At 56.0% G+C, this 114,695-nt stretch carries 108 protein-coding genes, 1 tRNA gene, 3 pseudogenes and 1 riboswitch (2 of these 113 running past the window's edge); of the genes and pseudogenes, 49 read left to right on the plus strand and 63 right to left on the minus strand.

Annotated elements, in window-relative coordinates:
• Positions 1–701, minus strand: the 5' end (the start) of a protein-coding gene (gene dnaG, locus ACMYSN_RS18330; protein ID WP_123756415.1) for a DNA primase. It extends 1,045 nt beyond the left edge of the window; the window shows 701 of its 1,746 coding nt (coding positions 1–701); the start codon lies at positions 699–701; its stop codon lies beyond the left edge, outside the window.
• Between the two features lie 176 nt (positions 702–877).
• Positions 878–1,093: a 30S ribosomal protein S21 gene (rpsU, locus tag ACMYSN_RS18335; RefSeq protein ID WP_001144069.1), complete on the minus strand. Its 216-nt coding sequence runs from the start codon at positions 1,091–1,093 to the stop codon at positions 878–880.
• A 255-nt stretch (positions 1,094–1,348) separates the two neighbouring features.
• Here rpsU and tsaD point away from each other — a divergent pair, with 255 nt between their 5' ends.
• Positions 1,349–2,362, plus strand: a complete 1,014-nt coding sequence (tsaD, locus tag ACMYSN_RS18340; RefSeq protein ID WP_462495711.1) for a tRNA (adenosine(37)-N6)-threonylcarbamoyltransferase complex transferase subunit TsaD — start codon at positions 1,349–1,351, stop codon at positions 2,360–2,362.
• Between the two features lie 54 nt (positions 2,363–2,416).
• Here tsaD and ACMYSN_RS18345 read toward each other — a convergent pair whose 3' ends face one another.
• The 8 genes from ACMYSN_RS18345 to ACMYSN_RS18380 form a co-directional block, all read right to left on the minus strand.
• Complete coding sequence (locus ACMYSN_RS18345; RefSeq protein WP_462495712.1) at positions 2,417–4,024, minus strand: purine-cytosine permease family protein; 1,608 nt, start codon at positions 4,022–4,024, stop codon at positions 2,417–2,419.
• 168 nt (positions 4,025–4,192) lie between these two features.
• Positions 4,193–4,807 (minus strand): urease accessory protein UreG, encoded by a 615-nt coding sequence (gene ureG / locus ACMYSN_RS18350; RefSeq protein ID WP_154144093.1) that lies wholly within the window; start codon positions 4,805–4,807, stop codon positions 4,193–4,195.
• Between the two features lie 8 nt (positions 4,808–4,815).
• On the minus strand, positions 4,816–5,490 hold the full coding sequence (locus ACMYSN_RS18355; RefSeq protein ID WP_462495713.1) for an urease accessory protein UreF: 675 nt from the start codon (positions 5,488–5,490) through the stop codon (positions 4,816–4,818).
• Complete coding sequence (ureE, locus tag ACMYSN_RS18360) at positions 5,491–5,997, minus strand: urease accessory protein UreE (RefSeq protein WP_462495714.1); 507 nt, start codon at positions 5,995–5,997, stop codon at positions 5,491–5,493.
• 9 nt (positions 5,998–6,006) lie between these two features.
• Positions 6,007–7,710: an urease subunit alpha gene (gene ureC / locus ACMYSN_RS18365; RefSeq protein WP_462495715.1), complete on the minus strand. Its 1,704-nt coding sequence runs from the start codon at positions 7,708–7,710 to the stop codon at positions 6,007–6,009.
• A complete protein-coding gene (locus tag ACMYSN_RS18370; protein ID WP_123756422.1) occupies positions 7,703–8,023 on the minus strand; it encodes an urease subunit beta in 321 nt (106 codons plus the stop codon). Before ACMYSN_RS18370 ends, ureC begins: the two co-directional genes overlap by 8 nt.
• Positions 8,024–8,032: 9 nt before the next feature.
• Positions 8,033–8,335, minus strand: coding sequence for an urease subunit gamma (locus ACMYSN_RS18375; protein ID WP_123756423.1), 303 nt, complete (start codon positions 8,333–8,335; stop codon positions 8,033–8,035).
• A 9-nt stretch (positions 8,336–8,344) separates the two neighbouring features.
• Complete coding sequence (locus ACMYSN_RS18380) at positions 8,345–9,169, minus strand: urease accessory protein UreD (RefSeq protein ID WP_462495716.1); 825 nt, start codon at positions 9,167–9,169, stop codon at positions 8,345–8,347.
• On the opposite strand from ACMYSN_RS18380, the pseudogene ACMYSN_RS18385 reads away from it, so the two are divergent.
• A pseudogene (locus ACMYSN_RS18385) lies at positions 9,159–9,243 on the plus strand (short-chain dehydrogenase); the annotation flags it as partial. The gene ACMYSN_RS18380 and the pseudogene ACMYSN_RS18385 sit on opposite strands and share 11 nt — an antisense overlap.
• 63 nt (positions 9,244–9,306) lie before the next feature.
• On the opposite strand, the gene ACMYSN_RS18390 reads toward ACMYSN_RS18385, so the two are convergent.
• Positions 9,307–10,776 (minus strand): MFS transporter, encoded by a 1,470-nt coding sequence (locus ACMYSN_RS18390; protein WP_462495717.1) that lies wholly within the window; start codon positions 10,774–10,776, stop codon positions 9,307–9,309.
• Between the two features lie 213 nt (positions 10,777–10,989).
• Positions 10,990–11,610 carry a glycerol-3-phosphate 1-O-acyltransferase PlsY gene (gene plsY, locus ACMYSN_RS18395; protein WP_123756931.1) on the minus strand — a complete coding sequence of 207 codons (621 nt, stop codon included), beginning with the start codon at positions 11,608–11,610 and terminating at the stop codon, positions 10,990–10,992.
• Positions 11,611–11,840: 230 nt separating this feature from the next.
• Between plsY and folB the strand changes: the two genes are divergently transcribed.
• Positions 11,841–12,194, plus strand: a complete 354-nt coding sequence (gene folB / locus ACMYSN_RS18400; protein WP_462495718.1) for a dihydroneopterin aldolase — start codon at positions 11,841–11,843, stop codon at positions 12,192–12,194.
• 257 nt (positions 12,195–12,451) lie between these two features.
• Positions 12,452–13,273, plus strand: coding sequence for an undecaprenyl-diphosphate phosphatase (bacA, locus tag ACMYSN_RS18405; protein WP_123756427.1), 822 nt, complete (start codon positions 12,452–12,454; stop codon positions 13,271–13,273).
• Between the two features lie 27 nt (positions 13,274–13,300).
• Here the strand turns inward: bacA and ACMYSN_RS18410 are convergent, their stop codons facing one another.
• Together ACMYSN_RS18410 and ACMYSN_RS18415 are read right to left on the minus strand one after the other, a co-directional pair.
• Positions 13,301–14,542, minus strand: a complete 1,242-nt coding sequence (locus tag ACMYSN_RS18410; RefSeq protein WP_462495719.1) for a multifunctional CCA addition/repair protein — start codon at positions 14,540–14,542, stop codon at positions 13,301–13,303.
• A gap of 61 nt (positions 14,543–14,603) precedes the next feature.
• Positions 14,604–15,224, minus strand: a complete 621-nt coding sequence (locus tag ACMYSN_RS18415) for an SH3 domain-containing protein (RefSeq protein ID WP_462495720.1) — start codon at positions 15,222–15,224, stop codon at positions 14,604–14,606.
• Between the two features lie 221 nt (positions 15,225–15,445).
• Here ACMYSN_RS18415 and ACMYSN_RS18420 point away from each other — a divergent pair, with 221 nt between their 5' ends.
• The 4 genes from ACMYSN_RS18420 to glgS all read left to right on the plus strand — a co-directional run bounded on the left by ACMYSN_RS18420 (position 15,446) and on the right by glgS (position 21,539).
• Positions 15,446–16,744, plus strand: coding sequence for a CYTH domain-containing protein (locus ACMYSN_RS18420; RefSeq protein ID WP_462495721.1), 1,299 nt, complete (start codon positions 15,446–15,448; stop codon positions 16,742–16,744).
• Between the two features lie 21 nt (positions 16,745–16,765).
• A complete protein-coding gene (gene glnE, locus ACMYSN_RS18425; RefSeq protein ID WP_462498285.1) occupies positions 16,766–19,603 on the plus strand; it encodes a bifunctional [glutamate--ammonia ligase]-adenylyl-L-tyrosine phosphorylase/[glutamate--ammonia-ligase] adenylyltransferase in 2,838 nt (945 codons plus the stop codon).
• Between the two features lie 58 nt (positions 19,604–19,661).
• Complete coding sequence (gene hldE, locus ACMYSN_RS18430) at positions 19,662–21,095, plus strand: bifunctional D-glycero-beta-D-manno-heptose-7-phosphate kinase/D-glycero-beta-D-manno-heptose 1-phosphate adenylyltransferase HldE (RefSeq protein WP_123756432.1); 1,434 nt, start codon at positions 19,662–19,664, stop codon at positions 21,093–21,095.
• A gap of 240 nt (positions 21,096–21,335) precedes the next feature.
• The gene (gene glgS / locus ACMYSN_RS18435) at positions 21,336–21,539 is read left to right on the plus strand and encodes a cell surface composition regulator GlgS (protein ID WP_462495722.1); all 204 of its coding nucleotides are present in this window, start codon (positions 21,336–21,338) and stop codon (positions 21,537–21,539) included.
• Between the two features lie 58 nt (positions 21,540–21,597).
• Here the strand turns inward: glgS and ubiK are convergent, their stop codons facing one another.
• Positions 21,598–21,867 (minus strand): ubiquinone biosynthesis accessory factor UbiK, encoded by a 270-nt coding sequence (gene ubiK, locus ACMYSN_RS18440; RefSeq protein ID WP_123756434.1) that lies wholly within the window; start codon positions 21,865–21,867, stop codon positions 21,598–21,600.
• 120 nt (positions 21,868–21,987) lie between these two features.
• Positions 21,988–22,138: riboswitch (FMN riboswitch) on the plus strand.
• 105 nt (positions 22,139–22,243) lie between these two features.
• On the opposite strand from ubiK, the gene ribB reads away from it, so the two are divergent.
• On the plus strand, positions 22,244–22,897 hold the full coding sequence (gene ribB / locus ACMYSN_RS18445; RefSeq protein WP_154144088.1) for a 3,4-dihydroxy-2-butanone-4-phosphate synthase: 654 nt from the start codon (positions 22,244–22,246) through the stop codon (positions 22,895–22,897).
• A gap of 55 nt (positions 22,898–22,952) precedes the next feature.
• Here the strand turns inward: ribB and zupT are convergent, their stop codons facing one another.
• Positions 22,953–23,723 carry a zinc transporter ZupT gene (gene zupT, locus ACMYSN_RS18450; protein ID WP_426617571.1) on the minus strand — a complete coding sequence of 257 codons (771 nt, stop codon included), beginning with the start codon at positions 23,721–23,723 and terminating at the stop codon, positions 22,953–22,955.
• A 335-nt stretch (positions 23,724–24,058) separates the two neighbouring features.
• On the opposite strand from zupT, the gene ygiD reads away from it, so the two are divergent.
• Positions 24,059–24,850 carry a 4,5-DOPA-extradiol-dioxygenase gene (ygiD, locus tag ACMYSN_RS18455; protein WP_123756437.1) on the plus strand — a complete coding sequence of 264 codons (792 nt, stop codon included), beginning with the start codon at positions 24,059–24,061 and terminating at the stop codon, positions 24,848–24,850.
• Between the two features lie 52 nt (positions 24,851–24,902).
• Here the strand turns inward: ygiD and ACMYSN_RS18460 are convergent, their stop codons facing one another.
• From ACMYSN_RS18460 to tolC, 3 genes are all read right to left on the minus strand, one after another.
• Positions 24,903–26,063 (minus strand): glutathionylspermidine synthase family protein, encoded by a 1,161-nt coding sequence (locus ACMYSN_RS18460; RefSeq protein WP_462495723.1) that lies wholly within the window; start codon positions 26,061–26,063, stop codon positions 24,903–24,905.
• A 5-nt stretch (positions 26,064–26,068) separates the two neighbouring features.
• Positions 26,069–26,740, minus strand: coding sequence for a DUF1190 family protein (locus ACMYSN_RS18465; protein WP_123756439.1), 672 nt, complete (start codon positions 26,738–26,740; stop codon positions 26,069–26,071).
• A 181-nt stretch (positions 26,741–26,921) separates the two neighbouring features.
• Positions 26,922–28,397: an outer membrane channel protein TolC gene (gene tolC, locus ACMYSN_RS18470; protein WP_462495724.1), complete on the minus strand. Its 1,476-nt coding sequence runs from the start codon at positions 28,395–28,397 to the stop codon at positions 26,922–26,924.
• 195 nt (positions 28,398–28,592) lie between these two features.
• Between tolC and nudF the strand changes: the two genes are divergently transcribed.
• Genes nudF through parE form a run of 5 tightly spaced genes read left to right on the plus strand, consistent with a single transcriptional unit; the run spans position 28,593 to position 32,997 of the window.
• Positions 28,593–29,225, plus strand: a complete 633-nt coding sequence (nudF, locus tag ACMYSN_RS18475) for an ADP-ribose diphosphatase (RefSeq protein WP_462495725.1) — start codon at positions 28,593–28,595, stop codon at positions 29,223–29,225.
• Positions 29,222–29,644: a DUF1249 family protein gene (locus tag ACMYSN_RS18480; protein WP_123756442.1), complete on the plus strand. Its 423-nt coding sequence runs from the start codon at positions 29,222–29,224 to the stop codon at positions 29,642–29,644. Before nudF ends, ACMYSN_RS18480 begins: the two co-directional genes overlap by 4 nt.
• 24 nt (positions 29,645–29,668) lie before the next feature.
• On the plus strand, positions 29,669–30,496 hold the full coding sequence (gene cpdA / locus ACMYSN_RS18485; RefSeq protein WP_462495726.1) for a 3',5'-cyclic-AMP phosphodiesterase: 828 nt from the start codon (positions 29,669–29,671) through the stop codon (positions 30,494–30,496).
• Complete coding sequence (gene yqiA, locus ACMYSN_RS18490; protein ID WP_462495727.1) at positions 30,496–31,071, plus strand: esterase YqiA; 576 nt, start codon at positions 30,496–30,498, stop codon at positions 31,069–31,071. The genes cpdA and yqiA overlap by 1 nt, the downstream gene beginning before the upstream one ends.
• A gap of 30 nt (positions 31,072–31,101) precedes the next feature.
• Positions 31,102–32,997, plus strand: coding sequence for a DNA topoisomerase IV subunit B (gene parE, locus ACMYSN_RS18495; protein WP_123756445.1), 1,896 nt, complete (start codon positions 31,102–31,104; stop codon positions 32,995–32,997).
• A gap of 125 nt (positions 32,998–33,122) precedes the next feature.
• Here parE and ACMYSN_RS18500 read toward each other — a convergent pair whose 3' ends face one another.
• The 4 genes from ACMYSN_RS18500 to qseB form a co-directional block, all read right to left on the minus strand.
• Positions 33,123–33,437, minus strand: a complete 315-nt coding sequence (locus ACMYSN_RS18500; RefSeq protein ID WP_123756446.1) for a putative quinol monooxygenase — start codon at positions 33,435–33,437, stop codon at positions 33,123–33,125.
• Between the two features lie 35 nt (positions 33,438–33,472).
• Positions 33,473–34,054 carry an NAD(P)H-dependent oxidoreductase gene (locus ACMYSN_RS18505; RefSeq protein ID WP_462495728.1) on the minus strand — a complete coding sequence of 194 codons (582 nt, stop codon included), beginning with the start codon at positions 34,052–34,054 and terminating at the stop codon, positions 33,473–33,475.
• 107 nt (positions 34,055–34,161) lie between these two features.
• Positions 34,162–35,502, minus strand: a complete 1,341-nt coding sequence (gene qseC, locus ACMYSN_RS18510; RefSeq protein WP_462495729.1) for a two-component system sensor histidine kinase QseC — start codon at positions 35,500–35,502, stop codon at positions 34,162–34,164.
• A complete protein-coding gene (gene qseB, locus ACMYSN_RS18515) occupies positions 35,499–36,158 on the minus strand; it encodes a quorum sensing response regulator transcription factor QseB (RefSeq protein WP_174509491.1) in 660 nt (219 codons plus the stop codon). Before qseB ends, qseC begins: the two co-directional genes overlap by 4 nt.
• A 175-nt stretch (positions 36,159–36,333) precedes the next feature.
• Here qseB and ACMYSN_RS18520 point away from each other — a divergent pair, with 175 nt between their 5' ends.
• From ACMYSN_RS18520 to ACMYSN_RS18540, 5 genes and pseudogenes are all read left to right on the plus strand, one after another.
• Positions 36,334–36,741: a YgiW/YdeI family stress tolerance OB fold protein gene (locus ACMYSN_RS18520; protein WP_123756450.1), complete on the plus strand. Its 408-nt coding sequence runs from the start codon at positions 36,334–36,336 to the stop codon at positions 36,739–36,741.
• A 195-nt stretch (positions 36,742–36,936) separates the two neighbouring features.
• Complete coding sequence (parC, locus tag ACMYSN_RS18525) at positions 36,937–39,195, plus strand: DNA topoisomerase IV subunit A (RefSeq protein ID WP_462495730.1); 2,259 nt, start codon at positions 36,937–36,939, stop codon at positions 39,193–39,195.
• A gap of 186 nt (positions 39,196–39,381) precedes the next feature.
• Positions 39,382–40,119: a 1-acylglycerol-3-phosphate O-acyltransferase gene (plsC, locus tag ACMYSN_RS18530; protein ID WP_123756453.1), complete on the plus strand. Its 738-nt coding sequence runs from the start codon at positions 39,382–39,384 to the stop codon at positions 40,117–40,119.
• 85 nt (positions 40,120–40,204) lie between these two features.
• Positions 40,205–41,617 carry a cell division protein FtsP gene (gene ftsP / locus ACMYSN_RS18535; RefSeq protein WP_462495731.1) on the plus strand — a complete coding sequence of 471 codons (1,413 nt, stop codon included), beginning with the start codon at positions 40,205–40,207 and terminating at the stop codon, positions 41,615–41,617.
• Positions 41,618–41,650: 33 nt separating this feature from the next.
• Positions 41,651–43,889 (plus strand): annotated as a pseudogene (locus tag ACMYSN_RS18540) (YgiQ family radical SAM protein); the annotation flags it as partial.
• 155 nt (positions 43,890–44,044) lie between these two features.
• Here the strand turns inward: ACMYSN_RS18540 and dkgA are convergent.
• Positions 44,045–44,872, minus strand: coding sequence for a 2,5-didehydrogluconate reductase DkgA (gene dkgA, locus ACMYSN_RS18545; RefSeq protein WP_462495732.1), 828 nt, complete (start codon positions 44,870–44,872; stop codon positions 44,045–44,047).
• 144 nt (positions 44,873–45,016) lie between these two features.
• Positions 45,017–46,180, minus strand: a complete 1,164-nt coding sequence (yqhD, locus tag ACMYSN_RS18550; protein WP_462495733.1) for an iron-containing alcohol dehydrogenase — start codon at positions 46,178–46,180, stop codon at positions 45,017–45,019.
• 196 nt (positions 46,181–46,376) lie between these two features.
• Between yqhD and ACMYSN_RS18555 the strand changes: the two genes are divergently transcribed.
• A complete protein-coding gene (locus ACMYSN_RS18555; RefSeq protein WP_174509494.1) occupies positions 46,377–47,276 on the plus strand; it encodes an AraC family transcriptional regulator in 900 nt (299 codons plus the stop codon).
• 52 nt (positions 47,277–47,328) lie between these two features.
• Here ACMYSN_RS18555 and yghB read toward each other — a convergent pair whose 3' ends face one another.
• Positions 47,329–47,988: a DedA family protein gene (yghB, locus tag ACMYSN_RS18560; protein WP_462495734.1), complete on the minus strand. Its 660-nt coding sequence runs from the start codon at positions 47,986–47,988 to the stop codon at positions 47,329–47,331.
• Between the two features lie 129 nt (positions 47,989–48,117).
• A complete protein-coding gene (gene metC / locus ACMYSN_RS18565; RefSeq protein WP_462495735.1) occupies positions 48,118–49,305 on the minus strand; it encodes a cystathionine beta-lyase in 1,188 nt (395 codons plus the stop codon).
• A gap of 251 nt (positions 49,306–49,556) precedes the next feature.
• Here metC and exbB point away from each other — a divergent pair, with 251 nt between their 5' ends.
• Both exbB and exbD read left to right on the plus strand, forming a co-directional pair.
• Positions 49,557–50,288: a biopolymer transporter ExbB gene (gene exbB / locus ACMYSN_RS18570; protein ID WP_462495736.1), complete on the plus strand. Its 732-nt coding sequence runs from the start codon at positions 49,557–49,559 to the stop codon at positions 50,286–50,288.
• Positions 50,289–50,294: 6 nt separating this feature from the next.
• Entirely contained in the window at positions 50,295–50,720 is a 426-nt protein-coding gene (exbD, locus tag ACMYSN_RS18575; RefSeq protein ID WP_123756465.1) for a TonB system transport protein ExbD, read from the plus strand.
• Between the two features lie 205 nt (positions 50,721–50,925).
• On the opposite strand, the gene mgrA is transcribed toward exbD, so the two are convergent.
• On the minus strand, positions 50,926–51,966 hold the full coding sequence (gene mgrA / locus ACMYSN_RS18580; protein ID WP_462495737.1) for an aldo-keto reductase family protein: 1,041 nt from the start codon (positions 51,964–51,966) through the stop codon (positions 50,926–50,928).
• A gap of 147 nt (positions 51,967–52,113) precedes the next feature.
• Between mgrA and yghX the strand changes: the two genes are divergently transcribed.
• The gene (gene yghX, locus ACMYSN_RS18585; protein WP_462498286.1) at positions 52,114–53,001 is read left to right on the plus strand and encodes a YghX family hydrolase; all 888 of its coding nucleotides are present in this window, start codon (positions 52,114–52,116) and stop codon (positions 52,999–53,001) included.
• Positions 53,002–53,099: 98 nt separating this feature from the next.
• A complete protein-coding gene (locus ACMYSN_RS18590; protein ID WP_462495738.1) occupies positions 53,100–53,387 on the plus strand; it encodes a DUF2623 domain-containing protein in 288 nt (95 codons plus the stop codon).
• Positions 53,388–53,421: 34 nt separating this feature from the next.
• Here ACMYSN_RS18590 and yghU read toward each other — a convergent pair whose 3' ends face one another.
• Together yghU and ACMYSN_RS18600 are read right to left on the minus strand one after the other, a co-directional pair.
• The gene (gene yghU, locus ACMYSN_RS18595) at positions 53,422–54,288 is read right to left on the minus strand and encodes a thiol:disulfide oxidoreductase (RefSeq protein ID WP_462495739.1); all 867 of its coding nucleotides are present in this window, start codon (positions 54,286–54,288) and stop codon (positions 53,422–53,424) included.
• Positions 54,289–54,440: 152 nt separating this feature from the next.
• The gene (locus tag ACMYSN_RS18600; RefSeq protein WP_462495740.1) at positions 54,441–55,001 is read right to left on the minus strand and encodes a DsbA family protein; all 561 of its coding nucleotides are present in this window, start codon (positions 54,999–55,001) and stop codon (positions 54,441–54,443) included.
• A 99-nt stretch (positions 55,002–55,100) separates the two neighbouring features.
• On the opposite strand from ACMYSN_RS18600, the gene ACMYSN_RS18605 reads away from it, so the two are divergent.
• From ACMYSN_RS18605 to ACMYSN_RS18615, 3 genes are all read left to right on the plus strand, one after another.
• The gene (locus ACMYSN_RS18605; RefSeq protein ID WP_462498287.1) at positions 55,101–55,205 is read left to right on the plus strand and encodes a hypothetical protein; all 105 of its coding nucleotides are present in this window, start codon (positions 55,101–55,103) and stop codon (positions 55,203–55,205) included.
• 75 nt (positions 55,206–55,280) lie between these two features.
• Entirely contained in the window at positions 55,281–57,152 is a 1,872-nt protein-coding gene (gene gss / locus ACMYSN_RS18610; protein WP_462495741.1) for a bifunctional glutathionylspermidine amidase/synthetase, read from the plus strand.
• A 116-nt stretch (positions 57,153–57,268) separates the two neighbouring features.
• The gene (locus tag ACMYSN_RS18615; protein WP_462495742.1) at positions 57,269–58,450 is read left to right on the plus strand and encodes an aminotransferase-like domain-containing protein; all 1,182 of its coding nucleotides are present in this window, start codon (positions 57,269–57,271) and stop codon (positions 58,448–58,450) included.
• 166 nt (positions 58,451–58,616) lie between these two features.
• Here ACMYSN_RS18615 and ACMYSN_RS18620 read toward each other — a convergent pair whose 3' ends face one another.
• The 7 genes from ACMYSN_RS18620 to ACMYSN_RS18650 form a co-directional block, all read right to left on the minus strand.
• Positions 58,617–58,802, minus strand: a complete 186-nt coding sequence (locus tag ACMYSN_RS18620) for a hypothetical protein (protein WP_462495743.1) — start codon at positions 58,800–58,802, stop codon at positions 58,617–58,619.
• Positions 58,803–58,972: 170 nt separating this feature from the next.
• On the minus strand, positions 58,973–60,892 hold the full coding sequence (locus ACMYSN_RS18625; protein WP_462495744.1) for a tyrosine-protein phosphatase: 1,920 nt from the start codon (positions 60,890–60,892) through the stop codon (positions 58,973–58,975).
• Positions 60,893–61,207: 315 nt separating this feature from the next.
• Positions 61,208–62,008 carry a hypothetical protein gene (locus ACMYSN_RS18630; protein WP_462495745.1) on the minus strand — a complete coding sequence of 267 codons (801 nt, stop codon included), beginning with the start codon at positions 62,006–62,008 and terminating at the stop codon, positions 61,208–61,210.
• Positions 62,009–62,134: 126 nt separating this feature from the next.
• On the minus strand, positions 62,135–63,664 hold the full coding sequence (locus tag ACMYSN_RS18635; protein ID WP_462495746.1) for an efflux MFS transporter permease: 1,530 nt from the start codon (positions 63,662–63,664) through the stop codon (positions 62,135–62,137).
• Between the two features lie 9 nt (positions 63,665–63,673).
• Positions 63,674–64,690 carry an HlyD family secretion protein gene (locus ACMYSN_RS18640; protein WP_462495747.1) on the minus strand — a complete coding sequence of 339 codons (1,017 nt, stop codon included), beginning with the start codon at positions 64,688–64,690 and terminating at the stop codon, positions 63,674–63,676.
• A gap of 310 nt (positions 64,691–65,000) precedes the next feature.
• The gene (locus tag ACMYSN_RS18645) at positions 65,001–66,383 is read right to left on the minus strand and encodes an aspartate aminotransferase family protein (protein WP_123756478.1); all 1,383 of its coding nucleotides are present in this window, start codon (positions 66,381–66,383) and stop codon (positions 65,001–65,003) included.
• A 48-nt stretch (positions 66,384–66,431) separates the two neighbouring features.
• Positions 66,432–67,922, minus strand: a complete 1,491-nt coding sequence (locus ACMYSN_RS18650; protein WP_462495748.1) for an aldehyde dehydrogenase — start codon at positions 67,920–67,922, stop codon at positions 66,432–66,434.
• Between the two features lie 531 nt (positions 67,923–68,453).
• Between ACMYSN_RS18650 and ACMYSN_RS18655 the strand changes: the two genes are divergently transcribed.
• From ACMYSN_RS18655 to argE, 5 genes are all read left to right on the plus strand, one after another.
• Positions 68,454–69,383 carry a LysR substrate-binding domain-containing protein gene (locus tag ACMYSN_RS18655; protein WP_462495749.1) on the plus strand — a complete coding sequence of 310 codons (930 nt, stop codon included), beginning with the start codon at positions 68,454–68,456 and terminating at the stop codon, positions 69,381–69,383.
• A gap of 316 nt (positions 69,384–69,699) precedes the next feature.
• Positions 69,700–70,965, plus strand: a complete 1,266-nt coding sequence (locus ACMYSN_RS18660) for a flavin-containing monooxygenase (RefSeq protein WP_462495750.1) — start codon at positions 69,700–69,702, stop codon at positions 70,963–70,965.
• 29 nt (positions 70,966–70,994) lie between these two features.
• Positions 70,995–71,417, plus strand: coding sequence for a RidA family protein (locus ACMYSN_RS18665; RefSeq protein ID WP_123756482.1), 423 nt, complete (start codon positions 70,995–70,997; stop codon positions 71,415–71,417).
• A gap of 9 nt (positions 71,418–71,426) precedes the next feature.
• A complete protein-coding gene (locus ACMYSN_RS18670) occupies positions 71,427–72,101 on the plus strand; it encodes a DUF1028 domain-containing protein (protein WP_462495751.1) in 675 nt (224 codons plus the stop codon).
• Complete coding sequence (gene argE / locus ACMYSN_RS18675; protein WP_462495752.1) at positions 72,094–73,245, plus strand: acetylornithine deacetylase; 1,152 nt, start codon at positions 72,094–72,096, stop codon at positions 73,243–73,245. The genes ACMYSN_RS18670 and argE overlap by 8 nt, the downstream gene beginning before the upstream one ends.
• Before the next feature lie 179 nt (positions 73,246–73,424).
• Here the strand turns inward: argE and ACMYSN_RS18680 are convergent, their stop codons facing one another.
• The gene (locus ACMYSN_RS18680) at positions 73,425–74,828 is read right to left on the minus strand and encodes a purine-cytosine permease family protein (protein WP_462495753.1); all 1,404 of its coding nucleotides are present in this window, start codon (positions 74,826–74,828) and stop codon (positions 73,425–73,427) included.
• 760 nt (positions 74,829–75,588) lie between these two features.
• The gene (locus tag ACMYSN_RS18685) at positions 75,589–76,191 is read right to left on the minus strand and encodes a short chain dehydrogenase (protein ID WP_123756486.1); all 603 of its coding nucleotides are present in this window, start codon (positions 76,189–76,191) and stop codon (positions 75,589–75,591) included.
• 99 nt (positions 76,192–76,290) lie between these two features.
• Between ACMYSN_RS18685 and ACMYSN_RS18690 the strand changes: the two genes are divergently transcribed.
• The 6 genes from ACMYSN_RS18690 (at position 76,291) to ACMYSN_RS18715 (ending at position 82,490) form a co-directional block, all read left to right on the plus strand.
• Positions 76,291–77,181, plus strand: a complete 891-nt coding sequence (locus ACMYSN_RS18690) for a LysR substrate-binding domain-containing protein (RefSeq protein WP_462495754.1) — start codon at positions 76,291–76,293, stop codon at positions 77,179–77,181.
• A 49-nt stretch (positions 77,182–77,230) separates the two neighbouring features.
• Positions 77,231–77,626: a YidB family protein gene (locus ACMYSN_RS18695; protein WP_434583089.1), complete on the plus strand. Its 396-nt coding sequence runs from the start codon at positions 77,231–77,233 to the stop codon at positions 77,624–77,626.
• A 797-nt stretch (positions 77,627–78,423) separates the two neighbouring features.
• Complete coding sequence (locus tag ACMYSN_RS18700; RefSeq protein ID WP_462495755.1) at positions 78,424–79,611, plus strand: trans-sulfuration enzyme family protein; 1,188 nt, start codon at positions 78,424–78,426, stop codon at positions 79,609–79,611.
• Entirely contained in the window at positions 79,604–81,022 is a 1,419-nt protein-coding gene (locus ACMYSN_RS18705) for a Na+/H+ antiporter NhaC family protein (RefSeq protein ID WP_462495756.1), read from the plus strand. The genes ACMYSN_RS18700 and ACMYSN_RS18705 overlap by 8 nt, the downstream gene beginning before the upstream one ends.
• A gap of 25 nt (positions 81,023–81,047) precedes the next feature.
• Positions 81,048–81,434: a RidA family protein gene (locus tag ACMYSN_RS18710; protein WP_462495757.1), complete on the plus strand. Its 387-nt coding sequence runs from the start codon at positions 81,048–81,050 to the stop codon at positions 81,432–81,434.
• A 63-nt stretch (positions 81,435–81,497) separates the two neighbouring features.
• Positions 81,498–82,490 (plus strand): D-cysteine desulfhydrase family protein, encoded by a 993-nt coding sequence (locus tag ACMYSN_RS18715; protein WP_462495758.1) that lies wholly within the window; start codon positions 81,498–81,500, stop codon positions 82,488–82,490.
• 145 nt (positions 82,491–82,635) lie between these two features.
• Here the strand turns inward: ACMYSN_RS18715 and ACMYSN_RS18720 are convergent, their stop codons facing one another.
• The 3 genes from ACMYSN_RS18720 to ACMYSN_RS18730 all read right to left on the minus strand — a co-directional run bounded on the left by ACMYSN_RS18720 (position 82,636) and on the right by ACMYSN_RS18730 (position 85,347).
• Entirely contained in the window at positions 82,636–83,964 is a 1,329-nt protein-coding gene (locus tag ACMYSN_RS18720) for an L-cysteine desulfidase family protein (protein WP_462495759.1), read from the minus strand.
• A 488-nt stretch (positions 83,965–84,452) separates the two neighbouring features.
• Positions 84,453–84,528, minus strand: a tRNA-Phe gene (locus ACMYSN_RS18725).
• 105 nt (positions 84,529–84,633) lie between these two features.
• Positions 84,634–85,347: a DUF554 domain-containing protein gene (locus ACMYSN_RS18730; RefSeq protein WP_462495760.1), complete on the minus strand. Its 714-nt coding sequence runs from the start codon at positions 85,345–85,347 to the stop codon at positions 84,634–84,636.
• Between the two features lie 438 nt (positions 85,348–85,785).
• On the opposite strand from ACMYSN_RS18730, the gene ACMYSN_RS18735 reads away from it, so the two are divergent.
• Positions 85,786–87,924: an ornithine decarboxylase gene (locus tag ACMYSN_RS18735; RefSeq protein ID WP_462495761.1), complete on the plus strand. Its 2,139-nt coding sequence runs from the start codon at positions 85,786–85,788 to the stop codon at positions 87,922–87,924.
• A gap of 69 nt (positions 87,925–87,993) precedes the next feature.
• On the opposite strand, the gene ACMYSN_RS18740 is transcribed toward ACMYSN_RS18735, so the two are convergent.
• The 4 genes from ACMYSN_RS18740 to mutY all read right to left on the minus strand — a co-directional run bounded on the left by ACMYSN_RS18740 (position 87,994) and on the right by mutY (position 91,985).
• Positions 87,994–89,253, minus strand: coding sequence for a nucleoside permease (locus ACMYSN_RS18740; RefSeq protein ID WP_462495762.1), 1,260 nt, complete (start codon positions 89,251–89,253; stop codon positions 87,994–87,996).
• 237 nt (positions 89,254–89,490) lie between these two features.
• On the minus strand, positions 89,491–90,576 hold the full coding sequence (gene mltC, locus ACMYSN_RS18745; RefSeq protein ID WP_462495763.1) for a membrane-bound lytic murein transglycosylase C: 1,086 nt from the start codon (positions 90,574–90,576) through the stop codon (positions 89,491–89,493).
• Positions 90,577–90,626: 50 nt separating this feature from the next.
• Positions 90,627–90,899: an oxidative damage protection protein gene (locus ACMYSN_RS18750; protein ID WP_123756494.1), complete on the minus strand. Its 273-nt coding sequence runs from the start codon at positions 90,897–90,899 to the stop codon at positions 90,627–90,629.
• 27 nt (positions 90,900–90,926) lie between these two features.
• On the minus strand, positions 90,927–91,985 hold the full coding sequence (gene mutY / locus ACMYSN_RS18755; RefSeq protein ID WP_462495764.1) for an A/G-specific adenine glycosylase: 1,059 nt from the start codon (positions 91,983–91,985) through the stop codon (positions 90,927–90,929).
• Between the two features lie 136 nt (positions 91,986–92,121).
• Here mutY and trmB point away from each other — a divergent pair, with 136 nt between their 5' ends.
• From trmB to ACMYSN_RS18770, 3 genes are read left to right on the plus strand one after another with little or no spacing between them, the layout of a single operon-like run.
• The gene (gene trmB, locus ACMYSN_RS18760) at positions 92,122–92,841 is read left to right on the plus strand and encodes a tRNA (guanosine(46)-N7)-methyltransferase TrmB (protein WP_123756496.1); all 720 of its coding nucleotides are present in this window, start codon (positions 92,122–92,124) and stop codon (positions 92,839–92,841) included.
• Positions 92,841–93,167, plus strand: coding sequence for a YggL family protein (locus ACMYSN_RS18765; protein WP_123756497.1), 327 nt, complete (start codon positions 92,841–92,843; stop codon positions 93,165–93,167). The genes trmB and ACMYSN_RS18765 overlap by 1 nt, the downstream gene beginning before the upstream one ends.
• A 50-nt stretch (positions 93,168–93,217) precedes the next feature.
• The gene (locus ACMYSN_RS18770) at positions 93,218–93,937 is read left to right on the plus strand and encodes a YggN family protein (RefSeq protein WP_123756498.1); all 720 of its coding nucleotides are present in this window, start codon (positions 93,218–93,220) and stop codon (positions 93,935–93,937) included.
• A gap of 53 nt (positions 93,938–93,990) precedes the next feature.
• Here the strand turns inward: ACMYSN_RS18770 and ACMYSN_RS18775 are convergent, their stop codons facing one another.
• From ACMYSN_RS18775 to ACMYSN_RS18810, 8 genes are all read right to left on the minus strand, one after another.
• Positions 93,991–95,238, minus strand: coding sequence for a sugar ABC transporter permease (locus ACMYSN_RS18775; RefSeq protein WP_462495765.1), 1,248 nt, complete (start codon positions 95,236–95,238; stop codon positions 93,991–93,993).
• 4 nt (positions 95,239–95,242) lie between these two features.
• The gene (locus tag ACMYSN_RS18780) at positions 95,243–96,079 is read right to left on the minus strand and encodes a sugar ABC transporter ATP-binding protein (protein WP_462495766.1); all 837 of its coding nucleotides are present in this window, start codon (positions 96,077–96,079) and stop codon (positions 95,243–95,245) included.
• A 58-nt stretch (positions 96,080–96,137) separates the two neighbouring features.
• Positions 96,138–97,187, minus strand: coding sequence for an ABC transporter substrate-binding protein (locus ACMYSN_RS18785; RefSeq protein ID WP_434583101.1), 1,050 nt, complete (start codon positions 97,185–97,187; stop codon positions 96,138–96,140).
• Between the two features lie 314 nt (positions 97,188–97,501).
• A complete protein-coding gene (hemW, locus tag ACMYSN_RS18790) occupies positions 97,502–98,641 on the minus strand; it encodes a coproporphyrinogen-III oxidase family protein (protein ID WP_462495767.1) in 1,140 nt (379 codons plus the stop codon).
• Positions 98,634–99,227 (minus strand): non-canonical purine NTP pyrophosphatase, encoded by a 594-nt coding sequence (locus ACMYSN_RS18795; protein ID WP_462498288.1) that lies wholly within the window; start codon positions 99,225–99,227, stop codon positions 98,634–98,636. Before ACMYSN_RS18795 ends, hemW begins: the two co-directional genes overlap by 8 nt.
• Before the next feature lie 12 nt (positions 99,228–99,239).
• Complete coding sequence (yggU, locus tag ACMYSN_RS18800; RefSeq protein ID WP_123756503.1) at positions 99,240–99,530, minus strand: DUF167 family protein YggU; 291 nt, start codon at positions 99,528–99,530, stop codon at positions 99,240–99,242.
• Positions 99,527–100,093 carry a YggT family protein gene (locus tag ACMYSN_RS18805; protein WP_462495768.1) on the minus strand — a complete coding sequence of 189 codons (567 nt, stop codon included), beginning with the start codon at positions 100,091–100,093 and terminating at the stop codon, positions 99,527–99,529. Before ACMYSN_RS18805 ends, yggU begins: the two co-directional genes overlap by 4 nt.
• A 17-nt stretch (positions 100,094–100,110) precedes the next feature.
• Complete coding sequence (locus tag ACMYSN_RS18810; RefSeq protein ID WP_462495769.1) at positions 100,111–100,815, minus strand: pyridoxal phosphate-binding protein; 705 nt, start codon at positions 100,813–100,815, stop codon at positions 100,111–100,113.
• Between the two features lie 16 nt (positions 100,816–100,831).
• On the opposite strand from ACMYSN_RS18810, the gene ACMYSN_RS18815 reads away from it, so the two are divergent.
• Entirely contained in the window at positions 100,832–101,812 is a 981-nt protein-coding gene (locus ACMYSN_RS18815) for a type IV pilus twitching motility protein PilT (RefSeq protein WP_462495770.1), read from the plus strand.
• A gap of 334 nt (positions 101,813–102,146) precedes the next feature.
• Positions 102,147–102,800 (plus strand): LuxR C-terminal-related transcriptional regulator, encoded by a 654-nt coding sequence (locus ACMYSN_RS18820; RefSeq protein ID WP_462495771.1) that lies wholly within the window; start codon positions 102,147–102,149, stop codon positions 102,798–102,800.
• Between the two features lie 74 nt (positions 102,801–102,874).
• On the opposite strand, the gene ruvX is transcribed toward ACMYSN_RS18820, so the two are convergent.
• The 8 genes from ruvX to metK all read right to left on the minus strand — a co-directional run bounded on the left by ruvX (position 102,875) and on the right by metK (position 110,325).
• The gene (ruvX, locus tag ACMYSN_RS18825) at positions 102,875–103,291 is read right to left on the minus strand and encodes a Holliday junction resolvase RuvX (protein WP_123756508.1); all 417 of its coding nucleotides are present in this window, start codon (positions 103,289–103,291) and stop codon (positions 102,875–102,877) included.
• Positions 103,291–103,854, minus strand: coding sequence for a YqgE/AlgH family protein (locus ACMYSN_RS18830; protein WP_123756509.1), 564 nt, complete (start codon positions 103,852–103,854; stop codon positions 103,291–103,293). The genes ruvX and ACMYSN_RS18830 overlap by 1 nt, the downstream gene beginning before the upstream one ends.
• A 275-nt stretch (positions 103,855–104,129) precedes the next feature.
• On the minus strand, positions 104,130–105,077 hold the full coding sequence (gshB, locus tag ACMYSN_RS18835) for a glutathione synthase (protein ID WP_462495772.1): 948 nt from the start codon (positions 105,075–105,077) through the stop codon (positions 104,130–104,132).
• Between the two features lie 20 nt (positions 105,078–105,097).
• Positions 105,098–105,829 (minus strand): 16S rRNA (uracil(1498)-N(3))-methyltransferase, encoded by a 732-nt coding sequence (gene rsmE, locus ACMYSN_RS18840; protein WP_123756511.1) that lies wholly within the window; start codon positions 105,827–105,829, stop codon positions 105,098–105,100.
• 87 nt (positions 105,830–105,916) lie between these two features.
• A complete protein-coding gene (gene endA, locus ACMYSN_RS18845; protein ID WP_462495773.1) occupies positions 105,917–106,624 on the minus strand; it encodes an endonuclease I family protein in 708 nt (235 codons plus the stop codon).
• A gap of 153 nt (positions 106,625–106,777) precedes the next feature.
• Positions 106,778–107,293, minus strand: coding sequence for a SprT family zinc-dependent metalloprotease (locus ACMYSN_RS18850; RefSeq protein WP_123756513.1), 516 nt, complete (start codon positions 107,291–107,293; stop codon positions 106,778–106,780).
• A 79-nt stretch (positions 107,294–107,372) separates the two neighbouring features.
• Positions 107,373–108,767, minus strand: coding sequence for a sugar porter family MFS transporter (locus tag ACMYSN_RS18855; RefSeq protein ID WP_123756514.1), 1,395 nt, complete (start codon positions 108,765–108,767; stop codon positions 107,373–107,375).
• A gap of 403 nt (positions 108,768–109,170) precedes the next feature.
• On the minus strand, positions 109,171–110,325 hold the full coding sequence (gene metK, locus ACMYSN_RS18860; protein WP_041147193.1) for a methionine adenosyltransferase: 1,155 nt from the start codon (positions 110,323–110,325) through the stop codon (positions 109,171–109,173).
• A 466-nt stretch (positions 110,326–110,791) separates the two neighbouring features.
• On the opposite strand from metK, the gene ACMYSN_RS18865 reads away from it, so the two are divergent.
• The 4 genes and pseudogenes from ACMYSN_RS18865 (at position 110,792) to speB (ending at position 114,333) form a co-directional block, all read left to right on the plus strand.
• Positions 110,792–110,941, plus strand: coding sequence for a hypothetical protein (locus ACMYSN_RS18865; RefSeq protein ID WP_419144743.1), 150 nt, complete (start codon positions 110,792–110,794; stop codon positions 110,939–110,941).
• 91 nt (positions 110,942–111,032) lie between these two features.
• A pseudogene (gene yqgB, locus ACMYSN_RS18870) lies at positions 111,033–111,143 on the plus strand (acid stress response protein YqgB); the annotation flags it as partial.
• An 88-nt stretch (positions 111,144–111,231) separates the two neighbouring features.
• Positions 111,232–113,208: a biosynthetic arginine decarboxylase gene (gene speA / locus ACMYSN_RS18875; protein WP_123756515.1), complete on the plus strand. Its 1,977-nt coding sequence runs from the start codon at positions 111,232–111,234 to the stop codon at positions 113,206–113,208.
• Between the two features lie 204 nt (positions 113,209–113,412).
• Positions 113,413–114,333, plus strand: a complete 921-nt coding sequence (gene speB / locus ACMYSN_RS18880) for an agmatinase (RefSeq protein ID WP_434583116.1) — start codon at positions 113,413–113,415, stop codon at positions 114,331–114,333.
• A 3-nt stretch (positions 114,334–114,336) separates the two neighbouring features.
• Here speB and ACMYSN_RS18885 read toward each other — a convergent pair whose 3' ends face one another.
• Positions 114,337–114,695: the 3' end of an MFS transporter gene (locus ACMYSN_RS18885; protein WP_462495774.1), read on the minus strand. Its footprint extends 853 nt past the window's final position; only the last 359 of its 1,212 coding nucleotides appear in the window; the start codon falls outside the window, past its right edge — the gene reads right to left on this strand; its stop codon occupies positions 114,337–114,339.

Raw genomic sequence — 114,695 nt, forward strand, 5'->3', positions numbered from 1 at the left:
GGGGAGTTCAGGTATTTCGGCAGGGCATCGCCCAGCACGCGTCCACCAAACCCAATAACCCGGCCTCGCTTATCGCGGATGGGGAACATCACCCGTTCGCGGAAGCGGTCGTAACTGCGCCCCTTATCGTTCGTAACCAGCATGCCGGCATCGATAAGCGACTGGCGGTTTTCTTGATTGCCGCCAAACCGTTTTAAGACGTTATCCCAACCGGGCGGCGCGTAGCCAATCGCGAAGCGCGCAATGACCTCGCTGCTTAAACCGCGTTTTGCCAGATACTGGCGCGCAGGGTCGGCGGCGGGGTGTGTCAGAGACTGTTGGTAAAACGCATTCAGACCGTCCATTAACTGATAGAGACTTTGCCGTTGATGGCGCTCTATCTGACTCGGTCCGCTGCCTGCTTCGTATGGCACTTCGAGGTTGTGCATGGCGGCAAGTTCTTCGACCGTCTCCACGAACTCGAGCTTGTCGTAGTTCATCAGGAAGTCGACGGCGTTGCCGTGCGCACCGCAACCAAAGCAGTGGTAAAACTGTTTTTCACCGTTGACGGTAAAAGAGGGGGTTTTTTCGTTATGGAATGGACAGCACGCGTGGTAGTTCTTGCCCTGCTTCTTGAGCTTTACCCGCGCGTCGATAAGATCGACGATGTCGGTTCGAGCCAGCAGGTCATTAATGAATACGCGTGGAATTCGTCCAGCCATAGGCCCCGTAAACTATACACATGATCCTGTAGACGGCCTCAGCGTTGACTGTGGACGTTCTTACCTGATGCTATGTATATGCTAATGCATAAACGAAAATAAGCCGCGCATTCCTTCCGGAAGCACGGCCTTACAACTACAACTCGGTCTGAATTGAGGGCTGTGCCCTCAACAGATTAGTACAGACGAGTGCGGCGTGCGTTTTCGCGAGCCAGTTTCTTCGCGTGACGTTTCACTGCAGAAGCTTTAGCGCGCTTACGTTCGGTAGTCGGTTTTTCATAGAACTCACGACGACGAACTTCCGCCAGAACACCTGCTTTTTCACAGGAACGCTTGAAGCGACGCAGAGCTACGTCGAACGGCTCGTTTTCACGTACTTTAATTACCGGCATGTGCCTCTCACCTTTATTAATTCGGTTTGCTGCTGGCATCAACGCCAGCTTATTTCAAAATGGTGCGGAATTTTACTGCAACTACTGCTGCTTTGTAAAGCACCGGCGCCCTTTTTGAAAGGACTTTTATAAGGGTGAGGAGTATACACGAGCCTTCTTCCTGGGGCGAACAAAGTTTTACCGCGATACGCTGAGGGTATACATCAACCGGCATTGGTCCTACACTGCGCGGTATTAGAGTGAGGTAAAAAAGACATGCGTGTACTGGGTATTGAAACATCCTGCGATGAAACCGGCATCGCCATTTATGACGACGAAAAAGGGCTGCTAGCCAACCAACTGTATAGTCAGGTGAAATTACATGCTGACTACGGCGGCGTTGTGCCTGAGCTGGCTTCACGCGATCACGTGCGCAAAACCGTACCGCTGATCCAGGCAGCATTAAAAGAGGCCGGGCTGACGGCAAAAGAAATTGATGCAGTGGCCTATACCGCCGGACCGGGTCTGGTTGGCGCGCTGCTGGTCGGTGCTACAGTCGGGCGTTCGCTGGCGTTTGCCTGGAACGTACCGGCGATTCCGGTGCACCATATGGAAGGCCACCTGCTGGCGCCGATGCTGGAAGATAATCCGCCGGAATATCCTTTTGTGGCGCTGCTGGTTTCCGGTGGCCATACCCAGTTGATCAGCGTCACCGGCATTGGCCAGTACACGCTGCTGGGCGAGTCTATCGATGATGCCGCAGGCGAAGCCTTCGATAAAACGGCGAAACTGCTGGGGCTGGATTATCCTGGCGGGCCGATGCTGTCTAAAATGGCGGCGCAGGGCACCGAGGGGCGATTTGTCTTCCCGCGTCCGATGACTGACCGCCCGGGGCTGGATTTTAGCTTCTCTGGCCTGAAAACCTTCGCGGCTAACACCATCCGCAATAACACCGACGACGAGCAGACCCGTGCCGATATCGCCCGGGCGTTTGAAGATGCGGTGGTGGATACTCTGATGATCAAGTGCAAGCGAGCGCTGGAGCAGACCGGCTTTAAACGCCTGGTGATGGCCGGTGGCGTGAGCGCGAACCGCACGCTGCGAGCGAAGCTGGCACAGATGATGACCAAGCGCGGCGGCGAAGTCTTCTATGCTCGTCCGGAATTTTGCACCGATAACGGCGCGATGATCGCCTATGCCGGGATGGTGCGTCTGCGCACCGGCGCGAAACCTGACCTCGGGGTGACCGTGCGTCCGCGCTGGCCGCTTGCTGAACTGCCTGCGGCGTAAGCCACTCTACAGGCCGACGCAGCGTCGGCCTGTTTTCTTTCCTGCTTTCCTGCGTTACTCCATACTCTTACACAGCGAGCAAATCGCGCCCTGATGCTTGTGCGAGTGCATCACGTCCGGACGTTCATACTCTTCATCACAGCTGAGACACTGGTAAACGGTAGTCGAAGCGTTGCCCTGCGCGTCGTAGCGCGGTTCGCTGATACCGTCGTCGTGCTGCTTGATGTAGTAACGGCCGCCGGTAAGGATCCCCATCAGCGGGGTCATCACCAGCGCCACAACCAGGGCAATTAGCGGAGAGAACGGCGCCAGGGTAGCGCCCAGCAGGCCGAAGAAGGCGCAGATCGACAGGCCTGCAGCCAGGGCGAAAGAGACCACGCCGACCGGGTTCACGTTGTGAATCATCCCGCGACGATATTCCGGCTGTGCCGGCGCGAGCTTCAGCAGCCCCTTGTTCACGGTGATATCGGTGGCAACCACCACAACCCAGGCAATGGCAAAGTTAGAGTAGAAGCCGAGGATCCATGACAGGGCGCTGAACATATCGCCCTCCATCAGCGCCAGCGCAATCGCCAGGTTGACGATCACGAAGATAATCCGCCCCGGATAGCGTTTGGTGGTCCGTGTCCAGGCGCTGGTCCACGCCAGCGAGCCGGAGTAGGCGTTGGTAACGTTGATTTTAATCTGCGAAATCACCACCAGCACCACGGCCAGGGTCAGCGCCAGCCAACCGGGCACCAGGTTATCAAAGACGCTGACGAACTGCTGTACCGGTTCGGTGTTGTGCACCGCCGGGAAGCGGGTCAGCAGATAGAAGCCGAGGAAGGCGCCGATGATCTGTTTAATCGCCCCCAATACGACCCAGCCCGGTCCGGCGGAAAAGACCGCCAGCCACCAGCTTTTGCTGTTCTCCGCCGTTTTTGGCGGCATAAAGCGCAGGTAATCGATCTGTTCACCAATCTGCATAATCAGCGACAGGCACACGCCGGCGCCGAGCATAATGGCGGTTAAGTCGACGTGCGCGGCGTTGTTTTTGCCGCTGAAGTTCATGAAGCCGTCCACCAGGTCCGGGTCTTTGGCAATCAGCCAGGCCACCGGCACCACCATCAGCACTAACCACAGCGGCGTCGTCCAGACCTGCAGACGGGTCAGCGCTTTCATACCGTAAACAACCAGCGGCAGGACCATCAGGGTGGCGATGAGATAGCCCATCCACAGCGGGATCCCAAGGCCAACCAACAGCCCCTGGGCCATGATCGAGCCTTCGAGGGCGAAAAAGATAAAGGTAAAACCGGCAAAGATAATGCTGGTGATCACCGAGCCAAAATAGCCGAAGCCGGCGCTACGGGTGATGAGGTCGAGGTCGATGTTGTAGCGGGCTGCGGTAATGGCCAGCGGGATCCCGGTCAGAAAAATCACCAGCGCCGCCAGCAGAATGGCGTAAATGGCGTTGGTGGTGCCCCATGCCATGCCGATGCTGGCGCCGATAGAAAAGTCCGCCAGATAGGCGATGCCGCCCAGCGCGGTTACCGCGACGACGCCCGGTCCCCAGCGACGGAAACTCAGCGGGGCATAGCGCAGGGTATAATCTTCCAGGGTTTCCCGGGAGCCTGATGTATCGGTCTGTACAGGCAGCTCAGTTTTAATATCCAGTGATGACATCGTCATTCCTTAATGGTTAGGCATGACTATGATTAGCAAACCTTATGCCACATCCTGATGTCACATCGTGGCACAGCAGCGGCGGGACTGGTGGGGTGAGCGAGCGTAAAGAAAGGGCAGGGCGTGCACCATGCGGGCGCAGGCGCGTCCGCATGGTGCAGGGGAGGGTTAGCGCAGCATGCCCTTGTCTTCGAGGAAGGCGATAATGTTGTTCAGTCCATCGCCGCTTTTCAGGTTGGTGAAGGTCCACGGACGTTCGCCGCGCATGCGCATGGTGTCGCGCTCCATGACTTCCAGCGATGCGCCCACATACGGTGCAAGGTCGGTTTTGTTGATCACCAGGAAGTCAGATTTGGTGATCCCCGGCCCGCCTTTGCGCGGGATCTTTTCGCCTTCCGCGACGTCGATGACGTAGATGGTCAGATCCGCCAGCTCGGGGCTAAAGGTGGCGCTCAGGTTATCGCCGCCGCTCTCAACGAAGATCAGGTCGAGGTTACCGAACTTTTCGCTCAGCGCTTCCACCGCCGCCAGGTTCATCGAGGCGTCTTCACGGATCGCGGTATGCGGGCAGCCGCCGGTTTCGACACCGACGATACGCTCCGGCTCCAGCGCACCGGCTTCGGTGAGGATGCGCTGATCTTCTTTGGTATAGATATCGTTAGTGACGACTGCCAGTTGATAGCTGTCACGCATCGCTTTACACAGCGCTTCCAGCAGGGCCGTTTTCCCGGAACCGACCGGGCCGCCGACGCCAACGCGCAGCGGGTGTTTGTAATTGTTCATGCTGTCTCCTAGGAACGGAATATTCGGGAATACTGGGTTTCATGCCGGGCGGAGGCAATCGCCGCCAGCGGCGTAGAGGAGCCGATGGCGCTGTCCGGTGCCGCAAGGGCGCTGGCCATATCCGCCGCGTAGCGATCGCACAGACGTAAAATCAGCTGTTGAGCTGCCTGCTGGCCGAAGGGGACCAGCTTAACGCCCGCCATCACCGCGCTTTCGATCCAGCTGTAACCAAGGCTCAGGGCCAGATCGGGGATGGCGATTTTCCAGCGCACGCCCAGCCAGGCCATCCCGGCGAGTTGGCTTTGCTGACACAGCTTGCGCCAGGGCGGCGGGCAATCCGGCTGCCAGTCCGCCAGCAGCCGGGCAAATGCCGCACCGCGATTGCGCTCTTCCTCGCGCAGCTCACGGGTTTCACGGCAGGCCAGCAGCCAGGCAGTCCAGCGCTGTGCGGACGGTAAATCGTCCTGCTCGCAGGCGCGATACAGGCGGGCAAATAGCGGCAGATCGACGGTGAAAAAGCTCTGTTCCATCTGCTGTAGCTGCCAGCGTTCAAAGGCCGGGGTATCCGGCACCCAGCCCGCTTCCACAGCCCATTCCAGTCCCTGCGACCAGCTGTAGCCGCCGACCGGCAGGCTGCTGCTGGCCAGCTGCATCAGCCGCAGGCGTTTTTCCGGCGTCGGCATTTAGTGGTTGTGCTCGTGATGGTGATGTTCGTGATCATGGCCGTGGTCGTGGCTGTGCCCGTGATGATGCCCGTGGCTTTCGCTGGCGTAGGCGCCCGCTTCCGGCTCGAAGGGTAACTGGGCAAAACTCACCGCCAGGCCAAACTGACGCAGCATATCGTCCAGCACGTGGTCGTGATGAAAGCGCAGTTCGCCAGGCATGATTTGCAGCGGAACGTGACGGTTGCCGAGGTGATAGCAGGCTTTCGCCAGCATGAACGGATCGTCGCAGTGCACCACCGATACCCCTTCATCGGCGGCGATCACTTCGATGAACTCGCTGCCCTCTTCATTGCTGAGCACATCGCCACCGCGTAACAACAGCCCGCGCGGCAGCAGCAGGCCCGCTTCACGGCCATCGTTGAGGGTCACTTTGATACGGCTTTTTACCCGCATATCAATCGGCAGCGTGATGCTGGCGGTCAGCGCCGCCGTGGGAGAATCAACTCGTTGGGTCAGATAGAGCATCCGGACTCCTTAAAACAGAAAATAACGTTGCGCCATCGGCAGAACCTCTGCCGGTTCGCTGGTAATCAACTCGCCGTCGATACGGACCTCATAGGTCTGGGCATCGACGGTGATATTCGGCTGCAGACTGTTGTGGACCATATCGGCCTTCTGCACCGTCCGGCAGCCTTTGACCACCGCCGTCGCGCTGTGCAGGTTCAGGCGTTGCGCCACGCCGCCGTCTACCGCCGCCTGCGGCAGAAAGGTGAGGCGGCAGTGATGGCGGGCGCTGCCCAGAGCGCCAAACATCGGGCGATAGTGCACCGGCTGCGGTGTCGGGATCGAGGCGTTAATGTCGCCCATTGGCGCGATGGCAATCATGCCGCCTTTGATCACCGTCGCCGGCTTAACACCGAAAAATGCCGGTGACCACAGCACGAGATCCGCCAGTTTCCCGACTTCCACCGACCCCACTTCATGGGCGATGCCGTGGGTCAGCGCCGGGTTAATGGTGTACTTGGCGATATAACGCTTCACGCGGAAGTTGTCGTTATCGCCACGCTCTTCCGCCAGCGGCCCGCGCTGGACTTTCATCCGGTGCGCCACCTGCCAGGTGCGCAACACCACTTCGCCCACGCGCCCCATCGCCTGTGAATCAGACGAGGTCAGCGAGAAGGCGCCGAGGTCGTGCAGGACATCCTCTGCGGCAATGGTTTCCCGGCGTATACGCGATTCGGCAAAGGCGACATCTTCGGCGATATCCGGGTCGAGATGGTGGCAGACCATCAGCATATCGAGATGTTCGTCGATGGTATTGACGGTGTAGGGCAGCGTCGGGTTGGTAGAGGAAGGCAGAATATTGGGGTGCGCGCAGGCGGTGATGATATCCGGCGCATGGCCGCCGCCCGCCCCTTCGGTATGGAAGGTGTGGATGGTCCGTCCGCCAATCGCCGCCAGGGTATCCTCGACAAAACCGGATTCATTGAGGGTGTCGCTGTGTAACGCCACCTGGATATCCATTTCGTCGGCTACGGTCAGCGCGCAGTTGATGGTCGCTGGCGTCGCGCCCCAGTCCTCATGGATCTTCAGGCCAATCACCCCGGCGGCCACCTGCTCGCGCAGCGCTTGCGGATTCGAGCCATTACCTTTCCCCAGCAGGCCGATATTCACCGGCAGGCTGTCTGCCGCCTGCAGCATCCGCGAGATGTACCACGGGCCGGGGGTACAGGTGGTGGCGTGGGTCCCGGCCGCCGGGCCGGTGCCGCCGCCAACCATGGTGGTGACCCCGGAGACCAGCGCCTCTTCCGCCTGCTGCGGGCAGATCCAGTGGATATGGGTGTCCACGCCGCCTGCGGTGACGATCTTCCCTTCGGCGGCAATCACTTCGGTTGCGGCACCGATCGGGATCGTCACGTTGGGCTGGATATCCGGGTTACCGGCTTTACCGATGGCGAAGATCCGCCCCGCTTTGACCCCGATGTCCGCCTTGATGATCCCCCAGTGGTCGATAATCAGGGCATTGGTCAGCACTAGATCGACGCACTCGTCGGCCAGCATTTGCCCCTGGCCCATTCCGTCGCGGATTACTTTGCCGCCGCCGAATTTGACCTCTTCGCCGTAGGTGGTGAGATCGTCTTCGACCTCTACCCACAGTTCGGTGTCCGCCAGCCGCACTTTGTCGCCGGTGGTGGGGCCAAACATATCGGCATAGGCCTGGCGTGAAATATCACTCATCGTGTGCCTCCAGATTGCCCATCACATCGCCACGAAAACCGTACACCGCGCGGCTACCGGCAAGCGCCACCAGCTCTACTTCGCGCTTTTGCCCCGGTTCAAAACGGACCGCGGTACCGGCGGCAATATTCAGGCGATAGCCGGTTGCCTGCGCCCGGTCAAACTTCAGCGCCGGGTTAACTTCGGCAAAATGATAGTGCGAGCCGACCTGAATCGGCCGGTCGCCATGATTCTCAACGATCACGCTGCGGGTGGCGCGCCCCACGTTCAGGGCGATGTGCCCCGGCTGCACCTTGTATTCACCTGGGATCATCGTGATACCTCAGATTATCGGGTTATGGACGGTGACCAGCTTCGAGCCGTCCGGGAAGGTGGCTTCGACCTGGATGTCGGGGATCATTTCGGGCACGCCCTCCATGACCTGTTCGCGGCTTAACACATGGCGGCCGGTTTCCATTAGCGTCGCCACGCTGGTGCCGTCGCGCGCGCCTTCCATAATAAAGGCGCTGATCAGGGCCACCGCTTCCGGATAGTTCAGCTTGAGGCCACGGGCCAGACGACGCTCGGCGACTAAGGCGGCGGTAAACAGCAACAGCTTGTCTTTTTCTCTGGGTGTCAGTTCCATAGCGTTCTCTTAGGTCAACCATATTCGGGGAAGAACCGGGGATTTGCCGGTCAAATGCGGGCGCATAAACTGCCAGATATCACGCATTGCCCGCTGGCACAGTAAGTTATCGTCACTTAAAAATCGGACCGTCAGCAGGCCGTCGGTGAGGGTGGCGCCGGCATAGTTCGCCAGCGGCGTCAGCCGGTCGCGTACGCCCTCCAGCAGGGTTTCACTGGCGGGGTAGAACAACAGGGTGCCGACCCACGGCTGCTCCGCCACGCTGGCCAGCCGTCCATCGGCGAGGCTCAGGCGTTCGATTAGCAGCGGCGAGCCATCCATCCATACTTCAAGGCGGTTGTTGAGGCTGCCGTGGCTAAAAGCTTCGCCGATGACCGGACGACCAAGACACAGCAGATCCCAGGCCAGCAGCGTGCTGGTGGCGCTCAGGTGAAAAGCGGTGTGCAGCGTGGCCTGCGCGCCGGGAAAGAAAATAGCGTCCTGCGGCAGCCACTCCAGCGTGGCGTTTTCCGCCAGCGTCAGCGTTTGGTGCAGTCGGGCCTGTGGGCCGCTGCTGCGGTAAAACTTGCTGGCGCCGGGCATGGTGATTAACGTGTGACAGCCTTCATCGAGCGTGGCGCTAATCGTCAGCTCATCGCCGCCGACGATGCCGCCGGGGGGATGGAGCAAATAGAGATGGCAGGTATCTTCTTCCGGGTAAAAGGGACGCTGGACGGTAAGTGGACCGACATGGCGGGCGGAGGTCAGAACCGTTTTGCCGCTGCGATGGTGAAAATGAAGATCCAGCGTGGCCTGCCAGCCTTTTTTATGTTCTGGTAACGCGGTGCTGTGCAATGTAGCGCCCCTGCAAAAATCAAGATAAAACAGCAGCGATGAGTATTGATCGGAGAGAAAGTATCGCGATCATATGAAAAGCTTATGAATGAAAGGCGGGAAAACAGCCGCCTGCGCGACGGCTGTTCAGGGGCTGGTTATGGCGCCTGGTAATCCTCGGCGTCAATGTCGTAGCCCGAAGGCTCCCAGCGAATGGCGAGCAGCGACAGCAGGCCAATCAGCGGCGCGGCGGCGATAACCCAGAATACCCGGGTATCCAGCGCCGCAACCAGCAGCGGGAACAGGAACAGCGACAGGGTGGAGCTGCTGCGCATCAGGGTCTGGTTGAGGCCAACCCCAACGCCGCGCAGCGAGGTCGGGTAGCTCAGAGATGCAAAGGTCATGGTGTGCGCGCCGGGGCCAAAACCCTGACCAAAAAGGAACAGGGCCAGCATGGCGACCGCCGCGATCCCTTCACCGACACCTTCCGGGCGGCCAACCAGCGCCAGGCCGAGCAGCGCCGTCAGCTGGCAGCTGTAACCGGCCAGCGACATCTTCCACGCACCTAAGCGCGGGACCAGCCGCACGGCCAGCAGGCCCCCGACGAACGCAAACAGCAGATTCAGCGCCAGCGAGATCAGAATAGTGGTCAGCATCGACTGGACAAAGAAGCTGGAGATAATGACCGGCAAGCCGAAAGCCACGGCGTTATAGGCAAAGGAAGAGACCACCGACAGCAGCGTTGCCAGGGTAGTACGCCGCAGATAGACGCCCTGGAACAGACGTAAATAGTTACTCCACTGCGCCTTTTTCACCACCGGCGCAGGGTTATCCAGCGCCTCCTGGGCCACGTGGGCGTTGATGTTATAGGCCTGGCGCAAAATGGAGGCCGCTTCGCGCAGGTTGCCCTGATTGGCGGCCCATACCGGGGACTCGCTCATGTAGCGGCTACGAATCGCGATGATCACCAGCGCGGGGACGGCGCCGAAGCCGAGAATGATGCGCCATAGCCAGTCGCTGTGGCTGTCCGGCAGCACGGCGTAGAAAAAGAGCACCAGCAGATACGAGATGCTGATGGCGGCATACCAGGTCGGGCACCACATGGCGACGCTGGAGGCTTTGTTGCCCGGCCCTTTGAGCTTCGCGAACTCGCTGAGGAAGGCCATCGCCACCGGCAGGTCGATCCCGACCCCAAGCCCCATCACAAAGCGGGCGGCGGTCAGGACATACTCATTGGGCGCCAGCGCACAGGCGATAGCGGCCACCACAAAGAACAGCATATCGGCCATAAAGACCCGATAGCGGCCGATTTTATCGGTCAGGTAACCCCCGATCAACGCGCCAACGATAGCCCCGAAGGTGATGGCGGATGCCACCATCCCGGTGCCCGCCGGGGTCAGGTTGAACTCGCGAGTAATATCTTTCAGGCCGAAGGCGAGGGAGCCAAGATCGTAAGCATCAAGGAAAATTCCGCCGAGGGCGATGCCGATGACAATACGCGCATTGTTGCGCCCGCTGCTGCCTTCATTAATTAATCGAGATACATCGGCGGCGCCGCGTATCCATTGGACTTCCCCGCCAGGCGAGCCGGTCGCGGTGACCGGAGCGGCATTAATTACGTCTGTCATGATGGTGTTCTGTGATGTCTGTTCAGGAGGATCAGAGTAAACAGCGCTACAGGCGGGAATAAATCACATTTGGTTATAAGACATAACTAACTGATTGTTGTGAAAGGATTATCTTCGGCGAGGTGACGAATCAGGATGATTGGCGGTAAAACAGGGCAATTCTGTGAGATTGTCGGGGCTAACGCCACCCGGCAACGGTTACCGGGGGCGAGATTATTTCTGCTCTGGCTTTTTTTTGTTCTTCTTCAGGCGGCCCCAGATTTTGCTTTCCTGGCGGCGCCATAAGCGCTGAATGTTATCGTGGTGGCGCAGCAGAATCAGGCACGAGAGCATTGATACCGGAAAGGTATACTGCGGTTTGAACCACCAGACATAGAAGGGGGCAATCAGCGCGCTGACGATAGCCCCAAGCGACGAGTAGCCGCTCAGCAGGATGGTCAGCAGCCAGGTGCCGGCCATCACGCCGGTCAGATCCCAGCCGATAGGGGCAATTGCACCAAACGCGGTGGCGACACCTTTACCGCCGCGAAAATGAAAGAACACCGGCCAGATATGGCCCACGCAGGCCGCAATCGCGACCAGGCCCAGCCAGAACGGCGTCAGGCCGAGCGCCCAGGCACCCCAGACGGGAAGCATGCCTTTGAGCACGTCAAAAATCAGAACCGTTACGGCTGCTCCTTTGCCGCCAATTCGTAGTACGTTAGTCGCCCCAGGATTGCCTGAGCCGCTATCGCGAGGGTCGGGCAGGCCAGCGAGACGACACACCAGAATGGCGCTGGAAATTGAGCCGCAGAGGTAGGCAAGGATAACCAGTCCAGGCGCGATTGCACTCATCAGCTGTTCCATTTTGAAAATGTCATTTTGTCCCCTTTACCCTTCGCGTCGCCGGCGCACCGGTGGTTCTCGTTCAGACAGAGGCCGCCTGAAACGTCGAGCCAGACCGCGTGTACCGCCGCGGTGTTCCTGCAATGCGAATTATTTTGGGGATGTCTTTGCATCTGTGGATAATACGCATAATTCGCCGGAAGTGGTATCCGGTTTAGCCAAAAAGCAGGCAGGTCGTGATGGATATTGTATTTATAGAGCAACTTTCGGTAATCACCACTATCGGGGTTTATGACTGGGAACAGACCATTGAACAGAAACTGGTGTTCGATATCGAAATGGCCTGGGACAACCGTAAAGCGGCGAGCAGCGACGATGTCAGCGACTGCCTGAGCTACGCCGACATCAGCGAGCTGGTGGTGGGGCACGTTGAGGGAGGACGCTTTGCGCTGGTCGAACGGGTGGCGGAAGAGATTGCCGATCTGCTGCTGGAAAATTTCCCGTCGCCATGGGTGCGGATCAAAGTCAGCAAGCCAGGTGCGGTGGCCCGGGCAGCCAATGTCGGGGTGATTATCGAGCGCAGTCGGGCATAATCGGGCATGGCCTTAATCTGAAATAAAACTTTTCAGGTCATATTGATTAAACAAAGGGTGTTTATACCGGTCATAGCTGGCGGTTATCGGGATACGTTATTGTGATGGACGACAGGAGAAGACTCGAAATTTGAGCGGACTCCGTGTACGCTCCGATTTCCCGCGCCGTCCGTGTCCAAACTGGCCGCATCAATATCACCTGATGGAAGGGTTCAGCGTATCTGGTTTTTTCATTTTACTGTTAAAGGGTTTATGGGATGAGCGATATACACTCGCTGCTGGTGGCGGCAATATTGGGTGTGGTTGAAGGGTTAACGGAGTTTTTACCGGTTTCCAGTACCGGGCATATGATTATCGTCGGCCATCTTCTGGGTTTTGAAGGTGATACCGCGAATACTTTTGAGGTGGTCATTCAGTTAGGGTCTATCCTGGCGGTCGTCGTGATGTTCTGGCGTCGCCTGTTTGGTTTGATCGGTATTCACTTCGGCAAACCGCCGGTGCATGAAGGGCAGGGAAGCGGGCGCTTATCGCTGATTCATATTCTGTTGGGGATGATTCCGGCGGTGGTGCTGGGGCTGGTCTTCCACGATATGATCAAATCGCTGTTTAACCCAATCAACGTGATGTATGCGCTGGTGGTGGGTGGCGTACTGCTGATCGCCGCAGAGGTGTTTAAACCGAAGCAACCGCGCGCCGTGGGCATCGATGATATGACCTATCGTCAGGCGTTTGCGATTGGCTGTTTCCAGTGTCTGGCGCTGTGGCCGGGCTTCTCCCGTTCAGGGGCGACCATTTCCGGTGGGATGCTGATGGGCGTTAGCCGTTATGCGGCGTCAGAGTTCTCTTTCCTGCTGGCCGTGCCGATGATGATGGGCGCCACCGTGCTGGATCTGTATAAGAGCATCGGTTTCCTCAGCGTGAGCGACATTCCGATGTTTGCCGTTGGGTTTATCATGGCGTTCATCGTGGCGCTGATCGCAATTAAAACCTTCCTGCAGCTGATTAAACGTATCTCGTTTATCCCGTTCGCCATCTACCGCTTTATCGTCGCGGCAGTGGTCTACGTGGTGTTCTTCTAAGCACTAAGCACAGGGTAAACCTGGCCCTCAGTCTTGCGGCTGAGGGCAGCGTTGTTCCTTCCACTGCGCGACGGCCAGAATCCGGCGTCGCGTCAGTTCTTCACGAATCTCCGGCCCTTTAAGCCCCAGCGCGACCACCTCTTTGGTCGATACCGATTGGGCGACATCCCAGGCTTCAAGCAGCAAACGCCCCTGCGGGTAATCGCAGGCTTCAAACCCGGTGCGTCCGCGGACATCGGCCTCGCTGGTTAGCGCAATTTGCCTGACGCGCTGCGGCTTACGCCAGGCGTCGATATTGTCGAACAGCTTAATCAGCGTTTTGGGCTGCAGGATCGGCAGGGTGTGGATCAGGTCGTGGAACTCGGCAACCAGCTTCGCCAGATCGCGAATATCGTTTGGCACACGCAGACGGGCGCAGAGTTGCTCCACCAGCTTAACGCCCGCCGGACCGTGGCCGTGGTGGCGTGGCCACAGCGCCTTCGGCGTCAGCCCTTTGCCAAGGTCGTGGCACAGGGTCGCAAAACGCACGTCAACATCCGGCGACAGCATTGCCGCCATCGTCAGGGTCATCAGGGTATGCAGACCGGTGTCGATTTCCGGGTGCCATTTCGCCGGGGCGGGTACGCCGTACAGCGCGTCGATCTCCGGGAACAGCACGCCGAGCGCATGGCAATCGCGTAAGGTCTGGAAGAACACCTGCGGATTGCGAGTGCTGAGGGCGTTTTCTGTCTCTTTCCACACCCGCTCGGGCGTCAGGTGGGCCAGTTCGCCAGCGTCGGCCATGTCGCGCATCAGCGCCAGGGTCTCATCGGCAATGCGAAAACCAAGGTGGGCATAACGCGCCGCAAAGCGCGCAACGCGCAAAACGCGTAGCGGATCTTCACTGAATGCCGGGGATACGTGGCGCAGCAGGCGCAAGTGCAGGTCGGACTGACCGCCGTAGGGGTCGATAATCTGGCCGTCGGCGTCCTGGGCCAGCGCATTGACCGTCAGATCACGGCGCAGCAGATCTTGCTCGAGAGTGACATCCGGGGCGGCATAGCAGGTGAAGCCGGTGTAGCCCGAGCCGGATTTCCGCTCGGTACGCGCCAGCGCGTACTCTTCCCGGCTTTGCGGATGCAGAAACACGGGAAAATCGCGGCCTACCTGCTGGTAGCCCGCGTCAAGCAGTTGCTCAGGCGTCGCACCCACGACAACCCAATCTTTATCTTTGACCGGTAGCCCTAATAACGCATCCCGAACCGCACCACCGACCAAATAAATCTTCACGCCCTGCTCTCCCGTATCTGCTTTGTGCAAGATGATACGTAAGTCTGGCAGAGAAGACGAATTAGTTCATCCACCGGTCTTTACGTTTACGGCTCGGAACCAGATGAGGCAGCACGAGGCCGAGCAGCAGGCCAATACCCAGCACACCACCGCCGTACATAAACCACTGCATAATAATGGTGCGCTGTTTGTCATCCAGCTGGAGATTGGCGGCATTGACCTTCTTCTGGGCGACAACCAGCTCATTTTTCAGCTTTTGGTTCTCGTCTTTCAGCGCGTTGATGGCGTTATCGCTGCCCGCGACTTTTTTCTGCATGTCGGCAGTGCGCTGGTTCCAGGTGGTATCGATGTTATTCAGCTTGTCGGTCAGGGTTTTCACCTGATTTTCCAGATCCGGCACGCGGGTACGCAGGCTGGGCTCGGTGCTCAGCTCTTTCAGCGGAATCCAGGCGGTACGGCCATTGCCGTCGCGGATCTGTGCATAATTGGTGCTGTCATTGGTTTGCAGCAGAGAGACTTCTTCCCCAGCGTTGATGGTGCCCTGAAGACGATAATTATCGCCAGGACCCGTACGAACCCAGGTGTTCAGTTCATCAGAAACATAGCGTTTTTCTTCTGCATGAACCGCCGTCGCGGCGCTAAGCGCCAGCACAACAAAAGTAATAAGGCGTAATTTTGGCATCAGGTCATCGTTAAGTCATAAAAAGGTGAACGATAGTAGTGGCATCGCCATAGCGACGCAAAGTTTTCTGCCACAATCGGAAACATCCAAAGGGTGGCCCGGCAAAATGCGCAATGTGCATTGCATGGCGAATCGCCGCAAAATACTATCTACTGACAAAAAATATCGGCATTAGTTCGCCGTATTTTCCCGGCAGAGCACAGAAGCGGAAGAATTCAGTCATGACTCAAGAAATCGAATTAAAATTTATCGTCTCCGACAATGGCGTAGAAGCACTGCGTCAGCACCTTAACACGCTCAATGCCCAACATACGCCTGCGGGCCAGTTGCTCAATATTTATTATGAAACCGCGGATAACTGGCTGCGTCGTCATGATATGGGGTTGCGGGTTCGCGGCGACGGCGGTCGTTACGAAATGACCCTGAAAATTGCCGGCCGGGTGGTGGGCGGATTGCATCAGCGTCCAGAATACAATATCCCGCTGGACGGCCCAGAGCTGGCGCTGGAGCGCCTTCCTGCCGAAGTCTGGCCGCAGGGGGAGCTGCCTGCTGAGCTTGTACAGGGCGTGCAGCCGCTGTTCAGCACCGATTTTGAGCGTGAAAAATGGGTGGTCAGCGAAGGCGAAAGCCAGATTGAAATCGCCCTCGATCGCGGGGAAGTGAAGACTGCTGACCATCAGGAAACGATCGGCGAACTGGAGCTGGAACTGCTCTCCGGCAAGACGGAGGATGTACTGACGCTGGCCCGTCGCCTGCTGGAAACCGGCGTACTGCGCCAGGGGAGCCTGAGCAAAGCCGCCCGCGGCTACCATCTGGCCCAGGGCAACGCTGAGCGCCCGGTCACCGCGTTCGGGGTTGTGCAGGTCGCGGCAAAAGCCAGCGTTGAGCAGGGGCTGGAAGCGGCGCTGGAAAACGCGCTGGCGCACTGGCTCTATCATGATGAGGTCTGGAGCCGCGGCAATCCGGCGGCTAAAACGGAAATTCTGCGGGCCATCGCGCGAGTTCGTCACGCGCTGGTGCTGTTTGGCGGTATTGTGCCGCGTAAGGCTACCGCCTCGCTGCGCGAAGCGCTCAACGTGGCAGAAACGGCGCTGGTGGAGGCCGGAAAAGACCCATCGGCGGTGTTTAGCATTGCCACGGTCAGCGCCAAACTCACGTTGACCGAATGGCTGGTGAACCGCGGCTGGCGTGAATCGTTAAATGAGGGCGCGCAGAAGAAAATCGCCGGTTCGTTTAAACGTTTTGCCGATATCCAGCTATCGCGCGCCGCTGCCGAATTAAAAAATGCGTTCCAGCAAACCCTGGGCGACGACTATGAAGGCCAGTTGCCGCGTCTCACCCGCGACATCGACAGCATTCAACTGCTGGCCGGCGCCTATGCCGACGCTGCTACCGCCTGGCTGGAGAACTGGCTGGAAGTGCGTCGTGCCATAGAACACCGGGATCGCAGCGTCATCGATTATTTCCGCCGCCAGGCGCTGGCCGCAGAGCCATTCTGGTTGCATAGTGGCAAACGATAATTTCAGGCCAGGGAGACCCCTATAATGCCGCTTTCTTCGCAGTTACAGCAGCACTGGCAGACGGTTGTGGACCGCCTGCCAGCGGATTTTCCAGTATCGACATTAAGCCCACAGGCGCAGTCGGTGATGGCGTTCAGCGATTTCGTCGAGCAAAGCCTGGTGGCCCAGCCGCAGTGGCTGGCGGAGCTGGAAAGCGCCCCGCCCAGCGCGGAAGAGTGGCGACACTATGCCGAGTGGCTACAGGCGGCGCTGGCTGAGGCCAACGACGAAGCGGCGTTGATGCGCGAGCTGCGCCTGTTCCGCCGCCGTATTATGGTGCGTATCGCCTGGGCCCAGGCGCTGCTGCTGGTCAGCGAAGAAAGCAGTTTGCAGCAGCTAAGCGCGCTGGCCGAGACGTTAATCGTTGCCGCCCGCGACTGGCTGTATAGCGCCTGCTGTAAAGAGTGGGGGACGCCGTCGAATGCCCAAGGGAAGCCTCAGCCGCTGCTGATTCTCGGGATGGGAAAACTGGGCGGCGGCGAGCTTAACTTCTCGTCGGATATCGACCTGATTTTTGCCTGGCCGGAGCATGGCGCCACCCTCGGCGGTCGTCGGGAGCTGGATAATGCCCAGTTCTTTACCCGCCTGGGACAGCGCCTGATTAAAGTGCTCGACCAGCCGACGCAGGATGGCTTTGTCTACCGTGTCGATATGCGCCTGCGTCCCTTTGGCGACAGCGGGCCGCTGGTGCTGAGCTTTGCCGCGCTGGAAGATTATTATCAGGAGCAGGGGCGCGACTGGGAGCGCTATGCGATGGTCAAAGCGCGGATCATGGGCGATAACGAAGGGACTTACGCCAACGAGCTGCGCGCCATGCTGCGGCCGTTTGTCTTCCGTCGCTATATCGACTTCAGCGTGATTCAGTCGCTGCGCAATATGAAAGGGATGATTGCCCGTGAAGTCCGCCGTCGTGGGCTGAAGGACAATATAAAGCTCGGCGCTGGAGGCATCCGCGAAATCGAATTTATCGTCCAGGTCTTCCAGCTGATCCGCGGCGGGCGCGAACCGGCGCTGCAGCTCCGGGCCTTGCTTCCGACGCTGGCCGCCATCGAAGCGTTGCATTTACTGCCGGAAGGCGACGCCACCCGGCTGCGCGAAGCCTATCTGTTCCTGCGGCGTCTGGAAAACCTGCTGCAAAGTATCAATGACGAGCAGACGCAAACGCTGCCACAGGACGATCTCAACCGCGCCCGTCTGGCGTGGGGGATGCAGGCTGATGACTGGGAGACGCTCAGTACGCGACTGGCGGAAAAAATGGCCAACGTGCGCCAGGTGTTTAACGAGCTGATTGGCGATGACGAAGCCCAGTCACCGGATGAGCAACTGGAAGAGTACTGGCGCGAGCTGTGGCAGGACGCGCTGGAAGAAGATGACACCAGCCCGGCGCTGGCCCATCTTGAGGATAGCGATCGCCGCAGCGTGCTGGCGCTGATTGCCGATTTCCGCAAAGAGCTGGATAAGCGCACCATCGGCCCGCGCGGGCGTCAGGTGCTGGATCAGCTGATGCCGCATCTGCTCAGCGAAGTGTGTTCCCGCGCCGATGCGCCGGTACCGCTGGCACGCATTACCCCGCTGTTGACCGGCATCGTCACCCGTACCACCTACCTTGAGCTGCTCAGTGAATTCCCCGGTGCGCTGAAACACTTAATCAGCCTCTGTGCCGCTTCGCCGATGGTGGCCAGCCAGTTGGCGCGCCATCCGCTGCTGCTGGATGAGCTGCTGGATCCTCACACCCTTTATCAACCGACGGCTACCGATGCCTACCGCGATGAGCTGCGCCAGTATCTGCTGCGCGTGCCGGAAGAGGATGAAGAGCAACAGCTGGAAGCGCTGCGCCAGTTTAAACAGGCGCAATTGCTGCATATTGCCGCTGCCGATATCGCCGGAACGCTGCCGGTGATGAAAGTGAGCGATCACTTAACCTGGCTGGCTGAAGCGATGATTGACGCGGTGGTACAGCAGGCCTGGATGCAGATGGTGGCGCGTTATGGTCAGCCAACCCATCTGCATGACCGCCAGGGACGCGGTTTTGCGGTTGTCGGCTACGGCAAACTAGGTGGCTGGGAGCTGGGTTACAGTTCTGACCTCGATCTGGTGTTCCTCCATGACTGCCCGGTTGAAGTGATGACCGATGGCGAGCGCGAAATCGATGGCCGCCAGTTCTATCTGCGCCTGGCCCAGCGCATCATGCACCTGTTCAGCACCCGCACATCGTCGGGCATTCTCTACGAAGTGGACGCTCGCTTACGCCCTTCCGGCGCGGCGGGCATGCTGGTCACCACCGCCGATTCTTTTGCCGACTATCAGAAAAATGAGGCCTGGACCTGGGAGCATCAGGCGCTGGTGCGCGCTCGCGTGGTCTATGGCGCCCCGGCGTTGCAGGAGCGGTTTGATACCATCCGTCGCGATATCCTCAGCACGCTGCGTGACGGGACGACGCTGCAGATCGAAGTGCGGGAAATGCGCGAGAAGATGCGCGCCCACCTCGGGAATAAGCAGCGCGACCGCTTTGATATTAAAGCCGATGCCGGAGGCATTACCGACATTGAATTTATCACCCAGTATCTGGTCCTACGCTATGCGCATGAAAAACCAAAGCTGACGCGCTGGTCGGATAACGTGCGCATTCTGGAACTGCTGGCACAAAACGACATTATGGATGAAGGCGAAGCGCGGGCGTTGACCCACGCCTACACCACGCTGCGTGATGCGCTGCATCATCTGGCCTTGCAGGAACTGCCGGGTAATGTCGCCCCTGATGCCTTTACCCACGAGCGCGAGCAGGTGAGCGCCAGTTGGCAGAAATGGTTGATGGATTAACTAAAAAACCGGGTGTGCTATTATCGCGCGCAAAGTTTGCATCTCGCAGGAGAGAGTCATGAAAGTAACGCTGCCGGAGTTTGAACGTGCAGGAGTGTTGGTGGTTGGCGATGTGATGCTGGACCGCTACTGGTATGGTCCCACCAGCCGTATTTCCCCTGAAGCCCCGGTACCGGTGGTTAAAGTGGAAAATATTGAGGAACGTCCTGGCGGCGCAGCAAACGTGGCAATGAATATCGCCTCCCTCGGCGCGACTTCTCGTCTGGTCGGGCTCACCGGCATTGATGATGCTGCGCGGGCGTTGAGCAAAGCGCTGGCTGACGTCAATGTGAAGTGTGATTTCGTCTCCGTGCCGACGCACCCGACCATCACCAAGCTGCGCGTGCTGTCGCGTAACCAGCAGCTGATCCGCCTTGATTTCGAAGAAGGGTTCTCTGGCGTTGACCCGCAGCCGATGCATGAGCGTATTCAGCAGGCGTTGGGGACCATCGGGGCGCTGGTGCTGTCTGATTATGCCAAAGGCGCGCTGACCAGCGTTCAGACCATGATTAAGCTGGCACGCGATGCCGGCGTGCCGGTGCTGATTGATCCGAAAGGCACCGATTTTGAACGTTATCGCGGCGCCACGCTGCTGACGCCGAACCTCTCTGAATTTGAAGCGGTGGCGGGCAAATGCAAAGACGAAGCGGAGATTGTCGAACGTGGCCTGAAAATCATTGCTGATTTCGAGCTGTCCGCGTTGCTGGTGACCCGCTCTGAGCAGGGGATGACGCTGCTGCAGCCGGGCCGTCCGCCGCTGCATATGCCGACTCAGGCGCAGGAAGTGTATGACGTGACCGGTGCCGGTGATACGGTGATCGGCGTGCTGGCGGCGACGCTTGCCTCCGGCAACACCCTGGAAGAGGCCTGCTACTTCGCCAACGCTGCGGCGGGCGTGGTGGTCGGCAAACTGGGGACCTCTACCGTATCGCCTATCGAGCTGGAAAACGCGGTCCGCGGGCGTGCCGAGACCGGATTCGGGGTGATGAACGAAGACGAGCTGAAGCAGGCGGTAGCGGCGGCACGTAAGCGCGGTGAGAAAGTGGTCATGACCAACGGCGTATTTGACATTCTGCATGCCGGTCACGTGTCGTATCTGGCCAATGCGCGCAAGCTGGGCGATCGCCTGATTGTGGCGGTTAACAGCGATGCATCGACCAAACGTCTGAAGGGCGAGACCCGACCGGTTAACCCGCTGGAGCAGCGCATGATCGTGCTGGGCGCGCTGGAAGCCGTCGACTGGGTGGTCTCGTTTGAAGAGGATACCCCGCAGCGCCTGATCGCCGGGATCCTGCCGGATCTGCTGGTGAAAGGCGGTGATTATAAGCCGGATGAGATTGCCGGCAGCGAGGAAGTCTGGGCCAACGGCGGCGAGGTGCTGGTGCTCAACTTTGAAGATGGCTGCTCAACCACCAATATCATCAGGAAGATTCAGAAAGATAGCGGGAAGTAATGACTGACGCCGAAGTGCCGATAAAACGGCCGGCGGCGTAAGGAATAAGCCCGTTGAAAAGGCCTGCGATCGCGAGATCGTGGGCTTTTTTTTATTTAATCATGAGAGAAATGATTCAGCGCAATAAATAAGCTATTCAGGCGCATTTTTCGTACAGAAAGCGGTAGCGTAAGTATAAATACTGAAGTCAGTAAACAGCATATGACCTAACAGAACACTCACGGTTGAAGGAGTATGCGGATGAATCATCACGAACTGTATTCAATGAAGAACTTTGACTTTCTGGCGCTGAGTTTTGCCAGAATGCGCGCACAAGGCCATAGCGTTGATCTCCAGGCCATTGTCGGCAATATGGATGAGGAACATCGTGAATGGTTTTGTCAACGGTATGAACTCTACTGCCGTCAGGTCGATGAAGAGGTAGCGTCGGAACTTGAACACTAAGAGTCTGGCTCAGGGTAAGCTCTGAAGCAATAACGGGCCGCAGCGGGCCCGTTATTTTTTACGGCTTCTCTTCGACGTCCGGGGCCGCCGAGCGGCTTTCCAGATCGCTGATACGCTGTTCCAGTAAAGCCAGTTTCTCTCGGGTGCGCAGCAGCACCTGAGTCTGTACATCAAACTCTTCGCGGCCAACCAGATCCAGACGGGTCAGCTGCGACTGGAGGACCTGGCGGATTTTCTTCTCCACATCATCCCCAAGATCGCGCAGGCCTTTCGGCATTGACTCATGGACCTGGCGGGCGATTTGTTCAATTTTTTTCGGGTCAATCATGGTGGTTTCCTGCTCTGGTCGATTTGTCGCTTATTGTAGTGCGAACGGCGGGCGCTATAAACCAGAAATGTTTGAAGCTTATACGTTGCCGATGATAATCAATAGCGTTATAGTTACTTCGCTTATTCTCAGGGCGGGGCGAAATTCCCCACCGGCGGTAAATCAACCATGCGTTGAAAGCCCGCGAGCGCTTTCTGCGAAAGCAGAAAGGTCAGCAGATCCGGTGTAATTCCGGGGCCGACGGTTAGAGTCCGGATGGGAGAGAGTAACGGCTCAGTCGGATTGCGATCCGCTTGCGTTGACTTTTGCCGCTTAACCGGCACTCCTAAGACTGCCCTGATTCTGGTAACCATAATTTTAATGAGGTTTATTTACCATGAATCAGACGCTCCTTTCCTCTTTTGGTACCGCTTTTGAACGTGTGGAACACGCTTTAAATGCACTGCGCGAAGGCCGCGGTGTGATGGTGCTTGATGATGAAGACCGTGAAAACGAAGGCGACATGATTTTCGCCGCCGAAACCATGACCGTTGAGCAGATGGCGCTGACCATTCGTCACGGCAGCGGCATTGTCTGCCTGTGCCTGACCGACGAACGCCGTAAGCAGCTTGACCTGCCGATGATGGTGGAAAACAACACCAGCGCTTATGGCACCGGCTTTACCGTGACCATTGAAGCCGCTGAAGGCGTCACCACCGGCGTGTCCGCCGCTGACCGTGTGACCACCGTGCGTGCGGCCATTGCCGACGGCGCAAAACCTTCCGACCTGAATCGTCCGGGCCACGTTTTCCCGCTGCGCGCGCAGCCGGGCGGCGTATTGACCCGTGGCGGTCATACTGAAGCGACCATCGATCTGGTGACCCTGGCGGGCTTCAAGCCAGCGGGTGTCCTGTGCGAACTGACAAACGACGACGGCTCCATGGCGCGAGCGCCAGAGTGCATCGCCTTTGCTCAGAAGCAAAATATGGCCGTTGTCACCATCGAAGACCTGGTGGCCTACCGCCGTGAGCATGAGCGTAAAGCCAGCTGATAACGACGGACGTCATCTCAAAGCCCACGCTTGCGTGGGCTTTGTTGTTTTCAGGTCAGCCGATTCCCATAGCCTGCAGGGCAACCAGACTTAATCCCATCACCGACATCCCGCACAGCACGCCATAGCTGGGGTTGCTCTGAGGATCTATCTCTTTTGCCAGCGGCATCAGCTCATCGACCGAGAGCGCCACCATAATGCCGGCAACGGCGGCCATAATGGCGCCCATAATGACCGGCGACACCAGACTGCCAAGGATCAGCCACGCCAGCACACCGCCGAGGATTTCCGCCAGTCCGGACAGCCCGGCCCACAGCACGGCTTTAGAACGCGAGCCGGTTGCGGCATACACCGGGCCGGCAACCGCCAGCCCCTCAGGAATATTATGTAACGCGACGGCCAGCGCGATGCCCATACCCAGCTCGAGGTTATTGCTGGCGGTCACAAAGGTGGCAATCCCTTCCGGGAAGTTATGCAGGCTGATACCGAGGGTCAACAAAATCGCGGTACGGCGTAGATTACGCGGGCGTGCGATACCGGGTGACATCAGGTCCTGCGGATGGGCGTGCGGTAGCAGATGGTCGAGTGCAAAGTAGCCCAGCAGGCCGATGACAAACATACCGTAGCCGAGCAGCGGCGACATCCCTTCGGCGTTCAGCGCCGCGGGTAGCATCTCCATCAGTGAGATCAGCAACATGATCCCGGCGGCAAACCCGAGGGAGAATCCCAGCAGGCGATTAGACGGTTTCTGACCCAGGACGCCAAAAATAGCACCGATAAACGTCGCGCTCCCGGCCAGTAGCGTCAATATTAAGGGTGACGACATCATTCCCCTCCTTTGATAATGATTATCATTAATAATATCAAGATTGTCAGAGTACGGCGAGAGGGTGAAATGCCCCTTTACAGCGAATTATACCCGTCATACTTCAAGTTGCATGAGCGTTGGCAATACTCGGCCCATCCCTGGGCCTCGCCCCTTCGGGGCCAGCGCAAGCGCTGTTCAATTCGGCTTCGCCTCTTGTCCTGCAACTCGAAGTATGACGGGTATACATTCAAATTTTCTGACGATCATCATCATGCTTATCTGAGTTATTCCTGACGCAAAAACGCGTAATGTGAAGGCATCGCAATTCCTCTCTAGTTATTAAGGATATCACCATGTCCCGTACCCGAATGCCAGCGTTGTTTTTAGGCCACGGCAGCCCGATGAACGTGCTGGAAGACAATATTTATACCCGTACCTGGCGCCAACTGGGCGACACATTGCCGCGTCCAAAAGCGATCGTTGTGGTTTCTGCGCACTGGTTTACGCGCGGCACCGGGGTGACGGCCATGGAAACGCCGAAAACGATCCACGATTTTGGCGGCTTCCCGCAGGCGCTGTACGATACGCATTACCCGGCTCCCGGTTCCCCGGCGCTGGCGCAGCGCCTGGTTGAGCTGCTGGCGCCGGTTCCCGTCACGCTGGATAAAGAGGCCTGGGGCTTCGATCACGGCTCATGGGGCGTTCTGATTAAAATGTACCCTGATGCGGATATCCCGATGGTGCAGCTGAGTATCGACAGCACCAAACCGGCGGCCTGGCATCTGGAGATGGGGCGTAAGCTGACGGCGCTGCGTGATGAAGGCATCATGCTGGTAGCGAGCGGTAACGTGGTCCATAACCTGAGAACCGCACGCTGGCACGGCGAGAACACGCCATACCCGTGGGCAGAATCATTTAACGATTACGTGAAAACCAACCTCAGCTGGAAAGGACCGGTGGCCGAACATCCGCTGGTGAACTACCTGGCGCATGAAGGTGGCTCGCTCTCAAACCCAACGGCGGAACACTTCCTGCCGCTGCTCTATGTGCTGGGCACCTGGGACGGCGAAGAGCCGATTTCTATTCCGGTAGACGGTATTGAGATGGGATCGCTGAGTATGCTGTCTGTGCTGATTGGGGCGTAACGGCGGCGGCAATAAATCACCCCGGTAGCCATCTGCGCTACCGGGGTGAGGTTTATTCGACGAAAATATGCGGGTAGAAGCGGGACAGATCCTGAGTGATCAGCGCCCGATCCTCTCGCACGCCGATCCCGGCGGGCTGGTCGTTGATCAGCCAGCTGCCGATCAGCGTATAGCTGTCGCCAAACTTCGGCAGCGGATAGAACTCCTGCACGATCGTACCTTCTTCACCGTACGGGCCTTCTACGGCCTCCAGCACTTTGCCGTTCTCGACGATCGACACGTTGGCACCTTCGCGGGAGAAGATCGGTTTGATGACGTACTTCTCCATCTCCGGGTGCGCATCTTCGCTGAAGTAAGCCGCCAGCAGGTTCGGGTGGTCAGGGAACATTTCCCACAGCAGCGGGAGCAGCGCTTTGTTAGAGATGATGCTCTTCCAGGCCGGTTCCAGCCAGCGTACGCCAGCATCTTCCAGCTTGGTGGAGAACATCTCGCGCAGCATGTATTCCCACGGGTAGAGCTTGAACAGATTGCCAATCACCTGATCCTGCAGGTCGGTGAACTGACCCTTTTCGCCGAGGCCGATATCTTCGATATACAGAAACTCGGTGGCGACGCCGGCTTCCGCCGCGCAGTCCTGCAGATACTGGACGGTGCCGCGATCTTCTTCGGTATCGCGGCAGCAGGCCATATGCAGCAGCTGGAAGCCAAACTGCTCGCGCAGCTGGCCGAAGCGCTCAATCAGCTTTTCCTGCAGGCTGTTGAACTGGTCGCTGCCTTCCGGCAGCTGCCCGGCGTTGATCTGATCTTCCAGCCAGATCCACTGAAAGAACGCGGCTTCATACAGCGAAGTCGGAGTATCGGCGTTGTTCTCCAGCAGCTTCGGCGCACCGACACCGTCCCACGCCAGATCGAGACGCGAGTACAGCGACGGCTGGTTGGTTTTCCACGACTGGCGCACGAAGCCCCAGGTATGTTTGGGGATACGGAATTTGGCCATCAGCTCATCGCTGGCGATGACTTTTTCCACTGCCTGCAGGCACATTTGATGCAGCTCGGCGGTGACGTCTTCGAGCGTTTCAACCTGGGCCAGCGTCAGTTTGTAATAGGCTTCTTCGCTCCAGTAGGGCTCGCCATACATGGTATGAAAGTTAAAGCCATATTCCGTCGCCTTTTCACGCCAGTCCGGGCGCTCCGTGATGCTGATTCTTTCCATGGTATTTAGCCGCCCATTGAGCGTTTAGTCGAGGTAGTGCCCGCAGCGCTACGCTGCATGGTGGATTGTTTTGCCACCGACTCACCAAACCCACCGCGCGTTACGGTGCTGGTGGTCGCCGGTTTAGGCGCCATTGCCGTCTTCGGCACGTTCATTGTCCGCCCCGGTTGCGCGGCGCCATAGCTCTTACCACCGGCATCGGTGTATTGACCGTAGGCCGGGCTGGCCGGGTTTTTCGAGCTAAACAGCGGCTGCTGTGCGCCCATACCGCCGCCCATCATTCGGCCCATCATATAGCCGGCCATCAACGGCATCCAGAAGCTGCCGCTGCTTTGCGCCTGGGCCTGATTTTCCGGAGCTACGCCCGCCTGAGCTGGCGTTTGCTGGCACTGGCCTTCACCGAATTCCGCGACGCAATCTTCGCGCGTGGCGTATTTCGGTGCGGTACGTACCGCTTCCTGCTGCGCGTTGTTGAACGCGGTGGTGCATTCAGCGCTCTTGCCCGGGTTGGCGGTAGAGCAGTCATCGGCGTTTTGATAGAGAGAAACCGTCTCGTCGGTTTTTTCACAACCGGCAAGCATAAATACGGCCGTAACGGCAAGGGCGACTGGCGTCAAATGACGTGCGCTCCAGCTTTTACGGAACGAGGCATGATTGATATTTTTTGTCCGTTTCATAATTGTCTTCCAGGACCCAGTGGTATGGCATTTTGTTAACGCTCAGGATAGAGGATGAGTGGTGGAAAATGAAGCGAATAGGGGCGGAAAGGAGGGGAAAGCAGGGGATCTTTACGTTGCCTTACGTTTAGCGCTTCGCTTAGCTGAAATCGTTAAGCGAAGCGCTATCGTACCGCGGCGATTACTGACGGAAAGGATTGGTGCCGCTGGTTTTTGTCGTGCGGGTGGTTGATGCCGGGGTTGCCGCCGGCGCCGCATTGCTGCTGTAACCGTCTGCGTTGGCATCCTGCTGCGGAGATTCCGGCGCCACGCTGTCTGGCGATGTAGCTACCGGTTTGCCCAGCGTGTTGTTCAGTGCCACCAGATCCTGCTCGTTCAGCGTACCGAGCGCAGATTTAATGTTCAGCTGGTTAATCAGGTAGTTATAACGCGCGCTGGAGAGCTGTTGCTTGGCGTTATACAGCGTGGTGGTTGCATCCAGCACGTCGACGATGGTACGCGTACCGACCGAATAACCTGCTTCCATGGCATCAAGGGAGCTCTGGGCAGAGACCACCGCCTGTTTATAGGCGTTGATGCTACTGATAGAGGCATTGATGTTGTTAAAGGAAGAACGAACGGTCTGTACGACGCTACGATGCGAGCTTTCCAGCTGTTCGCTGGCGCCAACAAAGTTGTACTGCGCCTGTTTGACCTGCGAGTTCACCATTCCGCCCTGGTACAGCGGCAGTGAGAAGCTCAGGCCAATTTTGTTCTGCCCGGCGTCGTTGTCGTCATACTGGGAACTGTTGTGGGTTTTGGAACCGCTGTAGGAGGTGTTGGACACTCCGGTCGATGCAGTCAAATCCAGTGTCGGCATATGGCCGTCTTGTGCCTGGCGAATTTGTTCGCGTGCAAGATCCTGGTTCAGACGTGCCTGCAGCAGCGACAGGTTACGGTTTTCCGCTTCCTTCAGCAGCGCGTTCACGGTCTGCGGCTTGTTGGTCTTAAAGCCGTCAACGTTCAGCGATGCCAGTTCCGGATAGTAGTTGCCGGTAACCTGACGCAGCGATTCTACCGCGTTATCGAGGTCGTTTCGTGCGGTGACTTCGTTAGCCAGCACGGAATCGTACTGTGAACGGGCGTTCTGCACGTCGGTGATCGCTACCAGGCCCACGTTAAAGCGTTGGGTGGTTTGATCTAACTGACGGTAGATAGCCTGTTTCTGCGCTTCGGTGTAGGACAGCGTATCAATCGCGCTCAGGACGTTAAAATAGGCCGTAGCGGTGTTCAGGATCAGCGTTTGCTGATCGGTCTGATAGGTCACATCCTGAATACCAGCTGCTTTTTCCTGCAGCGTCAGGGCGCGCCATTTCGACATATCAAACAACGTTTGTGTTAACTGCAGCGAACCACTGGTGACATTAGAGTTCACGCCGTTGCTGTCGCGGTAGCCATTGGTATAGGTATAATCAGCACCCAGACCGAGCTGAGGCAGTAACGGGCTACGTGCTTCGTTGATCTTTTCGAATGCAGCATCACGATCGGCTGCTGATTTACGCAGGTCAGGGTTGCTGACGCGCGCCTGCTGATAAACCTGCATCAGGTTCTCTGCCTGACTCATGGCGCTGAAGCCAGTCAGGCCAAGGCCGATGAGGATGGGGAGAAGTTTCTTCATTTGCATTCCTTGTTGTGAAGCATAAAGTGCAGCCCAAATTTTAAAGTTATCTGCTGATTGTATCGACTCTGCCGCGGTAAAAAGTTGGCGTTACGTGCCATCGGGCGGTAATTTGCACCAATCTAACATACAGACTGTAAAACGGTAGCCAAACGGCTTATAAATCCTTCCTTTCGGATTCGCAGGACAGAGACAATGAACAAGCCCAATCAGCAAGGAAATACCTTCTCTAAAAACGATGTAGAAATTATTGCACGCGAAACGCTTTATCGTGGTTTTTTTTCGCTGGACTTGTACCGTTTTCGCCACCGTCTGTTTAACGGCGAGATGAGCGGAGAGGTGACGCGCGAAATTTTTGAGCGCGGGCATGCCGCAGTCTTGCTACCCTTTGACCCGATACGTGATGAGGTTGTGCTGGTCGAGCAGATTCGCATCGCGGCGTATGATACCAGCAAAAGCCCGTGGTTGCTTGAGATGGTCGCCGGTATGATTGAAGAGGGCGAATCCCCTGAAGATGTTGCCCGGCGTGAAGCGGTAGAAGAAGCCGGGCTGGAAGTCGGGCGAACAAAACCGGTGCTGAGCTATCTGGCCAGCCCCGGCGGCACCAGCGAAAGACTGTCGATTCTGGTCGGTGAAGTCGATGCGACGACAGCGAAAGGGATTCACGGCCTGGCGGAAGAAAACGAAGACATTCGGGTGCATGTAGTAAGCCGGGAGCAGGCTTATCAGTGGGTAGAAGAGGGGAAAATCGACAACGCGGCCTCTGTCATCGCCTTGCAATGGCTGCAATTGCATTATCACCATTTACGTAACGAGTGGACAAAATGAAGCGTTATACACCTGACTTCCCGGAAATGATGCGCCTGTGCGAAACCAATTTTGCTCAGCTGCGCCGCCTGTTGCCTCGAACCGATACGGCTGGCGATGTCGCGGGTTATCAGGTGGGTAATGCGCAGTATCGACTCACTATCATCGAATCGACTCGCTACACTACATTAGTCACGATTGAACAGACGGCGCCAGCGGTAAGCTACTGGAGTTTACCGTCGATGACGGTGCGTCTTTATCATGATGCGATGGTGGCTGAAGTGTGTTCGACTCAGCAGATCTTTCGCTTCAAAGCAAAGTATGATTATCCTAATAAAAAGTTGCATCAACGCGACGAAAAGCATCAAATTAATCAGTTCCTGGCGGACTGGCTGAGATACTGTTTAGCACATGGAGCGATGGCGATTCCGGTTTGTTAGCGTCGTGAAACCTAAGGACACCATTTGGAAAGCCTGTTAAATCTGCCTCTGGCTGGTGAGACCAGAGTCAGGATATTACAAATTACTGATACTCACCTGTTTGCTGAAAAACATGAAACGCTGTTAGGCATCAATACCTGGGAAAGCTACCAGGCCGTGCTGGATGCCATCCATGCTTCACAGCGTGAATGCGATCTGATTGTGGCAACAGGCGATTTGGCGCAGGATCATTCAGCCGCGGCCTATCAGCACTTTGCTGAAGGTATCGCGAGTTTTGCCGTGCCCTGCGTCTGGCTACCGGGCAATCATGACTTCCAGCCAGCGATGTACAGTACGCTGCAGGAGTCAGGCATCTCCCCGGCTAAACGGGGTTTACTGGGCCAGCACTGGCAAATATTATTGCTGGATAGCCAGGTCTTCGGCGTGCCGCACGGCGAACTGAGCGACTTCCAGCTGGAATGGCTGGAGCAGCGCCTGTCAGAAGAACCTGAGCGATACACGCTACTGTTGTTACATCACCACCCGCTTCCTTCGGGCTGCAGCTGGCTGGATCAACACAGCCTGCGCAACGCCGGCGCGCTGGACCGCGCACTGACCGCTTTTCCACGGGTGAAACATCTGCTCTGCGGCCATATTCATCAGGAACTGGATCTCAACTGGAACGGACGGCGGATGATGGCGACCCCATCAACCTGTGTACAGTTCAAGCCCCATTGCGCCAATTTTACGCTGGACACGATATCCCCCGGCTGGCGCTGGCTGGATCTCCATGCCGATGGGACCTTGACCACCGAAGTCTGCCGCCTTAAGGGCGTGAAGTTTCACCCGGATATTGCTTCAGAAGGATACTGATGGCTACGCTCCTTTATCTGCACGGTTTTAACAGTTCACCGCGGTCGGCAAAAGCGACGGTGCTGAAGGAGTGGCTGGCGCAGACCTTTCCTGAAATAAACATGGTGGTGCCGGAACTGCCTGCCTATCCGGCCGAAGCCGCAGAGTTACTTGAGGCGATAGTGCTGGAACACGGCGGGGAACCGCTGGGGGTTGTCGGCTCTTCCCTCGGGGGCTACTACGCCACCTGGCTATCGCAGTGTTTTATGCTGCCAACCGTGGTGGTTAACCCGGCGGTACGCCCTTTTGAACTGCTGAACAATTTCCTTGGCCTCAATGAGAATCCGTACACCGGGCAGCAATATGTGCTAGAGTCTCGCCATATTTACGATCTCAAAGTCATGCAAATCGACCCACTGGAAGCGCCCGATTTACTCTGGCTGCTGCAGCAAACGGGCGATGAAGTGCTTGATTACCGCCAGGCCGTTGCTTATTACGCTTTATGCCGGCAGACGGTCGAAGAGGGCGGCAACCACGCATTTGTCGGCTTTGAAGGTCATTTCACTCAGATTATCGATTTTCTGGGTCTGCGTTAAGCAGCCTTGGATCACCTACGAATACACACCATGACGCAATCTTCATATAACGCTGATGCCATTGAGGTCCTCACCGGGCTTGAGCCGGTTCGCCGCCGTCCGGGGATGTACACTGACACAACACGTCCTAACCATCTCGGTCAGGAAGTTATTGATAACAGTGTGGATGAAGCACTGGCTGGCCACGCGAAACGCGTGGAGGTCATTCTTCATGCCGATCAATCGCTGGAAGTAATCGACGACGGGCGCGGAATGCCGGTTGATATCCACCCGGAAGAAGGGGTTCCGGCCGTTGAACTGATCCTCTGTCGGCTGCATGCGGGCGGCAAGTTCTCCAATAAGAGCTACCAGTTCTCCGGTGGTTTGCATGGGGTGGGGATTTCGGTGGTCAACGCCTTGTCGAAACGCGTTGAAGTGAACGTGCGTCGTGATGGTCAGGTCTACAGCATCGCCTTCGAGAACGGCGATAAAGTCGAAGATCTCCACGTCACCGGCACCTGCGGCAAACGCAACACCGGGACCAGCGTGCATTTCTGGCCTGATGAAAGCTTCTTTGATAGCCCGCGTTTCTCCGTAACGCGCTTGACGCACGTGCTGAAAGCCAAGGCGGTACTTTGCCCGGGCGTTGAGATCGTGTTCCGCGATCAGGTCAATAACAGCGAGCAGCGCTGGTGTTACCAGGACGGCCTGACGGACTATCTGTGCGAAGCGGTGAACGGCCTGCCGCTGCTGCCGGAAAAACCGTTTGTCGGCAACTTCTCCGGGGAAACCGAAGCGGTTGACTGGGCGCTGCTGTGGCTGCCGGAAGGCGGCGAGCTGCTGACGGAAAGCTACGTCAACCTGATCCCAACCATGCAGGGTGGGACCCATGTGAACGGCCTGCGTCAGGGGCTGCTTGAAGCCATGCGTGAGTTCTGTGAATACCGCAATATCCTGCCGCGCGGCGTGAAGCTGTCGGCGGAAGATATCTGGGATCGCTGCGCCTACGTGCTGTCGGTGAAAATGCAGGATCCTCAGTTCGCCGGTCAAACCAAAGAGCGTCTCTCTTCGCGCCAGTGCGCGGCCTTTGTCTCCGGCGTGGTGAAAGATGCCTTCAGCCTGTGGCTCAATCAGAACGTTCAGGCGGCGGAGCTGCTGGCCGAAATGGCGATCTCCAGCGCCCAGCGCCGGATGCGCGCGGCCAAAAAAGTGGTACGTAAAAAGCTGACCAGCGGCCCTGCGCTGCCGGGCAAGCTGGCGGACTGTACCGCTCAGGATCTGAATCGCACCGAGCTGTTCCTCGTCGAAGGGGACTCGGCGGGCGGTTCAGCCAAGCAGGCGCGCGATCGTGAATATCAGGCGATCATGCCGCTGAAAGGCAAAATTCTGAATACCTGGGAAGTCTCTTCCGATGAGGTGCTGGCGTCGCAGGAAGTCCACGATATTTCGGTGGCGATCGGTATCGATCCGGATAGCGACGATTTAAGCCAGCTGCGTTACGGCAAAATCTGCATCCTGGCGGATGCCGACTCCGATGGTCTGCACATTGCCACGCTGCTGTGCGCCTTGTTTGTGAAGCACTTCCGCACGCTGGTAAAACACGGCCACGTGCATGTCGCGCTGCCGCCGTTATACCGCATCGACCTCGGTAAAGAGGTGTACTACGCCTTGACCGAGGAAGAAAAAGCCGGAGTGCTGGAGCAACTGAAACGCAAGAAGGGCAAACCTAACGTCCAGCGCTTTAAAGGGCTGGGCGAAATGAACCCGATGCAGCTGCGTGAAACCACGCTTGATCCGAATACCCGCCGCCTGGTGCAGCTGATTATCAGCGATGAAGATGAGCAGCAGACGACGGCGATGATGGATATGCTGTTAGCCAAGAAGCGTTCGGAAGATCGCCGTAACTGGCTGCAGGAAAAAGGGGATATGGCGGATCTGGAAGCCTGACCGGTGGTGTTATCAGAACTGGCGCTGCCGCCAGTTCTGAGGCATGGCTGTTGTACTTCTCTTCAGCACTTCTCTTCAGTATTTCTCTTCGCGTCGCCGGATGACCTTCCCGGCTTCGCCAGCGCTTAAATACCGGACTGCAGGATCCGAATAGTGGTGTCCAGCACGTCGCCTTTCACCGCTTCACCGTAGGCTTTCATGTGCGGCGTTTGCAGGTGCGCTTCAAGATGGGCAACGCTTTCCCACTGCTCAACCATGACGATGGAATCCGGGGAGGTGCTCTGAAAACTGACGCCTGCCGCGTGGTCTACCAGCGGCGCATAGCCGTGGCAACCTTCTTCCTGCAAAACGACAGGGGTAATTTTAGCAAACTGCTCAAGCACGGCCTGACGATGGTGCTGGCCTGGGCGGGTGCGAATTTCTGCGATCACTGTCAACATGATTAACTCAACTCCTTCTGTAGGTAGAGCTTTAGTTAACCAAAAATTTGCGCCAGATGCTTGCGATATTCTGCGATGTAATGCGGAACATCAGGCAGTTTAATCACGTCGTTGGCGATAAACGTCGGCAGGGCGGTCATGCCGAGGAACTGGTTGGCTTTATGGAACGGCAGATAAACACCATCAACGCCGACGCCGTGGAAGAACTGGTCTTTATCGGTAAAGGCCTCCATCGGTGCGTTCCAGGTCAGGGAGAGCATGTACTGTTTGCCCTGGATTAAACCGCCGGAGCCATATTTCTTGCTGGCGTCGGAGCGGGTACGCCCGTCGCTGGCATACAGCGAGCTGTGGCCTTCGGTGAAGACATCATCAATGTATTTCTTCACGGTCCACGGCGCGCCCATCCACCAGCCCGGCATCTGCCAGATAACCACGTCGGCCCACAGGAAATTCTGCACTTCTTGTTTGACGTCGTAATCGCTGTCGGCACGAACGATTTTAACATCATGCCCGGCGTCGCGCAGATAGCCATCCGCGACCTCGGTCAGGGTGTCATTCAGTTGACCGTTGGAGTGGCCGAATTTTTTCGCGCCGTTGATAATCAGGATTTTGCTCATTTTTTACCCTTCAATGTTCAATTTTGTCGTCAATTTTACCCCGGAGGGCGAAGCGGGAAAATGAGCAAAATGTGCAAAGTCTTTTGCTAAATTCACAATAATAACGGTTACCAGCGCACCAGCGCCTCGAAACCGCCTTCGCGGACGGCGTTGAAATCCACCGTCATCTGGTGCAGCGTGGCGATCCGACGGACGATGGAGAGCCCCAGCCCGCTGCCGGGGGCATCCTGGCCCGGCGGACGATAGAAGCGCTCGCCGATACGCGCCAGCGCCTCGGGGCTAATGCCTGGGCCATTATCACGGACGGTAAACTGGCGAGCATCGAGAGTGATATCCACCTGGCTACCGCGCGGGCTGTAGCGCACCGCATTATCCAGCAGGTTACGCACCAGCAGGCTCAACAACAGCGGCTGGCCCTGGCGCATGACATGGCTGGCGTGCAGATGCAGGCGCAGATCGATCCCGGCCTGTTGCGCAGCGTGGTACATCTCCATCACCGACGATTGCAGCAGATCATCCATGACAAGGGTCTGCACGTCATCAAGCTGGGCCAGTGAATCCAGACGCGACAGCGTCAGGAGCTGGTCTACCAGCCGGGTAGCGCGGTCAATCCCTTCATGCAGCTGCGCCAGTGCCCTGTCGCGCCCCTGCGGGTCGTCCGTCGACAGCTGTGCGACCTCGGTCTGAACCTTCAGCGCCGCCAGCGGGCTACGCAGTTCGTGGGCGGCATCGGAGGTGAACCGCCGCTCGCGCATCATGGTGTCATGGGTGCGAGTAAACAGCTGATTCAGCGCCTCGACAAGCGGCCTGACTTCACTGTGCACCTTGTCGACGTCCAGCGAGTCGGGCGAGTCAGGCGCGCGCAGGCGCAGAGTGCGGGCCAGCTGTTTCAGCGGCGCCAGCTCGCGGCTTAACAGCACAATCAGCAGCAGGAACATCAGCGGCAGCGCCACCAGCCACGGCGTCAGCTGCGAGGTGACGATATCCAGCGCCATCTCCCGGCGGTAGTCCCATTCTTGCCCGACAACGATGCGGTAGCGGCCATCACGGGTGGTTAACTGGAGAAAGCGCCATTCGTCGTCATCGTTATTCAGATGGCCATCGCTGAACCCCTCCCGGCGGTTACTCCACGGGATATCCTGGCCGTTTTCGCCATCGTGCATGATGTTCTTGCCGTCGGCGCTGAAAATCGCGAACGCCAGCGCATCGTCATCAAGATGCCCGTGTTTGACCTTCTTTTTGGCCCTGATCTGCGGAGGCAGGGTGTGCAGTTCGTCGAAATTGATGGTGCTCAGGCGGCGGGCAAACAGCAGTTGCTGGGTATCAAACAGCTTATCCAGCTTTTCGGTGGTTTGTTGCCAGGCAATAAAGCTGGCGATGCCCCAGGCGGCGCTGGTCAGCAGGAAAAAGAGTAACGTCAGACGCAGGCGTAGGCTCAGGCGTTTCATGCGTCACCAAGCGTGTAGCCGATACCGTGAACGGTACGAATAAATTCGCTGCCGAGCTTGCGCCGCAGGTGATGCACGTGCACCTCGACCGCGTTGCTGGAGACATCGTCGTCCCAGTTATAAAGCTTCTCTTCAATCAGCTTACGCGGCAGGACGCGTCCGGCATTGCGCATCAGTAGTTCCAGTAAGGCGAACTCCTTGGGTTTTAGCGGTAGATTTTCGCCGTTCACCGTCACCGTCAGGCCGCTGGGGTCCAGCGTGACCTCGCCATGACGCAGTTGGCTGCTGCTCTGGCCGTGCGCGCGGCGAACCAACGCTTCCAGGCGGGCGGCAACTTCAATCAGCGCGAAGGGTTTACACAGATAATCATCGGCGCCGAGGCGCAACCCTTCTACCCGCTGATTGAGCGCATCGCGAGCGGTGAGGATCAGCACCGGCTCATGATGACCCCGATCGCGCCACGCGCGCAGGATATCCAGCCCGTCGATACCGGGAAGCGTCAGGTCGAGGATCACCGCATCGTAAGGGGCGGTATAGAGCGCGGCTTGTCCGGCTTCGCCGCGGGTAAACCAGTCGACGCTAAAGCCCATTTTCGCCAGCCCGGCTTTAATGCCATCGCCGATGAGCTTATCGTCTTCCACCAGTAAAATACGCATTGGTCACTCCTGTGGGGATCGCCTTCCTGCAACGCGAATTATTTAGGGTATAGAGGCAGTAAACCGCGTTGCAACCGTCGCTGTACAGCAATAAAATTTCTTTTTACCGCTTAAGAAGTTGTTAAGTTTTGCCTGATGTAATCGTGACGATATAAACATAAAGGGAGAACCTATCATGAAGAAAATTGCTGCAATGACCGCTATCGTGGCCTTGATTTCCATGCCGGTACTGGCGGCGGAGCAGGGTGGTTTCAACGGACCTGCCGCCACGCAATCCAGCCAGACGTCAACGCAAAACGGCGGCTTTATTGGCCCTAACGGCAGCGTCACGACGGTGGAGAATGCCAAATCGCTGCGCGATGACACCTGGGTTACCCTGCGCGGTAAAATCGTTCAGCGCATCTCCGACGACCTGTATAAATTCCAGGATGCTTCCGGAACCGTGAATGTGGATATCGATCACAAGCGCTGGAACGGCCTGACCGTGACGCCGCAGGACACCGTGGAAATTCAGGGCGAGGTCGATAAAGACTGGAACTCGGTGGAGATCGACGTCAAACAAATCACCAAAGTCGCCCCCTAATCGCGACATCGGGCACCTGCGCTCGGGAATGATTCCCTCGCTCTGCCAGGGTATTTAACTGCCGCTGAACGGATTCTCGCCAAAGAGAATCCTCAGCCGATCTCACGGCCTGTGACTCAGGGCGTGAGATCGGGTATTATCGCCGGTAGTTTTGCCGCCCGCACGGTCGGTACGCAGATTGAGGATTCACGATTAATGAGCGATATGGCAGAGCGCCTTGCGCTGCATGAATTTACGGAAAATGCCTACCTGAACTATTCCATGTACGTCATCATGGACAGGGCATTACCGTTTATTGGCGATGGCCTGAAACCGGTCCAGCGTCGCATCGTTTATGCGATGTCCGAGCTGGGACTGAACGCCAGTGCTAAGTTCAAAAAGTCCGCCCGCACCGTTGGTGACGTGCTGGGTAAATATCACCCGCACGGCGATAGCGCCTGCTATGAAGCCATGGTGCTGATGGCGCAGCCATTCTCCTACCGTTATCCGCTGGTGGACGGGCAGGGGAACTGGGGGGCACCGGACGATCCTAAATCCTTCGCCGCGATGCGTTACACCGAATCCCGTTTGTCGAAGTATGCAGAACTGCTGCTGAGCGAACTGGGTCAGGGAACCGTCGACTGGGTGCCGAACTTTGACGGGACGATGCAGGAGCCGAAAATGCTGCCTGCGCGCCTGCCGAATATTTTGCTCAACGGCACCACCGGCATTGCCGTGGGGATGGCAACCGATATTCCTCCGCACAACCTGCGTGAAGTGGCGCAGGCGGCGATCACCCTGATCGAAAAGCCGCAGACCTCGCTCGACGAGCTGCTGGATATCGTCCACGGGCCAGATTACCCGACCGAAGCGGAGATCATCACCCCGCGCGCTGAAATCCGCAAAATCTACCAGAATGGTCGCGGCTCGGTGCGCATGCGTGCGGTATGGAAGAAAGAAGACGGCGCGGTGGTGATCAGCGCGCTGCCGCATCAGGTCTCCGGCGCGCGCGTGCTGGAGCAAATCGCCGCCCAGATGCGCAATAAAAAGCTGCCGATGGTTGACGATCTGCGCGACGAATCGGATCACGAGAATCCGACTCGTCTGGTGATTGTCCCGCGCTCCAACCGCGTGGACATGGAACAGGTGATGAATCACCTGTTCGCCACCACCGACCTCGAAAAAAGCTATCGCATTAACCTGAACATGATCGGCCTCGACAATCGCCCGGCGGTGAAAAACCTGCTGGAGATCCTGTCGGAGTGGCTGACCTTCCGTCGCGATACCGTGCGTCGTCGTCTGAGCTACCGTCTGGAGAAGGTGCTCAAGCGGCTGCATATCCTGGAAGGTTTGCTGGTCGCCTTCCTCAATATCGATGAAGTGATTGAAATTATCCGCCACGAGGATGAACCGAAGCCGGCCCTGATGTCGCGCTTTGGCATCAGCGAAACCCAGGCGGAAGCAATCCTCGAGTTAAAACTGCGCCATCTCGCCAAACTGGAAGAGATGAAGATCCGCGGCGAGCAGAACGAGCTGGAAAAAGAGCGCGATCAGCTGCAGGCGATCCTCGCGTCAGAACGCAAGATGAATAACCTGCTGAAGAAAGAGCTGCAGGCCGACGCCGACACCTTTGGTGACGATCGTCGTTCACCGCTGCGCGAGCGTGAAGAAGCGAAAGCGATGAGCGAGCACGACATGCTGCCATCTGAGCCGGTGACCATCGTGCTGTCGCAAATGGGCTGGGTGCGTAGCGCCAAGGGCCATGACATCGATGCGCAGGGCCTGAGCTATAAAGCGGGTGACAGCTGGAAAGCCTCGTCGAAAGGCAAGAGCAACCAGCCGGTGGTGTTCATTGATACTACCGGGCGAAGCTACGCCATCGATCCGATTACGCTGCCTTCGGCACGCGGCCAGGGCGAGCCGATTACCGGTAAGCTGACGCTGCCGCCGGGCGCCAGCGTGGAACACATGCTGATGGAAAACGACGACCGTAAGCTGCTGATGGCTTCTGATGCCGGCTACGGTTTCGTCTGCACCTTCAACGACCTGGTGGCGCGCAACCGTGCGGGCAAGGCGCTGATCACGCTACCGGATAACGCCCGGGTGATGGAGCCGCTGGTCATTGAAGATGAGTCCGACATGCTGCTGGCGATAACCATGGCCGGGCGTATGCTGATGTTCCCGGTCAGCGATCTGCCGCAACTGTCCAAAGGCAAAGGGAATAAGATTATCAATATTCCTTCGGCGGAAGCCGCCTCCGGGCAGGATGGTCTGGCGCACCTGTTTGTACTGCCGCCGCAGAGCACGCTGACGATTCATGTCGGCAAGCGTAAGATCAAACTTCGTCCGGAAGAGCTGCAAAAAGTCACCGGTGAACGCGGTCGTCGCGGCTCATTGATGCGCGGATTGCAGAAAATCGACCGCGTGGAGATTGATTCACCGCGTCGTGCATCGGCAGGTGATAGCGAAGAGTAAGATGAGCATCCCTTGGCGCAAAACCGGGGGATGCTAAAATTTGCCGCAAAATCGTTGTTTATTCAGGTGTTGCGATTAACAATAGGCGCAAAATCATTCAATACCTGCCGGGGCGATCGGCGCATAACCCCGGCGCCAGCAATTTGCTAAACAACGAATCAGGCGGTTTGGGTTTTAGAGGTAGCTATGCTATTTATTTTTCGACTAATTGTTGTTGTTATTTATTGTATCTTTGTGTGCATATTTGGCTGTATTTACTGCTTGTTCAGCCCGCGGAATCCAAAACATGTTGCCACCTTCGGGCATCTGTTTGGCCGGCTGTCCCCGGTATTTGGCCTGAAAGTAGAAACGCGTAAGCCTGCCGATGCTGAGCAGTATGGGAATGCGATCTACATCGCTAACCATCAGAACAACTATGATATGGTGACGGCATCCAATATCGTGCAGCCGCCGACCGTTACCGTAGGTAAAAAGAGCCTGGTGTGGATCCCGTTCTTTGGCCTGCTTTACTGGCTGACGGGGAACCTGCTGATTGACCGAAATAACCGGGCGAAAGCGCACGGAACGATTTCACAGGTCGTCGATTCGTTTAAAAAACGCAACGTCTCTTTCTGGATGTTCCCGGAAGGTACCCGTAGCCGTGGCCGTGGCCTGCTGCCGTTTAAAACCGGCGCTTTCCATGCGGCTGTCGCTGCTGGCGTGCCGATTATTCCGGTATGCGTTTCTAACACTTCGAATAAAATTAACCTCAATCGCCTGAACAACGGTCTGGTGATTGTTGAAATGCTGCCGCCGGTCGATACCAGCCAGTACGGTAAAGAGAACGTTCGCGCGCTGGCAACGCACTGTCGCGAACTGATGGCCGCGAAGATTGAAGAGTTAGATCGTGAAGTTGCCGAGCGCGAAGCGGCGGCAAAGAAATAAAGCAGGAACTGCCGCGATAACGCGTGCACGTGGCTAGCGGGAAACGAATTCCCCTTTTGATTTGTTTGTATTTCATGGAGTTAATATGTCATTCAGTCGGCGTCAGTTTATAAAGGCTTCAGGCGTAGCGCTATGCGCGGGAGCCGTGCCGCTGAACGCACATGCCGCCGGCCAACAGCCTGCACTGCCGGTGCCGCCGCTGCTGGAGTCGCGCCGCGGCCAACCGCTGTTTTTAACCCTGCAGCGGGCGCACTGGTCATTTACTCCCGGCACCCGCGCGTCGGTCTGGGGCGTGAACGGTCGCTACCTTGGGCCGACAATCCGCGTGTGGAATGGGGATGATGTTAAGCTGATCTACAGCAACCGTCTGACGGAAAACGTCGCTATGACCGTTCGCGGCCTGCAGGTTCCCGGCCCGCTGATTGGCGGGGCGGCTCGCATGATGTCGCCGAACGCCGATTGGGCGCCGGTGCTGCCGATTCGCCAGAGCGCTTCCACTCTCTGGTATCAGGCGAACACCCCCAACCATATGGCCAAACAGGTATACAACGGTCTGGCCGGGATGTGGCTGATAGAAGATGAGGTCAGCAAAAATCTCCCGGTGCCGAATCACTACGGCGTCGATGACTTCCCGGTGATCATTCAGGATAAGCGCCTTGATAACTTCGGTACGCCGGAGTATAGCGAGCCGGGCAGCGGTGGTTTTGTTGGCGATACGCTGTTGGTGAACGGCGCGCAGAGCCCGTATGTCGAAGTATCACGCGGCTGGGTGCGCCTGCGCCTGCTGAATGCCTCTAACTCCCGTCGCTATCAGCTGCAGATGAGCGATGGCCGGCTGATACATGTTATTTCTGGCGACCAGGGCTTTTTACCAGCCCCGGTGTCGTTGAAGCAGCTGTCGCTGGCTCCCGGAGAGCGGCGCGAAATCCTGGTCGATATGACCAACGGCGATGAAGTGTCGATCACCTGCGGTGAAGCGGCCAGCATTGTTGACCGTATACGGGGCTTCTTCGAACCTTCAAGCATCCTGATTTCCACCCTGTTATTAACGCTGCGTCCGACGGGCCTGCTGCCGCTGGTGACCGATAGCCTGCCGGTGCGCCTGCTGCCGACGGAAATTCTCACCGGGACGCCAACCCGCACCCGCGATATCACGCTGGGCGACGATCCGGGTATTAACGGCAATCTGTGGGATCCGCAGCGCATTGATATTACTGCACAGCAGGGGACATGGGAGCGCTGGACGGTGCGTGCCGATCGGCCGCAGTCGTTCCATATTGAAGGCGTGATGTTCCAGCTGCGCAACGTTAACGGTTCCGTTCCGTTCCCGGAAGATCGCGGCTGGAAAGATACCGTGTGGATTGACGGGCAGGTGGAACTGCTGGTGTACTACACCCAGCCTTCCTGGCCCCACTTCCCGTTCCAGTACTTAAGCCAGACGCTGGAACTTGCCGACCGTGGATCTATCGGTCAGATCCTGGTAAATCCGGCACCGTAATGCCGCATACCCCAGCCGCATCATGGTTGGGGTATAAGAAAATCTCCCTTCATTTCTATCATCGATCCGGCTTATAATCGCCGGCCTTTGATTATTTTTTTATCATTTTTCCGGAAGCAATATGAGCGCAATATCCCTGATCCAACCGGATCGTGACCTTTTTTCCTGGCCGCAGTACTGGGCCGCCTGCTTTGGCCCCGCGCCGTTTTTACCAATGTCACGCGAAGAGATGGATCAACTTGGCTGGGATAGCTGCGACATTATTCTGGTAACCGGCGATGCCTATGTTGACCATCCGAGCTTCGGTATGGCTATCTGCGGGCGCATGCTGGAGGCGCAGGGGTTCCGCGTCGGGATTATTTCCCAGCCGGACTGGAACAATAAAAATGACTTTATGCGTTTGGGTAAACCGAACCTGTTCTTCGGCGTCACCGCCGGCAACATGGATTCGATGATCAACCGCTATACCGCCGACCGTAAACTGCGTCACGACGATGCCTACACCGCGGGCAACGTTGCCGGTAAACGCCCGGACCGCGCCACCCTGGTTTACACCCAGCGCTGTAAAGAAGCGTGGAAAGATGTCCCGGTTATCCTCGGCGGCATCGAAGCCAGCCTGCGTCGTACCGCGCATTACGATTACTGGTCTGATACCGTACGTCGTTCGGTGCTGGTGGACTCGAAGGCCGATATGCTGATGTTCGGCAACGGCGAACGCCCGCTGGTTGAAGTGGCGCATCGTCTGGCCGCCGGTGAGCCGATTGGCCACATTCGCGACGTGCGCAACACCGCCATTATGGTCAAAGAGGCGCTGCCTGGCTGGAGCGGCGTGGACTCCACGCGTCTGGACACCCCAGGCAGAATCGACCCGATTCCGCACCCGTACGGTGAAGATCTGCCGTGCGCGGATAACAAAACCGTGGCGCCGCCGAAACAAGAAGCCAAACAGGTGACCGTTCAGCCGCCGCGCCCGAAACCATGGGAAAAGACCTACGTTCTGCTGCCTTCCTTCGAGAAGGTCAAAGGGGACAAGGTACTTTACGCCCATGCGTCACGTATTCTGCATCATGAGACCAACCCTGGCTGCGCCCGCGCGCTGATGCAAAAGCACGGCGAGCGTTATATCTGGGTAAACCCACCGGCGATCCCGCTGTCGACGGAAGAGATGGATAGCGTGTTTGCGCTGCCATATAAGCGCGTTCCGCACCCGGTCTACGGCGACGAACGTATCCCGGCTTACGAGATGATCCGCTTCTCGATCAACATTATGCGCGGCTGTTTCGGCGGCTGTTCGTTCTGTTCGATCACCGAGCATGAAGGGCGCATTATTCAGAGCCGTTCCGAAGATTCGATCATTAACGAAATCGAAGCCATTCGCGACACGGTACCGGGATTTACCGGTATTATCTCCGATCTTGGTGGCCCGACGGCCAACATGTATATGCTGCGCTGTAAGTCGCCGCGTGCTGAGCAAACCTGTCGCCGCTTGTCCTGCGTCTATCCCGATATCTGCCCGCACATGGACACCAACCATGAGCCAACGATCAATCTGTATCGCCGCGCTCGCGATCTGAAAGGGATCAAAAAAATCCTGATCGCTTCAGGTGTGCGCTATGACATCGCCGTTGAGGATCCGCGTTACATCAAAGAGCTGGCGACCCACCACGTGGGCGGCTATCTGAAGATCGCGCCGGAACATACCGAAGAAGGCCCGCTGTCGAAAATGATGAAGCCGGGTATGGGGAGCTACGACCGCTTTAAAGAGCTGTTCGATAGCTATTCGAAGCAGGCGGGCAAAGAGCAGTACCTGATCCCGTACTTTATTTCCGCCCACCCGGGAACCCGTGACGAAGATATGGTGAACCTGGCGCTGTGGCTGAAGAAAAACCGTTTCCGTCTCGACCAGGTGCAGAACTTCTACCCGTCGCCGCTGGCTAACTCGACCACCATGTATTACACCGGCAAGAACCCGCTGGGTAAAATTGGCTATAAGAGTGAAGAAGTTGTGGTGCCGAAAGGGGACAAACAGCGTCGCCTGCATAAAGCGCTGCTGCGTTACCACGATCCGGCAAACTGGCCGCTGATTCGCCAGGCGCTGGAGACCATGGGCAAGAAACACCTGATTGGCTCGCGCCGCGAGTGTCTGGTGCCTGCACCGACCCTTGATGAGATGCGTGAAGCACGCCGTCAGAACCGCCACACGCGCCCGGCGTTAACCAAACATACGCCAATTGTGCATCAGCGTTCGAACGGCGAGGCGACGGCGAAGAAGCCGGTAAAACGCGCTAAGAGCGCCAGTCGCTAAAACGACGGTATTTGCCCGGTGACGTGTTGCTTGCCGGGTAGACGATACGCTGAAAAAGCTGAAAAAAAGCCGGACTGACGTGAATGCCAGTCCGGCTTTTTTACTTTTTAGTCGCCAGGTTTTTACCCGCCAAACTGATCTGGATCCGGGCCAAGACGCTTGTTCTGGTCCAGTTTTGCCATTTCACTCATTTCGTCTTTATCGAGGCGGAAGTCCCAGACGTTAAAGTTCTCGGCGATACGCGCCGGGGTCACGGATTTAGGAATGACCACCAGACCGTTGTCCAGATGCCAGCGAATGACGATTTGCGCCGGCGTTTTCCCGTACTTATCTGCCAGATGGTGGATAATTTTCTGATCAAACACCCCTTCACCGCCCTGTGCCAGCGGGCTCCAGGATTCAGTCTGGATCTTATGGGTGGCGTTCCAGGAATGGAGCTGACGCTGTTGTAGCAGGGGATGGAGTTCCACCTGATTGATCACTGGCGCTACGCCAGTTTCATCGAGCAGCCGCTGCAGATGGTGGACCTGGAAATTACAGACGCCGATGCTCTTGATCAGCCCCTCTTCTTTCAGCGCGATCAGGTTTTTCCAGGCGTTAACGTAGTGGTCTACGGCCGGAACGGGCCAGTGGATAAGGTATAAATCGACGTAGTCGAGCTGCAGTTTACGCAGGCTCTCCTGCAGTGCTTCACGCGGATGTTTTTGGTCGTCATTCCACAGCTTGGTGGTAATGAACAGCTCATCGCGTGGGACGCCTGCACTGCTTAACGCCGTGCCGACGCCGCTCTCATTCTGGTAGGCTGCGGCGGTATCAATGGAGCGATAACCGACTTCCAGCGCCTTATGAATGGCGGAGACGACTTCCTCGTTGCCTGCTTTCCACACGCCGAGACCCAACTGTGGCATCAGATTGCCGTCGTGCAGTTTTATAACGGTGGGATGTGTCATGCCTTCCTCCTGTTAATGAAACCTGGCGGTATTCATTCCGCCAGGGGGTAGCATTAAGTCTGGACGAAATAGCTCAAAACGGTAGTTAAACTCTTCTCCATCGCCTCGGATCGGGCGATGGAGAGGTGACAAACGCGGACGAACTTAGCGTGCAGCCTCGTAAATCCGGCGGCTGACGTCGAGGGTGATATCCTGATTTTCACCCAACTGAGTCATGCCATGTTCTTCCAGTTTAGCCAGTAACGCCGGAATGGAGCTCCCGTCCAGGCCGTAATCAGAAAGACGGGTTGGGACGCCCATCTGTTCGAAGAATTGACGCGTCGCCGCAATAGCTGCATCGATGCGCTGGTCTTCAGAACCTTCGGTGATATTCCAGACGCGCGCGGCATATTGCAGCAGTTTGGCGCGTTTGGTATCGCGTTTTTCATTCCACAGCACCGGCAGCACGATGGCCAGAGTCTGCGCGTGGTCAAGACCATGCATTGCAGTCAGTTCGTGTCCCAGCATATGGGTTGCCCAGTCCTGCGGCACGCCAGCGCCGATCAGGCCGTTTAACGCCTGGGTCGCGGCCCACATGATATTGGCACGCACATCGTAGTTTTCCGGCTCCTGCAGCGCTTTCGGGCCATCTTCAATCAGGGTCAGCAGAATGCCTTCGGCAAAGCGATCCTGAATTTTGCCATCAACCGGATAGGTGACGTACTGCTCAACGGTATGGACAAAGGCGTCAACCACCCCGTTAGCTACCTGGCGCGGCGGCAGGGTGTAGGTGTAAACCGGGTCGAGGATCGCAAATACCGGCTGCACGTGAGAAGACATAAAGGCGCGTTTGTCGCCGGTGGTTTTACGGGAGACCACAGCACCTTTGTTAGATTCGGAACCAGTGGCTGGCAGCGTCAGCACGGAGCCCATCGGGATCGCGCTTTTCACGTTGCTGCCGTAGGTTTCGAGGATTTCCCACGGATCGACGTTTTCGTCATAGTGCGCCGCCGCGGCGATGAACTTAGTACCATCCAGTACCGAACCACCGCCAACGGCCAGCAGGAAGGAGACCTTTTGTTCGCGGGCGATTTTGACGGCGTTCATCAGGGTTTCATAGGAAGGGTTAGGCTCAATCCCGCCAAACTCCAGCACGTCAAAACCATCCAGTGCGCTGAGCACCTGATCGAGCACGCCGGTTTTCTTCACGCTACCGCCGCCGTAGGTCACCAGAATACGGGCATCTGCCGGGAGCTGATCGCGCAGGTTGTCGATGGCGCCTTTGCCAAACAGGATGCGGGTTGGGGTATATAGATCGAAATTGTTCATTACGCGTGTCCTCAAAAAATAAAAACTGCCGACAGAGAGAATGCCTCGGCCAGATGACGGTCATTGTGGTCCTGTCGCCTGTTCCTCTCAATGCACATTCCTGCCGTTGTCTTGCCCATTTCTCCATGGTGCTGGAGAAAAGGCAGGAATGTGCGCACAATGCAGTGGTGAGAAAACCGCTGGAGAGTCACCGAAAATGAACCGCGCCGAGATATGTCAGCTGCTGACAGAGAAAGTTAATGCGCTGAAAGATAAAGAAGAAAGTCTCAGTATGCTGCTGCCAGATATCCGTCTGCTGTACGGCACACAGCCGGGTACACGCACCCCGGTGATGTACCAGCCCGGCATCGTTTTTCTCTTTTCCGGCCATAAAATTGGTTACATCAATGAGCGAACTTTTCGTTATGACACCAATGAATACCTGCTGCTGACCGTACCGCTGCCGTTTGAGTGCGAGACCTTCGCTACCCCAGAGGTGCCGCTGGCGGGGTTACGCCTGAATGTCGACATTCTGCAGCTGCAGGAGCTGCTGATGGATATCGGCGAGGACGAACAGTTTCAGCCCGCGATGGCCTCAAGCGGCATCAACTCGGCGGCGTTATCGGAGGAGATCCTCTGCGCGGCGGAGCGGCTGCTGGACGTGATGGAGCGCCCGCTGGACGCGCGTATCCTCGGGAAACAGATTATCCGCGAGATGCTCTACTACGTGCTCACCGGGCCGTGCGGCGGCGCGTTGCTGGCGCTGGTGAGCCGACAGACCCATTTCAGTTTGATTAGCCGGGTTCTGAAGCGCATCGAAAGCCAGTACACCGAAAACCTGAGCGTCGACCAGCTGGCGGCGGAAGCCAATATGAGCGTCTCGGCGTTTCACCATAATTTCAAATCGGTGACCAGCACCTCGCCGCTGCAATACCTGAAAAGCTATCGACTGCATAAAGCGCGGATGCTGATGATCCATGACGGCATGAAAGCCAGCGCCGCGGCGATGCGCGTGGGGTACGAAAGCGCGTCGCAGTTCAGCCGGGAGTTTAAGCGCTATTTTGGCATGACGCCGGGGGAAGATGCGGCGCGGATCCGCATGATTCAGGGAATATAATGGTCAGAACCGGGAAGGCGCGGGTACGCGTCCTCCCGGCAGGAAGGGGAAATCAGGCGTTACAGAATTTTTTCTTGATAACCACGGCCAGGGTGCCGACCAGACCCGCCACCAGCAGCGCAATTGGCAGAATCATCAGGCAGGTCATGACCTGGTCTTCATGGCGTTTGACGAACGGGATCATGCTCAGAGCATAACCCAGACCGGTGACCACGCCCACCCACAGCAGTGCGCTCAGCCAGTTAAAGAACTGGAAACGGCGGTTTGACAGCCCGGAGATCCCGGCCATCGTCGGGAGCAGAGTGCGCACGAACGCCAGAAAACGCCCGGCCAGCAACGCCAGCAAACCATGTTTATCAAACATGCAGGTCGCACGTTGATGATACTTTTGCGGCAGATGCGCCAGCCAGCCTTTCACGGTGGCAGTATTGCCCAGCCAGCGCCCTTGCAGATAGCTCAACCAGCAGCCGAGACTGGCCGCCGCGGTGAGAATGGCAAGTGTCGGCACAAAGTCCATGACGCCTTTAGCAATGAGCGCCCCGGCGAGCAGCAGCAGGCTGTCTCCGGGTAAAAATGAAGCGGGTAGCAGACCGTTTTCCAGAAACAATGTCGTGAACATGACCAGATAAACAACGCCCACAACCTGGGGGTTTGCCAACGCGGCAAAATCATGTTGCCACAGGGCGGCGACAATCTCTTGAATGACAACCATGGACTTTCCTAAGTGGTACCGTATTTGCGAGTAGTGTACTCCTGAAGAGCCCCGAACACCTTGATCTCGGGCGCAACAAAAGCGGCCGCCGATACAGAGCGTCCGCCATTATTGCCAATCACCGTCACTTTACACGATACGAGAGAAGCCTGCCGCTAAATCCGCCCACAGATCGTCAACATTTTCTAATCCAATATGCAGGCGAATCAGCGTGCCGCTGAAATCGACTTCCGCTTCCGGGCGGATGGCGGCGATCTGCTCCGGCTGGTTCGCCAGAATCAGCGACTCAAAGCCGCCCCAGGAGTAGGCCATACTGAACAGGCTGAAGTTGTCAAGATAGGTTGACAGCTCGCTGTCGGTCAGGCGCTTGTTGAGGACAAAAGAGAATAGCCCGCTGCTGCCGGTGAAATCGCGTTTCCAGAACTCATGGCCCTTACTTCCCGGCAGTGCAGGGTGATTGACGCGTGAGACCTGCGGATGTTGCGCCAGCCATTCGGCAATCTGCAGGCTGCTTTCGTGGTGCTGACGCAGGCGAACGCCGAGGGTACGCAGGCCGCGGCTGGTCATATAGGCGGTATCCGCATCCACCATTTGCCCCATCAGGTAGGCATTCTCCCGCAGCTGATCCCAGCAGCGCGCGTTGGATACCGCGGTGCCGACCATCGCATCGGAGTGGCCGATCAGGTACTTCGTCCCGGCCTGAATGGAGATATCGACGCCAAAATCCAGCGCCTTAAACAGCACGCCCGCCGCCCAGGTGTTGTCGATCATGATGATCGCTTCTGGTGCCACGCGGCGCACGGCGGCAACAATAGCCGGAACGTCATGGACTTCCATGGTGATAGAGCCGGGAGATTCCAGGAACACCACGCGGGTATTTGGCTGCACCTGACGGGCGATATCCGCGCCCACCAGCGGGTCAAACCAGCTGGTGGTGACGCCGAGCTTTGCAAGAATTTTGGTGCAAAAGTCCTGGCTGGGCTCGTATGCGGTGTTGGTCATCAGCACATGGTCACCCTGTTCGACGAACGCCAGAATGGTATTGGCAACCGCCGCCGCCCCGCAAGGGAACAGCGCGCAGCCGGCACCGCCTTCCAGTTCACACATCGCTTCCTGTAGGGAAAAGTGGGTGAGGGTGCCGCGACGTCCATAAAACAGTTCGCCTTTCGCCCGATTGCGGGTGGCCTGCTTTTTGGCTTCAACGGTATCGAAAACCAGCGACGAGGCACGCTGAATCACGCTGTTGACCGAGCCCTGAGTATATTTTTTGCTGCGCCCGGCATTCACCAGCGCGGTATCAAGATGTTTGTCCGCCATGTTTTTATTACCTGCTTTTATACGTCTGGACGTCTAAACTAGCATGAATGGACAATCGTGTACTGATGAATGGTCGATACGGGTAAAAATATCGCGAAATCCGCTGATGGCCGCTTTTTTACTGCGTAAGCGCAAAGAATGTAAACGTGATTTGCTGCACAGTGTAAATACTAATGAGAACCACTATCAATTCGATGCTTTTTTGATATTATTGTGCTCAGATTTTGTGATTTACGTCCTGGAGATTCAGCGTGGGTAATAATTTGATGCAGGCGGACCTGTCCGTTTGGGGTATGTATCATCATGCCGATATTGTCGTTAAGGTAGTGATGATCGGCCTGATTCTGGCGTCGGTAGTCACATGGGCTATCTTTTTTGGCAAAGGGGCTGAAATTCTCTCCAGCAAACGCCGCCTCAAGCGTGAACAGCAACTGCTTGCTGACGCTCGCTCCCTCGACCAGGCCAGCGATATCGCAAATAATTTTCACCCGAAGAGCCTGAGCTCGCAGCTTATCAATGAAGCGCAGAACGAGCTGACGCTGTCCGAAGGTGTTGAAGATAACGAAGGCATCAAAGAACGTACCGGTTTCCGCCTTGAGCGCCGCGTGGCGTTCGTCGGCCGTTATATGGGCCGTGGCAACGGTTACCTGGCGACCATCGGCGCCATCTCGCCGTTCGTCGGCCTGTTCGGTACCGTCTGGGGTATCATGAACAGCTTTATCGGGATTGCCCAGACGCAGACCACCAACCTGGCGGTTGTAGCTCCGGGTATCGCAGAAGCGTTGCTGGCAACGGCTATTGGCCTGTTTGCGGCCATTCCTGCCGTTGTTATCTATAACATTTTCGCCCGCATGATCGGTAGCTACAAAGCCTCTCTCGGCGACGTTGCCGCGCAGGTGCTGCTGCTGCAAAGCCGTGATCTTGACCTGAGCGCCAGCGGCGTTAACCCGGTCCGTTCCGCGCAGAAATTACGAGTAGGTTGATGCCCCATGGCGATGCATTTTAACGAAAATCTTGATGATAACGGCGAGATGCATGACATCAACGTCACGCCGTTTATCGACGTTATGCTGGTGCTGCTGATCATCTTTATGGTGGCGGCACCGCTGGCCACCGTTGACGTGAAGGTTAACCTTCCGGCCTCCTCCAGCCAGCCGCAGCCGCGTCCGGAAAAACCGATTTATCTGTCGGTGAAAGCGGACAAAACCATGTTCCTCGGTAACGATCCGATTACGGAAGAGAGCATGATTAACGAGCTGAACGCGCTGACGGAAGGCAAGAAAGACACCACCGTTTTCTTCCGCGCCGATAAGACCGTGGACTACGAAACGATGATGAAAGTGATGGATACCCTGCACCAGGCGGGTTATCTGAAGATTGGTCTGGTGGGCGAAGAAACCGTCAAAGCGAAGTAACCCTCCCGATAACGCTTCTCAGGCTGGCCTTGTGCCAGCCTTTTTTATGCCTGACGCACGGTGCTTATATTGTCATGGCGCTGACAGGTTACGATATAATTCCCACATTTTCATTAACTTACATTAACCTATGGAACGCTTTCTGGAAAGCCTCACGCTGGCTGCGGGCACCGATTTATTTTGGCCTGTCGCTCGGGCTGGTCTCTTATTGATCCGACGACGTTTGCCATAAATTGAGCTGCCCGTCGGCCACGTGCTGGTCAATCCGCGCCAGCTCTTCTGCACTGAAGGTCAGGTTTTGCAGCGCCTGAACGTTCTCCTCAAGCTGCTGTGGACGACTGGCGCCAATCAGTACCGAGGTCACCCGCGAGTCCTTCAGCAGCCAGCTGAGGGCCATCTGGGCCATACTCTGGCCACGGCTATTTGCCATCTCCTGCAATAACCGCAGGCTATTGAGGTTGGCGTCGCTGAGCATATTTTCCGTCAGCCCGCGCGCCCGTTTCCCTTCGTAGAACATCCGCGAGCCTTCCGGGATCTGCTGGAGATATTTGCCGGTCAGCAAGCCCTGCGCCAGCGGCGTAAAGGCGATGCAGCCGACGCCATTCTCCTCCAGCGTATCCAGCAGTCCGCTGGTATCGACCCAACGGTTAAGCAGGTTGTAGGAGGGCTGGTGGATCAGCAGCGGGATCTTCCATTCGCGCAGCAGCGCCGCCATCTCCCGGGTGCGCTCCGGTGAATAGGAGGAGATCCCGACATACAGGGCTTTACCGCTATGTACCGCCTGCGCCAGCGCGGCGGCGGTCTCTTCCATCGGGGTGTTTTCATCGACGCGATGCGAATAGAAAATATCGACGTAATCCAGTCCCATCCGCTTCAGGCTCTGGTCGAGGCTGGAAAGCAGGTATTTGCGTGAGCTGCCGTTGCCGTAAGGACCGGGCCACATGGAATAGCCGGCTTTCGTCGCGATGATCAGCTCATCGCGGTAGGCGGCGAAATCTTCGCGCAGCAGGCGGCCAAAGTTTTCTTCAGCGCTGCCGGGCGGCGGCCCATAGTTATTGGCCAGATCGAAGTGGGTAATCCCCAGATCAAACGCTTTGCGCAACAGGGCACGCTGGTCATCCAGCGCGTGACTATGGCTGAAGTTGTGCCACAGGCCCAGCGACAACAGGGGCAGCTGCAGACCACTTTTGCCGCAGTAGCGGTACTGCATCTGGTCGTAGCGGGTAGGGGCGGCTAACCAGGACATGTTCTCTCCTCGTGAATTAAAACGTTGTTTCTATTTTATCTGGTATGGCACTCTGGTGACGTTTGCTGGATCACAATGCGTAAGATTGCTGGCGACATAGTGAGCTTATGCTTTGCTTAATAGGGCTTCATTTCCGGAGAAAAGATGATGACGCGACTGACGGCGAAAGATTTTCCGCAAGAGTTACTGGAGTATTACGACTATTACGCGCACGGCAAAATCACCAAGCGGGAGTTTTTGCAGCTGGCCGGTAAATACGCCGTCGGCGGTATGACCGCGCTGGCGCTGTTTAACCTGCTGAAACCTAACTATGCGCTGGCAGAGCAGGTGCTGTTTACCGACCCGGATATTCGTGCGGAATATATTCGCTATCCCTCTCCCGACGGCCACGGCGAGGTGCGCGCTTATCTGGTGGTGCCGACCACCGCGACCGTGAAACCGGCATCGGTGATTGTGGTGCATGAGAATCGCGGCCTGAATCCCTATATTGAAGATGTTGCCCGGCGGGTGGCAAAAGCCGGCTATATCGCGCTGGCACCGGATGGCCTGAGCTCCGTGGGCGGCTATCCCGGCAACGATGATGAGGGACGCGAGCTGCAGAAAAAGGTCGATCCGCAGAAGCTGATGAACGATTTTTTTGCCGCCATCGCCTTTATGGAAAAGCATCCGCAGGCGAGCGGTAAGGTAGGGATCACCGGTTTTTGTTACGGTGGTGGGGTGTGCAATGCCGCCGCGGTCGCCATCCCGGAACTGGCCTGCGCGGTGCCGTTTTATGGCCGTCAGGCGCCGGTCGCCGATGTCGAAAAAATTCATGCGCCGCTGCTGCTGCACTATGGGGAGCTGGATAAGCAAATCAACGCCGGATGGCCGGCCTATGAAGCGGCGCTGAAGGCGCACAACAAAGTGTACGAAGCCTACATCTATCCCCAGGCGAATCACGGTTTTCACAACGACTCCACGCCGCGTTATGACCGCGAGGCCGCCGAACTGGCCTGGAAACGGACGCTGGCCTGGTTCGATAAATACCTGAGCTAACTTTGCCGGAAAATTGCCAGAAATAGCGCTAACGCTCGCTCAAAAAATCGCTATATAATTTAGTATATAACGATTAAGAGCCTAATGGGGAGGCAGAGATGGATAACCACTTCGGCAAAGGACTAATGGCGGGGCTCAATGCCCCCCAGGCGGAAAGCGCCAGCGAGGCGGCCAGTTTTTGCACCGACTATAAGCGCGGGTTTGTGCTGGGCTATTCGCAGCGCATGTTTGAAAAAACCGGCGATCGCCAGCTTAGCGCCTGGGAAGCCGGGATCCTGACCCGTCGCTATGGCCTCGACCGTAATATGGTGATGGACTTCTTCAAAGAGGGGCAATCCTGTACGGCGGTGCGTTACTTTATGGCGGGATATCGGCTGGAGAGTTAACTACCGAAGGCCGCAGCCTTCGGTAGGCGTTCGGCTATGACTGGCGTTTGTCTTCGGTCAGGGTATCGAAGTCGCTGGCATCATGGCGTTCATGCAGCTGCTCGTTAAGCGGGCCGTTGGTACGGTTAACGATGCGCCCACGCTTCACCGCCGGACGATTAGCGATATCCTGCGCCCAGCGCAGAACGTTTTTATAGCTGCCGGCATCGAGGAATTCCGCGGCGTTATAGGCACCACCGAGCACCACATTGCCATACCACGGCCAGATGGCCATATCGGCGATGGTGTACTCTTCCCCGGATACATAGCGGGTACGGGCCAGCTGTTTATCCAGCACGTCGAGTTGACGTTTGGCTTCCATCGTGAAGCGGTCGATCGCGTACTCGATTTTCACCGGCGCATAATGATAGAAGTGCCCAAAGCCGCCACCGAGGAACGGGGCTGAGCCCTGTAGCCAGAACAGCCAGTTCAGGGTTTCGGTTCGCCCGGCGGGATCTTTTGGCAGGAAGAAACCAAACTTCTCGGCGAGATAGAGCAGGATGCTGCCGGATTCAAACACGCGAGTTGGCGGGGTGGTGGAGTGGTCGCTCAGCGCCGGGATTTTTGAGTTAGGGTTCACCTCAACAAAACCGCTGGAGAACTGATCCCCTTCGCCGATGCGGATCAGCCATGCATCATATTCCGCACCGCTCACGCCCAGCGCCAGTAGCTCTTCCAGCAAAATCGTCACTTTCTGGCCGTTTGGCGTGCCCAGCGAGTACAGCTGTAGCGGATGTGTGCCTACCGGCAGCGTTTTTTCGTGAGTGGCACCGGAGACGGGGCGGTTGATGTTGGCGAATGCTCCGCCGTTGCCTTGCTTCCATTCCCACACTTTCGCGGGTTGGTAATTATTCTCTGACATGATGACCTGCCTTTTTAGTGAGAGATTGAGGGAGTGTAGCAGGAGTTAGATGTCGGGTTTAACCGTCTGAGGCTTAGAGACTGTCGCATCAGGCTCTTATTGCGGGGGAGATCCCCCGGCAAGCGCCGCTCACCGGGGAACAGGGCAGAGGATCAGGCCATAATCCGCGCGGCCCACACGCTAATATCGTCCCCGCTGCCGAGGTCCGGCTGCACCAGACCGTTAACCATGAAGGTCGGCGAAACGTGGATGCCGTTCTGCCGGGCATATTTGCTGTGCCATTTAATTTCCGTCTGCAGCTCAGGATGGGCAAAGGCGGTGGACAGCAGCACCTGGCTGTAGCGCTCGATGCGCTGGATAATCTGCTGCGGCGTGGTGTCCATATTCGGCCCGCTACAGTGGTCGGTAAACTCAAACTCTTCGCGATGGTCGGCGACCGCTCTTAGCACTCTGAGCGCCTGCTCTCTGCCGTGCGGCAGCGTCGATGCGGCAAGAATGCAACGCACGATCACCCCCGAGAACAGATGCCAGGGCTGGGACTGCAGACGAATTTTGATCGTCACATTATCGGCGCCGACTTCGTCCAGCAGGTCGTCCAGTTTCCTGAACGCCTTGACGGAATAGGGGCAGGTTGGCTCCAGGAAAACCTCAAATGTCCGTGGACCGTGGCCCCAGACCAGCGGCTGAGCCTGCAGATGCGGTTGTGTGCTCATACTCAACTCCTGATGTTGTTTTGTTATTCGTTGTTTTTTCCCTGAAAAACCCGGATTGTTATCAACGGCGTGCAACCTGAAGTATGACGGGGAGAGGTTATCAATAACGATATCACTTTTACCCGAGGGCGCAGGGTTATTTTCCCGCAGGGCACGAATGGTGAATCCAATGAGTGGTATCATCATCCCACCTCTGTCTGGTAAGTGCCTGCGGCAGGATAAGAAGAGGGAGTTTTGTTCCGCCAACTGCCCAGGCTGCATTAATTTGAGGTCAGGCTAATGAGCAAAGGATCGACAAGCAGTGATGCCCCTTTTGGTACATTGTTAGGCTACGCGCCGGGCGGCGTAGCAATCTATTCATCGAATTACAGCAGCTTAAATCCGCGAGACTATCCGGATGACGCGACGTTCCGCAGTTATATCGGTAGCGAGTATATGGGGCACAAATGGCAGTGCGTCGAATTCGCGCGTCGCTTTTTGTTCCTCACCTACGGCTTTGTCTTTACCGATGTCGGCATGGCCTATGAAATCTTCTCCCTGCGCTTCCTGCGCGAAGTGGTGAATGACAATATTCTGCCGCTCCAGGCCTTTGCCAACGGCTCTCAGCGCCCGCCGATGGTTGGATCGCTGCTGATCTGGCAAAAAGGTGGTGAGTTTAAACATACCGGCCACGTCGCGGTGATCACACAGCTGGTGGGCAATAAGGTCAGAATCGCCGAGCAAAACGTCATCCATACGCCGCTGCCGCAGGGCCAGCAATGGACCCGCGAGCTGACGCTGGAAGTGAAAAATGGCCTCTACACCATCAAAGACACTTTTGCCGATACCGAAATATTAGGCTGGATGATTCAGACCGCCGATACCGAGCACAGCCTGCCGCAGCCGGTGCTGCCGGGTGAGGCGATGGCTATCCGCGGCGCAAGACTGCCGAACAAAGGCCAGTTCCGCGGCCACTGGCTGAACGAAAAAGACTCGCTGCAGAAAGCCTACGTCGCCGCCAACGGCCACGTCATTAATAAAGATCCCTACCAGTATTTCACCATCACCGAAAGCGCCGAGCAGGAGCTGATCAAAGCGACCAACGAGCTGCATTTGATGTACCTGCACGCCACCGACAAAGTGATGAAAGATGACAACCTGCTGGCGTTGTTTGATATCCCCAAAATCCTCTGGCCGCGTTTGCGCCTCTCATGGCAGCGTCGTCGTCATCATATGATTACCGGCCGCATGGATTTCTGTATGGATGAGCGCGGGTTGAAGGTCTATGAGTACAACGCCGACTCCGCCTCCTGCCATACCGAAGGCGGGCTGATCCTCGAACAGTGGCTGAAGCAGGGTTACTACGGCACCGGCCATAATCCGGCGGAAAATCTGCTTGATGAGCTGGCGGGGGCGTGGAAGCACAGCCGTGCTCGTCCGTTCGTGCACATCATGCAGGACAAGGATCTGGAAGAGAACTATCACGCCCAGTTTATCCAGCGTTCGCTGACTCAGGCGGGTTTTGAAAGCAAGATCCTGTTCGGCCTCGATGAACTGCACTGGGATGCCGCCGGGCAACTGATCGATGGCGACGGACGGCTGGTGAACTGCGTCTGGAAAACCTGGGCCTGGGAAACCGCCATCGAACAGGTGCGCGAAGTGAGCGCCGATGAGTATGCCGCCGTGCCGATCCGCACCGGACATCCGCAAAATGAGGTGCGGCTGATCGACGTCCTGCTGCGTCCTGAAGTGCTGGTGTTTGAGCCGCTGTGGACGGTGATCCCCGGCAACAAGGCGATTCTGCCGGTGCTGTGGTCGCTGTTCCCGAATCATCGCTACCTGCTGGACACCGACTTTGTGGTCAACGACGAACTGGCGAAAACCGGCTATGCGGTGAAACCGATCTCCGGCCGCTGCGGCAATAACATCGACCTGATTGGCCCGAAAGACGAAGTGCTGGATAAAACCAGCGGGCAGTTTGTCGATCGTAAAAATATTTACCAGCAGCTATGGTGCCTGCCGAAGGTGGATGGTAAATACATTCAGGTATGTACGTTTACCGTGGGTGGCAACTACGGCGGGACCTGCCTGCGTGGCGATGATTCTCTGGTGGTCAAAAAAGAGAGTGATATCGAGCCGTTAATTGTGCTGAGCGACAACGATAACCGTTAACCTCAACCCGGACTGAACGATACGTACTGAAGCCCCGGCCAGCATCGCACGGCCGGGGAATATGCAGTAAGAAACAGATAACACATCACAACAACAAGACAGAAAAGGAAAATAGCATGCACGATAGGCGACTCGCCGTCCGCGCGGGTGAACTCAAGCCCTCCGCCGTTCGCGAACTTCTCAAGCACAGTAAGCTCCCCGGCGTAATCTCGCTGGGCGGCGGCATTCCGGCTCCGGAACTTTTTGATACCGAAGGTCTGAATCTGGCGGTGCAGCAGGTGATGAGCGGGCGCTTCAACGATGCATTCCAGTATGGGCTGACCGAAGGCTACCCGCCGCTGCGTCAGGCCGTGAGCGAACTGTGCCAGGCGCGCGGTGTTGCCTGCCAGGCCAGCCACGTCTATATCACCTCCGGTTCGCAGCAATCGCTGGATATCGTGGCCCGCACGCTGCTCGATCCGTGCGATGCGATCGTGGTGGAGCGCCCGACCTATCTGGCGGCGTTGCAGGTATTCCAGCTGGCGCAGGCCAATATTCTCAGCGTGGATACCGACGATAACGGGATGCTGGTTGAGCAACTGGCGGACCTGCTGGCCACCACGCAGGTGAAAGCGGTCTATCTGGTGCCTACCTTCGGGAACCCAGGGGGGAAAACTCTGAGCGACGATCGCCGCCGCCGTCTGGTTGAGCTGGCGAAGCAGCACGATTTTGTCATCATCGAAGATGACCCCTACGGTGAAATCAGCTTTACCGATGAAGTCCGCCGTCCGCTGTATCAGCACGCGGTGGAACTGGGCTGTGAAGATCAGGTGGTCTACACCTCGACGTTCTCCAAAATCCTCGCGCCGGGGATGCGTATCGGCTGGATCGTCATGCCGGACTGGCTGGCGCACCAGACGGTGATCGTCAAGCAGGCGGCGGATCTGCATACCAATATGCTGTCGCAGGTGATCACCGCGGAATACCTGGCAATGAACCGGCTGGATAGCCAGATCGCGTTGATCCGTGAAGATTATCGTAAGAAGTGTGTGGCGCTGGCGGATGCGTTGGAATCGCGTCTCGGAGAGCACATCGAGTTCAGCCGACCGCAAGGCGGTATGTTCCTGTGGGCCCGTTTCCGTTATCCGTTTGATACCATGGCATGGCTGCAGAAAACGCTGGAAAACGGCGTGGTATACGTCCCGGGTGAAGCGTTCTATCACGACAATCCGGACACCCGCACGCTGCGTCTGTCTTATTCTACGGTGTCGGAAGAAGGGCTGATGACCGCCGTCGAACGTCTGGCGAAGTCGCTGTAGGTCTGAATCATTAACTCCGCGCCGCCGGGCGGCGCAGAGTTTTAATACGGTTTAATCGCTTTCGGCAATACGATCATCAAGCCAAATCAGCATTAATGAAGAGAGAAAGGCCACGGCAAGCGTGCCAATAAAGAGCCACATAAAAGAATCCCTCAGAGGTGTTTTATTATTTTTCTGTTACCGGTGAGTGGTGGTTGGTGTTGCGCATGGTCACTTTGGTCGTATTCTGGGACGTCGCGAGGGTAAAGAAATCATCAGCATCAATATCAAAATTCAGAACAATTTCCCGGTAATTCCCGCAGTGAATTAATTCCTTTGCTTCTTGGATACTACTGGCTGTTATTGTCGGCATCGTCTTATCTCGTATGAAAACTGGTTAGCAAAGTAAGAGCTTGTGCATATCAGATCAACTCTTTTTTGATAGCGGTGAGAAATAGACTATTTCCTTATTATTACAAAGGTAAATAGCCGGCGAGAGAAATGAACGGGGCAAAACGTCATTTAACGCCCTGCCCCGGTACGTTAAAAAGCGTAAGCCACGCTGAGGTTTCCGCTGTAGCCGTGGCTGTCTCCGCCGCTGGCGACTTCCGCCTGGCCGCCAAGATTCAGGCTCAGCGCTCCGCGGGTGAGGCCAATATTGGCCCCGGCATTGACGATATCACGGCTATCATAGGCAGAGTGCTGCCACACCTCATAACGATAAACCTGGCCACCGGTGCTGACCGACGGGCCGCTGAAGAAGTGCTCGTAGCCGATATTTACCGCCGGCGAGAGCGTCCAACTGCCAAGGCTGTGCGGGTTAAAGGCGAGATTCACCCCGGCCAGCCCGCTGCTGCTGTTTTCACTCACGCTATCGACGTCCAGCGCCAGCTCGCTGCCGCTTTCGTGGAAGGCATCCATGCGCAGATGGGTGAGCCGGGTGCCGATGGAGGATTCCACGCTGAGCGCCTCAAACGCGCTGACGTAACCCAGGCGCAGCGTACCGCCCACCACCTGACCGTGGGTATCGCCGGAGGCGGTGCCTAACCCGCCATTCAGCCGACGGGTGCTGCTGTAATCGACCCAGCCAGCGTTAAGGTCAGCGGCGGCAAAGGGACCATGGGCGAGATCCTCGAAGGCGTAACGCGTACCGATCCCTATCAGCGTGGTGTTGGCGTCGGCTTCCGCGTTGGCGCTGCTCAGCGAGCCCCAGCTATAGCCTACGGTGCCGTAAGCGCTGAGCTGCGCGTTCACCCGTTGGGTATAACCCAGCAACGTCCCGGTAGAGTGTTCATTGCTGCTGGCGGCACGGGCAGAACCGTCGGTCCCCAGATAGCCGTTCAGCGCGGTCAGCCAGAGCTTACCTTCGCCGTCCCGCAGCTGGCGGCTGTCGGTATTCGGTGCCAGCGCCTTGTCCAGGCGCGAACCGCTGCGCAGCAGATAGCTGGCGGTATCGGCATAAATCTGCCCGCCAACCTGCGATTCCACGCCCCCGAGCGTCCCGGCATCGATCGCCGATTGCAGGTAGTTGTTGTAAGCAGTGTAGCGGCCTGACAGCTCGCTATTTTGTAGCGCATTCAGCAGCGCTGCGCCCTGGGCGGCGTTGCCGCGCAGGTCGCTCTGGCCCGGCAGCTGCGCGTAGTGGACCATTTTGCCGCGCAGCACGTAGAGAGTCTCCTGTGACAGCCCCAGCCCTTCCTTGAGGTAATTATCTACCGTGCCGTATTGCAGGGTGATCTGATCGAGGCCGGCCTGCAGATAGCTGGCATCGACACCGAGCAGTGGCTCGTAGATCGCCGCCATCGCCGGTGGCATCGCCGCCAGGGTCGCCTCAATCCGCTGGCGGGTATAGTCATTGGTCGCGAGGTAGTTTTCCATGATGGTGGCGCTATCGACGCCGGCAATGCTCAGCAGCATGGCCGCGGTCCAGCCGGTCCGGTCTTTGCCGGCGGTGCAGTGAAACAGGGCGGCGCCATCGGCGCTGGCTAAATCGTTAAACAGGGTCGTGAACTGCGCGCGCATTCCCACATCGCTGACGAACGAGACGTTAGTCTGCTGCATCATGGCTTTCGCGGCGGCAGCGCTGGTGACGGACACGCTGGTGATGTTGCTGCCGGAGGTGCCACTCCCGATGATGTCGATATTGGTATAGGTGGCGCCGTCCGGCAGCACGTCCGGGGCGCTGGCGATTTCGCTGGGGGTACGTAAGTCATAAACATCACTGATCCCCAGTGAACTGAGCGTCGCCTGGTCCGCTGCAGAGAGCGTCAGCGCGTTGGCGCGATAAAACACCCCGGTGCGCATGGTGCCATCGTGGCTGGTGGTATAAATCGAGGTGGTCCCCGCGATATCGCGAAAATTATCAATGCTGGAGAGTATTGGGGTATTAATCGGCGTAGCGTAGAGCGCACCTGAAAGGGTGCTGGCGACCAGAGACAAAGAAAAAGGAATATAGCGATTCACAATGAGCCTCAGTTATATATGGGGTGAAACTGACTTTTTGTTGAGGCCTGAAAATATAGGTGTGAATTGTTGCAGAATTATTTCTGTTTGGGATTTTATGATTCGCAACAACCCGTTATGTGAAATATCTGGGGTCTTAAAAAACAAAATAGTGAGCTATTTTTTAATTTCTCGCTATTTTTAACGGGAGTCCTGACGGTGGAAAAGCAGAATGTTGTTTTATCCAATCGTTAGCCAGCTAATCCTTCGTTGTTGCAGTAATTGCGGGGGAATAGTGGGGGAGTGATGGAGGCTGTCGTGGCCTCCACCGTAGGATCACAGCTGATATTGCCAGCCGAGCAGGATGCGCTTGTCCGCTTCATCCAGATAGGTATTGTTATCCTGAACATAGGTCATCACTTTGACCGAGTTATGTTCCGTCAGGTTATAGCCAAGGCCGATACCCGCAAAGTAGCCTTTGTAGTTGTCGCCGGCATCGTTCTTCGAACCGTAGGATCCCGCCAGAAAACCCAGCAGGCGCAGATTTTCACTAAGTGGCTTCAGCACGAATGCCCCCAGGTAACCGCTACTGCCGGTCACATTGGTGGATTCAAAACCGTTCGCCGGCGATGGCATGCCGTCAAAACCCGGCTGAGAACAGGCTTTGTGTTTATCGGTATTACACGCCATATGGTCGCCATCGTTATAGGTATACCCCGCCATCGGGAAGATCTGGAAGCCGGCCGGCTCGATACCAAAGAAACTCAGAGGGATAAAGGTGCCGACAGAATAGTTGGTTTGCGATGAATCATCGGGAAACTCATTTTTACCAAAGTTGAAATTCAAAATCCCAATCGGAAATAACCATGAACCACCGACGCGCCACTCTGAAGCATCGCTATTGACCCGGACGTTCAGTTTCTTGGCCTGATCGAAGGCCAGAGAGCCTGAGAATGAGACGTTGCTGTCGTTCATCTCATAGTTATCTGACCAGGAGACCCCGACTTTGGTGGTGACTTTGGTCGGATCGTCTGCTGATTTTTCAGCGTTCGTTTTAACTTCTCCCGCTTTGGCGAAAGGAACACCGGAAAACAGCCCGATGCACAGGGTAATAATGGGGAGGTATTTCATTTGCATTACTAATATCCAGAGTGAAGATCAACACGTCTTAATTAAATTACAACCAACAACTGTACAGGTCGTCGGGTATTTAAAAGCATCTATTTATATTTAATTTTGAATTTTCCGTCGGTATTAAATATATTAATTTTTCTTAACCGATGGCCGAGAAAATAAAAACACCAGCGGTAACAGTAGAAAACACAAGAACATCATCAGGCGGAAATCCTGATAGTAAGCCAGCACCGTTGCCTGACGCGTCACTTCGCCGTTGATGGCCAGCAGCCCCGGCAGATGATGAATGTTGTACGCGCCGGACTGCATATCATGCTGCAACGCCTTATTGAACGGATTAATAAAGCCGGAGAAGGTCATGTGGTTACGTTGGACCTGCTGCGCCAGGTAGGTGGTCACGACCGAAATCCCGATACTGCTGCCGATATTGCGGATCAGCGAATAGAGCGAGGTCCCTTCGGTACGATACTGCGCGGGCAGCGTCGAGAAGGTCAGCGTGGAAAGCGGCACGAAGGTTAACCCCATCCCAATCCCCTGGACCACGCCAGAGCTGATAATATCCCATGGACTCATCCACATGGCGTAACGCGTCATCATCCACAGGGAAAACGCCATGATCACGATACCGACGCTAATCACGTAACGCATGTCGACCTTGCCCGCGATACGCCCGACCAGCATCATGCTTAGCATGGTGCCAAACCCGCGCGGGGTCATCAGCAACCCGACGTCAATTACCGGATAGCCCATCATGCCTTGCAGCAGCGGCGGCATCAGCGCCATCGTTGCCAGCAGGATCGTCCCCACCACAAAGCTGAACAGCAGGCCGACGACAAAGTTTTTATCGTGGAAAATCCCCGGGTCGATAAACGGCTTTTTGATGGTGAAGATATGCACCACGAACAGATAGAGCGCCAGCGCGGCCAGTACCGCCTCGATAATAATTTCACCGCTGGAAAACCACTCTTTCGACTCGCCGCGGTCGAGAAACAGCTGCAGGCTGCCGATGGCGACGCTGAGGAAAAAGAATCCCAGCAGGTCAAACTTCCGCGTATGGTCGACGGGGGTTTCGCTGACGAAGGTGGTAATGCCCAGCCAGGCCAGAACACCAAAAGGAATGTTGATATAAAACACCCAGCGCCAGCTGTAATACTCGGTTAACCAGCCGCCCAGCGCCGGGCCAAGGATCGGACCGACCATCACTCCCATGCCCCACATGGCCATGGCGGAACCATGCTTCTCCGGTGGCCAGCTGTCCAGCATCACCGATTGTGACAGCGGCACCAGGCTGGCGCCAAATATCCCCTGTAGCAGGCGGAACAGCACGATCTGATTGAGCGTCTGCGCAGCACCGCACAGCATCGAGGCGGCCGTAAAGCCAATCACCGCAATGACAAACAGCCGCTTACGTCCGATACGCGCGGAGATAAACCCGGTCAACGGCATGGCGATGGCCGCCGCGACGATATACGAGGTTAGTACCCACGAAGTCTGGTCCTGGGTGGCCCCCATGGCGCCCTGCATATGGGGCAGGGCAACGTTGGCTATGGTGGTGTCCAGCGCCTGCATGATCGTCGCCAGCATCACCGAAAAGGTGATCAGCAGGCGACGGTCAACGGCGCTGTTTTTCGGCGGCAAAGCCGCAATCACATTAGACACGGTTCCCCCTTACGACGCGCTGTTGACGTCAGATTGGGTATCGATTTTGATCGCCGCGCTCAGGCCAGCACGAAGCTGCGGCTGTTGGGCGTCGGTTTGCAGACGAATACGTACCGGGACACGCTGGGTGACTTTGACCCAGTTGCCGGTGGCGTTTTCGGCCGGGATCACCGAGTATTCCGCGCCGGTCGCCGGGCTAATGCTGCTCACTTTGCCGTGCCAGGTCACCCCTGGGGCGTAATCGACGTTAATTTCTGCCTGCTGGTTATTGCGGATATGCGCCAGATCTTTTTCCGTGAAATTCGCTTCGATATATAAGTTCTTATCGGAGACTAATAACATGGTGGTGGTTCCGTTCTGCACATATTCGCCTTTCTGCAGCACTTTGGTAATGGTGCCGGAGGCCGGGGCATATTCCTGCACGTGCGACAGATTATTTTTGGCAGTATTTAACTCGGCCAGCGCCTTTTTATAACGCGGGTGTTGTTCAACCGGCATTGAAATATCGCCGCCAAAACTATCGGCCACTTCCTGCAGCTGTTTTTTAAGCATGTTGACTTCCAGCGCCATCAGCAGCGTTTTTTGATGGGCGCCATCGAGATCCGAGGCGGAAACATAGCCAGGCCCGTTCAGACGATGCAGACGGTCTTCCTCACGCTGGGCATACTGGTGCTGACTTTGCGACACCGCGATATTCGCCAGCTTGCTTTGGTATTGCGATTTGATGGTGTTCAAATCGATAACGGTAGTATTCAGATCGGACTCTGCCTGGGCGACAGCCAGCTGATAGGGCTTCGGATCGACGCTAAACAGCAGGTCGCCTTTATTAACGTGCTGGTTCTCTTTCACCGCGACATTTTCAACCCGGCCAGCTACTTCCGCGCTAATGCCGGTTTTATCCGCTTTGACGTACGCATTATCGGTTTCGACGTAACGACCGTTGGCTAAATAATACCAGCCACCCGCGGCCAGCCCCAGAGCAGGCACAACCAGTAACAGCATTACACGCAGCTTTTTAATATTCATATTGTCGATCTCTTTATTAAACAGGCTCTAAATATCCCGATAGTGAGCGACCCAGGATGCCCGGTATGTGAATGTTGATGGCACGCGATGACATGCGATGTGAACCATCTGTGCCTTGCAGGGATAATTGATGAATGGCGAACGGCTACCGCAAGGTGTCGTTGATAACGGATAATATAATTAGCACGCTTATTATAAACTAAGCACCTCGTGCTATTAGCTGTTTAAAAATAAACGTCGGGCGCGGGGGAAATGACCCTGGAAATAGTGATGAGCCCGCGGTGAAGCGGGCTCGGGGAAAAGCAGGGGGTTATAGCAGGCCGATCTCTCGGGCGGTGCGGTCGACGGCTTTTTTAGTCTTCTCAACCAGCTCATCCAGCTCGCTGTGGCTGGCGATAAGCGCCGGGGCCATGATCATGCGTCCCAGGGTCGAGCGAATAATCACGCCTTCCTCAAAGCCGATGGTCCGGCAGCGCCAGGCCAGATCGTTTTCATTGGCAAAGCGTTTGCGGGTCTGCTTATCTTCGGCGAACTGCAGGGCTGCGACGAGGCCTGCTCCCTGGATTTCACCGATCAGCGGGTGGTTGCCAAATACTTCGCGCAACGTCTTTTGTAAATAGGGGCCGCTGTCGTTACGCACCGTCGTCACCCACTGCTCATCCCGCAGCGCTTTGAGGTTGGCGATGGCGACGGCGGCAGCCACCGGATGGCCGGAGTAGGTCAGGCCGTGGGCGAACACACCACCTTTCTCGACCAGCACGTCGGCCATGCGCTTGCTCAACACCAGGCCGCCCATTGGCACGTAACCGGAGGTGAGTCCTTTGGCAATGGAGAGGGTATCCGGTTCGAAGCCAAAGTATTGATGGGCGAACCACTCGCCGGTTCGGCCAAAGCCGCCGATGACTTCGTCGGCACACAGCAGCACGTCATGTTTCCGGCAAATGCGTTGAATCTCAGGCCAGTAGCTCTCCGGCGGGAACACCATTCCCCCGGCGCCCTGGAACGGCTCGGCGATAAAGCCGGCGACGTTTTCTGCCCCCAGCTCCAGAATTTTCTCTTCCAGCTGGCGGGCGCAGCGCAGCCCGAACTCCTGCGGCGTCAGGTCGCCGCCGTGCATATACCAGTAGGGTTCATCGATGTGGGCGACGTCGGGGATCATCCCGCCCATGGTGTGCATCGCTTTCATGCCGCCGAGGGCGGTCGCGGCAAGGGTTGAACCGTGATAGCCATTCCAGCGGCCAATCATCACCTTTTTCTGCGGCTTATCGAGGATCTGCCAGTAGCGACGCACGGTGCGGATCAGCACTTCATTCGATTCGGAACCGGAGTTGGTGTAGATGGCATGGCTGTAGTGGCCGGGCAGCAGGCTGAACAGCAGTTCGGACAGCTCGATGACCGTGGGGTGCGTGGTGTGAAAGAACATATTGTAATAGGGCAGTTTGGCGAACTGTGCCGCCGCGGCATCCGCCAGATCCTGGCGGCTGTAGCCCAGCTGGGTGCACCACAGCCCGGACATACCATCGAGGTATTTGTTACCGTCGTTGTCCCACAGGTGCAGGCGCTCACCGCGCACCATCACGCGCGCCCCTTCGGCATTCAGCGCTTTCTGGTCAAGGAAGGCATGGATATGATGTGCGGCATCCGCGCTTTGATACTCGGTGGTAGAGCGCGTCGGGCGAACGGAATCGATCATTTTTTTCTCCTTTAAGCGGAATCAGCGCGCGGCAATGGCCGCTGCCTGCTAGCGAAACTGGAACCAGGTGGTTTTAAGCTGGGTGAATTTGTCGAAGGCGTGCAGCGACAGATCCCGACCAAAGCCAGACTGTTTATTGCCGCCGAATGGCACCGTGACATCCAGCGCATCGACGGTATTGACCGACACCGTTCCGGCGTTAAGATGCCCGGCCACGCGGTGCGCACGATGCAGGTCATCCGTCCAGACTGAGGCGGCGAGGGCGTAAATATGGTTGTTGGCCAGATGGACCGCCTGCTGCTCATCATCAAAAGGCAGGACCGCCAGCACCGGGCCGAAAATTTCTTCTTTCCACAGCGCCATCTCTTCGCTGACCGTTTCCAGCAAGGTGGGCTGCACGTAGTTGGCAATCCCGTCAATCTCAACCTGATGGCCGCCGGTGAGCACGTGAGCACCCGCCTGTTCGGCACAGCGGATAGCGTCGATCACCTTCTGTGCATGGGCGGCGCTGACCATGGCACCCATTTTGGCCTGAGGATCGAGCGGGTGAGACGGTGCCCAGGCCTGCATTTTTACCTGCAGTTGGGCGATGAACTCGGCGTAGATCGAGCGTTCAACCAGCAGGCGCGAGTTGGCGGAGCAGACCTCGCCCTGGTTAAAACAGATGCCAAACGCGGCTTTTTCGGCGGCCAGATCGAGATCCTGGCAGTCGGCAAAGATGATATTGGCGCTTTTACCACCGCACTCCAGCCACACCTGCTTCAGATTGGATTGCGCGGAATAGGCCATAAAGGCCTTACCGACGGAGGTCGAACCGGTAAAGGTGATCACGTCGATGTCGTGATGCAGCCCAAGCGCGGTACCGGCTTCGGTACCGAGGCCGGTGACCACGTTCAGCACGCCGGGCGGCAGGCCCGCTTCGAGGGCCAGTTCGCCCAGGCGCAGCGCCGAGAACGGTGAGTTTTCGGACGGTTTCAGAATCACGCTGTTGCCGGCGGCCAGCGCAGGCCCCAGTTTCCAACAGGCCAGATCGAGCGGAAAGTTCCACGGGACGATGGCCGCCACGACGCCTACCGGCTCGCGGGTGAGGGTGGCCAGCGAACCTTTGCGGGTGGGAGCAACCTCGTCGTACATTTTGTCGATGCTCTCGGCGTACCAGGCAATGACGTGCGCGGCGCCGGGAATATCGATATTCAGCGCATCGTTGACCGGTTTGCCCATGCTGGCACTCTCCAGCAGCGCCAGCTCTTCACGGTGTTCGAGGATCAGCGCGGAGAGCCTGAGCAGCACGGTTTTACGTTCCTGTGGCGACAGCCCGGACCAGACGCCGGCGTTGAAGCTGTCGCGGGCCGATTTCACCGCAAGGTCGATATCTTCCGCCTGCAGCGCGGTGACCTCCGCGAGTACGGTATTGGTCGCCGGGTTGATCGCCGGGCACACCGCGCGGCTGTGGGCGAAGCAGGGTTGGCCATCGACGATCGCGTGGCTGATAAAGCGTTGCTCCCGCAATTTATGCTGCCAAAAGTTTCTGTCAGACATGCGACTCTCCCTTAATGTGTTGCTTGTTTGTTATTTATTTGTTGCTGTTAATTCATGATGCAGGAGGGGAGGACGACGAGAAAGGACTAAAAATCTAGGTAACCTCCATAAAAAACTGTGTTAGTCCCGCTGGCGGGAAAATAACCGCGGATTCACGGGGTGACGGTGACGGGGATGAGTCTCACACTAATTGCTGGGGTATGTAATTAATTTATTGTATTTAAAGTGATTATTTTATTTTTCTTCACGGATTTGATTATTACCACAGGCGTGTTTTGACAATATTTAATATTGTCTTTTATGTATTTAGATTATAAAAAAATATCGAAGACCTTAATTTCGGGCTGGTTGGGTACCGCTTGATGGTCGTCGGTGTGCCATTGTGTGGTGGCTGTCTGTTAATTTTTTGTAAAAATCAGACCCGTGTCGGATTGTTGATCTTTTTCCGCTGGCGGGGTTGCGGGGGCAGGGGAGCATCGTTTAATGCTAACGAGCTTATCTCTCTGAGAATAAAAAATAAGGTACTCCCCGATGCCCCACTTCACCCTGAAACAGCTGAAATACTTCGTGGCCGTTGTCGAAGCCGAGAGTATTGCCGAAGCCTCCCGACAGCTGCACATCGCGCAACCGTCCGTCTCCATCGCGGTAAAAACGCTGGAGGATATGTTTGAGCAGCAGTTTTTTATTCGCCACCATGCCCAGGGCGTGTCGATGACCCCCAGCGGGCAGCGTTTTTATGAGAAGGCCAAAGAGCTGCTGCGTCTGGCACATCAGTTTGAGCAAAATTCGAAAGCGGATAACGAACTGGTCTCCGGCATTATTTCGCTTGGCTGTTTTGAAACCGCGGCGCCGCTCTATTTGCCCGCGCTGATTGCCGGGTTTAAAAAAATCTATCCGGATATCACCATTAAAATTTACGACGGTGAACAGCATGAAATCGCCCACGGTCTGCATCGCGGTCGCTTCGACCTGGCGTTTCTGTATGACCTGGAGCTGGATACCTCCATCCAGACGGAGAGCCTCAACGCACCGCAGAAACCTTATGCCCTGCTGCCAGTGAACCATCCGCTGGCGCAGCGGGCGACGGTGAAGCTCGCCGATCTGCATGCCCTGCCGATGGTGCTGCTGGATGTGGTGCCGAGCCGCAACTATTTTATCAGTATCTTCAAAGACAAAGGCTACAATCCGCAGGTTGCCTATAGTTCGCCGTCGATTGAAATGGTGCGCTGTATGGTCGGCCAGGGGCTGGGCTTTTCGGTGCTGGTGACCCGCCCGGTGTCGGACGTGACCTATGATGGCCAGCGGGTGCGCTGCGTCGAGATTCAGGATGAGATGGCCAACTCCACGCTGGTCATGGCGCATCTGCGCAGCAGCGAGCCAACCAAACCGACGCAGCTGTTTATGGAATATTGCCGTCACGCGGTACTCAGCCCGCCGGACGTCGAGGCAAAGGTAGCCTGACCCCTAAAAGACAGCCGTCTGATTATTTTAAACAGACGGCTTAAATATAAAAAAGTGAGGCTCTTAATATATTTTTTATTGGCTGAACGTTGGCGCATTATTTTTATTTTACGACTTTTATTGAGCGGTTTCAGGCTCGCTATCCTCTGGTTTTTTTATATTTATCCAGTCTATTCAAGGTGCTGCGCTCTGCATCACTATTTTATTCTCAGGTTCTAAATTTATAATAATTTACCTGTTTGTTACGGTTTATTAACCTCGGTCCTGCGCAGTGGTTTATTCCTGGCGATTGAACACCATTCGAAGGACACATGTTATGACCGTAGAAAAAACAAATATTGATACGCTGATTGTGGGCGGGGGCCAGGCCGGTATTGCCATGAGCGAGCATCTGACGAAGCTTGGCATTTCACATCTGGTGATCGAGAAAAACCGCATTGCGGAAGCCTGGCGTACCGGGCGTTGGGACTCGCTGGTGGCTAATGGTCCGGCGTGGCATGACCGCTTTCCCGGCATGGAGTTTAAGGGGGGAGATCCCGACAGCTTCATTCCCAAGGAGGGCGTTGCGGAATACTTTGAAGATTACGTCAGGGAATTCGCGCTGCCGGTGCGTACCGGGGTGGAGGTCAAGAGCGCGGTGCGCAACAGCGGGCGTCCGGGATTTACCATCGAAACCACCGATGGCGTGATTGAAGCGCAGCGCATTGTGGCGGCGACCGGGCCCTTTCAGAAACCGGTGATCCCGGCAATTGCGCCGAAAGAGAGCGAGATCCATCAGATCCACTCTGCCCGCTACTACAACCCCGAACAGCTGCCTGCTGGTGGGGTGCTGGTCGTCGGGGCAGGTTCCTCGGGGGTACAAATTGCCGACGAACTGCAACGTGCGGGCCGCCAGGTCTATCTGTCCGTTGGCGCCCACGACCGTCCACCACGTGCTTACCGCGATCGTGATTTCTGCTGGTGGCTGGGGGTGTTGGGCATGTGGGACGCGCCTGCCAGCGCGCCGGGGAAAGAGCATGTCACCATCGCGGTAAGCGGCGCCCACGGCGGCCATACCGTCGATTTCCGCCAGCTGGCGCAGCGCGGCATCACCCTGGTGGGGCTGACCAAAGCCTTTGAATCCGGTACTGCCACCTTCCAGTCGGATCTGTGTGACAACATCCGTCGCGGAGATGAAAACTATCTGGCGCTGCTGGATGCTGCGGATCGCTACGTTGAGGCAAACGGCCTCGATCTGCCGCCGGAGCCACAGGCGCGCGAGTTTTTACCCGACCCGTCGTGCATGACGACACCGATTCTGTCATTGAATCTCGCCGATGCCGGGATCACCACCATTATCTGGGCGACGGGCTATGCGGTGGATTACAGCTGGCTGAACGTCAACGCTTTCAATGAGCAGCGTCGGCCGCAGCATCAGCGCGGTGTCTCCAGCGAACCGGGGGTCTATTTCCTCGGATTGCCGTGGTTGTCACGCCGTGGCTCAACCTTTATCTGGGGCGTCTGGCATGACGCAAAACACATTGCGGACCATATCGCCACCCAACGCAAATACAGCCAGTACCAGTCCGCCGGTCAGCGCTGAACCTTCGCTCATTGAACAGGATAAACAAGATGCCAACCCATACCCGTATTCGCATGTTTAACACCAAAGAGACCTACCCGAATCAGAGCCTGGATAACGATTTATGCCAGGCGGTTCGCGCCGGCAATACCGTCTATGTCCGTGGTCAGGTGGGGACCGATTTTTCCGGGAACCTGGTAGGGCTGGGCGACCCGCAAGCCCAGGCCGAGCAGGCGATGAAAAACGTTAAACAGCTGCTGGAAGAGGCCGGCAGCGAGCTGTCGCATATCGTGAAAACCACCACCTATATTATTGACCCGCGCTACCGCGAGCCGGTGTATCAGGAAGTGGGCAAGTGGCTGAAGGGCGTCTTCCCGATCTCCACCGGGCTGGTGATCTCCGCGCTGGCGCAGCCGCAGTGGCTGATGGAGATCGATGTGATTGCCGTGATCCCTGATGACTACGTGAAATAAGGAGCCATCATGACCTTTTCTATTGCTGCTTATTGCCCGGAGAGCGGGCAGTTTGGTATCGCCATCAGCTCCTCCAGCATTGCCGTTGGTGCGCGTTGCCCGTGGCTCCAGGCCGGCGTGGGGGCGGTGTCCAGTCAGAATATTACTTTACCGGCGCTGGGGCAGATCGCCCTGGCTCAGCTGGAGCAGGGCGTTGAGCCTGAAAAGGCCCTGCGCCGCGCGCTGGCGGAGGATGATTTCAGCCGCTATCGGCAAATTATCGCCATCGATGCCAACGGCAAAACCGCTTCGTTCAGCGGGGATAAAACCCTCGGGATTTACCACGTTACCGAAGGGCAGAGCTGTATCGCCGGCGGCAATATGCTGGCCAGCCCGTCGGTTGTTGAGGCGATGGTAAGCGGGTTCGAGCGCAGCGAAGGCGAAATGGCGATGCGGCTGATTGCCGCCCTAAAGGCCGGACTGGCCTGCGGCGGCGAGGCCGGCCCGGTGCATTCTGCGGCGGTGAAAGTGGTGGATGACTACTCGTGGCCACTGGTCGACCTGCGGGTGGACTGGAGCGATGACGATCCCATTGGGGAGCTTTCCACGCTCTGGCAGGCGTATGAACCGCAGATGCAGGCCTATATCACGCGTGCGCTCGACCCGCGGGAGGCCCCCAGTTACGGAGTGCCGGGCGATGAATAATCAGGCGACAACGATACTGGCAACGCTACTGGCTTTTGATACCACCAGTCGCGAATCGAATCTGGCAATGATCGACTACATAAACCGCTTTCTGAGCGGTTTTGGCATTGAATCCCGGCTGTTTTTTGACGAGGAGGGCAAAAAGGCGAATCTCTATGCCCGCCTGGGGCCACCGGGGCCGGGCGGGGTGATGCTTTCCGGTCATACCGACGTGGTCCCGGTTGACGGGCAGCACTGGACGGTCCCTCCTTTTGCACTCACCCTCCGCGACGGCCTGTGCTACGGCCGTGGCAGCAGCGATATGAAGGGCTTTATCGCCTGCGTTCTGGCCTCCGTACCCGCGTTTCTCGCCCAGCCATTAACCATGCCGCTGCATCTCGCCTTCTCGTATGATGAGGAGGTGGGCTGCCTGGGCGTCCGGAGCCTGGTCAACCACCTGAAAGCATCAACGGAGAAGCCCGCGCTGTGCATTATCGGCGAGCCCACCGGGATGCGCCCGGTATACGGCCATAAAGGCAAATTAGCGATGCGCTGCCATATTCACGGCAGGGCCTGTCATTCGGCCTATGCCCCGGAAGGGGTGAATGCCATTGAGTATGCGGCGAAGCTGATGACCCGTTTAGGCGTGCTGGGTGAAAAGCTGGCGCTGCGCCAGGATGCGCGTTTCGACCCGCCGTACAGCACGGTGCAGGTAGGGCTAATTAGCGGTGGCGCGGCGCTGAATATCGTACCTGAACGCTGCCAGTTCGATTTTGAAATTCGCCATTTGCCGGATGTCTCTCTCGACGAAACCCTTGCCGGGCTGCAGGCCTATGCCGAAGAAGAGTTGGTGCCGGCGATGCGTGCGGTGGCGGAGGATGCCACGATTCGCTTCCATCCTCTCAGCCAGTATCCAGGCCTGCTGAGCGACCCGCAGTCGGCGTTTGCCGGCTGGCTGGCGCAGTGGGCGGGAAATGCTGACTTTGCTACCGTCGCATTTGGTACCGAAGGTGGGCTGTTTGACGAAGCGGGCGTGGCGACGATGATCTGTGGACCGGGCAGCATGGAGCAGGGGCACAAGCCGGATGAATTTATTGCGCTGGCCGAACTGGAGAAATGCCTGGCGATGTTAGATAACCTGCGTCACTGGATGGCCATCTCCTGACGATAATGATGATGATGACGATAAAGCGCCCATTATAGGGCGCTTTTTTTTCCCATCGTTTTATCGTTTAGCGCGGGATATTTCCGCGTGCCATATTCTGCTGGTCGTGGAAAACAGTGGACAAAAAAAACTCCGGAGGGTATCCGGAGTCAGGAATAAGTACTGAAGGAATGTATTGCTTAAGCTTTCTCTTTAGCAAAAGCCATCTTCTTGACGGTTTTCGCTTTCGAGAGCGTGTAATAGACAGGTGACACCACAAGCAGACCAATAATCCAGGATAAATCAGCCCCGCCAATTGACAGCGCAATCGGGCCAGTGTAAATAGCCGTCGACATAAACGGCACTTCTACCGCAATACCTAATAAATAACAGAAGATGGCGGTCGTATTAAAATAACCGTAGACGCCGCCATCGCGTTTGAAGAACGATTCAACATCATATTCACCGTGGGCGACCAGGTAATAATCCACAAGGTTAATAGCGGTCCACGGCACCAGCACATACAGCAGCACGGTAATAAAGTTGGTATAAATTAATAAGAAGTTTTCCTGACCATAAATTGCCAGCGCGATTTCGAGGAGCATCGTCAGGATCGCGGTAATGATTCTGGCCCGTGCCATCGGCGACCAGCCATCAATAAAGGTCTGGCCCAGGGTCAAGGTACAGAGCACACCGCAGTACAGCATCATCGAGTTGGTGGCGGCAATCCCTAAGGCCAGAACCACAATCACTACCGCACCCATGCCGCCGGTGAGGTCGATAATACCTTGAATAATATCATCATTACCAATGCAGGTTGCGACCAGCACCCCGAGGATCATCGGCAGATAAGAGCCTAAAATACAGCCAAAGTAGCTGGCGTAAAACACGCTCTTGTCGTTGGTGCTGTAGGGCATATAGCGTGAGTAGTCAGAGACATACGGGGCGTAGGCCAGCTGCCACAGGGCGGCAATGGAGACGGCCCCGAGGAAGCCGACGCCGTTAAAGCCGCCGCGAGCGAGAAAATCGACCGGCAGGCCGTGCACAAAGACGATCCATAAAAAGGCCGCCGCCAGCACAATCCCTGAAATCCACGACATTATTCTGGCGTAGGAGTGGATGATTTTATAACCAAAAATGGTTGCGAATAAGCTGAGCGCACCTACCACAATAATACCGATATCTGAGTTCATCGGTTTATAGATGGCATGCATGGATTGCCCGCCTAATACCAGGCTCGAGGCGGTAAAGCCGATATACATTAATACGACTATCGATACCACCAGCACGGAACCATAGGAGCCGAACTGACCTTTGGTTTGCACCATTTGCGGCACGCCCAGTTTAGGCCCCTGAGCAGAATGTAGCGCCATAAACAGGCCACCAACCAGGCTGCCGATAAGTAATGCAATCACTGACCAGAAAAATGAAAGATGGAAAATAGTGACGGACATGGCACCGGTAATAACGGTGAGCAGCATAATATTAGAACCAAACCAAATGGTAAAAAGATCGCTGGGTTTACCGTGTCGCATATTAAGGGGAATCGGTCTTATGGTATTACTTTCAAGATTTTCAACAGGCACAGATTGATGTTTAGTCATGGCGCTCTCTCATCACTGCGAGGCTAAGTCAGCGTTATACCCGTCATACTTCAAGTTGTATGGGCGTTGGCGTTACTTGTTCACCTCAGTCACTTACTTCAGTAAGCTCCCGGGGATTCTCTGCGTTGCCGCCTGCCTACAACTCGAATTATTTAGGGTATAGATGGATATTCCAATGAGGAGTACAGCTAATCTACTCATCATAACATTTCGTTTACTATTGTCACAATCTCGCAGCATTTAAGAAATTATTAAAAATGTCTAACGTCGATATAAAAAAAATGCTTTACCTCTGTCCTGGCGCCTGATTCAACGGCGCGAATAAACCCGAAAAACCATTTTGTAGCGGTTTCTGCTATCTAAAAGGCGATTTAATAATTAACTCGCTGGAAGGTTATTTTCAGGCAGATAAAAATCCGACCCGGTGAAAATTGTCCGGAATGATTGGTTGTCAGCCACGATATAAAAGGCCTGGTTATTTTGTGGGGAATTTGTGGTGGGGATCTGCACCATAATTTTTAAAGATAAGAATTATTATTTTCAAATAAATCAATTAATTAGTCTGTTTCTTGAATAGGGTGAATTGAAGCGGGAAGCGGCAGCGAAAATTAAGAATGCGAATGCGCTCACACTCTGCGCTATTTAGTGAGAGTGTGCAGCGGATCAATATTTAAAACATGTGTTGTTTAACCGGGCTGGTAAAAGCCGCCTGTCAACCGGGAGCATCTGGCAGGGTAGTCGCTCCCGGTGGTGGTGTGAATCAGTAGCCGACGGTGTAGATCCGCCCGGTCTGCACCCCTTCCACGCTACGGCGATAGGCCCTGGCGACGGTTGCGGCGGGAATGCTGTCGAAGCCAGGGAAGAAACTGTCATAGGTCGCGAGCGATTCCGTCAATACGGTGGGGCTTATCAGGTTAATGCGGATCCCGCGCGGTAGTTCGCAGGCGGCGGCGCGGACAAACCCTTCCAGTCCGGCGTTCACCGTGGTGGCGTTGACGCCCTGGGCAATCGGTTCGTGAGCGACAATCCCGCTGACCAGAGTAATCGAGCCGCCATCATTCAGGTAGTGCTGCCCGGTCAGCGCCAGGCGGATTTGCCCCAGCAGCTTATCCTGCAAACCTTGATTGAAATCCTGGTCGGTCATGCTGGCCAGCGGACCAAAGAACAGATTGCCGGTGGCCGAGACGATGGCATCGACCTGGCCGATGTTTTCAAACAGCGCTTCAACGCTTGACTGCGAGGTGATATCAACCTGGAAATCGCCGTGGGTACGACCCACGCGAATCACGTCATGTTGGTGACTCAGTGCTTCGCTGACCGCCTGTCCGATGGTACCGCTGGCTCCGATAACGATGATTTTCATGGCTGGCTCCTTATCTGTGGTGAGCTTCTATTCTTTAATGAAACAGGAATCGGATAAACTGGCTAAAAGTTAGATAATTACTAACCAGAGGTTTGTAATATGGATAAGCTGCGCGGAATGGAGATACTCATCGCCGTGGTGGAATGCGGCAGCTTCACCGATGCGGCATCACGGCTGGAGATGTCGGCGGTGATGGTCGGGAAATATATCGCCAATATCGAGCGCCAGCTCGGTACCCGGTTGCTTGAGCGCAATACCCGCCGTCAGAGCCTGACCGACGCCGGGCGGGTCTATTATGAGGAAGCCAGGCGAGTCGTGGAACAGGTCGCGATTGCCGAACGCTCGGTCGAACGGTTGCGGCTGGCGCCCGCCGGGACGTTGCGTATCAGCGCGCCAACCTCCTTTGGCGCCTGTGTGATCGCGCCGCTCACCGCTAGCTTTTTGCAGCGCTGGCCGGATGTACGCATCGAGCTGGATCTGACCAACCGGAGGGTCGATCTGGTGGATGAAGGCATCGATCTGGCGATCCGTATCGGCGATATTCACAACAGCGATCTGGTGGCGAAATATCTCTGCCCATACCGCATGGTGATCTGCGCCGCTCCCGATTATCTGGCCCGCTACGGTACGCCGCTCACCCCGGCGGATTTGGCCAGTCATCGCTGTCTGTCCCATACGGTATGGACCGAGCGCAACGAGTGGATATTGCCGGGCGAACAGGATGCGGTGCGCTGGAAGCGTGATGCGGTGCTGCGCTGCAATGACGGGCACGGCCTGCGAATGGCGGCCATCGCCGGTGCCGGGTTGCTATTACAGCCGGAAGTCCTGCTAAGCGAGGCGCTTGCCAGCGGCAAACTGGTGCGGGTACTGGACGCCTACACGCCTCAGTCACGACCGGTCCATTTGCTGTGGCGTCAGGATCTGCGCCCGCTGCCGAAGCTGACCCGCTTTGTGCAGCACGTGATGACCGCGTCGGAACGTGATTTATGAACTACGCTTATCCCGTCATTCATTCACGACACAGTTCACGGAGTCTGTTATGGGGTTACTTGATCAGATTGGCGGCATGCTGGGTGGGCAGGCCGGTAAAGCGGAGCAGCTACAGGCCATTATGAGCTGGATCCAGCAGCAGGGCGGTATTCAGGGGGTACTGGAGAAATTGCGCAGCGGCGGGCTGGGAGAGATCGTCGAATCGTGGATCGGCCAGCAGAACAACTTGCCGGTTTCCAGCGATCAGGTGTCGTCGGCGTTAGGATCCTCCGCGCTGCAGGATCTGAGCGATAAGCTGGGGATCGATCCGCAAACAGCATCGTCGGTGATTTCTGAGTATCTGCCTAAAATCGTTGATGGCTTATCACCCAACGGCGAGGAGCCTGCCCAGCAGGACCTGCTGTCAGAAGGCATGAACCTGCTAAAAGGTAAGCTGTTCGGCTAAGGATGGGGCGGGGTGAGCGGTGTGACACAAAGAATTGAATCCGCTGGTTAACATGTTGTTTTTTTATTGTCTTTATTAGTTTTTCTCGTAAGCAGAGACCCACGAAGACCCCCACAATAATCACCTTGGCTTTGTGAGGATTATCACGAAAACTCGTTGGTTAAGGGGAGGGGTTTCGTTATGTGTGGAGTTAGGTTCACACATAACGGTTCGGGGCCCACACATAGCGGCGCTAAATCGGTAACATAACATCAGCATCGCTCAGTCTGACCATTTACCGCCGGACCACATCCACGTAGCACATTGATTTTAAGTAGATGAAGTCAGCCGTTTTTATGGTGCCGCAGCAATCTCTATTTATTCAACAACACCGATCCTGTTATCAGGAGACAGGCAATAAAACAGAACCAGACACACAAGCTCAGTGTGTCGATACCTTTAATGCGTTAAGTTTCAGGAAAAGAGTATATTTTTCCCTATTTTTTTGTGACTAACATCACCATTTTAAATAATTTATCTATTTATCAATTAGTTAATTATGTCCATTATTTTTATATGGAGAATGTTTTTCTCCATATTTGCCTGATTAGAGGGAAAATAGGTAAGATTTTCTTCCCTGCCTAATATACATTTTAACTGTGGTTGAAGGACGCAAATCACTATGTTGATGATGAAATAGCCATCTATTTTCTGGCTATTAAACGAGGTTTTGGTTGGTGTTTTATTCGCCAGTTTTGCTGACCACATAAATATAATTTTACGATATTTTATGACTAATAATAGTTAGAGTGTACCCTATGAAAACCAGAACTAAAGATATTGCAACTCTGGCCGTTCACGCCGGAAATCAGTCCGATCCGGTAAATAACGCTATATTTACCCCAATTGTTACAGCTAGCTCATTTATACAACCTAATCTTAACGAAGGCGGTGATTTTTGTTATTCCCGTGTTTCTAATCCAACGAGAAAAGCCTATGAATCTGCTCTGGCAGAACTGGAAGGGGGCATTTATGCTACAGCCACGGCTTCGGGAATGGCTGCTACGAATATCGTGATGGAATTATTGCCTAAAGATGCCCATATTATTGCAATGAAAGGTGTCTATGGCGGAACCTGGCGGTTGTTTGAGAAGCTAAAAACTCACACCACCGGCGCAACTATTTCCTATATTGATCTTAATGATGAGCAAAGCCTGGTTAACAGTATTCAGGAAAATACGAACTTAATCTGGATTGAAACGCCAACTAATCCGTTGCTGGAACTGGTCGATATCGCGAAGGTCTGCCGTATTGCTAAAGAACACGCTATCACCACCTGTGTCGATAATACTTTTGCCAGCGCCTGGAACCATAAACCACTCGAAATGGGAGCGGATATAGTGATGCTCTCTACCAGTAAATATGTCGGCGGGCATTCAGATTTAATTGGCGGTGCGGTAATTACCAATAATGAAGCTTTAGCGTCCCGACTTGACTTTATTAAAACGACTATCGGTTCTATTGCCTCACCTTTTGATGCCTATCTTGCCTTGCGCGGTATGAAAACGCTTGATCTGCGCATGGAGCGCCAGTGCAGCAACGCGCATCGTGTTGCGGAATATCTGGAAAACCATCCGGCGATTGCCAGCGTCTATTATCCTGGCCTGCCATCGCATCCTCAGCATCAGTTGTGCAAGGCGCAAATGCGCTCAGGTGGTGCGGTGGTAACTGCGACGTTGAAGGGTGATATCCAGAGCCTTAAACGTTTTATCGGTGGGCTGCACTATTTTGTGCTGGCGGAGTCGTTGGGCGGGGTGGAAAGCATGATTAACCATTCGGCTTCCATGTCCCATGGTTCGATGTCAAAAGAAGAGCGGGAAGCCATCGGGGTTTATGACACTACGCTGCGTTTTTCCGTTGGCATTGAACATATCAATGATCTGCTACAGGACCTGGACATAGCCTTCGCCTCTATGGACATCACACAGGGTAACTATCATGCATGATTATGGAATCTGGACGATTATTACCCCGTTGGTCACCATTATTCTGGCGATCCTTACCCGCCAGGTGATCCTTTCGCTGCTCTCCGGCATTTTCGTCGGCTACACGGTGATTAACCACAGTATTATCCAGGGGGTTGGCGGTACCCTGAACGGAATCATCGAAACATTCGCTTCCGCCGGTAATACGCGAACGATTGTGTTTATGGTGATGATCGGCGGCATTATGCGGCTGATTGTGGTGACTGGCGGTGTGCGTAAACTGGTGCAGTTTCTCTCGGAGAAAAATGATTTTGTCACTAATAAAAAGTCAGTACAGCTGCTGGCAATGGTGGTGACATCGTTAATATTTATCGAGAGTTCAATAAATCAGCTGATCGCTGGTGCATCCACTAAAAATCTTGCCCGACGCTATAAAGTTTCGCCAGAAAAGATGTCCTACATTATCCAGACTTCCTGCGTTTCCGTCTGCTCATCAGTGATGATCAACGGCTGGGGGGCGGCGATGATGGGGGTTATCGGCGTACAGATTGCGCAGGGTTATCTGACCGGCGAACCTTTTGAGGTGCTGGCCAGTTCGATGGTCTGGAATATCATGGCCTGGTTCTCATTAGGTTCCGTTCTCTTTTACATCCTCTCTGGCTGCACTTGGGGACCGATGAAAAAGGCTGAAGTGAAGTTTGAAACTGCGCTGACGGAAATAGAACAAGAACATGGTGAAGACGATGCAGATCCGGTGATTGACCACCCGGCATGTAATTCATTGCTGAACTTCTTTATCCCGATTCTTTCCACAGTATTAATGGTTCCTGTTGTTCTGTATATCACCGGTGATGGGCAGTTCTCCAAAGGCAGCGGCTCGATGTCGGTCTATTCTGGCGTAATGTTCGGTACTGTGGTCTCATTCATCTGGTTCAAAGTGCGCGGCATTCTCAACGTTGAGAACTTTTTCAAAGAGCTGTATATCGGCTATGCCAGCATGGTTAAAATTAGCTCAATCATGATTCTGGCCTTCCTGATGGGGCATATTTCTGCGGAGCTGAATACCGGGCAGTATATTGCTTCTATAACCTCCGGTGTGATTCCGCCCGGCTTCTCCATTGGCTTTATCTTCCTGATTGCGGCGGTAATGTCTCTGGCAACAGGTACCTCATGGGGAACCTTTGCCATTATGATCCCGATTGGTGTTCAACTGGGTGTGTCATTAGGCATTGACCCGCACTTTATGATTGGTGCAGCTATTTCAGGATCAATTTTTGGCGATATGACTTCCCCCATCTCCAGCGATGCTATCGTCGCCTCAATGGCGACTAATTGTGACCATATTGAACATATTCGTACTCAGATGCCTTATGCCCTGGTGACCGGGGGACTTGCTCTCATTGTCTATTTAATTGTCGGTTTTACTCTTTAACCCAAACATTATTTAAGGATTGGCTATGACTGAGGTTATTACGACAGAAAATGCCCCACAAGCAATTGGCCCCTACATCCAGGGGGCGCGAACCGGTAATTTTATTTTTACTTCTGGCCAGTTGCCCATTAATCCGCAGACGGGAAGCATTCCTGAGTGCGCCGAAGGCCAAACCCGGCAGAGCCTGGAAAATATTCAGGCTATTATTGAGGCCGGAGGACTGACGGTCGGCAATATTTGTAAGATTAATATTTTTGTGAAAGATCTGAATGAGTTTGCCGCAATCAATAATGCTTATGCTGAGTTTTTCACCCTGCATAACGCTTCTTTCCCTGCGCGTTCTTGTGTGGAAGTCGCCCGGCTACCGAAAGATGTGAAAGTAGAAATTGAAGCCGTGGCCTGGCAAAGCTAATTCAATGTAAATACGACTCTACGGCGGCTCATCAGCCGCCGTTTTTATTTGAAGGGAAAGTTTATGTCTGTAAAAAACTATTTGCATAGCTTACCGCGCGTCGCGCTGGTAGGGGGTGTCACACCCGTTCAGCACCTGAAGCGCCTGTCGGAGTATTTACAGCGTGATATCTATATTAAACGCGATGATGTTTCGCATCTTGGTATGGGCGGTAATAAGCTCAGAAAGCTGGAGTTTCTGGCGGCAGACGCCCTCAGCAAAGGCTGCGATACGCTGGTGACCGCTGGGGCAATTCAATCCAACCACGTACGCCAGACTGCAGCAGTCGCCGCACATCTTGGGCTAAAATGCGTGGCGTTGTTGGAAAATCCGATTCAGACCGCAGAGCCAAACTATCTCTGTAATGGTAACCATCTGCTGTTTAGCCTGATGGGTTGCCAGATTGAAATGGTTGGTGAACTCAACGATCCGGACGCGCAGTTGCAGCAGTTTAGCGAACGGCTTTCGGCTACAGGTGCGAAACCCTATATTGTTCCCATCGGCGGCTCGAATGCGCTGGGTTCACTGGGCTACGTAGAGTGTGCGCTGGAGATAGCAGAACAGTGTGACCAGATGAACCTTAATGTGCAGTCCGTGGTGGTGCCTTCCGGCAGCGCGGGGACGCATGCCGGGCTGGCCGTAGGATTTGCGCATTGCCAGCTTGATGTGGAGGTCGTCGGCGTGACCGTTTCCCGTCTTGTTGGTGATCAGCTACCTAAAGTGGAGAAGCTACAGCGCGAACTATCCGCAATGCTGGGCATGCCGTCACTGTCGCCGCTGACGCTGTGGGACGACTACTTTGTACCGCGCTACGGCATGCCGAACACCGAAGGGATGCATGCGGTGGAACTGCTGGCGCGTCTGGAAGGCATTATGTTAGACCCGGTATACACCGGCAAGGCGATGGCAGGTCTGATTGATGGCGTGAAAAAATCGCGCTTCAACGGCAGCGGGCCAGTGATGTTTATCCATACCGGCGGCGCACCGGCGCTCTTTGCTTATTGTCCTCACGTCTGATTTACTGCTTTAAACGAGAATTCAAACCACTCCAGTGCCAGTGGGCCGGAGTGGTTTTTACGTGTCATGGTCAGGGAATATAAAACGGGGAGTCTGGGGGGATTTCTGCCGGGCGGCGACGGGCACCTTGCCCGGCCTGAAATCATTAGTGTCGCGCAAACAGTCTATAACGCTTGTGCGCCATAATTTCGATAATTTGTCGGTCGGTGTGCTGCATGGCCTGTCCGGCGATAGCACAAAGATTACGAATGGAGTTTTCCACATCGTGCTCGACAATCCCGTCGTTGCCGGAAACGACAGAATTATCCAGCGCCAGCAGAATTGCTTTCCAGGCAGAAGAGATACTGGTGGATACTTTCATTGAACAACTGCCAGAGGCACCGTCGCAAATTATGCCGCTGACGTCGCCAATCATGTTATTCACCGCCATAGCGATGTTTTCATAACTGCCGTCCATTAACCAGATAATCCCCGCTGCAGCGCCCATCCCGGCGGTTGTGGTGGCGCACAAAGCCGACAGTCGCGGAAGTTTACAGTGGATATAGATAGCCACCAAATGCGAGAGTGCCAGCGCACGGGCCAGTTGCTGCTGGCTGGCGTTAAGACGTTCAGCAACCACCACTACCGGCATGGTTGCCGTTATACCCTGATTGCCTGAACCAGAGTTGGTCATTGCCGGTAGCGTTGCGCCGCCCATTCGGGCATCAGACGCGGCGCTGGTCCGGTAGAGGATCTCGGTAAACATATCATCGGAAACCAGCCCCTTGTCGACCTGGCGCTTCAGCGTCGGGCCAATATGCAACCCCCACTCCTTTGCGAGACCTTTTTTTGAAAGGGCGTTGTTCATCGTTCCGGCGTCGAGCATAAAATCGAGCTCTTCCGGGGGAATATCACAAATGAAATCGTAGATATCACGCAGCGAGCTGCTGGCGACCCTGTCCAGCAGGTTAATAGTATCTTCGCTGGTATTGTTCTCTGGCTTGATAAACAGAGACTGCCCCATTTTTTCAATTGCCACCACGTTGGTGTGGTCGCCTACGATAGTTACCGTGGCGTGTTGATCCCCGGCGTAAACTTTGGCACGAACGAAGAGGATTTCATCACAGGGTTCCTGCAACGACACGCGCACAGCACCGACCTCCAACAGAGCTCTGGCGGCGTTAATCTCACGCTTAGTCGCTTTTTTGAGCACTTCGAGTTTAGCCTGCGGATCGCCTGCAATAGCGCCTAAGGCGGCTGCGATGGGCAGGCCGGTCATTCCCGTGCCCGGGATTGTCACACCCATACCGTTTTTCATTAAGTTTGGCGAAACCGCTGCTTCGATACGCACAATTGCGCCTGGCAGTTGCTGTGCCGCTACGGCGCAGGCGAGGGCAACCGATACGGGTTCGGTACAGCCTAAAGCGGGTTTGACTTCCTGTTTCAGAGCATTAATAAACGTGTTCCATTCAACACGGTTTTCCCGGTGTGACATGACTGAGCCTCTGGGTCGGTACAGAAAAATGTCCGTCGAGTTATTGAGTGTGCTCTCGACCTTGATTTGCGTCTGCAGCCCGAGTTTGTCAGAACGACGCAGTTCCGAACGACAGAAACGATAACAAGAATATTACCGCACCCGGAAGAGAAAAAAGTTGCATCTTTAGTTTGTGAATGTGCTTTGAGAGAGAAAGAAATTCTTTTTTTATGGCTTTTTAGAGTAGTGACGCAAATTTAATGTTGTTGTGTTTTTTTGTCTTCTGGGTGATTGATGGCAGGCATTGATGTAGTTCTCTCGTTGTTCTGAAACTCATGGTGTAATCCGAAACGGTCATTCCAGTTCAGGGCAGCTTTATCGCCGCACAAGAGACTTGATGCAGGTGGAATTCGATGGAGTTCGGTGGAAACGGAGGATTCGCGAGGTGCGTATTTTGGCGGGCGCAGAATGCAAAAACGGACCTCCGTGGAGGTCCGTTGATATGAATTTGGTGCCCGGACTCGGAATCGAACCAAGGACACGGGGATTTTCAATCCCCTGCTCTACCGACTGAGCTATCCGGGCAACGGGGCGCATTAAAACCGATTCGCCTCGCGGCGTCAACGAAATTTATTCAATTTGACGCAGACTGCACAATCTATCACCAGTTCGAATTAAAAGCACGCACCCTCAGGCGAAAAAGGCCGTCCAGGCCAGTGATATCGGCATTGCCAGCAGCAGGGCAGGCAGCATGTTCACCACCGCAAACATCTTAATTCCGCAGATGCGCAGGCCCGTTGCCAGCAGCAGCATCCCGCCAACGGCAGTAAAATCTGCCATCATCATCGGCGTCGTCAGCGGCATGATCAACGAGGCGCAGGCCGCCAGCGACAGCTGAATGAGCAGCATCGGCACGCTAATCGCGGAAACCGCAAACCCAAGGGTGCAGGCGAAAATCGTGGCGGTGAAAAAGTCGAGAAAGGCCTTAGCGATCAGTATGCTGGCATCGCCGGTCATGCCCTCGCGCATGGCACCAAAAATCCCCGTGCCGCTGGCGCAAAACAGCACGATAATGGCGACGTAGCTCTGAATAAACGACGTATTCACCGGGGCCTTTGTTTTGCCTTTCGGCGTGAGCCATTGCTGGAGCTTACTCACCAGGTTATTGACGCCTTTTTCCATGTTACAGGCTTCGCCAAGCAGCGTTCCCACCAGCGTTGATAGCACCATCACCGGCAGGTTGGCGCACTTGATCACCAGCAGAATACCAATGCCCAACGAGGCCAGACCAAAAATAGAGGTCATCGACGTGCGGATCCGCTCCGGCAGTCTCTGGCTCAATAGCGCACCCAGAATACCGCCCAAAAGGACCGCGCCGGCGTTAATAAAAGGTCCTGTAACCACTGTGAAGCTCCTGTTCATTGTCCCTGATCACCGCGTTATTATGACCTGAAAGTGCGGTAAAGGCCTGCGAATATGCCAGCAGATTGCATACAGATTTCATCTTGCGCGGGTATGTCAAAGGTGACATTATTGCGCGAATTTTCTTCTCTTCAACCATGAGGCCGCTGGGATGCTAACACCGTCTGTATATCGCCACTGCCGCAGCGCACAGGTGCATCAGCTGCCTCATCTTGCTACGCTATCTTCTGATGACCTGCCACCCATGCGGTGACGGCAGCGCATGCTCACTGCAGGACAACAGTAAGAGCGGACCCGGTCTGTTTTTACTGATGTCGGGCGGTCGGAGCTGGGATCCAGTCAGACCCTGACAGTTCGTTGGGCAAGGCATTAACGCCTTGCCTGAAGCCTTTTACTCTCCCGAAACGGGTATTCGCGCTAATGAAATCCATGCACATTGCCGCCAGCCACGCGCTGGTTTCTCATCTCTCCACCCACCGCAGCGTGGTGGCGCTGGACAGTACTGATTTTACCGATGTGGCGGCAGTCGTCATTACCGAAGCGGACAGCCGCAGCGGCATCCTCACGCTGCTTAATCGCAGCGGTTTTAATCTGCCCGTCTATCTGCTGAGCGATGCCAGCCCGGCAAAGCCACAGGGCGTGACCGCAGTCATCACCGGTAAAGAACAGGAGTGGCTCGAGCTGGAAGCCTCCGCCTGCAGCTACGAAGAACGTCTGCTGCCGCCGTTTTTCGACACCCTGACCCAGTATGTTGAAATGGATAACAGCACCTTCGCCTGCCCGGGACATCAGCACGGTGCTTTCTTTAAAAAGCACCCGGCAGGCCGTCAGTTCTTTGATTTCTTCGGCGAAAATGTGTTTCGTGCCGATATGTGCAACGCCGATGTTAAGCTCGGCGACCTGCTGATCCACGAAGGATCGGCCAAGCACGCACAGAAGTTCGCGGCGAAGGTCTTCAACGCCGACAAAACCTATTTTGTCCTCAACGGCACCTCGGCGGCGAATAAAGTGGTGAGCAACGCTCTGCTGACGCGCGGCGACCTGGTGCTGTTTGACCGCAACAACCATAAATCCAACCACCATGGTGCGCTGATTCAGGCCGGGGCAACGCCGGTCTATCTCGAAGCCTCGCGCAATCCGTTTGGCTTTATCGGCGGCATCGACGACCACTGCTTTGACGAAAGCTACCTGCGTAAGTTGATTCAGGAAGTGGCGCCGGAGAAAGCCGATGCGCCGCGTCCGTTCCGCCTGGCGGTGATCCAACTGGGCACCTACGACGGCACGGTCTACAACGCGCGTCAGGTGGTCGATAAAATCGGCAGCCTCTGTGATTACATCCTGTTTGACTCCGCATGGGTAGGCTACGAGCAGTTTATCCCGATGATGGCGGACTGCTCGCCGCTGCTGCTCGATCTGCATGAAAACGATCCGGGCATTTTCGTCACGCAGTCGGTGCATAAGCAGCAGGCCGGGTTCTCGCAAACCTCGCAGATCCACAAAAAAGACAACCACCTGCGTGGTCAGGCGCGGTTTTGCCCGCACAAGCGGCTGAATAACGCCTTTATGCTGCACGCCTCGACCAGTCCGTTTTACCCACTCTTTGCGGCGCTGGATGTTAACGCCAAAATCCACGAAGGGGAGAGCGGCCGTCGTCTGTGGGCGGAGTGCGTGGCGCTGGGGATTGAAGCGCGTAAAGCGATTATCGCCCAATGCAAAATGATCCAACCGTTTGTGCCGCCGCAGGTGGCAGGACGCCCGTGGCAGGACTATCCCACCGAAGAGATCGCGGCTGAACGTCATTTCTTCAGCTTTGAGCCGGGCGCCCGCTGGCACGGTTTTGAAGGCTACGCCCAGGATCAGTACTTCGTCGACCCTTGCAAACTGCTGCTGACCACGCCGGGCATCGATGCTGAAAGCGGCGAATATACCGACTTTGGGATCCCGGCGACGATTCTGGCGCACTATCTGCGTGAGAACGGTATCGTGCCGGAGAAGTGCGATCTCAACTCGATTCTGTTCCTGCTCACCCCCGCCGAGAGCACCGAAAAACTGGCTCAACTGGTGGCGATGCTGGCGCAGTTCGAGCAGCATATCGAAGCTGACACCCCGCTGGCCGACGTACTGCCGACCATCTATAACAAATACCCGGTTCGCTATCGCGACTATACCCTCCGTGAGCTGTGTCAGGAGATGCACGACTTGTACGTCAGCTTTGAGGTGAAAGACCTGCAAAAAGAGATGTTCCGCAAACAGAGCTTCCCGCGCGTGGTGATGAACCCGCAGGATGCAAACCGCGAGTTTATCCGCGGTAACGTTGAGCTGGTGCGTTTGAGCGAGGCCGAAGGCCGCGTTGCTGCTGAAGGGGCGCTACCGTACCCGCCGGGCGTGCTGTGCGTAGTGCCGGGGGAAGTCTGGGGCGGCGCGGTGCTGCGCTACTTCCTGGCGCTGGAAGAGGGCGTCAATATGCTGCCCGGTTTCTCGCCTGAATTGCAGGGGGTCTACAGTGAAACGGATCCTGATGGCATCAAGCGGCTGTATGGTTATGTGCTGAAGGCTTAAAAAAACGCCCCGTCGGGAAGGCGGGGCGCTGCATATTGTTGCTTTCTGGTATCGCTACCCGCTGGTGTATTAATGCGCGGTGGTAGCCTGTGCGCCTGCCGGTACGCGTACGTGTTTGTACTTAAACAGGGCGATAAAGGCGATAGCCAGCACCAGTGAGTATGCCGCAAAGATCAGCCATACCGGCTGCCAGTCGGTGATACCGTTGGTGGTATACATCTCCACCACTTTCCCGCTCACTACGCCGCCGAGGATGCAGCCGAAGCCGTTGGTCATCATCAGGAACATCCCCTGGGCGCTGGCGCGGATTTCCGGGCGCACCTCTTTCTCGACAAACACCGAACCAGAAATGTTGAAGAAGTCGAAGGCGCAGCCGTAGACAATCATCGACAGCACCAGCAGCACGGTACCGAACGGCGTCGGGTCGCCATAGGCAAACAGACCGAAGCGCAGCATCCAGGCGAAGATACTGATGATCATCACATTCTTGATACCGTAGCGGCTCAGGAAGAACGGGATGGTCAGAATGAACAGGGTTTCCGAGATCTGCGAGATCGACATCATCACCGACGCGTGCTCAACGATAAAGCTGCCGGAGAACAACGGGTTGTTATCGAAGCTGTGCAGGAAGGTGTTCCCGAACATGTTGGTGATTTGCAGCTCAGCGCCTAACAGCATCGAAAAGATAAAGAAGATCGCCATGCGCTTGTTTTTGAACAGGGCAAACGCGTCCAGGCCCAGCATGGTGCTCCAGCTCTGGTTTTTCTGCTGATTCGAGACCGGGATATGCGGCAGCGTCAGGGTGAACAGCGCAAGGACAATGGAGAGCGCTGCGCCGATATACAGCTGCATATGGCTCAGTTCAAAGCCGGCAAAGCTCACGCCCCACATGGCGATGATAAAGCCGATGGTGCCCCAGATACGGATCGGCGGGAAATCGGTCACGATATCCAGACCGGCGGATTTCAACCGGTAGTAGGAGATGGTGTTGATTAAGCCCAGCGTTGGCATATAGGCCAGCGAGTTAAGCAGGATGACAAAGAACATTTCTCCTGGCGTGGTGACCTGGGCCGCCATAAACAGCGTACCGGCTCCCACCAGGTGACACAGCGCATACACCCACTTTGCGCTGACCCATTTATCCGCCACGATCCCCAGCAGCGTCGGCATCAGAACCGCCGCAATACCGAGCGAACTATACACGGCACCGATAGACGCGCCATCGAACTTGAGCGTCACAAACATATAGGAGCCGAGTGTTGTCAGCCAACTACCCCACAGGCAGAACTGCAGAAACGACAAAATTTTAAGCTGCAGCTTAAGGTTCATGTTATTTTCCTCACAAAATGGCGGGGTTCTTGTTTTGTTGATTACATACAGGGTTGCTGTTTGATGCGATTCTATCAGCCCCGGTGGTTATGTTTTGTTACCTTCCGCAAAAAAATGCAATCCACATTAGCTTGCAGATTAAATTGTGATGCAAATAACATTTTCGTATGAAGTGCAGGCGAGGGCGATGGAATACCCGGCCCTTTCTGGTCGCGAAAGGGCGGGTGGGGAGGACGTTTATTTCCGGCGGTAGGACTTCTGCGCGGTATTTACCTTATACAGGTAACGGCGTGATTCTGCGGACGGATGGCGGTTGGTGATGGTGGAGTAAACATCACCCGGCGTCATGCTGTTAATGATGTTAGCGGCCTGAACCTTGTCGCTGGAGAAGATGCGCAGCACGCTGCCCGCTCCCCCGTTATAGGCGGTGATCACCGCATAGCGCCGCGAGGTCGGGTTATCGATGCCTGACAGATAGACGTTATTCAGCATCGCCAGATAGGCGGTGCCGGTATCGATGTTATTTGCCGGGTCGAACAGGTAGCTGCGGCTTGGCAGCCCCGATTTGCCCTGCGAACGATAGACGTCTTTCCCGGCGCTGTGCTGAACGACCTGCATCAGGCCCAGCGCATCAGCATGGCTGACGGCATACGGGTTAAAGGACGATTCCGTCTGCATAATCGCCAGAATCAGCGACTCATCCACGCCATATTTCCGCGCCGACTGACGAACGTAGCCGATGTACTTATGCGCACGTTTGTCGAGGTGGTTGGGCACCAGATTGATGGTAATGCTGTAGATGATGCGCAGGCCGTTGCTGCGACTTTTCAGCCGCGTCTGCAGCAGATAGTCGGCATAGCGCGAGGCGCGCCACTCCCAGCGGATCGGATCGCCGTGGTTATCGACCACCTGGCCGTACAGGAACGGCTCTTTCGAGATCTGAATATCGTCGGCGTCGGAGTAGAGATCGATGGAACCCGGATCGTCGCCCATCAACAAGGTCTTTATGATCGTCTGGCGTAAACGGCCGGTCGGATCGGTACCTGCGATGGTCTCGACGGTAATGGTCCCCTCATCAAAGTTGATGTGGCTACGGGTCTGATACTGATCGGTGTATTTGACGTAGTCCTTCGGCCCGGCGAGCAGGACTTCTTTATAACCCCAAATATTTTCAATGTTATGGGCAAACTGCCCCATCAGAATATCGAAGCCGTTGGTGTCCTTGACCCAGGCTTCGTTATACCCGGTGCCCTTTTTATTAGAGCTGGAACACGAAACGAGCAAAGGCGCGATGAGCGCTAGCGCTAAATATTTTTTCATCATTCCGGGAATGTGCGTTGTGTTTGTTGTGCTTAAGGGTCATCTGACGACGACTATTTTTCTGGCGGCGTGTAGCCTTCAATGTGCACATCTTTCCCTTCAAACAGGAACTTGATCATCTCTTGTTCCAGCAGCTTGCGGTGTTCCACGTTCATCATGTTGAGCTTCTGCTCGTTGATTAACATGGTCTGCTTGTGCTGCCACTGCGCCCAGGCTTCTTTAGAAATCTCGTTATAGATACGTTTGCCTAACTCGCCCGGATACAGCTGGAAATCCTGGCCATCAGCTTCACGCTGCAGGAAAGTACAAAAAATCGTTCTGCTCATTAGTGATCCTCTTTGTTCGCCAGAAAGCTATGCCAGTGCCCCGGCTTTCAGTTGTTGCAACAGGCGCTCGACGGGAGCGGCCAGTCCGACCGACGGTGGCTGCGCTAAGTTATACCAGAGTGCGTTGCCTTCATCCATGCATGACCCGGATGAATCTACCTGAAGCCACATCGGGACGATATCCAGATGAAAGTGGCTGAAAGTATGGCGGAACGCGGTCATCTGCGTCAGATTATCGGCCTTAATTTGCCGCTGAGCCAGCCATTCACGCAGTGCGGACTCCTCCTCAAACTGAGGAAAGCAGAATAATCCGCCCCATAATCCCACTGGCGGACGCTGGGCGAGAAACACCTCATTACCGTGCTGCATCAGCAGCAAATAGCCGGTACGTTCCGGAATAATCTGTTTCGGTTTTTTGCCTGGATATTGCGCCCAGGAATGGTTTGCATAGGCGATGCAGCCATTATGCAGCGGGCAAATTTCGCATTTGGGCTTCGACCGGGTGCAGACAATCGCCCCGAGATCCATCATCGCCTGGTTAAAACGCTCGACCCCATTGGCCGGCGTGACCTCTTCGCTTATCTGCCACAGACGCTTCTCCACCTCTTTTTTCCCCGGCCAGCCACTAACCGCGTAGCAGCGTGCCAGTACCCGCTTGACGTTGCCATCGAGAATGGGGAAATGCTGGCCGAGAGAAAGCGATAAAATAGCGCCCGCCGTCGAGCGTCCGACGCCGGGCAGCGCGGCCACTTCGTCGAAGGTCTGCGGGAATTCACCGCCGTGCTGGTTGGCCACCTGCTGCGCGGCCTTATGTAAGTTACGTGCGCGGGCGTAATAACCCAGCCCGGTCCACAGGTGCAGGACTTCATCCAGCGGCGCCGCAGCCAGGTCGGTCACCGTCGGGAAGCGCGCCATAAAGCGTTCAAAATAAGGGATAACCGTTGTGACCTGGGTTTGTTGCAACATCACTTCGGAGAGCCATACTTTGTAAGGCGTTTTGCCGATTTGCCACGGCAGGGTTTTACGGCCGTATTTGTCGTACCAGTCCAACACCTGGGTTGAAAATTGCGCGGCGAGAAAAGTCAAAGGTACAGCTCCGGAATCGCGAGAACAGGGTGGCAGATTGCAGCATAAGGGCGACAGGCTGTAAACCCTTGCATCCGTCGGGTAACTTTGGATAATGCCCGTTTTCCGAACACTTTCACAAGCAGACTTAACTTTTATGAAAAACGACGTCATATCTCCGGAATTCGATGAAAACGGCCGCCCGCTGCGCCGCATTCGTAGCTTCGTCCGCCGCCAGGGGCGCCTGACAAAAGGGCAACAGCACGCGTTGGATAATATTTGGCCGGTGATGGGCGTTGAATTCAACGAAGCGCCACTCGACTTCTCCGCGCTGTTTGGCCGCGAAGCGCCGGTGACCCTGGAAATCGGTTTCGGCATGGGCGCCTCGCTGGTGGCGATGGCGAAGGCCAAACCCGAGCAGAATTTCCTCGGCATTGAAGTCCACTCGCCTGGCGTCGGGGCATGTCTGGCCTCCGCAGAAGAAGAGGGCGTCCAGAACCTGCGCGTCATGTGTCACGATGCGGTGGAAGTGCTGCATACCATGATCCCGGATAACTCCCTGAATATGGTGCAGCTGTTTTTCCCTGACCCGTGGCATAAAGCGCGTCATAATAAACGCCGTATCGTCCAGGCACCGTTTGCTGAGCTGGTAAAAAGTAAGCTGAAGCTGGGCGGCGTCTTCCATATGGCGACCGACTGGGAAGCCTATGCAGAGCACATGCTGGAAGTGATGTCATCGCTCGATGGCTATCGTAACCAGTCGGAAAGCAACGATTACGTACCGCGCCCGGAATCGCGCCCGGTAACCAAATTTGAACAGCGTGGTCATCGTCTTGGCCACGGCGTATGGGACTTAATGTTCGAGAGGGTAAAATAATGGCAAAAAATCGTAGCCGTCGTCTGCGTAAAAAAATGCATATCGATGAGTTTCAGGAGATCGGTTTTTCCGTTGCATGGCGTTTCCCGGAAGGGAGCACTGAAGATCATATCGACCAGACCGTGAACGATCTGATCGATGAAGTGATCGAGCCGAACAAGCTGGCGTTTGACGGCAGCGGCTATCTCTCCTGGGAAGGTCTGATTTGCATGCAGGAAATCGGCAAGTGCACGGAAGAACATCAGGCTCTCGTGCGCAAGTGGCTGGAAGATCGCCAGCTCGCCGATGTACGCACCAGCGAACTTTTTGACGTCTGGTGGGACTAAGTTTGACAAGGGTCGGCAATTGCCGACCCGTTTTGTCTTAAGGGAGCTTTATGATGCGCAAAACGCTGTTGGCGGTGGCATTGTCCGTTACCGCTCTGTCCGCGCATGCGGACTACCAGTGTAGCGTCACGCCGCGTGACGATGTGATCCTCAGTCCGCAAAAAGTACAGGTTAAAGGAGAGAACGGCGATCTGGTGATAATGCCGGACGGCAACCTCACCTGGAACGGAAAGTCGTATACCCTGACTGCGGCCCAGCGCGAGCAGGCACAGGATTATCAGGCCGGTTTGCGCAGCAGCCTGCCGTGGATTGATGAAGGCGCGCGCACCAGGGTCGAAAAAGGGCGTCAGGCGCTGGATAAAATCATCACCGAACAGGTGGGCGCCAGCAGCAGCATGCATGGCCGCCTGACCAAGCTCGACGCGCAGCTTAAAACCCAGATGAACCGGGTTATCGAACATCGCAGCGACGGTCTGACCTTCCACTATAAAGCGATCGATCAGGTGCGGGCCGACGGCCAGCAGCTGGTGAACCAGGCGATGGGCGGCATCCTGCAGGACAGCATTAACGAGATGGGCGCCAAAGCGGTGCTGAAAGGCGGCGGCAACCCGTTACAGGGGATCCTCGGCAGTCTCGGCGGCCTGCAAACGGCGATTCAGGAAGAGTGGAAAAATCAGGAAGCGGATTTCCAGAAGTTTGGTAAAGACGTGTGCAGCCGGGTGGTCTCCCTGGAAGACAGCCGCAAGGCGCTGGTGAGCACTCTGAAGTAACGCCTTTCGCGGTGTGCCACGGCCTGTGCCGGGACACACCGCATTCAGTTCACTCAGGCACGCCCGTGGGAAACACGAGAGCGGCGGGCCAGAGAGTCAATAATCACCGCAATCGCCAGTACGCAGCCGGTAATGATGTAGCGCAGCGACGACGGCAGATTCAACAGCGTCAGACCATTCGAAATTGCCTGAATCACGATGATCCCCAGCAGCGCGGACCAGGCGCTACCGCGTCCGCCGAACAGACTGGTGCCGCCGATGACCGCGGCGGCAATCGCGTTCAGGTTCACATCGCCGGTCCCGGCCTGCTGGCTGGCGGAGGCGAGGCGAGACGCCGCCAGAATACCGCCGAAGGTCGCCAGGGTGGTACAGAGCATAAAGGCGCTGACGTAGATGGTCCGCACGTTGATCCCCGAGCGGCGAGCAGCCTCGCGGTTACCGCCGACGGCAAACATCGAACGCCCCCACTGGGTACGCTTGAGCGCATAGTTGAGTACCATCACAAATGCCACGAACAGGCCGAAGATCCACGGTACACCGCGCCCGAGGTTTAGATAGAACACGGCGGCTTCAAAAATCACCGTTAACACAATGGCGCGCAGCAGCAGCGAGCCGACAGCTTCCGCCGAGAGGTTCGCCGCCAGCCGACGGGTCCGCGTTTTGAGGCCAAAAACCACCATCGCCAGCCCGGGCAGCAGCGCCATCAGATGAGAGAACCAGCCGGGCATCACCATCAATTGGCCGAAACGCACCAGCGGCGAGGCGTAGGGCAGGTTGATACTGCCGCTGGGGCCGAGAATATACAGCTGCAGCCCGAGCAGCGCCAGCAGGCCGGCGAGCGTCGCCACGAAGCTCGGCATCCCGACTCGGGTGTACAGCAGGGCGTAAATCAGGCCGACGCCCAGGCCGCACAACAGCGCGACGGCGATGGCGGCGGCTACCGGCCAGCCGGCATTCACCCACAGTACACCGACTATCGCCGAGGCGAGTCCGCTCATGGAGCCGACGGAGAGATCGATCTCTCCGAGCATCAACACGCAGACGATACCCAGCGAAATAAAGCCCACGGTGGCGCAGTCAAACAGCAGGTTGACGAGGTTATTGGGGGCGATAAACACCGGGTTGAGCCAGGTGAAAACCAATGAGATCACGATCAGGCCGGCGATGACCGGGGCGGTGCCGAGATCGCCGGTCCTGATGCGATTGATTTGCGCACGCACCACGCCGAACAGGCCATCGTTGTGCCGGACGCGCTCATCGCTACGATCCAGAGCAGGGCGAGATTCTATCTTGCTGTTCATAACGTTAACTCACTTCAGTAGAACGTAACTGTGATTTCCGTTCGACACGGCGTGACACGGCATTCTCGGTCGCACCGGTAATCGCCGCCACCAGATCCTGGTTTGACGCATCGGGAGTGAAAATGCCTTTGTTGCGCCCCAGCCGCAGAACCACAATCCGGTCGGCCACCGCGCGTACGTCTTCCATGTTGTGGCTGATAATAATGACCCCGAGCCCACGCTCGCGAACGCGCTCAATCAGGTTCAGCACCTCCGCGGTCTGCGCGACGCCAAGCGCAGCGGTGGGTTCATCGAGCATGATGATTTTGGGGTTCATCAGCAGCGAACGCGCAATCGCCACGGTCTGGCGTTGGCCACCGGAGAGCGAAGCGATCGGCTCGCGCACCGACGGGATCCTGGCCGCCAGCTCCTGCAGCAGGGTCCACGCCCGAACCTCCATCGCAACTTCATCCAGCTGGAAAGGCGCGATCTCGTGGCCTAAAAACAGGTTGGCCACCACATCGAGATTTTCGCACAGCGCTAAATCCTGAAAGACCGTGGCAATGCCGTATTCCAGCGCTTTGCCGGGGCTGTCGAGGGTGATGATGTTGCCGTCGAATTCAATGGTCCCGGCGGTGGGCTGGTGTACGCCGGCGAGGATTTTCACCAGCGTTGATTTACCCGCACCGTTATCGCCGACCAGCGCGACCACTTCCCCGGCGTGGACTTCCAGCTCGATATCGGTCAATGCGCTGACCGCACCGAAGTGTTTCGAGACCTGACTCAGTTTTAAAATGGGTTGCCTGGTGCTGGCGACATGGTCTGGTTTTGGTGTGTGTTCGTGCAACTGTGCTTGCAACATAAAAGAGACCTCAATCATGGCGATACTACGCCCGCCGCTGAAGACGGGCGCAGGGACATCACTGCTTCTCGATACCTAATTTCTGGCAGGCGGCGGCATAGTCGCCGCTGCAAACCTGAGCGTAGGTCTGGATCTTTTTATCGAAGATTTCCGCTTTGATATTTTTGGCGGTGATCACCGCCGGGGTAAACAGCTGCGAAGGCGTGTTGTACAGCGTGGTGCTCGCCTGCGGTTTCTTGCCCTGAATGAGTTCCACGGCTACTTTTGCCGCAGCGGCGGCAACGATTTCTGACGGTTTGGAAATGGTGTTGTATTGGTCACCGGCGATGATGAGCTGCAGTGCGGCGATGGTGGCGTCGTTTCCGGTGACCGGCGGGACGGGCTGAACGCCGGCGGCTTTGAAGGCGGCAATCGCACCGCCGCCGGTGCCGTCATTGGCAGCGACCACGCCTTTAATCTTGTCGCCAAAGCGGGTTATCTGCCCGGCGGCCCACTCCTGCGCTTTCGGCGGCGCCCACTCCGGCGTATCAAACTCCGCCAGCGTAGCGTAGCCCGACTCTTTCAGACCACGGTGAATACCATCGCGGATCAGCCCCGCGGCGGCATCGGTCGGCGAGCCGTTAATCTGCAGAACTCCGGCCCCTTTTGGCACGCCGCTCTCTTTCAGATGGTTAACCAGCGACTGGGAAATAGCGTAGCCGATACCTTCGTTATCAAAAGAGACGTAAAAATCCGCCGGTTTACCGGGGATTGGGCGGTCATAGGCGATCACTTTCACATCCTGCGCCTGGGCATTTTCCACCAGCGCGGCGGCGGCAGAAGAGTCCACCGGGTCGAGTACGATAATCTTCGCCCCCTGGGCAATGACCGAGTTGAACTGCTGCTGTTGCAGCGTCGCGCTGGCGTTGGCATTTTGATAAATAACCTTACAGTCCGCGCACAGCTTGCTCATTTCGGCTTTGAAGCCCGGAAAATCATGCTGCTCATATCGTGTGGAGGCCTGATCGGGCATTAAAAAGGCCACGGTCGCGGATTCTGCCGCCTGTGCCGAGGCGGCCAGGCTGCCGGAGATTGTTGCGAGTGCGATAAAAATATTACGGTAATTCATTGTATTACCCTCTTTTTTATAGGCGTGTTCCCGCCGGGGTTGAGCCGGCGTCACTCAGACTTTTTTAATAAGAGTTACCAATAATTCACATGCAGGATACTTCGGTTTTACATTTGCTCAACCGATGAAGCAGGATTATCATTGCCTAAAAAAGGAGTCAAGAAATGGAAAAATGTCGATGCAGATCTGTGACTGGTCGCAAAGAACTGAATAAAAAACCAGCAACTGATTTGACCGAAACGCGGGTGAAAAAAACGTTGGGGTGAGGGCGAAAAGTGCACGATAAAACGGGCGGTGGGGAGCCGCCCGACGGATTACGCTTCGCTGAGGAACAGCTCCAGCAGCGAGTTTAAAAACAGCTTACCGTGCTCGGTTATCTGCCAGTAATGTGCATCTTCGGTCAGATAGCCCTGCGCGAGGGCGGCCTCGATTTGCGGGCGGATCGTGCTTTCATCCAGACCGGTATAGCGGCTGAATTCTTCGCGCGGCGCCGCTTCCAGCAGACGAAAACGGTTCATAAAGAACTCGAACGGCTTATCGCAGGCTTCCACATCATGCTGGCGTTCAAGGTAACGCCCCTCCATGTAGCCGCGCGGGTGGCGGGTTTTTGCCGTACGCAGAATTCGCCCGTCCGGGAAGGTGATTTTGCCGTGCGCGCCGCAGCCGATGCCAAGGTAGTCACCAAAGCGCCAGTAGTTCAGGTTGTGCTGACACTGATAGCCAGGTTTGGCGTAGGCCGAAGTTTCGTACTGCTGGTAGCCCGCAGCGCTCAGCAGAGCATGGCCCTGCTCGTAGATGTCCCACAGCGCGTCGTCATCCGGCAGCACCGGCGGACGGGAGCCGAACAGAGTATTTGGCTCAATGGTCAGCTGATACCAGGAGAGATGCGGCGGATCGAGTTCGATGGCCTGGCGCAGATCGTCCAGCGCCTCTTCCAGCGACTGATCCGGCAGGCCGTGCATCAGGTCGAGGTTAAAGCTGCGCAGCCCGAGGCCGCGGGCCAGGTGCGCCGCGCGTTTGGCCTCGTCAGGGCCATGAATACGGCCAAGGCGTTGCAGCTTAGGTTCACTAAAACTTTGTACCCCGATGGAGATGCGATTGACTCCCGCGCGCTGATACTCAACGAAGCGATCGGCCTCCACGGTGCCAGGGTTGGCCTCCATGGTGATCTCCGCATCGGCGGCCAGCGGCAGGCAGGCGCGTACACCGTCCAGCAAGGTTTGCATCGCCGGGCCAGAAAGCAGGCTCGGCGTACCGCCGCCGATGAAAATAGTGCCAATTTCACGTCCCTGAGCATAGGCGGCATCGGCCCGCAGGTCGCTCAGCAGATGCTGCACGTAATCGTCGTGCGGCACCTCGCCTTTCAGCGCGTGCGAGTTGAAGTCGCAGTACGGGCATTTCTGCACGCACCAGGGAATATGAATATACAGGCTCAGAGGCGGCAAATTAGCCATTACGTAATGCTTCCAGTAACAGTTTCAAGGCGCGTCCACGGTGGGAGATCGCGCTTTTTTCTTCACGGCTGAGTTCCGCTGCGGTTTTACCCTCAGACGGCACAAAGAAGATAGGGTCGTAGCCGAAGCCACCCTGGCCTGCCGCCTGACGGGTAATCACGCCAGGCCAGCTGCCGTGGCAGACGATCGGCGTCGGGTCAGCTGCATGTCGCATATAGACCAGCACGCAGTGGAACTGCGCCAGGCGCTTGTCGTCAGGGACGTCCTGCAGGGCATCCAGCAGCTTCTCCAGGTTCTGCTGGTCGCTGGCGTCTTCGCCGCTGTAACGTGCAGAGTAGATCCCCGGCGCGCCGCCCAGGGCATCGACCGCAATGCCGGAGTCGTCAGCAATCGCCGGTAAGCCGGTGACCTCAGCGGCATGGCGGGCTTTCAGAATCGCGTTTTCGATAAAGGTCAGCCCGGTTTCCTCAGCGGAATCCACGCCCAGCTCGGTTTGAGCGACGATATCCAGACCAAAATCTTCCAGCAGCGAGGCCAGCTCGCGGACCTTCCCGGCATTACCGGTGGCGAGAACAACTTTTTGCATCATTAATCCTGTTTATTCTGTCAGCGCCGCGACCGCGGTCGGGATCTGTTGCGGGTTGATGATTTTTATCTGTTTGTGGCGGCCAAGCTCTCCTTTTTCAAGAAGTACCTGGCTTTTCGCGACACGAAACTGTTTGGCGAGGAATTTAACCAGATGGGCGTTAGCCTGGCCATCAACGGGTGGTGCGGTAATGGCGACTTTGAGTTCGTCGCCATGTAACCCAACAATGCTATCACGGCTGGCCTTGGGCTGAATATACAGCCGTAACACCAGCCCGTCAGCGCAGAGTTCGACGGCACTCATAGCGCCATCCATAACCCCGGAAGCAGGACGTTGCCGGTTGCCTGCAGCAGTTCCGCGACGCCCATATTGGCCACGTACAGTAGCAGAACCAGTACCATTGGCGAGAAATCGATTCCGCCCATCGATGGCAACATTTTGCGAATCGGGCGCAGCAGCGGGTCAGCCAGCTGCATCAACACAAACTCAACCGGGCTGCGGCCCTGGCTTACCCAGCTCATGATCGCCATCAGCAGCAGCACCCAGAAAATCAGCAGGCCGATGGTTTTGAGCAGAATCAGCAGCGCGGAAATCCAGATAATCGGCTGGAAGGTGACCACCATAAACAGCACGATGGCTTTCACCACGCAGAGAATAAATGCGATCAGCAGCGATGAGCTGTCGATGGGACCCATGGCCGGGATAATGCGGCGCAGCGGCCCGACGACAGGTTGGGTGACCTTAACGATAAACTGCGAAAAGGGATTGTAAAAGTCGCAGCGTGCCCACTGCATCCAGACGCGTAGCAACATAATCATTGTGTAAAGCTCAATGACGGTTGCCAGCAGGAAAGTCAACGTCTTCATGGCGTTCCTCAGATTCCTTAATTATTGCTATAGTCGCGCGCACCGAAAATTGCGGTACCGATGCGCACCATGGTGCTTCCCGCCGCGATTGCGGCTTCCATATCGTCCGACATGCCCAGAGATAATGTATCGACCGTAGGGTATTGCGTTTTCAACCGCGCAAATGCTACCGCCATTTGTTGGGCCACGGCAAACTGCCTTACATATTCTGACTCTGGTGCCGGAATCGCCATCAGCCCGCGTAGCTGCAGGTTTGGCAGGGCGGCAATCTCTGCCGCCAGGGCATCCAGCGCGTCCGGAAGAATGCCAGATTTGCTCTGCTCGTCGCTAATGTTTATTTGAATCAATACGTTCAGCGGCGGTAGATGCGAAGGGCGCTGTTCACTTAGTCGCGTAGCGATTTTCAGACGATCGACGGTGTGGCACCAGTCAAAATGTTCCGCCACCAGACGACTTTTGTTGGACTGTAATGGCCCAATAAAGTGCCATTGCAGATGGCTGGCGCCGGCCTGCTGGAAGTGGCGAATTTTCTCCACCCCTTCCTGAACATAGTTTTCACCAAAAGCCACCTGGCCTGCTGCCATCGCCTCTTCAATCGCGCTCGCAGGTTTTGTTTTACTCACTGCAAGCAACACCACTTCTGCTGGATCGCGGCCGCAACGTGCGGCAGCGTCTGAGATTTTGTCCCGGACCTGTGCCAGGTTATGCGCAATATCGTTCATATTCCGAGGATGAGTTATGGAGCTGGAAGAAATCGTGGCCCTTAGTGTAAAGCATAACGTCTCCGATCTACACCTGTGCAATGCGTCACCCCCCCGCTGGCGGCGCCAGGGAAAACTGGAACCCGCGCCATTTCATACGCCGGATATCGTGCAGCTGCTTCATGAGCGGCTCAACGATAAGCAGCTCGCGTACTGGCAGGCTGACGGCCAGGTCGATTTTGCCTTAACACTGGCCGCCGGCCCACGGCTGCGCGCCAGCGCCTTTTGTCATACTCGTGGGGTATCGCTGGCGCTGCGCCTGCTGCCGGAAAGCTGTCCTCAGCTCCCCGCGCTCCGGGTTCCGGACGCGCTGACGGAGCTGCTGAATGAAGAGAGCGGTTTGATTCTGGTGACCGGCGCCACCGGCAGCGGAAAGTCCACCACCCTGGCAGCGATGGTTCATCATCTTAATCAGCAGCGTGATGGCCATATTCTGACCCTCGAAGATCCGGTGGAGTTTATACACCGCAGCGAGCGCTGCCTGGTGCAGCAACGTGAAATCGGACGTGACTGTCCCTCCTTTACTTCCGCTCTGCGGGTTGCACTGCGTCAGGACCCCGACGTTATTTTGTTGGGGGAGCTGCGCGACAGCGACACCATCCGTCTGGCACTGACTGCTGCAGAGACCGGCCATCTGGTGATGGCGACGCTGCATACCCGCGGTGCGGCGCAGGCTGTTGAGCGTCTGGTTGACGTTTTCCCGGCGCAGGAGAAAGAGCAGGTCCGCAGCCAGCTGGCGGGAAGCCTATGTGCCGTCCTCGCCCAGAAATTGTTACCTACTGTGTCAGGCGACAGAATTGCGCTATACGAGCTTTTGGTGAATACCCAGGCGGTAGCAAATTTGATCCGTGAAGGGAAAACACACCAACTGCCTGGCGTGATGCAAACCGGGCAGCAGGCCGGAATGCAGACTTTTACGCAAAGTTTTCAACAGCGTGTGGCATCCGGTTTGTTATAGGCGTTGGTTTATTATTCAGTTGTCATGCCAGTGGGGTGTTATCGCAATGTTTTATTAATGTTTGCGGCTATTGCAGTTGAATATTAATCAGCGTAAATGACCAGGCCAAATGAATGACGGTAGCCAGGCTCGTAGTGCATTGTTCTCTCATATTTAAGAAAAAAGTAAGATTATCTTTTGACACTTTTCGTAGGTTCGAATTATGCTGTTTGTGGGAATAGGACTTTTCCCATTAAATATTGTTTTAATTTGTAAATTTTTTAATTTTTTGTAATTTTAAGTTTAATTAACTTAACCGCCAAGATGGTGGGTTGCTTGCTAAGGAGAGTTTTAAGTGATTAATTTATCAGGTAATTATTCTGATTCTCGTCAGGTCGTCTTTATTACCCATCAGTCAATTCAGAGTAAGGCATTCGCCTCATATCTGACGGATTCATTGTCGGTTATGGTGACGATTCATAATATCAATAAGCCGCTAACTCAGCGTTTGCCGAAAGATGCTGTAATATTGTTTGATATTGCCGTGTCGAATAAAAAGCTGAATGGCCTGTGGCGGGATATTATTCGCTCTTATGCTGACAGCCCGCGTTTGCTGATTATCAACAGCGCGCAGAAATATGAACTCTATGAAATGGCGCAGTGGCCGGCACTGTACGGCGTCTTCCGCCATGACGATGATGAATCGCGCTTAATTGAGGGCGTTAAGGCCGTATTAAATGGCGAACAGACGGCTGAATTGAGCGTGATGCACCCGGCGATGTATGCCGCGGATCATGCATCGATCCCTGCGGAAAGCTCGCCGCTGACCGAGCGTGAGTGCGAAATTCTGAATGAGTTACGCTGTGGCGCCACCAATATGGACATTGCCCGGGCACTGTTTATCAGCGAAAACACCGTACGTACTCATCTGTACAACGTTTTCCGTAAGCTGAGCGTGAAAAACCGTACCCAGGCCGTCAGCTGGGCAAATGAAAATTTGCGTCACTAAGGTGTTCGAACGGTCAAAGGAAGCGATGGCGCCATGCGATATGCATAAGAAGGCGCCATCCGCCTTAGGGTGATTCAGAAACCCTGCTCGAAATAGCTTTCGAGAATAATCACCGCGGAAGCCGAATCAATACTGCCTTTGTTCAAAGCGCGGAATCCGCCGTGCTCGAAGAGCCCGGCACGGGCTTCCACGGTGCTCAGGCGCTCGTCGTGTAAGGTGATTTTGACCCCAAAACGGCCATGGATCTTATTGGCAAAATTGCGCGCCCGCGCGGTTAGTGGCTGCTCGGTACCGTCCATATTCAGCGGCAGGCCGACGATAACGGCTTCTGGCTGCCACTCTTTAAGCAGCTTTTCGATCAGGTTCCAGTCCGGCTTGCCGTCCTGCGCTTTGAGGGCCGGAAGAGGGCGGGCGGTCCCGGTAATTCGCTGACCGACGGCGACGCCGATGCTTTTGGTGCCGAAATCAAAACCCAGTAATGTTCCGCTCATTATGCGTGCCCCGCGACGCCAGACATCGTCACAATATCGATACCAATCAGCTTAGCCGCGTCACGCCAGCGGTCGGCGATAGGGGTTTTAAACAAAATATTCTGATCCGCCGGGGCCGTCAGCCAGGCATTATCCAGAATCTCCTGCTCCAGCTGTCCTTTCTCCCAGGAGGAATACCCGAGGGCGACCAGCACGTTGTCGGGCTGCTTGTCCGTACCGAGTGTCTCCAGTACGTCACGGGAAGTGGTAATCACCGTGTTATCGGAAATGCGAATGCTGGAGGAAAAATCAGACGGGGGTGAGTGCAGAATAAAACCGCGGTCTTCCGCCAGAGGGCCACCAAGCATCACCGGCTTATCCAGTCGAATATCCGGATTACGCGGCTCGGCGACAATCTTTAACTTCTCCAGAATGCCGTCAATCTGCAGATTTTCCAGCGGCTTATTGATGATAATCCCCATGGCGCCATCCTCGTTATACTCGCAGATATAGACCACGGAGCGGCGGAACATAGGATCCTGAAGAGCAGGCATGGCAATCAGAAAGTGATGCTGTAAATTCATTGTCAGAGGTTCTGTTCCTGGTTCAAAAAGCAGCATTTAGTATGCGGGTAAACCCTGGACCTGTCGATTCAACTTTATCTTTCAGGCGACAGATGCGTTGATTTCCTCGCTCGAACCGGTCACATAGTAAACTATGCTCCCGGTTTCTCGCTGCGTCATCGCCTTCCTGTCACCCGAAATCTTTCGTTGAATCCGGCTAAAGATGCGTAGATTGTTTCGCTCGGACCGGGATTCTCATGAGGGGCATTCTGCCCCTTTGTGTGGCCTGAACCCGCTTACTTGCTGAGGCGCATTTCGATAGCGTCCATCAGCATACCGGTGATGGAGATCGGAAATGCTGCTTCGATTTCACGCACGCAGGTCGGGCTGGTCACGTTAATTTCCGTCAGGCGATCGCCGATGATATCCAGGCCGACGAAAATCAAACCTTTGGCCTTCAGCGTCGGGCCGACGCGGCGGGCAATGGCCCAGTCGCTCTCGCTTAACGGACGCGCTTCACCGCGACCGCCGGCGGCCAGGTTGCCACGGGTTTCACCGCCCTGCGGGATACGTGCCAGGCAATAAGGAACCGGCTCGCCATCGACAACCAGCACGCGCTTATCGCCATCCTTGATCGCCGGCAGATAGTTCTGCGCCATGCAATAACGGCTACCCAGCTCAGTCAGCGTTTCCGCAATTACCGGCAGGTTAGGATCGCCCTCTTTCACGCGGAAAATGGAGGTGCCGCCCATCCCGTCCAGCGGTTTAAGAATAATATCGCCGTGTTTCTCCCAGAAGGCTTTCAACTGGGCTTTATTGCGGGTGACCAGAGTTTCTGGCGTCAGGTCGGCGAACCAGGCGGTAAACAGCTTCTCGTTACAATCGCGCAGGCTCTGCGGTTTGTTGACGATCAGCGTACCTTTATCTTCAGCGCGCTCCAGGATGTAGGTGGCATAAATAAACTCGGTATCGAACGGCGGATCCTTACGCATCAGAATCACGTCGAGGTCCGCCAGCGGCAGATCCTGCTCGCCGGTGAAGTCGTACCACTTATCGTAATTTTGCTCCACGCTCAGCGTACGTGTGCGTGCGCGTGCTTCACCGTTGATTAAGTACAGGTCGTTCATCTCCATATAATGGAGTTCATAGCCGCGACGCTGCGCTTCCAGCAACATGGCGAAGCTGGTGTCTTTCTTGATGTTGATGGTTGCGATGGGGTCCATCACGATGCCGAGCTTGATCATTGTTATTCTCCGTTAACGCTTCAACCTAAGTCGCCAAAACGCACCTGCAGGGCGGTGATGGCAGTAAGCGCAGTTGTCTCTGTACGCAGAACGCGCGGTCCCAACAGAATATCAGTAAACTGGTAGCGAGCGGTCATCGCGATCTCTTCCGCCGACAGACCGCCTTCCGGCCCAATCAGCAAACGAACTCGCTCGACCGGCAGCGGCAGCGTGTTAATACTGGCGCTGGCACGCGGGTGCAGGTTGAGCTTCAGGCTATCATCCTGCTCGGCACACCAGGCTTCCAGCTGCATCGCCGGGCGAATCTCCGGCACCACGTTGCGGCCGCTCTGCTCGCAGGCGGCAATGGCAATTTTCTGCCACTGTTGGATCTTTTTCTGCAAACGTTCGGCATCCAGTTTAACGCCGCAGCGTTCGGAAAACAGTGGCGTTATGAGGCTTACACCGAGTTCAATCGACTTTTGAATGGTGAATTCCATCTTTTCGCCGCGCGACATCACCTGGCCGAGGTGGATGTGCAGCGGTGACTCGCGGTCGTCGGTCTCAGCGCTGAGCACCTCAACCAACACGTTTTTTTTGCCCGCTTCGGCAATCACCGCGTTGAACACCTGATTACTGCCGTCGAAAAGCTGAATCTCCTGGCCTTTACCCATACGTAATACGCGACCAACGTGGTTGGCGGCATCTTCTGAAAGGGCGAGTTGGCTACCTACCGTAATCGGTTCCGGGTGGTGGATGCGAGGGATGCGCATGCTTGATATTCCGTTCTACGCGCAGGTTCACCGTTGCCGGAAGGCCGGGGGATGAACCTGCAAATTAACAATTGTCGCTAGTGTAGGTTAGCTCTTTTGCGCCTGGCAAGCTTGCTGGACATATGGATTGTGGTTGCCCTGGACTTTGGCGATACGTTCGTCGCGCTCGCACTCCCAGGAGCTCACCGGATACATCTTATCCCAGGCGGTAAACAGCTGGGTTTGCTGACGGGAGAGGGTCAGCTGATAGGTATCACGCATATAGAAGTAGGTGCGGGCGATCGCGCCGCGAGCGCGGGCAGGCGGCTCGGCGACTTTGTCTTTAAAATCGACTTTCATGGTGCACTGGCCGTACTGGCCTTCGCCGCCGTTCCACTGACCGTACATAAAGTTTGCGCGATCGCCGTTCACCTCACCGACCGCCGGCTGCAGGTTGTGCATATCGCTTTCTATTTTGCGATACACCGGGTCTTTGGCGCAGTTTTTACGTCCGCCATCCTGCCAGCACTGGCGCTGATGGCCAAACTGCCACGCGGGTACCACGTGCTCCCACTCAACCCGGCTGGCGCGGTTTTCATTTTTACGCACTTTATAGCCGCAAGATTCCAGATCGATAACGCCTTTTTTCCCCTGCCAGTTAATTTTACAGCCGCAGTAAAAATCACCGGGCACGTCGGCATTCACTTTCACACCGGCGGATTTGGCCTGGGAAAAACTGTTGATTCCTTCGGCCGCAACCTGGCCACTGAACGCCGCGGTCAATAACGCCGCGGCAATAACATCAATACGGGACATCGTAAACTCCGTGTCAAAACGAGCCCGCAACGTAGCGAATGCGATTGTCAGATGCAATCAGCTAGATCAGAAAATTTCCAGTTAATGCCGCCACATAGCAAAGTCCCGACGAGTAGGTGATGCCAACCCTCCCGCCTGACGGGTTTGCCAGTGTTACTCAGAAGGGGTCTGTTTGTCGGCGACCAGCAGATCGCCGCAGCGCACACAGCGGTAGGTTGCTTCGCCCCGCACCACACGGTTGTGGCGGCGCACGGTGAGCTGATGTTGCTGGCACTGACAGCGATAGGGGAAGGTGTTCTGGCGAACCGAGTCGAGTTCGAATCGGTGGGTGCGTTTGGCTTCGACGCCGAGCACGCTTTCCATCATCCATTTCCACTCTTTCCCGTGCGGCGCTACGCGGCCAAAGTGTTTCCACGTCAGCAGATGCGCCAGCTCATGAGGCACCACCTCGTCGATAAAGTCCTGCTGGTTTTCCAGTAGCAGCACCGGGTTGAGGCGAATTTCGTTTTTTTCCAGCCAGGCGGTGCCGGCGGAGGTACCACGCTGCTGATAGACCAGGGTTGGTTCCGGGTACTGGCGACCCAGTTTGAGGTTCGCCTGGGCAAGTTTTTCCCGCAGGCTGCGCATGACGGCCTGTTGAATAGCGATGGGGATGCGGGGTGTTTTCATAGCGCCAGAGGATAGTGCGCTGTGACGGGGAGAGCAAGGGAAAGACGCTTCCTCCCGGCATGGGAGGAAGCGTAGATGGTTAGTTGCGAGCGCCGATTTCGCGCAGCTTACGGCCACTCATCAGGTTACGCTCGATGTGCTCCAGCGAAACGCTTTTGGTTTCCGGGATAAGCCACAGTGTTACGAAAATAAACAGCACGTTCAGACCACCGTAAACCCAGAAGGTGTTCGCGCTGCCCAGCGAGTTAAGCATGGTCAGGAAGGTCGCCCCGACGATCATGTTGGCAATCCAGTTGGTCGCTGTTGAGCAGGTGATACCGAAATCGCGGCCTTTAAGCGGCTGAATTTCAGAGCACAGAACCCAGATCAGCGGACCGGCGCTCATGGCGAAGCCAACGATAAACATCAGCAGCATCAGTACGGAGAAGTACTGTGCAGCCGCAGAGTGAATCCCGATGTGCATCATTGAGCCCAGCACGCCCATACCGACGGCCATCACGATAAAGCCGAGGATCAGCGTTGGCTTACGGCCCCAGCGGTCAACCAGTCCGATGGCGATAAAGGTCGCCAGCACGTTGGTCAGACCGACAATCACGGTCCCCCACATCTGTTCGGTGGTGTTCGCATAGCCAGCCAGTTCAAAAATTTTCGGCGCGTAGTACATGATGACGTTCATACCGGTGAACTGTTGCATCACCTGCAGCAGAACACCAAGGAACACCGCGCGACGGAAGTTACTGTTTTCTTTAAATAACGCCCAGCCGGACTGTTTGATCTTCAGGCTTTCACGAATTTCATCCAGCTCGCGTTTGGCTTCGGCGCTGGTATCACGCAGACGCAACAGTACGCGTTCGGCATCTACAAAGCGGCGTTTGGCCGCAAACCAGCGCGGGCTGTCCGGCAGGAAAATCACGCCAACCAGCAGCAGGATCGCCGGGATGATAATGACGCCGAGCATCCAGCGCCATGCGCCGGTGTAGCTGAAGGCGGTATCCGACAGGTAGGCGCCGAGGATCCCGATGGTGATCATCAGCTGATACATCGAAATCATGCTGCCACGGATTTTTTCCGGAGCGATTTCAGACAGGTATAGCGGTGCGGTATACGAGGCGACACCAACGGCCAGGCCAAGCAGCACGCGGGAGATAAGCAGGACTTCCACGTTCGGCGCAGCTGCTGAGAACAGCGAGCCGGCAACGAACAGGATAGCGCCGATCATCAGGCTCTTTTTACGACCAAGGCGGAAGGAGAGCCAGCCGCTGCCCACGGCACCGACGGCGGCACCGAACATCATGGAACTCACCACCCATTCCTGAGTGTGAGCGCTTATCTGGAACTCGTTGGCAATAAAAGGTAAGGCGCCCGCAATGACGCCGATATCAAGGCCGAAAAGCAGGCCAGCCAGCGCGGCGAGGAAACAGACAAAGAACGTCATCGTTTTGTTCGAGCGCCCTTGTTTTTTGTTGTCAGGCATAACGCCCTCCAGTTGAGTTATTGATTCTGTCGATGGTTAGAGTAGGGGAGTCGATAACAAAAAAATGTGATGGCAATCACGGCTGTGTAAACGGTTACACAAGAGTAAAGAAATGTAATATGTTAAATATTATTTAATTCAAATAGATATGTGATTATAAAGCTAGCGCAAAAAAGCGGTAATCAGACAAAGCTGAAACATTATGCAACGCAGTGAAAAATTGTTTCACTAACCGATAAGTATGGGTAATGAGTGGCGGTTATGCTCATGTAATCGCTTTCATTTAGTGGCCGAAGGGAAAATAGCGCAGCGGCTGAAAACGGCACAGGGGGCTGAAAGGCGGGGAAAGGGCGCAATAAAAAGGCCAGCGCGAGGCTGGCCTGTTCAGCAGAAAGCAGCGGGATTATTTCAGACCGGCAGCTTCACGCAGCAGTGCGGCTTTGTCGGTTTTTTCCCATGGGAAATGTTCGCGACCAAAGTGACCGTATGCGGCGGTTTCTTTGTAGATCGGGTGCAGCAGGTCCAGCATCTGGATCAGGCCGTATGGACGCAGGTCGAAGAATTCACGCACCAGCAGCGTCAGCTGCTCAGAGGCGATTTTCTCGGTACCGAAGGTCTCTACCATGATGGACGTTGGTTCAGCCACACCGATGGCGTAGGAAACCTGAATCTCACAACGGTCAGCCAGGCCAGCAGCAACGATGTTTTTCGCCACATAGCGGGCTGCGTACGCCGCAGAACGGTCAACTTTAGAAGGATCTTTACCGGAGAACGCGCCGCCGCCGTGACGAGCCATGCCGCCGTAGGTATCCACGATAATTTTACGACCGGTCAGGCCGCAGTCGCCCATTGGGCCGCCGATAACAAAACGTCCGGTTGGATTGATGAAGAATTTGGTGGCGCTGCTCAGCCATTCGGTCGGCAGAACCGGCTTGATGATCTCTTCCATCACCGCTTCCTGCAGCGATTTCTGATCGATATCTTCGGCGTGCTGAGTCGACAGCACTACCGCGTCGATACCGACGATTTTGCCGTCATCGTACTGGAAGGTCACCTGGCTTTTCGCATCCGGACGCAGCCACGGCAGGGTGCCGTTTTTACGCACTTCAGCCTGACGCTGCACCAGACGGTGAGCATAGGTGATCGGCGCTGGCATCAGCACGTCGGTTTCGTTAGTGGCATAGCCAAACATCAGGCCCTGGTCACCGGCGCCTTGCTCCAGCGGATCGGCACGGTCAACGCCCTGGTTGATGTCCGGGGACTGTTTGCCGATGGCGCTCAGTACGGCACAGGAATTGGCATCAAAGCCCATATCGGAATGCACATAGCCAATTTCACGAACCGTATTACGGGTGATCTCTTCGATATCAACCCATGCGCTGGTGGTTATTTCACCACCAACCAGCACCATGCCAGTTTTGACATAAGTTTCACATGCGACGCGCGCTTTCGGATCCTGCTCGAGGATCGCATCTAACACTGCATCGGAGATTTGGTCAGCAATTTTGTCTGGATGCCCTTCTGATACGGACTCGGACGTAAATAGGTGTTTTGCCATGTTTTATTTTACCTGTGGAGTATTCGTGTAGCTCATACTGTTGTGTGGATTAGCTTCGGTGGATGATTCTACCAAAGCTTGCAGGTAGTGACACGAGCAGTCTGAGTGTTAATCAGTATAGACGGATTAACTTCTGGATGGCTATTTTAGGTCAGAACTTAATCCCATTTCCAGCCTTTTTTGATGTGTCTCGCATTTGTGAAAAAAGGCAGGTGGCAATTTTTCCTGCCAATCATCGGCATGCACATATTTTTATTTTGCTTTTTACCCCGCTTCTCGGTATAAAACGCCGCGCGCGGCTCATTAAAAAAGCGCACGAAAAGCATCTCGTGACGCCACTTCCAGCCGGGTTAAGCAGTCTGTATATACAGAACTCTGCGACAACGTGTTTTGGCGTTGTTGCGGTATGTCTAGCTTTGGCTTGTCGCTGGCCCGTATCGGGGCAGTGTGGAGGTGATACCAGATAATGAACCCACGTTTTTCACTTGATTCGTCGCGTCGTTCTGTCGCGCGTCAATTACCCGCAATCAGCATCTCTCTCATGCAAACCAGCCGATGTTCTTCCCGTCTCGGCGCTTCTCAGGATTCCAGGGCCGGCAGGCTATCTGAAAACTGAACAAGGGCTCTCTTGCTATAGCTATCGCAAGGGTTTTCTCGTGGTTTCTCCGGACTGTCATATAAGGTTCGGGTATGTGTTTTACTATGATATGAATAAGAAACCGGTCGCGCAGTCGCAAAACCAGCACTATCTGCTGGGGTTTAGGACTGTTCATGGGTTGTTATCGCGTCTTTGGACTGCGATAGTAGTTGACTGTTTTATACCCGTTGTCGGTCGTGCTGTCGGGCAGCCTGCCTGCGCCGCAACGCCGATAGGGTATACACTTTTTAGAGAATTCGAGGTTCGCGATGTCTGACGACATGTCTTTAGTTTCGCCTTCGTCAGCAGGCGAACACGGTGTACTACGTTCCATGCAGGAGGTTGCGATGAGCTCCCAGGAAGCCAGCAAAATGCTACGTACTTACAATATTGCCTGGTGGGGTAATAACTACTACGACGTTAACGAACTGGGCCATATCAGCGTTTGCCCGGATCCTGACGTCCCGGAAGCCCGCGTCGACCTTGCTGAATTAGTCAAAGCACGCGAAGCGCAGGGGCAGCGCCTGCCGGCACTGTTCTGCTTCCCACAGATTTTGCAGCACCGCCTGCGTTCGATTAACGCCGCCTTTAAGCGTGCGCGTGAATCCTATGGCTATAACGGCGACTACTTTCTGGTTTACCCGATCAAGGTTAACCAGCATCGCCGTGTCATTGAGTCGCTGATTCACTCCGGCGAGCCGCTGGGACTGGAAGCCGGTTCCAAAGCGGAGCTGATGGCGGTTCTGGCCCATGCGGGGATGACCCGTAGCGTGATCGTCTGTAACGGTTATAAAGACCGTGAATACATCCGCCTGGCGCTGGTGGGTGAAAAGATGGGCCACAAGGTCTATCTGGTCATCGAAAAAATGTCGGAAATCGCGATCGTGCTGGAAGAAGCCGCGCGCCTGAACGTCGTTCCGCGCCTGGGTGTGCGTGCACGTCTGGCGTCGCAGGGTTCCGGTAAATGGCAGTCTTCCGGCGGTGAAAAATCGAAGTTCGGCCTGGCTGCCACCCAGGTATTGCAGCTGGTTGAGATTCTGCGTGCCGCGGGGCATCTGGAAAGCCTGCAGTTGCTGCACTTCCACCTCGGCTCGCAGATGGCCAACATTCGCGATATCGCCACCGGCGTGCGCGAGTCGGCCCGCTTCTACGTCGAGCTGCATAAGCTGGGCGTGAATATTCAGTGCTTTGACGTCGGCGGCGGCCTTGGCGTTGACTACGAAGGGACCCGTTCGCAGTCCGACTGCTCGGTGAACTACGGCCTGAACGAATATGCCAACAACATTATCTGGGCGATTGGCGATGCCTGTGAAGAGAACGGTCTGCCGCACCCGACGGTGATTACCGAATCCGGGCGCGCGGTGACGGCGCACCACACCGTGCTGGTCTCCAACATCATCGGCGTTGAGCGCAACGAATACACCGAAGCGACCCCGCCGGCGCAGGACGCGGCGCGTCCGCTGCAGAGCATGTGGGAAACCTGGCAGGAGATGCACGAGACCGGCAACCGCCGCTCGCTGCGCGAATGGCTGCACGACAGCCAGATGGATCTGCACGATATTCACATTGGCTACTCGTCCGGCACCTTTAACCTGCAGGAACGCGCCTGGGCAGAGCAGCTGTATCTGAACATGTGCCATGAGGTTCAGAAGCAGCTCGACCCGAGCAACCGTGCGCATCGTCCGATTATCGACGAACTGCAGGAACGTATGGCGGATAAAATTTACGTCAACTTCTCGCTGTTCCAGTCGATGCCGGATGCCTGGGGTATCGATCAGCTGTTCCCGGTGATGCCGCTGGAAGGGCTGAACATGGTGCCTGAGCGCCGTGCGGTGCTGCTGGATATCACCTGCGACTCCGATGGTGCCATTGACCACTATGTGGATGGCGACGGCATTGCCACCACCATGCCGATGCCGGAGTACGACCCTGAGAACCCGCCGATGCTGGGCTTCTTTATGGTCGGTGCGTATCAGGAAATCCTCGGCAACATGCACAACCTGTTCGGTGATACCGAAGCGGTAGACGTGTTTGTGTTCCCTGACGGCAGCGTCGAAGTGGAGCTGTCCGACGAAGGGGATACCGTAGCGGATATGCTGCAATATGTGCAGCTGGATCCCAACACCCTGCTGACCCAGTTCCGCGACCAGGTGAAAAACTCCGGTCTGGACGAGGCGCTACAGGTGCAGTTCCTCGAAGAGTTCGAAGCTGGTCTTTACGGGTACACCTATCTGGAAGACGAATAATGTTTTACGGGCCCTCTCTGCAGTCGGGGGAGGGCACCCGGTCACACAACTGTGATGCCGACTTGAACCCGTACGCATTAACGGCGATAATTCGCACTAACAAGCAGTCCCCTATTCAAACCCTTCCTCGTCGGGCCTAACGACGCGGAGGGGTTTTTTTATATCTGTATAAACATACATCGACGGTAAAAAGAGGTCATTCTCATGAGCACCTTAGGTCATCAATACGATAACTCCCTGGTATCTAACGCGTTTGGTTTTCTGCGTCTGCCGCTGAACTTCCAGCCGTACGACAGCGACGCCGACTGGGTGATCACCGGCGTTCCTTTTGATGCGGCAACCTCCGGTCGTGCGGGCGGACGTCACGGTCCTGCGGCGATCCGTCAGGTGTCTACCAACCTCGCCTGGGAAGGCAACCGCTTCCCGTGGAACTTCGATATGCGCGAGCGTCTGAACGTGGTTGACTGCGGCGATCTGGTTTACGCCTTCGGCGATGCGCGCGACATGAGTGAACGTTTGCAGGCCCACGCTGAAAAACTGCTGGCAGCCGGTAAACGGATGCTCTCTTTCGGCGGCGACCACTTTGTCACCCTGCCGCTGCTGCGCGCTCACGCGAAGCACTTCGGCAAGATGGCGCTGGTGCACTTTGATGCGCACACCGACACCTACGCTAACGGCTGCGAATTTGACCATGGCACCATGTTCTTCACCGCGCCGAAAGAAGGCCTGATCGACCCGAACCACTCGGTGCAGATCGGCATTCGTACTGAGTTCGACAAAGATAACGGCTTTACCGTGCTCGACGCTTGCCAGGTCAACGATCGTTCCGTTGACGACATCATCGCGCAGGTGAAACAGATTGTTGGTGACATGCCGGTATATCTGACGTTTGATATCGACGCGCTGGATCCGGCGTTTGCTCCGGGAACCGGTACGCCGGTGATTGGCGGGCTGACCTCAGACCGCGCGATCAAACTGGTGCGCGGCCTGAAGGATCTGAATATCGTCGGGATGGACGTGGTGGAAGTTGCGCCGTCTTACGATCAGTCTGAGATCACTGCTCTGGCCGCGGCGACGCTGGCGCTGGAGATGCTGTACATTCAGGCGGCGAAAAAAGGCGAATAAGCCTCAGACCCGCACGGCTGCTGCGCGACGCATGCGCAGCAGCAACACTCCTCCGGCAAGCAGCGTTATCACCTGCGAGGCCACCAGCACCGAAAACCCTGAACTTACCGATCCCACCGACTTCATCACCATCCCCATCAGCAGCGGAATAAACGCCGCGCAGAGATTACCAATCCCATTAATAATACCGTAGGCACTGCCCACCGCCTGTGGCGATGCATGATGCTGAACCACCGCCGGGATCGCCGCGCCCTGCAGCCCCCAGAAGATATTGGCCGACAGCATAAACAGCGCCAGCATGGCCGGCTGCTGGCTGAGCATCAGCGCCAGCACCGAACCGGCGGTGAGAAAGCCGCCAACCA

Origin of the sequence: Klebsiella sp. R445, assembly GCF_051131755.1 — a bacterium.
Lineage (GTDB): Bacteria > Pseudomonadota > Gammaproteobacteria > Enterobacterales > Enterobacteriaceae > Klebsiella > Klebsiella lignicola.

Bases quoted from the DNA above. Each gene is read 5' to 3' on its own strand.
- ACMYSN_RS18850 (WP_123756513.1), bottom strand. From the start codon at position 107,293: ATGAAAACACCCCGCATCCCCATCGCTATTCAACAGGCCGTCATGCGC.
- hldE (WP_123756432.1), top strand. From the start codon at position 19,662: ATGAAAGTAACGCTGCCGGAGTTTGAACGTGCAGGAGTGTTGGTGGTT.
- gshB (WP_462495772.1), bottom strand. From the start codon at position 105,077: ATGATCAAGCTCGGCATCGTGATGGACCCCATCGCAACCATCAACATC.
- yghU (WP_462495739.1), bottom strand. From the start codon at position 54,288: ATGTCAGAGAATAATTACCAACCCGCGAAAGTGTGGGAATGGAAGCAA.
- ACMYSN_RS18345 (WP_462495712.1), bottom strand. From the start codon at position 4,024: ATGTCATCACTGGATATTAAAACTGAGCTGCCTGTACAGACCGATACA.
- ACMYSN_RS18620 (WP_462495743.1), bottom strand. From the start codon at position 58,802: ATGCCGACAATAACAGCCAGTAGTATCCAAGAAGCAAAGGAATTAATT.
- ACMYSN_RS18775 (WP_462495765.1), bottom strand. From the start codon at position 95,238: ATGAACAGCAAGATAGAATCTCGCCCTGCTCTGGATCGTAGCGATGAG.
- ACMYSN_RS18705 (WP_462495756.1), top strand. From the start codon at position 79,604: ATGCATGATTATGGAATCTGGACGATTATTACCCCGTTGGTCACCATT.
- parC (WP_462495730.1), top strand. From the start codon at position 36,937: ATGAGCGATATGGCAGAGCGCCTTGCGCTGCATGAATTTACGGAAAAT.
- ACMYSN_RS18855 (WP_123756514.1), bottom strand. From the start codon at position 108,767: ATGCCTGACAACAAAAAACAAGGGCGCTCGAACAAAACGATGACGTTC.
- plsC (WP_123756453.1), top strand. From the start codon at position 39,382: ATGCTATTTATTTTTCGACTAATTGTTGTTGTTATTTATTGTATCTTT.
- speB (WP_434583116.1), top strand. From the start codon at position 113,413: ATGAGCACCTTAGGTCATCAATACGATAACTCCCTGGTATCTAACGCG.
- ureC (WP_462495715.1), bottom strand. From the start codon at position 7,710: ATGAGTGATATTTCACGCCAGGCCTATGCCGATATGTTTGGCCCCACC.
- zupT (WP_426617571.1), bottom strand. From the start codon at position 23,723: ATGTCGTCACCCTTAATATTGACGCTACTGGCCGGGAGCGCGACGTTT.
- ACMYSN_RS18650 (WP_462495748.1), bottom strand. From the start codon at position 67,922: ATGTCTGACAGAAACTTTTGGCAGCATAAATTGCGGGAGCAACGCTTT.
- ribB (WP_154144088.1), top strand. From the start codon at position 22,244: ATGAATCAGACGCTCCTTTCCTCTTTTGGTACCGCTTTTGAACGTGTG.
- speA (WP_123756515.1), top strand. From the start codon at position 111,232: ATGTCTGACGACATGTCTTTAGTTTCGCCTTCGTCAGCAGGCGAACAC.
- ACMYSN_RS18660 (WP_462495750.1), top strand. From the start codon at position 69,700: ATGACCGTAGAAAAAACAAATATTGATACGCTGATTGTGGGCGGGGGC.
- ACMYSN_RS18720 (WP_462495759.1), bottom strand. From the start codon at position 83,964: ATGTCACACCGGGAAAACCGTGTTGAATGGAACACGTTTATTAATGCT.
- rsmE (WP_123756511.1), bottom strand. From the start codon at position 105,829: ATGCGCATCCCTCGCATCCACCACCCGGAACCGATTACGGTAGGTAGC.
- folB (WP_462495718.1), top strand. From the start codon at position 11,841: ATGGATATTGTATTTATAGAGCAACTTTCGGTAATCACCACTATCGGG.
- ureG (WP_154144093.1), bottom strand. From the start codon at position 4,807: ATGAACAATTACAAACACCCGCTGCGCGTTGGCGTCGGCGGCCCGGTC.
- ACMYSN_RS18740 (WP_462495762.1), bottom strand. From the start codon at position 89,253: ATGAACCTTAAGCTGCAGCTTAAAATTTTGTCGTTTCTGCAGTTCTGC.
- plsY (WP_123756931.1), bottom strand. From the start codon at position 11,610: ATGAGTGCAATCGCGCCTGGACTGGTTATCCTTGCCTACCTCTGCGGC.
- ubiK (WP_123756434.1), bottom strand. From the start codon at position 21,867: ATGATTGACCCGAAAAAAATTGAACAAATCGCCCGCCAGGTCCATGAG.
- ACMYSN_RS18810 (WP_462495769.1), bottom strand. From the start codon at position 100,815: ATGAACGATATTGCGCATAACCTGGCACAGGTCCGGGACAAAATCTCA.
- metC (WP_462495735.1), bottom strand. From the start codon at position 49,305: ATGGCGGACAAACATCTTGATACCGCGCTGGTGAATGCCGGGCGCAGC.
- mltC (WP_462495763.1), bottom strand. From the start codon at position 90,576: ATGATGAAAAAATATTTAGCGCTAGCGCTCATCGCGCCTTTGCTCGTT.
- ACMYSN_RS18695 (WP_434583089.1), top strand. From the start codon at position 77,231: ATGGGGTTACTTGATCAGATTGGCGGCATGCTGGGTGGGCAGGCCGGT.
- metK (WP_041147193.1), bottom strand. From the start codon at position 110,325: ATGGCAAAACACCTATTTACGTCCGAGTCCGTATCAGAAGGGCATCCA.
- ACMYSN_RS18600 (WP_462495740.1), bottom strand. From the start codon at position 55,001: ATGAGCACACAACCGCATCTGCAGGCTCAGCCGCTGGTCTGGGGCCAC.
- tsaD (WP_462495711.1), top strand. From the start codon at position 1,349: ATGCGTGTACTGGGTATTGAAACATCCTGCGATGAAACCGGCATCGCC.
- ACMYSN_RS18505 (WP_462495728.1), bottom strand. From the start codon at position 34,054: ATGAGCAAAATCCTGATTATCAACGGCGCGAAAAAATTCGGCCACTCC.
- argE (WP_462495752.1), top strand. From the start codon at position 72,094: ATGAATAATCAGGCGACAACGATACTGGCAACGCTACTGGCTTTTGAT.
- ACMYSN_RS18355 (WP_462495713.1), bottom strand. From the start codon at position 5,490: ATGCCGACGCCGGAAAAACGCCTGCGGCTGATGCAGCTGGCCAGCAGC.
- hemW (WP_462495767.1), bottom strand. From the start codon at position 98,641: ATGGCTAATTTGCCGCCTCTGAGCCTGTATATTCATATTCCCTGGTGC.
- ACMYSN_RS18715 (WP_462495758.1), top strand. From the start codon at position 81,498: ATGTCTGTAAAAAACTATTTGCATAGCTTACCGCGCGTCGCGCTGGTA.
- ACMYSN_RS18590 (WP_462495738.1), top strand. From the start codon at position 53,100: ATGGATAACCACTTCGGCAAAGGACTAATGGCGGGGCTCAATGCCCCC.
- exbD (WP_123756465.1), top strand. From the start codon at position 50,295: ATGGCGATGCATTTTAACGAAAATCTTGATGATAACGGCGAGATGCAT.
- gss (WP_462495741.1), top strand. From the start codon at position 55,281: ATGAGCAAAGGATCGACAAGCAGTGATGCCCCTTTTGGTACATTGTTA.
- ACMYSN_RS18640 (WP_462495747.1), bottom strand. From the start codon at position 64,690: ATGAATATTAAAAAGCTGCGTGTAATGCTGTTACTGGTTGTGCCTGCT.
- ACMYSN_RS18390 (WP_462495717.1), bottom strand. From the start codon at position 10,776: ATGACAGACGTAATTAATGCCGCTCCGGTCACCGCGACCGGCTCGCCT.
- ACMYSN_RS18765 (WP_123756497.1), top strand. From the start codon at position 92,841: ATGGCAAAAAATCGTAGCCGTCGTCTGCGTAAAAAAATGCATATCGAT.
- rpsU (WP_001144069.1), bottom strand. From the start codon at position 1,093: ATGCCGGTAATTAAAGTACGTGAAAACGAGCCGTTCGACGTAGCTCTG.
- ACMYSN_RS18795 (WP_462498288.1), bottom strand. From the start codon at position 99,227: ATGCAAAAAGTTGTTCTCGCCACCGGTAATGCCGGGAAGGTCCGCGAG.
- ACMYSN_RS18615 (WP_462495742.1), top strand. From the start codon at position 57,269: ATGCACGATAGGCGACTCGCCGTCCGCGCGGGTGAACTCAAGCCCTCC.
- ACMYSN_RS18865 (WP_419144743.1), top strand. From the start codon at position 110,792: ATGAACCCACGTTTTTCACTTGATTCGTCGCGTCGTTCTGTCGCGCGT.
- ACMYSN_RS18555 (WP_174509494.1), top strand. From the start codon at position 46,377: ATGAACCGCGCCGAGATATGTCAGCTGCTGACAGAGAAAGTTAATGCG.
- ACMYSN_RS18700 (WP_462495755.1), top strand. From the start codon at position 78,424: ATGAAAACCAGAACTAAAGATATTGCAACTCTGGCCGTTCACGCCGGA.
- ACMYSN_RS18680 (WP_462495753.1), bottom strand. From the start codon at position 74,828: ATGACTAAACATCAATCTGTGCCTGTTGAAAATCTTGAAAGTAATACC.
- yggU (WP_123756503.1), bottom strand. From the start codon at position 99,530: ATGAGTGCCGTCGAACTCTGCGCTGACGGGCTGGTGTTACGGCTGTAT.
- ACMYSN_RS18805 (WP_462495768.1), bottom strand. From the start codon at position 100,093: ATGAAGACGTTGACTTTCCTGCTGGCAACCGTCATTGAGCTTTACACA.
- ACMYSN_RS18750 (WP_123756494.1), bottom strand. From the start codon at position 90,899: ATGAGCAGAACGATTTTTTGTACTTTCCTGCAGCGTGAAGCTGATGGC.
- ACMYSN_RS18735 (WP_462495761.1), top strand. From the start codon at position 85,786: ATGAAATCCATGCACATTGCCGCCAGCCACGCGCTGGTTTCTCATCTC.
- ACMYSN_RS18415 (WP_462495720.1), bottom strand. From the start codon at position 15,224: ATGCCAAAATTACGCCTTATTACTTTTGTTGTGCTGGCGCTTAGCGCC.
- ACMYSN_RS18480 (WP_123756442.1), top strand. From the start codon at position 29,222: ATGAAGCGTTATACACCTGACTTCCCGGAAATGATGCGCCTGTGCGAA.
- qseC (WP_462495729.1), bottom strand. From the start codon at position 35,502: ATGAAACGCCTGAGCCTACGCCTGCGTCTGACGTTACTCTTTTTCCTG.
- ACMYSN_RS18500 (WP_123756446.1), bottom strand. From the start codon at position 33,437: ATGTTGACAGTGATCGCAGAAATTCGCACCCGCCCAGGCCAGCACCAT.
- ACMYSN_RS18655 (WP_462495749.1), top strand. From the start codon at position 68,454: ATGCCCCACTTCACCCTGAAACAGCTGAAATACTTCGTGGCCGTTGTC.
- ACMYSN_RS18375 (WP_123756423.1), bottom strand. From the start codon at position 8,335: ATGGAACTGACACCCAGAGAAAAAGACAAGCTGTTGCTGTTTACCGCC.
- yqiA (WP_462495727.1), top strand. From the start codon at position 30,496: ATGGCTACGCTCCTTTATCTGCACGGTTTTAACAGTTCACCGCGGTCG.
- ygiD (WP_123756437.1), top strand. From the start codon at position 24,059: ATGTCCCGTACCCGAATGCCAGCGTTGTTTTTAGGCCACGGCAGCCCG.
- parE (WP_123756445.1), top strand. From the start codon at position 31,102: ATGACGCAATCTTCATATAACGCTGATGCCATTGAGGTCCTCACCGGG.
- ACMYSN_RS18420 (WP_462495721.1), top strand. From the start codon at position 15,446: ATGACTCAAGAAATCGAATTAAAATTTATCGTCTCCGACAATGGCGTA.
- yqhD (WP_462495733.1), bottom strand. From the start codon at position 46,180: ATGAACAATTTCGATCTATATACCCCAACCCGCATCCTGTTTGGCAAA.
- ACMYSN_RS18460 (WP_462495723.1), bottom strand. From the start codon at position 26,063: ATGGAAAGAATCAGCATCACGGAGCGCCCGGACTGGCGTGAAAAGGCG.
- dkgA (WP_462495732.1), bottom strand. From the start codon at position 44,872: ATGACACATCCCACCGTTATAAAACTGCACGACGGCAATCTGATGCCA.
- ACMYSN_RS18770 (WP_123756498.1), top strand. From the start codon at position 93,218: ATGATGCGCAAAACGCTGTTGGCGGTGGCATTGTCCGTTACCGCTCTG.
- ACMYSN_RS18710 (WP_462495757.1), top strand. From the start codon at position 81,048: ATGACTGAGGTTATTACGACAGAAAATGCCCCACAAGCAATTGGCCCC.
- bacA (WP_123756427.1), top strand. From the start codon at position 12,452: ATGAGCGATATACACTCGCTGCTGGTGGCGGCAATATTGGGTGTGGTT.
- mgrA (WP_462495737.1), bottom strand. From the start codon at position 51,966: ATGTCCTGGTTAGCCGCCCCTACCCGCTACGACCAGATGCAGTACCGC.
- tolC (WP_462495724.1), bottom strand. From the start codon at position 28,397: ATGAAGAAACTTCTCCCCATCCTCATCGGCCTTGGCCTGACTGGCTTC.
- ftsP (WP_462495731.1), top strand. From the start codon at position 40,205: ATGTCATTCAGTCGGCGTCAGTTTATAAAGGCTTCAGGCGTAGCGCTA.
- trmB (WP_123756496.1), top strand. From the start codon at position 92,122: ATGAAAAACGACGTCATATCTCCGGAATTCGATGAAAACGGCCGCCCG.
- ACMYSN_RS18630 (WP_462495745.1), bottom strand. From the start codon at position 62,008: ATGCAAATGAAATACCTCCCCATTATTACCCTGTGCATCGGGCTGTTT.
- qseB (WP_174509491.1), bottom strand. From the start codon at position 36,158: ATGCGTATTTTACTGGTGGAAGACGATAAGCTCATCGGCGATGGCATT.
- ACMYSN_RS18645 (WP_123756478.1), bottom strand. From the start codon at position 66,383: ATGATCGATTCCGTTCGCCCGACGCGCTCTACCACCGAGTATCAAAGC.
- ACMYSN_RS18830 (WP_123756509.1), bottom strand. From the start codon at position 103,854: ATGAATTTACAGCATCACTTTCTGATTGCCATGCCTGCTCTTCAGGAT.
- ACMYSN_RS18370 (WP_123756422.1), bottom strand. From the start codon at position 8,023: ATGATCCCAGGTGAATACAAGGTGCAGCCGGGGCACATCGCCCTGAAC.
- ruvX (WP_123756508.1), bottom strand. From the start codon at position 103,291: ATGAGCGGAACATTACTGGGTTTTGATTTCGGCACCAAAAGCATCGGC.
- yghX (WP_462498286.1), top strand. From the start codon at position 52,114: ATGACGCGACTGACGGCGAAAGATTTTCCGCAAGAGTTACTGGAGTAT.
- glgS (WP_462495722.1), top strand. From the start codon at position 21,336: ATGAATCATCACGAACTGTATTCAATGAAGAACTTTGACTTTCTGGCG.
- yghB (WP_462495734.1), bottom strand. From the start codon at position 47,988: ATGGTTGTCATTCAAGAGATTGTCGCCGCCCTGTGGCAACATGATTTT.
- ACMYSN_RS18670 (WP_462495751.1), top strand. From the start codon at position 71,427: ATGACCTTTTCTATTGCTGCTTATTGCCCGGAGAGCGGGCAGTTTGGT.
- ACMYSN_RS18690 (WP_462495754.1), top strand. From the start codon at position 76,291: ATGGATAAGCTGCGCGGAATGGAGATACTCATCGCCGTGGTGGAATGC.
- ureE (WP_462495714.1), bottom strand. From the start codon at position 5,997: ATGCTCTATCTGACCCAACGAGTTGATTCTCCCACGGCGGCGCTGACC.
- ACMYSN_RS18465 (WP_123756439.1), bottom strand. From the start codon at position 26,740: ATGAAACGGACAAAAAATATCAATCATGCCTCGTTCCGTAAAAGCTGG.
- endA (WP_462495773.1), bottom strand. From the start codon at position 106,624: ATGTCCCGTATTGATGTTATTGCCGCGGCGTTATTGACCGCGGCGTTC.
- ACMYSN_RS18520 (WP_123756450.1), top strand. From the start codon at position 36,334: ATGAAGAAAATTGCTGCAATGACCGCTATCGTGGCCTTGATTTCCATG.
- ACMYSN_RS18780 (WP_462495766.1), bottom strand. From the start codon at position 96,079: ATGTTGCAAGCACAGTTGCACGAACACACACCAAAACCAGACCATGTC.
- ACMYSN_RS18785 (WP_434583101.1), bottom strand. From the start codon at position 97,187: ATGAATTACCGTAATATTTTTATCGCACTCGCAACAATCTCCGGCAGC.
- ACMYSN_RS18815 (WP_462495770.1), top strand. From the start codon at position 100,832: ATGGAGCTGGAAGAAATCGTGGCCCTTAGTGTAAAGCATAACGTCTCC.
- ACMYSN_RS18685 (WP_123756486.1), bottom strand. From the start codon at position 76,191: ATGAAAATCATCGTTATCGGAGCCAGCGGTACCATCGGACAGGCGGTC.
- ACMYSN_RS18665 (WP_123756482.1), top strand. From the start codon at position 70,995: ATGCCAACCCATACCCGTATTCGCATGTTTAACACCAAAGAGACCTAC.
- nudF (WP_462495725.1), top strand. From the start codon at position 28,593: ATGAACAAGCCCAATCAGCAAGGAAATACCTTCTCTAAAAACGATGTA.